This is a genomic window from Pseudomonas oleovorans subsp. oleovorans, assembly GCF_002197815.1.
In the GTDB taxonomy this organism is placed as follows: domain Bacteria; phylum Pseudomonadota; class Gammaproteobacteria; order Pseudomonadales; family Pseudomonadaceae; genus Aquipseudomonas; species Aquipseudomonas oleovorans.
In genome coordinates this window covers 1-104,657 of the sequence record NZ_NIUB01000015.1, presented here as the reverse complement: position 1 = coordinate 104,657, position 104,657 = coordinate 1, and the positions used below count along the sequence as shown (strand labels likewise).

Below are 104,657 nucleotides of genomic sequence, written 5' to 3'. Positions count from 1 at the left end.
GACTTGGACTGGTCTCGATACTGGATACGATCAATCGGCTTAACCGCATGGCCTGAACCGCCGTGTACGGAACCGTACGCACGGTGGTGTGGGAGGACGGCGGCCGTGAGGCCGCCTCCTACCCGATCGGCTGACTGCCTAGATACGGAAGCTGTCGACCAGGTGCTTGAGGCGTACGGCCTGTTGTTCCAGGTCGTCGCAGGCGCGCAATGTCGCCTGCAGGTTTTCCACGCCTTCTTGGTTGAGGGTATTGATCTCGATGATGTCCATGTTCAGTGATTCGATCACCGAGGTTTGTTCTTCGGTCGCAGTCGCTACCGACTGGTTCATGCCGTCGATCTCGCCGATGCGGGCCGTCACAGTCTCCAGGCGCTCACCGGCCTGATTGGCAATTTGCACGCTGTCTTCACTGTGGCGCTGGCTTTCGGTCATGGTGGTGACCGATTCGCGTGAACCGACCTGCAGTTCCTCGATCATCTTCTCGATTTCCTGTGCCGACTCCTGGGTGCGGTGCGCCAGGTTGCGCACCTCGTCGGCGACCACGGCGAAACCGCGTCCCGCCTCGCCGGCACGGGCTGCTTCAATGGCGGCGTTGAGTGCCAGCAGGTTGGTCTGCTGGGAGATGCTTTTGATCACTTCGAGAATCTGACCGATATCCACAGTCTTGCTGTTGAGCATCTCGATCTTGGCGCAGGCGTCGCTGATCTTGTCGGAGAGTTCGCTCATCGAGCGGATCGCCTGCTGCACCACCTTGCCGCCGTCCTCGGCCTGATGCCGTGCATCCGAGGCCCGGCTTGAGGCGTCAGCGGCGTTGCGGGCGATTTCCTGCGCGGCGGCGCCGAGTTGGTTGATTGCCGCAGCCACGCTGTTGGTGCGGCTGGACTGTTCGTCGGAGTTGGCCATCGATGAGTTGGAGGCATTGACCACCAGTTTCGCGACTTCGTTGACCTGGACGGTCGCCGAAGACACCTCGCGGATGGAGCTGTGGATACGTTCGACGAACTGGTTGAAAGAGCGCGCCAGCGCGCCAAATTCATCGTTGGACTGGATCGTCAGGCGCTTGGTCAGGTCTCCTTCACCCTGGGCAATGTCCTCCATGGCCTTGCCCATGGCGGTCAGCGGCTGCATCAGCACGCGGATCAGCAAGCCGAGCAGGGCAATGATCAGTACCACGGCAATCACCGTGGCGACGATGGCTGAGGCGCGGAACTCGCTGAGCATCGCGTAGGCCTTGGCCTTGTCGATGGACAGGCCTACGTGCCAGTTGACCGAGGGCAGCCCCTGAACCGGGGTGAAGGTAAGGATACGGGGGGCACCGTTCAGTGTGGATTCGCTGAATGCCTTGCTGATGCTCGGGGTGTCCTGTGGATAGATCTCCTTGAGGTTCTTCATGACCAGGTCTTTGTCCGGGTGCACCAGAACCTTGCCGTCGGCACTGACCAGGAAGGCATGGCCGATGCCGTCGAAATCCAGGGCATTGATGATATCGACCAAGGTTTGCAGGCTCAGATCGCCGCCGACCACGCCAGCGGGCCTGGCCGGGGTGGCAACGGTGATGATCAGCTCGCTGGTTGCTGCATCCATGTAAGGTTCGGTCAGGGTCGTGTTGCCGGCAGCCATGGCGTCCTTGTACCAGGGGCGGCTGCGCGGGTCGTAGTCGGCGGGCATCTGCTCATCCGGGCGCATGGTGAAGCCGCCGCTCTCGGTGCCCAGGTAGGTAAAGGCGAAGGAAGAGGTTAGCGCCTTCTGTTCCAGCAGTTTGATCACGCGCTCCTGCTCGCTGTCATTGCTGATCGACTGGGCGGCGCTTTCCACCAGCAGGATGCGCCCGGACAACCAGTTTTGAATATTGCTGGCCGTTACATTGCCCATTTCATGCAGGTAGTTCTCCAGGTCTTCGCGGATGGCATTGCGTTGCAGGTAATCGTTGTAGAGAGTGAACAGGGAAAAGGCGACGATGACCACAAGGGATGCGGCGAGCAAAATCTTGTGGCTGAACTGCAGGTTTTTGTTCATGTTGTGTTGTATCCGGATGGCTCTGGAACCAGTCTTGTGTTCCACCATGGCGTTCTTGGGGCGCTGTGGTGGGCTGTTGCAGCAGGCAGGGTGACGTTTCGTTCTATTTGTATGTCGGCATACCTGCAGTAAAGCTTTAACCCAGAGGATGGCAAGATGCCTTTGATTTCGCAGTTTGTATTGGGTGCTGGCAGTGATGGGCAGGCGGTGGCGCAACCGTTGCGCCTGGCCAATCGTCACGGGCTGATCGCGGGCGCAACCGGTACCGGTAAAACGGTGACCCTGCAGCGCCTGATCGAGACTTTCAGCGATGCCGGTGTGGCGGTATTCGCGGCTGATGTCAAAGGTGACCTGTGTGGCCTCGGCGCCGCCGGTGCGCCGCAGGGCAAGGTCGCCGAGCGTATCGCCAGCATGCCCTGGCTCAACCACCAACCGCAGGCTTATCCGGTGACCCTGTGGGACGTGCATGGCCGTAGCGGCCACCCTTTGCGCACCACGCTCAGCGAGATGGGGCCCCTGTTGCTTGGTGCGCTGCTGGAGTTGACCGACAGTCAGCAGGCAGCACTCTATGCTGCCTTCAAGGTGGCGGATCGCGAAGGATTGCTGCTGCTCGACCTGAAGGATCTGAAAGCGCTGCTTGGCCATCTCAAGGACAACCCGCAGGTGCTCGGGGAAGACGCTGCGTTGTTTACCAGCACCTCGGCGCAGGCATTGTTACGCCGTTTGGCCAGTCTGGAGCAGCAGGGTGCCGAAGCCCTGTTCGGTGAGCCGGCGTTGCAGCTCGAAGACCTGTTGCACCCGGATCGTGATGGCCGAGGCCGCGTGCATCTGCTCGATGCCTCGCGCCTGGTGCATGAGGCGCCCAAGGTCTACGCAACCTTTCTGTTATGGCTGCTGGCCGAGTTGTTTGAGCAGTTGCCGGAGCGTGGCGATGCCGACAAGCCGCTGCTGGCGCTGTTCTTCGATGAGGCGCATCTGCTCTTTCAGGGTACGCCCAAGGCGCTGCAGGAACGTCTGGAGCAAGTGGTGCGACTGATTCGCTCCAAAGGGGTCGGCGTGTATTTCGTCACCCAGTCGCCGGGTGATTTACCTGATGATGTGCTGGCCCAGCTCGGCCTGCGCATTCAGCATGGTCTGCGCGCCTTCACGGCCAAGGAGCAGAAGGCTCTGCGCGCCGTGGCTGATGGCTTTCGCCCGAACCCGGCGTTCAACACGCTCAGCGTACTCACCGAGTTGGGTATCGGCGAAGCGCTGGTTGGCACGCTGGAGGAAAAGGGCACGCCGGCCATGGTCCAGCGTGTGGCCATCGCGCCGCCGCAGTCGCGTATCGGCCCGCTGAGCGATGCCGAACGTGCCGCGCTGGTGCGCCAGTCATCGCTGGCGGGGCGCTATGACAAGCCTGTCGACCGCGAGTCGGCCTACGAGCTGCTCAACGCTCGTGCCGAACAGGCTCGTGATGCCGCGCCAGCCAAGGCAGCAGGAAAACAGCGGGTAGAGCCAGGGTTGGGCGATATGGCCAGCGATCTACTGGGCAGCGCCATGAAAAGTGCCTTGCGTCAGGCGGCCAACCAGCTAGGCCGGCAACTGGTGCGCGGACTGATGGGGTCGTTGATGGGGGGCAAGAAGCGCTAGAAACGGTCGTCACCCTGCGAAGGCGAGCATCCAGTGCTGTGTGGTCACGTTCGCGGGTGTGATGCGAAATGTCGTTATCAGCGCGCCCACTGTGGCCGGGCAGATGAACCCGGCACGGCAGGCTGTTACTGGCCGGCAGCTTCGCCAGCGGCTTCCTGCTTGTCCTGGCGCTCTTTCTCGATCTTCTCGATTTCCTTCTCAAAGGCCTGATCGAGCAGGCTGGGTTTCTTGCGCCAGGGTTTACGGTCAGGATCCGGTTGAGCGGCGTAGGTAATGACTTCTCCGCCGTAAACATTCTTGTAACGCTGCGCCTGGCGCTCGAGTTCGGCGCGCAGTTCGTCTTTCGTCACGTGTTTTACCTATCTGTTATGAGCGATCCACACGACACGTGAAGCACCAGGCTTCACTGCAGCGGTCAGGAATCGATCAGGGGCTTTGCTTTGAGTGGCAAGGAGATGATCGTGCAAAGCGTGCGCAATCTTCTCCGTGTTCTTCGCTACTTGACTATTTGTAACTTTATTACGAGAAAAGTTGCATGCAGTAACTGTCGCGTATTATCACTAACGCCTTGCCAATGTCCAGCAATCAGCCTCTTAGCGCCTGGTAATGCAAGCGCAAGTGCAGTTGGCAACTTTGTCTGTGAGCCAGTAACTGCAAGCCCGGGCGCGTTGGCAGGTGATGCGCATTGACCGGATGAGTGGCGGGCTCGAAGCAGAAGAAGTTCTGCGCCTGCGGACAGAACAACAGAAATACATCGCTGCCTTCGGCCTCGCAGACCAGTTGATAATCGGCATCCGCTTGAATGATGCGCGCCATGCCCGGCCATTGGGTAAAGGCATTGTCGACGAGTTGCTGCGGCAGCAGGGTCGGCTCTTCGAAGTTTCATGCCGGCGGCAACTCGACCCACTGACTGGACAGTTTGTCTTCAGCGCATAACCACACCCCGGCAGCTAGCGCCTGCTCGTCGCTGTGTCGCAGCAGCGCTCGGCCATCGCTCAGGCGAGTCCAGTTGACCAGGCTGGCGCCCAGTTCCGGGGCGAGGGTCAGTCGTGTCAGGCTATCGCGCAGGGTCAGCAGGGTCGTTGGCATGTGGCGCTCCTGGGGCTATAAATGTCGGGAATTCATAGCGTCATCGTACAACCGCTGGGCTATCATGGCGGCAAAGCCACGCGTCTAAATTCGAGAATTCGTCCACCATGGATACGCAAAACGCTCAACCTCGTGCTCGTCGCAAACACCGCAGCCTGGCTCAGGAATTGGTGGCCGAGCTGTCGCAGCGCATTCGTGATGGGCTGATCAAGCGCGGTGAGAAGCTGCCGACCGAATCGGCGATCATGGAGGAACAGGGTGTCAGCCGTACGGTGGTACGCGAGGCCTTGTCGCGTTTGCAGGCTGCTGGCCTGGTGGAAACGCGTCACGGCATTGGCACCTTCGTGCTGGACACGCCCAGTGCCAGTGGTTTTCGCATCGACCCGGCGACCATCGTCACCCTGCGCGACGTGCTGGCCATTCTCGAGCTGCGTATCAGCCTCGAGGTCGAGTCTGCGGGCATGGCGGCGGCGCGTCGTACCGATGCACAGCTGAAGGCCATCCGTGAGGCACTGGATGCCATCAACGAAAGTGCCGCGCATGCCAGTGATGCAGTGTCCTCGGACTTCCAGTTTCACCTGCGCATTGCCGAGGCCACCGGTAACCGTTATTTCACCGATATCCTCAGCCATCTGGGCACCAGCATCATCCCGCGGACCCGGGTCAATTCCGCCAGCCTGGCGCGTGATGACCAGAGCCATTACATGGCGCGCCTGGAGCGTGAGCACGAGCAGATCTTCGAGGCCATTGCGCGTCAGGATGCCGAAGCGGCGCGTGCGGCCATGCGTCTGCACCTGACCAACAGCCGCGAGCGCTTGCGTCAGGCGCACGAAGCGGCCGAGGCCGAAGCGCTGCACGGCTGAGCAGCCGCTAGCGGCGGTAAGCCAGCAAGACAATCCCGCCCACCACGATCAGCCCGCCGAGCACCTGCAGCGGGCCGAGCAACTGGCCGAGCACCAGCCAACCCAGCAGCATGCCGGCTACTGGTTCCATGTTCATCACCGGCGCGTTGCGGGCAATGTCCAGGCGCGGCATCAGGATGAACAGCATCGAGAACGCCGTGCCATAGAGCAGTACCAGGCAGGCCAGGGCGATCCAGCCGGCCGCCGCGTTGGGCAGACCCAGGCCGCCGGGCAGTGCACCGCTGGCACCGGCCAGGGCCGAGGCACTGAAGACCACCGCCATGGTCAGCATGCTGCGCACCCGTCCGGGCATGGCTGACAGTCGATGTTCGGTAATCCACAGCGCAACGGCGAAGACCCCCGCAGCAGTCAGGCTGAACAGTACCCCTTCGACCCAGCGCGCGTCGAGCTGAGCCTCGCCGGACAGGCGCGCCGGCACATCCAGCACCAGCACCAGACCGAACAGGATCAGGCCCATGATCATCGCGGCGCGGCCGGTTGGCGCCGCGCCACCGAGTGCCCAGGTGAGCAGAGCCAGCAGAATCGGCGAGAGGTTCACCACCAGCAATGCCAGGCCTACCGGGATGCGTACCACTGCCGAGTAGATGCAAAAGCTTTGCACCGCGATCAGCAGCCCCAGCAGCAACTGCCAGCCCCATGTGGTGCGGCTCAGGCGCAGCGAGTCACGTTGCCACAGCACCAGCGCCGCGAGTACCAGCAGGGTGCCCCCGGAGCGGAAGAGCATGGCCATCAGCAGACCGGTGTCGTGGTCGAAGGCGATGCGCGCGGCGATGTGGTTGCCAGCGAAGGAGCAGGCCAGGGTGGCGAGGATCAGCGCGGCGATATGCCGGGGGAACGGGGTTGCTGACATGGCAGGGCGATACGTCCTTATAAAGCGAGAGCCGTCAGGCGGCGGCTCGGGGTGAATGAAGCGGCCCCGCACGCGGGCGGTGAATCAGAAGGTGCGATCTCGCGAGCTAGAGCCCTACAAGGCAAAAACAGGCGAGGAAGCGGAGTGTACTTTTGTACATGAGCATTCCAAGCCTGTTTTTACGCAGCAGGGCCGACACGCAGCAGATCGTAAATCAGAGCACGACGCTCGGCAGCCACAGCGAGATGGCTGGAATGTAGGTCACGGCCATCAGCACCATGAACAGCGCGGCGTAGAAGGGCAGCAGTGCCTTCACGGTGTTCTCGATGGTGACCTTGCCGATTGCAGCGCCAACGAAGAGTACCGCACCTACCGGTGGCGTGATCAGTCCAATACCTAGGTTGACCAGCATGATCATGCCGAAGTGTACCGGGTCTACACCGAAGGAGGTCACCACCGGCAACAGGATCGGGGTGAGGATCAGGATCAGCGGCGCCATGTCCATCAGCGTGCCCAGGGCCAGCAGCATGAAGTTGACGCACATCAGGATCACGTAGCGGTTGTCCGAGAAGGTCAGGAACGCGGTGGTGATCTTCGATGGGATCTGCATCAGGGTCATGATGTAGCCGAACGCGGCAGCGAAGGCGATGAGGATCATCACGATCGACAGCGTGCGCACCGTGCGGTGCAGCATCTTCGGCAGTTCACTCCACTTGTAGTCGCGGTAGATGAACATGGTCACGAAGAAGGCCCAGATCACCGAGACGGCAGCCGACTCGGTGGCAGTGAACACGCCTGAGAGAATGCCGCCGAGGATGATGACCATGGTCATCAGGCCCCACAGTGCTTCCACTCAGATCTTCAGCGCCTGGCGCAGCGGAATCACTTCGCCCTTGGGGTAGTTGCGCTTCTTGGCGAACCACAGGCAGGCGCTGCAGGGCCATGTGAGAGCTCCCGTGGCAGCGCAGATCCTGCCTGCACCGGCGACCTTGGCGGTCGGCCGCGAAGGTCTTGCGCATCTGCTGTAGGAAGATGTGGCCGGCGAAGTGGTGGTCTGCAGTTTCGATACGGTGGCGCAAGGCGTGTTGGCCGAGGCGCTCAGCCGTGGTCTGCGCATTCCACAAGATCTTGCCGTGATGGGGTTCGGCGACCTGTCCAGCGCCGCCCATACCCATCCGCCGCTTTCCACCGTGCGAGTGGACGGGCCGCGTATCGGCTGTGCCATCGCCGATGCGCTGCTGGCGCGTATTGCCGAGCCGGCCGCTGCGCGTCAGCCGCTGCGCCTGGACGTGGGGTTCGAGCTGATCGAACGCGGCAGCGCCTGATCAGGCCAGGCGCAGGTGGTTGTCCCACAAGCCGGCCGGTAGCTGCAGGGCGTTGGTGACGATGCGCTCGCCGCGGCAATCGTACAGGCGACAACGGCCCTGACCCGAGGTCACGACGAAACCGTCGGCAACCGCGCCAACGCCTGCACAGTCCGGCAATGGCACATCCAGGCGCACCTGGGCGCTGTCCAGATCCCAGATGAAGAAGCGATTGCCGCGTGGTGCGGTCAACGCCAGCAGGCGCAGTTCGTCGTGAATGGCCACGCTGGCGGTGTACTGGTTCATGGCCACGCGTTGCGTCTCGCCCAGAGGAAAAGGCTGGAACGGCTGGCCGGGGCGCTTGATCGCCAGTAGCGGCACCTGATCATGCAGATCGCCCATGTATTGCTGGCCGCTGACCACCGTGCCGTCACGCGCGACAGCCAGGTGGCGGATGCTGTTCTGCTGGTCGGCCAGATACTCCTGGCTGACCAGGCTGCCGTCGCGCTGCATCAGCACCAGGCTGGCCTGCATGGCATCGAGATTCATGTCGACGCGACTTTCCGCTTCGGTGCGGATGCCGCCGTTGGCCACCACCAGGGTTTCGCCATCGGGCATCCACAGCAGTTGGTGCGGGCCTACGCCGTGGCTGCTGTGTTCAGCCGCGCGCAGCAACTGCTCACCCTGCAGGCGATAAACGCCAATGACGCCACGGCCTGGCTCGGTGGTGTCGTTCTCGGTGGCGTACAGCCACTCGCCGCCCTTGTGGAATACCGCGTGGCCGTTGAAATGACGCCCGGCCGGCGAGCTCAGCGTATGCAGCAGGCGGCCGTCGCGGGTGTCGATCAGGTAGCTCTCGGTGCTCGGCCGGCGACCGACGAACAGGGCCATCGGCAGGGCGGGGTGCGGCACCACATCGTGGCAGCGTTCGTTCACTGGTGTGGCGAAGGCGCGCTGACCATCGAGGCGATAGCCGACGGCGTAGTGGTTGCCGTCGCCGTCGTCACGGGCTGACAAGAGCAACGGCTGGCCGGATGGGCCGAACAGCGTCCAGCCACCGAAGGCGCCCGCCGCCGCCAGGCTGGCAGCGGCTGCACTGAGGCCGAGGAAGGCTCTGCGTTGCATGCTCAATCCCCGTCGTGGGCATTGAAGCCGATCTGCACGTCGAGCGCCTTGGCCAGTTCGCTTTCCTGCAGGCGGTGCAGGCGATTGAGGCTGTCGTACAGCTCGTTCAGGGCGGTGCGCCCAGCTTCATCGGCGAGCAGCTCACCCAGGGGACTGTCGAGTGCGGCCAGGCGCTGACGGGTGTCCTGGTAAGCGGCGTCGATGCGTTTTGCCAGGTCGGCCTGGTCGTCGCCCAGCAGCGACTGGATACCGTCACGGTTGCTGCCGTGCCACAGCCGTTCGGCACTGGCCAGTGCGGCGCCCTGGTTGGCCAGGCTGCCGGCACTGCGCCAGGCTTCGGCCTGATAGGGCTGGGCGATACCCTTGCTCTGCCGGCCCATCGGCGCGCCGAGTTTCTTCTTCAGGCCATCCAGGGCGCTGACCTGCACGCGCAACAGCTCGGCGATCGCTTCGTTGGCGTCGGCGTAGCGCTCGTTGGGGAATGTCTTCAGCTGTTCGGCCATGCCAGATTTGGCCTGCCATTCGCCGACGATCTGCGCCGCAAGTGCCTGCTGGTGTTTGCCGATGGCTTGCAGCAGTGGGCAATAGCGCGCTTTCTGTTCAGGCTGGGCGAGGTCCAGGTTGGGGTCGAAGAGAATGTATTCGTAGGCGGTCAGGCCCTGAACCACCACGCTGGCATTGGACAGGTCATCCGCACTCAGCTGCGGCTTGTTCTTCAGCAATGCTTCGACCTGGCGCTGCACCAGGTTCTTCTTGTCCGGCCAGAACTGGATTTGCCAGGCGCGGTTGCCTTCGGCCAGCGGCCCGACCAGCAACGGCTGCAAGCCGGCCCAGGCACTTTGGGCGCCGAGAAAGGCCTGGCGGGCGGTGCTCAGATCGGCGTTACCGGCGCAGAAGGCTTCGGCATTCACGGCCAACTGGCGGTCGGTCTCCTGCCAGCTGCTGTAGGCCGGCAACAGCACGCCATCGGTCAGCGCCGCGCTGACCTTGGCTTTCGGGTCCTGCTGGCCGCAGCCGACCAGGGCCAGGCCGAGCAGAGAGGCGATCAGGGTTTTGTGCAACATCGCAGGCTCCTTAAAGAGAATTCAGGAAGGCGAGCAGCGCTGCTCGCTCATCGCTATCGAAACGCAGCACCTGCTGCTTGGCCGCTTCGGCCTCGCCACCGTGCCAGAGAATGGCTTCCAGCAGGTTACGGGCACGGCCGTCATGCAGGAACTGAGTATGGCCATTGACCGTTTGCGTCAAACCAATGCCCCACAGCGGCGCCGTGCGCCATTCACGACCGTTGGCGAGGAACTCTTCGCGGCCATCGGCCAGCCCCTCGCCCATGTCGTGCAGCAGCAGGTCCGTATAAGGCCGGATCAGTTGGCTGGCCAGTTCCGGCTCGGCGGCATCGGCCGATGTGGTGAAACTGGGAGTGTGGCACTTCTGGCAACCGGCCTGGTGGAACAGGCTCTTGCCCTTGAGCACGTCAGGCGAGTCGACGTCACGCCGTGCCGGCACGCCCAGGTTACGGCTGTAGAACAGCACGCTGGCGAGAATGTTGTCGCTGACTTCCGGTTCGCCGCCATGGGGCGCGGCCAGGCAATCGGTTTGCGCCGTGGTGCAGTTGTCGTGAGGGATCAGCGAGCTGGTCAGGCCCATGTCATTGGCGAAGGCTTCGGCATTTTGCTGATTGAGGTTGGGTTGGCCAGCCTTCCAGCCGAAGCGGCCGAGCACGCTACGTTGCAGCTGTCGATCCCAGACGATGTTGGGGCGCCCGGAAATACCGTCACCATCGGCGTCATCCGGATCGGCACTGGCCAGAATGGCGTCCTCGGCAATGGCCTCGAGCAGGCCGAGGCCGATCATCGGCGGGGCGATACGCGTGGAGAACAGGGTATCCGGATGCATGGCGCCATAGCCCAGCTGGCTGATCTGCAGCTCGGGCTTGCGCAGCTCCACCAGGGTGCCATCGGCAAAACGCACCGGCACACTGCTGTAGATCACGCGTACCTTGCCTTCGGGGGCAACACCGGGGTTGGCCATGTCCTGCATCTGGGTGCCGTAGGTAGGCTCGGCGACCACGCCCTGGTGGATCAGCATCTCGGCATGCTCCGGGCCGGCCGGTATCGACAGACGCACCAGCATCGAGGTGGCGCTGACCGCATCTGGCCCCGGTGGATGGCCGCGACCATCCTTGATATGGCAGTTCTGGCAGGCATTGGTATTGAACAGCGGGCCCAGGCCATCGCGTGCTGTGGTGGTGGCTGGCGCCGTGACCCAGGGATTACGGAAGAAGCTGTTGCCCACGGCGAAATCCAGGCGACGGCTGGGTGCGAGGTTCGCCGAAGGCAGGGAGAAGGCGTTTTGATCGAACTTGCGTACCGTCGCCGCACCGGCCGAGAGATGTTCGCCAGGCTCTGCCAGGGTGAATTCAGGCTGCTGTTCGCAAGCGATCAAAGACAGGGTCAGAAAGGGCAGCAGGCAGCGCTGGAGCGGCGACATCGAGGAACAATCCGAACTGGCAGGGAAGCGGGGCGCCAAGATTAGCAGGCTAACGGAATTTAAATAAGATGGATTAGCGTTATCTAGACGCGGCCAGAGGTCGCGGGGTATGCCGGCATCATTACTTCCCTGCCATCAGCTTCTTCGATTATCTATGCAGTGGCTGCGGCTTCAGAGAGTGGTGCTGATTGAGAGCAAGAACGTTCAAGACCTCCCTGGGGCGTTTGGCTAAGATCGCCTGCCCAAGGAGGTTCCATGTCCCGTCATCACGAATTCACCCAAGGCGCCCGCGATATGCTGCCGATGCTGCTCGGCGCCATTCCCTTCGGCATCATCTTCGGCAGCCTGGCTGGTGCTGCAGGGCTCGATGTCTGGCAAACACTGGGTATGTCCGCGCTGGTGTTCGCCGGCTCTGCACAGTTCATCGCCATCAGCCTGTTGGCTGGTGGCGCCGGTATCGCCGTGGTTCTGCTGACCACTCTGGTGGTCAATCTGCGCCATGCCTTGTACAGCGCCAGCATGCAGCCCCACGTCCGCCATCTGCCCAAGCGCTGGCGCGTGCCGTTGGCCTTCGGCCTGACCGATGAGGCCTATGCGGTGGTGGTGCAGCGCTATGCGCGGGGTGACCAGGGCACCTACCGCCATTGGTACTTTCTCGGCGCGGCCCTGGCCATGTACTGCAACTGGCAGCTGTGCACGCTGGTCGGCGTGCTGTTCGGCCAGGCGGTGCCAAATATCGGTGAGTGGGGGCTGGATTTCGCCATGCTGGCGACCTTCATCGGCATCGTCGTGCCGATGTTACGTAACCAACCACAAGTGGCGGCCGCCCTGGTGGCGGGCGCCGTGGCGCTGGCGTGTCATGCCTTGCCCTACAAGCTTGGGCTGATGGCGGCTGCGGCCAGTGGCATCGTCGTCGGCGTGTGGTTGGAGCGGCGCAATCCGGCGCTGCAGGAGGAGTTGGTCTGATGGATATCTGGTTGCTGATTCTGGGCATGCTGGCGATCACCTTCATCACCCGCTACAGCCTGTTTGCGTTCCCTGACCTGCGCTTTCCGCCGCTGATCAGGCAGGGGCTGCATTACGTGCCGACTGCGGTACTGACGGCCATCGTTGTGCCCGGCATGCTCATACCGGACGGGCAGAGCTGGGCGCTGAGCTGGAACAATGCCTATCTGCTGGCGGGTGTGGTGGCCATCGCCATCGCTGCTTGCACGCGGCATCTGCTGGCGACCATCGGTGGTGGATTGCTGGTGTTCTTCCTGCTGCGCTGGGCGTTCGGGCAACTGCCTATCTGAGTGGCGCGGAACTGGCCTGGTGCGCATGGTGCACCCTAGCCGGGTAGACCGTTGCAAAGCCGCTATACCAGCGCGCTGACCTTCAGATCGCGCTGGCTCAAGCGCAGGTAGTGTTGGTCAGCCTTGAGCAGTAGCGCGTGGTCGTCGACGCTCAGTTCTTCATGAGCATGACCTTCGGCCTGGCTGCGGTAGAGGCTTTCACCGGGGCGGCGGCGCAGGCATTGGTAGCGCTGCTGGCGTGGTTCCACCTTGAAGCTGAGCATGTCGATATAGGCGACCTGCATCTCATCACTCTGCCCGGTCTCCAGCGCACTGCGTTGCAGGGCTGGGGTGTGGATGAAGGGCGAGGCCGAGAGCATGACATGTTGGCATTGCTGCAGATCGGGACGCGGTACGCCATCGAGCAGCCAGTTGCCGCACAGATCACGCTGCAGGCAGAGGTTGCGCTGGCCGTGGTTGTCGACCTTGAGACAGAGGCGACGGAAGCGCCAGCGCGCGTCGCAATCGATCAGGTAGTTGGCAACGATGCTGTTGCCCTTGATGACCTGCATGAGGTGGCTGGTGGCGTGAATGCCATTGGCATCCTGACTCAGACGCAGCGTTTCCACGCCGGGGGTGTGCCTGGGTTTCCAGACCAAGGTCTGCTGCATCGGTCGACTCCATGCCGAGCGCGAAACAGGAGGGAAGGGCGCTTGCGCGCAGAGCACATTCCCTCGTGCTCCATGTTTGTTGTGGCGCGCAGCATAAAGCGACAGCGATGTGATGTCTGTCAGCTTTTGCTGACAGTTGCGCAGGTTTTTGCGCTATAGATTCAGGCTTTCGGCTTCAGCGGTTGCTGTTCGAACTTCACGCCGTCCAGGCCATGCACCATCAGCGCGCGGATGTTGCCGTGGTCGCTGCCTTGCGGCGTGGCCAGCACGCTGCGGTAGTGCTCGCCGAAGGCACGCAGCGCTTCGTCCTTGCTCAAGCCTTCCAACAGGGCCAGACCCAGAGTCTTGCAGGAGCCTTCGTTCTGGCCCGCGGCGTTTTCCACGTCGCCATTGCGGAAGGCGCTGGGCTGATAGTCATAGTGCGCGGCGACGAAGGCCAGGGTTTCACTGAAGGCGTAGTCGTCCTGCTGCAGGCGGCTGCGCAGTTCTCTCAGGGCGGTCATTCATGCTTTCCTTTGGCAAATGCGGCTTGCTGTTCGGCGGAGGCTTCTTTCTGATATTTGGCTTTCCAGTCGGCATAGGGCATGCCGTATACGGTCTCGCGAGCCTGGTCGGCGCTGACCTCGATACCGAGGTCGTCGGCAGCGGCCTTGTACCATTTGGACAGGCAGTTGCGGCAGAAACCGGCCAGGTTCATCAGCTCGATGTTCTGCACGTCAGGACGGCTGCGCAGATGCTGCACCAGTGCGCGAAAGGCTGCAGCTTCCAGTTCGAGGCGTTCTTGCTCGGTCATGGTGGGCTCTCCGGTATTAGGTGGCGGCGATGATAAGAGCCTTGCTGGAGAGCGACAAGCCGCTGTCAGCGATGGCCGGCCAGGGTGATGGATACCGACTCGGCGAAACGCAGGGCATGCGGTTTGTCCACTTCCACTTCGGCATAACGCACGGCCTGATGGGTCATCACCAGGTCGAGGATTTCCTGGGTCAGGCGCTCGAGCAGGGCGAAGCGATTGCCTTCGACATGGGCGATGATCGCCTTGGTGATGGTGCGGTAGTTCAGCGCATGCTCGATGTCGTTGACCTCTACCGCATCGACGGCGGGGTAGAGGATGGTTAGGTTGATCAACACGTCCTGCTTGTTGTTGATCTCTTCTTCCTTGATGCCGATGTAGGTGCGCAGGCGCAGGTCCTTGACGCGGATGCGCGCCATTCCGGGTTCCAGTCGCGGCATTAGTTGTTCCGTCCGATCAGTTGCAGGAATTCGTGGCGAGTGTTGCAGGACTCGCGGAAGGCGCCAAGCATCACCGAGCTGCTCATCACCGAATTCTGCTTCTCCACGCCACGCATCATCATGCACATGTGCTTGGCCTCGATCACCACCGCGACGCCAGCGGCGTTGGTCACCTGCTGGATCGCATCGGCGATCTGCTTGGTGAGGTTTTCCTGGATCTGCAGGCGCCGCGCGTACATGTCGACGATGCGCGCCACCTTGGACAGCCCGAGCACCTTGCCGGTGGGGATGTAGGCGACATGCGCCTTGCCGATGAAGGGCAGCAGGTGGTGTTCGCACAGCGAGTACAGCTCGATGTCCTTGACGATCACCATCTCGTCATTGTCGGACTCGAACAGTGCGCCGTTGACGATCTCGTCCAGTGACTGCTGGTAGCCATGACACAGATACTGCATGGCCTTGGCCGCGCGTTTGGGCGTATCGAGCAGACCCTCGCGCTCCGGGTTTTCACCGAGGCCTACGAGAATCTCGCGGTATTGCTGGGAAAGAGGTTGGCTCATGGCAGTGTCCTGAGCAGCCGCTTCACTTGAGGTGGCGGCCGCCGTTGAGGGTAAGGGTCGTTCCGGTTACGTAGGAGTTGTCCAGCAAATAGCGCAGTGTCTGGTAGAAGGGCTGCGGGCCGGGTTCTATGCCCAGCGCCGATTTGGCCAAGGTCTTGGTGCGGTAGGCGTCGTCATCACCATCGTTGAACATCAGCAGTGCTGGCGCGATGGTGTTGACCTTGATGCGTGGAGCAAAACGCGCGGCGAACGACAGTGTCAGGCTTTCCAGGCCCGCCTTGCTGGCGCAGTAGGCGGGGCGATTGGCGCTGCCCTTGCGCACCACGTCGTCACTCACATGCACGATGTCGGCGTGATTCGACTGCAGCAACAGCTCGCTGCAATGCAGGTTGATCAGATACGGCGCGAGCATGTGCACGCTGAACAGCTGGCGAAAGGCATCGGCTTCTTCGCCGGGTGTTTCGGCCTGCCACTGCGAGGCGTTGTGCACGATCGCGCGCAGGCCATTGCACTGCAACTTGACCTGTTCGATGAACGCCATGATGCCGCTCTCATTGCTGAAATCCGCCTGCAGAGCGATGGCACCGCGCTCACGCAGCCGCGCAATGTCGTCGCGGTTCTGGCGGTAGCTGATGATCACCGGCTGGCCTTCGTCGAGCAGGCGTTCGGCGCAGTAGAGGCCGACCCTCTGGCCGGCGCCGGTGATCAGGATGGGGAAGCTGGCAGCGCTCATGTGCAACTCGTGAGAAAGAAATGAAGGCCTGGCTCGTACCGCCTCGGGATACCTGACCAGTGGCAGGCGCTACTCACCAGACCGTGGATAAAGCTATACCAGAGCTGCAGGTTGTACAACCCTGTGCGACATGTGGTTTTGCTATCAGGCTGAGTGGATTTGCCTATTTTGCTGAGTTTTAAGGGTTTTTACTGAGGAGGTGGGGAAGGGGTTTTTGTACTTTACCTGTACGAATTACTGTTTTTGTACAGATATTGGCTGCTTGTACAACGAAATCGGCCAGCACGAGGCTGGCCGATTGGTAGAAGTGGATGCTTTCAGGGCTTGCCGATGCTGGCGGCTCGCCTGCTCAGGCGCTGCGGATGGTTATCTTGTAGCCAGGGTTCCAGCAGGCGAGTGGAAAGCGGGATGAACCAGTAGGTCATCAGTGGCGTCAAGGCCAGCGTCGACAGCAGCACGCGGGTGACCAGCGAAAGGTCGGCGAGCCAGGGGCCGAACAGCAGGTTGAAGGCCAGGGACACCGGAAAGAACGCCAGCCAGATCGCCACGCTCTGCTTCCAGCGCGGAGCCTGTCGATGGGCGCTGCCGAACCAGGCGTCAAGGCCGACTGCACGCTTCTCCTGCGGTTGGGCAAACAGGCCCGCACCCCGCTGCAGCCAGGCCTGGCGTGAGGCTGAGTGCTCCCAGGAAGCCATGGTCTGTTCGTCGCTGAAGCGGAAAACGATCTGAAACTCATCGTCATCGGCGGGCGGTGCCAGCACGCCGGAGCCGAGATAGCCCGGAAAGTCGGTTGCCAGGTGTTCGCCTTCACGCAGCCAGGCGATGAAGTCGTGATAACGACCATTGGCGACGCGGCGCGCCACCATCAGGGTTACGGGGGACATTGTGTATCTCCTCGAGTATTGCCGTCAGCCGGGGTGTGGCGTAGGGCGCGATCAAGCACGGGGTGGTGTGCTCGACGAAAATTGCAGCAAGGATTATTCCCGTTTCGTGAAAATTAGCCAGCCCCGCCTGACAAGGGGCTCCAGACGGGTTAAAGGAGAAACCTTGGGCGGGATTTGCACCATTCAAGGGCATGGGCTGTGTGCTATGGTTCGGTGAAGGGCGCCAGGCATGGATAAACATCGCGCTTGAGGCTGCCGTTATCCTTGTTGTTGTGCTTGGTATGGTTTTGTACATATCTTGCACAATGCCAGTGAGCAGTTGCTGGGTTACAATTGCCCAATATTCGTTGCCGTGATGCCCGAAGCCATGCCCGAACTCGCCTCCGTCACATCGCTCGCGTCCAGCGCTTTGAAACAGGAAGAGCTGTTCCCCATTCGCGAGGTTTCCCGCCTTACCGGTGTCAATCCGGTCACCCTGCGTGCCTGGGAGCGGCGTTACGGCCTGATTCAGCCGACACGGACCGATAGCGGCCATCGCCTGTATTCGCAGGCCGACATCGACGCGGTGCGCAGCATCCTCGCCTGGATCGAGCGTGGCGTCGCGGTCAGCAAGGTCGGTTCGATCCTGGCCAAGAGCGCCAGCAGTCGCAGCGTCGCTACGCCCGCCTACAACGACGTCGTCAGTGACGACTGGAGTCAGTGGCAGGATCAACTGCGCAGCGCGCTGCAGAACTTCGATGAGTCTCGTCTTGAGCGTGTGTACGGGCAGATTTTCTCCTGCTATCCGCTGCCGGTGGTGTTCCAGGATATTTTCATGCCGGTTTGGCAGGAACTGCTGCTGCGTCAGGACGAAGTCGGTCAGCGCGGCGAGTGGCTGATGCTCGACGGCTTCCTGCGTGGGCGCTGCTGGCAGCGTCTGCAATTGGGGCGTGATGATTCGCGTGAGCGCGTGCTGCTGGTGGCGCTACCTGGCCACTGCCGGGAACTGGAGTTGCTGGTTGCAGCGTTGCTGCTGGGCAATCAGGACGTCGACGTGTCGGTGATGGGGCCAGGCGTACCCATGACCGATCTGGCCCTGGTCTGTGAACGCATGCAGCCCCAGGCGCTGGTGGTCTTCAGCAACCAGCCGCCAGGCGAGGAGTTCCCGCGGCAACTGGCGCGCCTGGCGCTGGGTCTGGAGTGTCCGCTGCTGTTGGCCGGTGACAGTGCCGATCTGGCGGAGGAAAGTCTGGCCGGTTCGCCCATTGCTTGCCTGGGTAATGAGGGACGCCTGATGCAGCGTCGTATGCAGCAGTTTCTGGCTGGCCATCTCGATACCTGAGGTGGTCCAGGCTACTGAGCTTCAGCTGACTGCTGCGGTCTGCGACTGTTGTTCGCTGTGCTGTTCGAACAGGTACTGACGCAGAGTTTGCTCATCTTCCGTATGTAGCGTCTGCAGGCTGTAAGCGTAACGCTTCTGGCTGACGCGTCTTGCGAGCCGCGCGCGCAATTGAACGCGGCGCTCCTGGGGCAAAAGCAGTTGCAGCAACTGATCCTTGGCCGGCGTGCCTGTTTTGCTGTATTCCACCAGGATTCCATTGTTCGATAGCTCCAGCGCCTTCAGGCCACTGGGCTGGTCGCTGTCGTCCAGCAGTGCTAATGCCGTGGGCAGGACAAGACGCCATGGGCGTTCGCTTACCCCTTGTTCGAAGATCAGCGGGGCGCCCAGCTCCAGGCGTGACTGACTGTGGTCGTCTTGGATCAGGTGCAGGGGGAAGCTCAGATGCTGATTGTCGGTATGCGTATCCAGGCTTAGCTGTTCTTCGTTGCCCAGGCGAGCCAGCAGCTCACTGAGTCGTTTGCCCAGAGCCAATGACGGCGCTGCGTCAGGGCGCCGCTTTTGCGGAGGTTTGAAGAGGATCTTCTGGATGAAATCCAGTTCGTCCTGAGTCAGCAGCGGATCGCTTTGCATGGGATGATACTGCACGGGTTCAAACCCATCTGACTGCGCTGACGAAGGATAGTTTTATCCGTTCGTCAGCTTTTCAGGCGCGCCAGCTCGGCCTTCAACTCGGCGACCTCTGCCTCCAGCTCACGCACCCGCTGCTTGGCTTCGACCTGTTCGGTAACATCCTTCTGGATACCGATGTAGTAGGTCAGCTGGTCGCTTTCGTTCAGCACCGGAGTGATCGATAGCTCGTTCCAGAACGCGCTGCCATCCTTGCGGTAGTTACGAATGATCTGTCGGCAGGGCTTGTTCGCCTTGACCGCTTCGCGAATGGCCTGCAGGCCGAGTTGTGCACGGTCAGTGCCCTGCAGGAAACGGCAATCCTGGTAGAGGATGTCATCGCAGGGGTAGCCGGTCAGGCGCTCGAATGCCGCGTTGGCGTAGATCAGAATATTGTCTTCGCCCTCCTGCTCGGCCACCACGATCCCATCGTTGGAGGCGTCGACTACCAGTTGCAGCAGTTTGGCATTGATCATGAGTCCGGTTCCGCGATGGTTATGGGCTGCATTCTAAAACATCGGGTCGGGCTGTCCACTTGCGGCATAATGCGCGGCGTTTTTCCTGTTTCCGGAGTTGTCATGAAAGTCGCCATTCTCTCGGGCTCGGTCTACGGTACGGCCGAGGAAGTCGCTCGCCACGCCGAGCGTCAGCTCAAGGCCGCCGGGCTGGATGCCTGGCACAAAGCGAACGTGAGCCTCGAGGAGCTGCTGGCCTTCGCGCCGGACGCCTTCCTTACCGTCACGTCCACCACTGGCATGGGTGAGCTGCCGGACAACCTGCTGCCGCTGTACAGCGAAATCAGAGACCGTTTGCCGGCCTGGAGCGGCAAACCGGCTGCGGTGCTGGCGCTGGGCGACTCCAGCTATGACACCTTCTGTGGTGGCGGTGAACTGATGCGTGAGTTGTATGCCGAGCTGGGCCTGCGCGAAGTGGTGGAAATGCTGCGCCTGGACTCCAGCGAAACCGTCACGCCTGAAACCGATGCCGAACCCTGGCTGCAAGCCTTCGTGGCGGCGCTGAAGGCCTGACGTGCCCCAATACCCCGAGCTGGTTTGACCGGCGATAAAAGCGGCGAATACCTGCCTATCGCACCGCGGCGCGTCAGCGCCGTGACCCGCAAAGCCATCAAGATGGCTGCCAGGGCAACTACCGCCAGCGACGCGCCTGGCTAGACTGCGGACACCACCGACCAACAAGAATATCGAGGTGACCGCCGTGAATGCTCCGCTGAAACTCCCTGCCGTGAAGAATCTGGTTTCCGAGGCCGAATGGCGTGCACGCGTCGACCTCGCCGCCTGCTACCGGCTGATCGCCCTCTATGGCTGGGATGATCTGATCTTCACCCATATCTCTGCCAAGGTACCGGGTACGGAAGATTTCCTGATCAACCCCTATGGCCTGATGTTCCACGAAATCACGGCGTCGAGCCTGGTCAAGGTCGACCTGGCGGGCAACAAGCTGATGGACAGCCCGTTCGACATCAACCCGGCCGGTTACACCATTCACAGCGCCGTGCACGAGGTGCGCCACGATGTCGGCTGCGTGCTGCACATTCACACCCCGGCGGGCATCGCCGTGTCGGCGCAGAAGCAGGGCTTGCTGCCCCTGTCGCAGCAATCGCTGTTCGTCCTCGCCAGCCTGGCCTACCACGGCTATGAAGGGGTGGCGCTGAATCATGACGAGAAGGCGCGGCTGCAGGCGGACCTGGGCGACAAGAATTTCATGATCCTGCCCAACCATGGGTTGCTCACTGCTTTCGGCGGCATCGCCGACGCCTTCCTCGGCATGTTCATCCTGCAGCGTGCCTGTGAGATCCAGGTCATGGCGCAGAGCGGCGGTGCCGAGCTGATCCATATTCCGCAGCAGATTCTCGACGGTGCGCGGGCGATGATCGCCGGTGTGATGAAAACGCCACAGGGCATGGGGGGCTCGCTGCCTTGGCCGGCGCTGCTGCGCAAGCTGGACCAGCAGATGCCGGGTTACGATCAGTGAACGGGCTGCCAGGCATCGCCCTGGATGATTGGCGCGCGCAAAGCCAGGCTTTTCACTTTCGTGGTCACACGATCCGTTACTGGGCCGCTGGAGACACGCAAGCCCAGCCTCTGCTGCTGATTCACGGCTTTCCCAGCGCCAGCTGGGACTGGCATCGCCTGTGGACGCCACTGGCCGAGCGTTACCGGGTTATCGCCTGCGACATGCTTGGCTTCGGTTACTCGGCCAAGCCGCGTGGGCATGCCTATAGCCTGCTGGAACAGGCCGATCTGCAGCAGGCACTGCTGGCCCATCTCGGCGAACAGCGCCCGGTGCATGTGCTGGCTCACGACTATGGTGACAGCGTTGCCCAGGAGCTGATCGCGCGGCATCAGGAGAGGCAACTGCAGCTGGCGGGTTGTGTGTTCCTCAGCGGCGGTCTGTTCCCCGAAACCCATCATCCGGTGCGGGTGCAGAAGTTGCTGCTCGGGCCGCTTGGTCCGCTGATCGGGCGGTTGTTCTCACGGCGCAAGCTGGCACAGAGTTTCGCCCGCATCTTCGGCCCGCACACCCAGGCCAGCGAAGCCGAACTGGATGCCCTGTGGCAACTGGTGGCGTACAACAACGGCCCGGCGGTGATGCATCGTCTGATTCGCTACATGCCCGAGCGGCGCCAGCAACGGCAGCGCTGGGTCACGGCGATGCAGGCCACGACGCTGCCGATGCGGGTGATCGATGGCGCCTTCGATCCCATCTCCGGTGCGCATATGGTGGCGCGCTACCGTGAGCTGATCAGTGACCCGGATACGGTGCTGCTCGACGGCATTGGTCACTATCCACAACTCGAAGCGCCGGCGGCGGTACTCGAACATTATCTGCAGTTTCGCAGCACAAGGAGCCCACATGCGTAGACGTACCCTGCTCAAAGGCGCAGCACTGACCAGCGCCGCCGCCCTCGGCGCCGGTTACTGGGCCTTGCCGACTGGCCCGCAGCCCGCGGCCGTCAGTCTGCAGGGTGCGCGCCAGGTGCTGGCTGACTTGCAGGGCAAGACACTACGCAGCGTGCGAGGCTGGAGCCCGAGCCAAGTGTTCAACCACTGTGCGCAGAGCATCGACTATTCCATCGACGGTTACCCCGAGCTGAGGCCAGTCTGGTTCCGCCACAGCCTGGGGCCGGCCGCATTCGCCGTATTCAGCGCGCGCGGTGCCATGCGTCATCCACTGGATGAGGTCATTCCCGGCGCGGCGCCTCTGCTTGAACCGGCCAGCCAGGCCGAGGCCTTGCAGCGCCTGCAGATAGCGTTCGAGCGGTTCGCCAGCCATGCCGGTGAATTGCAGCCACATTTCGCCTACGGTGCACTGAACCATGCCGAGTACGGCCAGGCGCACGTCATGCACCTGTACAACCACCTCAGCCTGATTCGCCTCGCCTGAGGCGCGTATAAGGTCGCATTATCGCTTGTCATTCAGCGCCTGCGCGCGCCTTGTGCCGTCTGCAGGGCTGCCTGACACTCGGGGTATTCGCAATCTGCCTAGGAGCCTGTCGATGAGCGATGCCATCCGTTTCGAAGATCAAGTAGTCATAGTTACCGGTGCTGGCGGTGGCCTGGGCCGCGCCCATGCACTGCTGTTCGCTCGTCATGGCGCCAAGGTGGTGGTCAACGATCTCGGCGGTAGCACCCATGGTGAAGGGGCCAACGCTTCAGCGGCCGACAAGGTGGTGGAAGAGATTCGCGCCTTCGGTGGTACTGCAGTGGCCAACCATGACTCGGTCACCGATGGCGACAAGATCGTGCAGACGGCGCTGGATCATTTCGGCCGTATCGATGTGCTGGTCAACAATGCCGGCATTCTGCGCGACAAGAGCTTCCACAAGATGGAGGACGCTGACTGGGATCTGGTCTACAGGGTCCATGTCGAAGGCGCCTACAAGACTACTCATGCAGCCTGGCCTCATTTGCGCGAGCAGAACTTCGGCCGGGTCATCTTCACTTCGTCCACGTCAGGGATCTACGGCAATTTCGGCCAGAGCAACTACGGCATGGCCAAGCTCGGCCTGTACGGTCTGACGCGCACCCTGGCCATCGAAGGGCGCAAGAACAACATCCTGGTCAACGCCATTGCCCCGACCGGTGCCACGCGCATGACCGAAGGATTGATCCCGCCGCAGGTGTTCGAACAGCTCAAGCCCGAACTGGTCAGCCCGCTGGTGGTGTACCTCGGCAGCGCCGCCTGTCAGGACACCGGCGGCCTGTACGAAGTCGGCGGTGGCTGGGTGGGCAAGGTGCGCTGGGAGCGCAGCCTGGGCGCGGGCTTCGATCCCAAGGCCGGTTTCAGTCCCGAGGATGTCGCGGCGCAGTGGCAACGTATCTGCGATTTCGAGGGTGCTGCGCACCCGGCCGACAACGTCGAGGCGCTCAAGGAAATGATGGCGAACCTGCAGAAGTACGCGCTCTAGACCACATGCGAGCGCTGAAAGGCCGGTAGCGATCAGGCAACGCGGTGTTTCGTGGTCCGGCTCCGGGGCGAGGCTTGGCCAGGCCATGCAGCTCTGGTTCGCGGCGGGGCGCCGCTCCTACACAGTCGGTATATCGACGCTTGGCTTTTTGTTGAGTAGTACTCGGCTGTTACCTGTCGGAAGAAATAGGGGCGAATAATGGCGTTCCTTCCACCTACCTTCAGGAGACGATCATGGCTGCCAAGAAGATTCTCATGCTGGTCGGCGACTACGCCGAGGACTACGAAACCATGGTGCCGTTCCAGGCGCTGCAGATGGTTGGCCATACCGTGCATGCGGTCTGCCCGGACAAGGTGACCGGGCAGACGGTACGCACCGCCATCCACGATTTCGAGGGCGACCAGACCTACAGCGAAAAGCCCGGCCACAACTTCGCCCTCAACTATGACTTCGCCAAGGTGCGTGCCGACGATTACGACGCGCTGCTGGTACCCGGTGGCCGTGCGCCCGAGTACCTGCGCCTGAACGCCGATGTCATTGCCTTGGTCAAGGCGTTCGCGGCGGCTGACAAGCCCATCGCTGCCGTCTGCCACGGTGCCCAGTTGCTGGCGGCAGCAGGGGTGCTGGAGGGACGTGAATGCAGCGCCTATCCTGCTTGTGCGCCGGAAGTGGCGCTGGCCGGTGGCAAGTATGTGGAAATCCCGGTGGACCAGGCGCACGTACAGGGCAAGCTGGTCAGCGCGCCGGCCTGGCCTGCGCATCCGGCCTGGCTGGCGGCGTTTCTCAAGGTGCTGGGGACTGAAATCCGCTTGTGAGCAGCCGGAGCCCGGATGCAATCCGGGCGCATCATCGCCGGCATTCACGCATTGACTGTACCGGGCTATGGCGCGAGCAAGACGTAGGGCGGGTGCAACCCGCCAGTCCATACGTGGCGGGTTGCACCCGCCCTACCTTTCAGGAGCACGACCGATGTGCGAACTCTATGTGAAGGCCGATCCGATTCTCTACGAGTCGCGCTCACGCTCGTTGCGCATCCGCGGTGTGGTCACCACGTTGCGTCTGGAAAATCAGTTCTGGGACATCCTGCGCGAAATCGCCGAAGTCGATGGCATGACCACCAACCAGCTAATCGCCAAGCTGCATGACGAAGTCATGGATTTTCGCGGCGAAGTGGTCAATTTCGCCTCGTTCCTGCGTGTCAGCTGCACCCGCTACCTGGCACAGAAGGCCGGGCGTCAGGTGCCGCTGAGAGTGGTTGGGGCCAGCGGCTGAATCACTGGTACATCCAGAAGTTCGGGTGTTCCTGCACGTTCGCGGTGGCCGGCTGCTGGCTCGGTTGGGATTGCTGGAAGAAACGTTTGATCAGGCTCATGCGAAGTTACTCCTGTAGCGGCTGTTGAACAGGCGTGCATGATTGGATAAACGCTTCGATTGATGAAACGGATTGTCTCTATCTTGATGATTGGGTATGGCTATAAATGATCATTGAGGCTCGCGATCACTCAAGCAAGGCTGCCGGGACGTCGGGGTAAGCGCACGCTGACCCGCAGGCCGCCGAGCGGCGACTCATCAAGGGCGATACTGCCCTGATGCAATTCAACGACGCGGCGCACGATGGACAATCCCAGCCCGGCGCCCTGGCCTTCACCAACACGGAAGAAGCGCTCGAACAAGCGCTCGCGCAACTCCGCTGGCACACCTGGGCCACTGTCGAGTACCTGCAGCAGCAGGTCCTGAGTGGTGGCCTGCAGCTGTACCTGAATGCAGCCGCCCACCGGTGTGTACTGCACGGCATTGCTCACCAGGTTCTGCAGCAGGATACCCAGGCTGGGGGCATCCGCCGGCAGGTGGTAGTCGCCTGGTTCCTCAGCGTCGAGAATCAGCTCCTGGCCGCGATTGAGCGCCAGTGGTGTCAGTTCGGCCAACTCGCCACGCAGGAAGGCCAGCAGGTCGAGGTGGTCCATGTTCAGGCGGATGCCGTTGGGATCGAGGCGTGCCAGCGTCAGCAGTTGCGCGACTACGCGGGTGGCGCGGTCGACACCGCTGCCCAATTGCCTCAGCGCCTCTTCACGGTCGCCGGCATCCGGTGCTTCCAGTGCGTTCTGCGCATGAATGCGCAGCACCGCCAGCGGCGTACGCAGCTCGTGGGCGGCATCGGCGATGAAGCGCTTTTCCTGTTCCAGCAACTGGTTGACCTGCATCAGCAGGCGATTGAGCGCGGCGGCCATCGGCTCCAGTTCGTTGGGCAGGGGCGGAAAGACCAGCGGCGCCAGGTTGTCCGGGGCGCGGCCGCGGATGGCATCGGCCATGCGCTTGAGCGGATACAGGCCCCAACCCACGGTCAGCCACAACAGCAGACCGACGATGGGCAGGCCGATCAGCAGCGGTTGCAGGCTGCGTCGGGCGATCTTGCCGATCAACTCGCCGCGTACGTCCTCGCGCTCGCCCGCCAGTACCCAGTGGTAGTCGCGGCTGTCATGCAGGACGAACACCCGCCAGTTGTGCTCGCCGATGGTCAGGTTGTGGTAACCGATCAGGTAGCGAGCCAGCTGCGCCAGGCGTTCGCGCATCGGTTGGTCATCATTGGGCAGAGCCAGGCCAAGCTGCTGGATCATGTCGTTGAGCAGGCCGGGTGGCGCGCTGGCAGACTGGAACAGTAGCTCGCCATCGTCGTCGAGCATCTGGAAGGCCAGCTTGCCTTCGTATTCGTGCCCGAACAGGTTCTCCGGATTGCGCGAGCTGTGCAGCAGCAGGGCTTCATCGAGCACTGCCTGCATCTCACGGCGCTCGGTCTCGCTGAGGTCGTGGCGTACCAGGCCCATGAGCAGGCGGGCGGTCTGCGCCAGCTGCGCATCGAACAGCTCGCGTACTTCATGCACCGAGTCGTTGTAGATCTTGTGGCTGATTAACCCGAAGCTGGCCGCTACCAGCAGTAGCAGCAAGGCGAGCAGACGAGTGCGGATGGAGCCGAAGGTTTTCAGCAACCTCATTTGTCCACCAGATAACCGACGCCGCGTACCGTGCGGATCAGTTCCGGGAAGAATTTCTTGCGCAGGTGGTGCACGTGCACTTCCAGGGCGTTGCTTTCCACTTCCTTATCCCAGCCGTACAGCGCCTGTTGCAGCTTGTCGCGAGTCAGTACGCGGCCGGGCTGGATCAGCAACTCGTGCAGCAAGAGGAATTCCTTGCGTGGCAGGTTGATGGTCTGGCCCTGGTATTCGACCACCTGGCTGGCCGGGTCGAGGCTGATACCGCGGTACTCCAGCGCCGGTTGCGGGCGTTGGAAGCTGCGCCGCAGCAAAGCGCGTAGACGCGCCTTGAGCTCGGCGACGTCGAAAGGTTTGATCAGGTAGTCGTCGGCACCGGCATCGAGCCCGGCGATGCGGTCGCTGGTGGCATCACGCGCGGTCAGTATCAGCACCGGCACCGGGTTGGCGTTGGCGCGCAGGTGCTTGAGCACCTGCAGGCCGTCCATGCGCGGCAGGCCGAGGTCGAGAATGGCCAGCTCGAAACTCTCGTGGCTCAGCGCATGCAGCGCGCTGGCGCCGTCCTGCAGCCAGTCCACGGTGTAGCCTTCGGGTTTCAGCGCGGTGCGAATGCCTTCGCCCAGGGCCTGATCGTCTTCGACGAGAAGAATGCGCATGGCAACTCCTGTAGGGATGCGTCCGAGTTACTGGAGTTTACTCTCGACTTGCTGCAAAAGCGCCGTGGCTTCTGCGCGGCGACCCTTGTCAGCCAGTTCGCGGCCAGGACGATCCTTGGCTGCCAGGGCTTTCTCCAGGGCGGCGCGGGCCTCCTCGTAGCGTTTCTGCCGCTGCAGGAAGTCGCCATAGAAGTAATTCGGGTCGAGGCCGTCCGGGTTGATGGCCAGGGCCTGGGTAAGCATCTTCTCGGCCTTCTCGTCATCGCCGAAGCCGATCGGCCAACCCGGAACCTGGTAGTACAGGCTACCGAGGCTGGTGTAGGCCGAGCCGGCCAGGGCTTGCGGATCGATGGCCAGGGCCTGTTCCAGGCTGGCCTTGGCTTCCTTGACCAGGCCCAGGGCGCCAAGACCGCCCTTGGCGCCGGCCTCGGTGCTGAGGATGATGCCGCGCCAGATCAGCAGCTCCGGTGCCTTGGGCTCGCTGGCTAGCGCGGCGTCGGCCTGCGTGACGAGCTTGGCGAAGGCCTCTTCACGCTGCTTCTCCGGCGTCTGGTAGTTGATCTCTGCCCAGCGTGTTTGCAACTGATGCAACTGAGCCTGACCGTTGTCACTGAGGGCGAAGGCGGGCAGGGCGGTGAAGCCGAGGGCGGCGATGATCAGGGTGCGAAATGCGTTCACGGGAAATCTCCTCAGTGCTTGTGACGGGCAAAGCGTTGAATGATCGGCAACTGCTTGCGCAGGGCCTGGTCGACCACGCGTGGCAGCAGACCGTTGAGGCGCACGAACAGGCGTTCCGGCCAGCCCAGGTGACGTTCCTCCTGCTCGCGGCGGATGGTGTCGAGCAGTTCCTCGGCCACCTGCGCGGGGTCGTCCATGGCCACGCCAAGCTCATCGTTCATCGCCACCACGCTAGGGGCGTTCATCGACGTGCGGGTGGCGCGCGGTGCGAAGTAGAGGACGCGTACGTGAGTGTCGGCCAGTTCGCGGCGCAGGGCCTCGGAGAAGCCGCGCACGGCGAACTTGCTGGCACAGTAGGCGGCAAAGCCGGGGTAGCCGATGGCGCCGAAGGTGGAGCCGACGTTGATCACCAGCGCACGCCGTTGCGCCCGCAGCAGCGGTAGCAGTCGTTGGGTCAGTTGAAGCGTGGCGGTGACGTTGAGGCCGATCAGCTCGGCGATCTGCTGCTCGTCCTGCTGGTCGAGCAGGCCGAAACGATTGACCCCTGCGGCGTTGATCAGGCAATTGAACCCGCCGAAGTTCTGCGCCGCGGCGAGCAGTGCATCACGGCCGCTGCGGGTGGCGATGTCGGCCTGCACCAGCTGCACGTTCTGCGGGAAGCGTTGCAGCAGCGGTTGCAGAGGTTCCAGGCGACGGCCCACCAGCAGCAGATGGGCACCCTCGCTGGCCAGACGATGCGCCAGGGCCAGGCCGATGCCACCACTGGCACCGGTGAGCAGGGCACGGCAATCCGTCGGTTGCATGACCTTACTCCTCGCTCGACAGCGGCAGGCTGCGGAACATGTCGCCGTAAAGGCGGTAGACGACCTTAGCGGTGTGCACCACGGCGGCCTTGTCATCGTTGTTGTCCAGTTGGTTCATCAGCTTCTTGAAGAATTCGATGTGCTCCAGGTCCAGACTGCCGTGGGAGTTGAGGTAGCTGAAGGCTTTGTTCGGCAACTGCAGTTTGTCCTGAATGATACCGGCGGCCTGGGTGGCCAGGGCGATGCTGGTGCCTTCGAGTACATTGACCATGCCGAAGAAACTCACCGGATTGTGCCGGGCGATACGGTCGTAGACGTAGGCCACCATCAACTCGGTCGGCAACTGCGGAGTGCCATGGCGCACCGCTTCTTTATCGGCACCACAGGCGGCGATGTCATTGAGGATCCACTCCTGGTGGCCGGTTTCCTCCTCGATGTACTCGGCGATGGCCTCGCGCAGCCATTCCAGGCGTTCCGGCAGGCGTGCGCCACAGGCCATCAGCAGCGGTACGGTGTGCTTGACGTGGTGGTAGGCCTCGGTAAGGAAGGCAATGTAGCTGCGCAGGGCGACCTGGCCGGTCATGGCCTGCTGGATGATCGGTGCGCCGAGCAGGTAGTCGCGCTCGGCCTGGGTCTGGGCCAGCAGGGATTCGTAGAAGCTCATGCGTGTACTCCTTCTGCCACCAGGTCATGGATGGCGCTTTGGTAATGGTTGAACAGGGCGGCGCGGCGCAGACGACCATTCGCTGTAGCCAGGTCATTGCTCGCGCTGAAAGGGGCATCGGCGCGCAACCAGTGGTGCACGCGGGCGTAGTCCGGGAGGCCGTGATTGACGGCGTCCACGGCTTCCTGCAACTGCGCATCAGGGGTATTGGCGAAGCGCGGCACCAGCACTGCGACGTTGGCTGGCAGCGCCTCGCCGTGCAGCCAGGCCTGGGCGATGGGCAACTGTTGCATCAGCTCGGACTCGACCCATTCCGGATTGACGTTGCGCCCGAAGGCGGTGATGAACTGATGTTTTTTGCGCCCGTGCAGCACCAGAAAACCGTGCTCGAAATGACCGAGATCGCCGGTGCCCAACCATTCGCCTTGCGGCGCCGGCTCACCGAGGTAGCCGAGCATGCGGGCGCCCTTGACCAACACTTCGCCGTCAGTTGCCAGGCTCACCTGCAGGTGGCCAAGCGGCTGGCCGGTGCTGCCGATGCGGCGCTGTTCGGGCGTGTTCAGGCAGACAACCGAGGCGCACTCGGACAGCCCGTAACCCTCGAAGATCGGCAGGCCCAGTGCATCGGCGCGTTGCAGCAACTGGGCGGAGACGCGCCCGCCACCGACGGCGACGAAGCGCAGCGAGTTCGGTACCGGCAGTTTGCGCTCGGCCGCGCTGACCAGCGCCAGCAGCAGTTGCGGCAGCAGGATCAGGCTGTGCGGCTGAGCAGCTTGCAGTGCCTGCAGAAAGCGCATCAGGTCGAAGCCGCTGGCGCCGCTCAGGCCAATCTGCGCCATGGGCATCAGCTCCACGAGCGCGCCGGCCAGCAGCGGCGCGTAAACCCCGGCGATGTTCTCCAGCAAGGTCGCTAGCGGCAGGATGCACAGGTGCCGCTGCACCTCGCGGCTGGCGCTGGCCTTGATCAGGCTGTCGGCCACCGCCAGTTGCGTGTCCAGATCCAGGCACACGCCCTTGGGTTGGCCGGTGGTGCCGGAGGTGTAGGTGATCTTGCAGGTGCCGGCATGCAGCTTGGGCGGCTGTGCCACCGTGCGGCGATGAATGTCGTTCTCGACGGGGATGAAACCAGGAGCGCCGTTGCCGATCAGGCAGTCGATGCCGGCACTGTCGAGCACATGGCGTTGCTGATCGGCGGAGAAGAACCCCGGCACTGGCACGCAGACCAGGCCGGCGTGCAGCACCGCCAGGTCCCACAACACCCAGTCGATACCGTTGTCCAGGGCCAGCGCCACGCGGTGGGCGCCGAGGGCGCGCAGGTGCCTGCCGCGCGCGGCGACCGCGCCGAGCAGCTCGGCATAGGTCAGGGTACGTTCGCCTTCGGCCAGGGCGATGTGCGTACCGAACTCGCCGAGGCGGGTGAAGAAGGATTCAGCTGCAGACCACATCGGGCATGTCCTCTAGGGCATACAGCGGTTGATGACCGAGACGCGGATAGGCGCCCAGCTGCAGTAGGCGCTGGTGGCCGCCATGGATGTCGCCGGCCATCACCAGCGGGCGGTTGTCGTAGTAGCTGCCCCAGTCGGCCAGCTCCTCGCCCATGCGCGCCGGATCGGCTTCGCCGAGGGCGATTGGAGTCAGGCCCAGGCGCTGGAAACTGTTGAGCAGGGTCGGGGTACCGGTGAAAGTGACCCAGCGAAAACCCAGAGCCACCAGCAGGTCGGTCAGTGCGACGATCAGCAGGCGCGCGGCGCCGGGGCTGTCGGCGGCCAGGTTACCGACTTCCACCAGCTCGTCACGGCCAGGCTCGGTGTGGCCGAGGCGTGCGCCGATGGCGTTCTGGATCGGCTCGTCCAGGTAACGTTCGAGAAACAGCGGCCCGCTGCCGGCACTGCGCACGCCCACTGCGCCGAGCAACTGCCCGGCCTGGTTTTCCAGGCCGAACAGGCAGGGCATGAAGTGACGGATGCGTGCGCCGTGCTGCAGTTCGAAGCGTTGGCGGATGAACTGCTCCAGGGCAACGCGACGTGCGCTGCCAGGGGAGGCCAGGTGGAGTTCGTAACTATCGCCGCGCCCGATACGGGCAACGGGACGATCATGCTGCGCCCAGGGTAGTTCCATGCTCGGAACCTCGGTGATGAACCTGGGGGCGATTGTGTGAGGGGCTGGCTTAACGCTGTATTAAGGCTTTGCAAAATGTTTCAGGCTTGTGGTTTCAGCGTTGACCATCGCGGATGAATCCGCTCCTACAACGGGCTAGAGCACTGGTTCATGGCCGAACGAGCGGTTAAGGTTCGCGAGCATCAGAACTTGGCTAGCAGGGTATGCAGTGCTAGGCGCTTCAGTCTTCAACGGAGGAAGTATGACATCGACTCAGACGCAAACGGCGCTGCGTCCCTTGCTCGCGGAGCTAGCCGAATTGATCCGTCAGGCTCGGCAACAGGCGGTTCGTGCGGTGGATGTGATTCAGGTGCAAACCTGCTGGGAAGTGGGCCGGCATATCGTCGAGTTCGAGCAGGCTGGGCAGGCGCGTGCCGCCTACGGCAAGAAGCTGCTGCCGACGCTGGCCAGTGAGCTGACGGCTGAGTTCGGTAAGGGCTTCGATGCCTCTAACCTGCGCTACATGCGTCTGTTCTACCAAGCTTTTCCGATTCGTGACGCACTGCGTCACGAATTGAGCTGGACGCACTATCGCATCCTGCTCAAGCTGGACAGCGACAGTGCACGGCAGTGGTACATGAACGAGGCCGCGACGCAGAATTGGAGCACTCGTGCGTTGGAGAGGCAGATCGGTACGCTGTATTACGAGCGCCTGCTGGCCAGCCAGGATCGCGCGGCGGTCGAGCAGGAGGCGGCGAGCAAGCTGCAGGCCCTGGGCAAGAGCCCGCGTGAGTTCGTGCGCGATCCTGTGCTGCTGGAGTTCCTCGGCCTGCCCAATGCCGGCACCATGCTGGAGGGCGAGCTGGAGCAGGCGCTGATCGACCAGTTGCAGAGCTTTTTGCTGGAACTGGGCAAGGGTTTCGCCTTCGTCGGCCGGCAGCAGCGCATCAGCACCGAGAGCAAGGATTTCTATATCGACCTGGTGTTCTACAACTACCTGCTCAAGTGCTTCGTCATTTTTGACCTCAAGCGCGGCGAGCTGACCCATCAGGACATCGGCCAGATGGACATGTACGTGCGCATGTTCGATGACCTCAGGCGCGGCCCGGAAGATGGCCCGACCGTGGGCATCATACTCTGTGCGCAGAGGGATGCGTCAGTGGTGCGTTATTCGGTGCTGCAGGGCAATGAGCAACTGTTCGCCAGCAAATACAAGCTGGTGTTGCCCAGCGAAGAAGAGCTACGGGCCGAGCTGGATCGGGAGCGAGCGCGGCTGGCCGAGCAACGTGGGCTGTACTGGGTTCACTGAGCTGGGAGGGGGTTGTGCATCAGGGCACCGAGCGGCTGCCAGGCTCGGCCCCGGGCCTGAGGATATTCAGCCGACCTGCGCAACCCAGTCATTGAGGTTGTAGTAGTTGCTGATGCGCGCGACCTTGCCGTTTTTGATCTCGAAGAAGGCGCCGGCCGGCAGCACATAGGTCTGGCCATTGGCCGGCGGCAGGCCCTCGTCGTTGGCCAGGTATTCGCCGTGTACCACGAACTCGGCAGCGGCGCGGTCGCCTGCAGCGTTCTGCATGACCACGATGTCATCCAGGCGCTCGCGGTAGCAACGGTTCATCTTGTTCATGAAAGCGGCGAAGGTGGCCTTGCCGACCTGACGTTCACCCTGGTTGATGTCGTGCACCACGTCTTCTGCCAGCAGGTCGAAGAAGGCGGGCATGTCGCCGGCGTTGAAGGCAGCGTAGTAGGCCTGAACCAGTTCGGTGGCGGTCATGGCTAAGTTCCTTTCGTGGCGTGGTTAGTGGTTCGTTGGCCCGCATGATAAGTTCACCGTTTACCGCTGGTATAGCTGCTGGCGTCACCCTGTTGCTGGCGAGCGACTGCAATGGATATCCGACTGCTCCGGGGCGCGGAGATCGAACCCCATATCGACGACCTGGCGCGCCTGCGCATCCAGGTGTTCCGCGAGTTTCCCTACCTCTACGACGGCAACCTCGACTACGAGGCCGAATACCTGGCCACCTACGTGCGCAGTGCCGATAGCCTGTGCGTGCTGGTACGTGACGAGGGGCGTGTGGTCGGCGCGTCCACGGCACTGCCGCTGGCTGATGAAACCGAGGAATTTCAGCAGCCATTCATCGCTGCGGGGTGGAATCCGGCGCGCATCTTCTACTGCGCCGAGTCGGTGGTGTTGCCGGCCTGGCGCGGGCGTGGACTCGGCGTGCGCTTCTTCGTCGAGCGCGAGGTCCATGCGCGCAAGCTGGGCGGCTTCGACTGGTGCGCCTTCTGCGCCGTGCAGCGCCCCGTCGATCATCCGAGGCGGCCAGCCGACTATCAACCGCTGGACGCCTTCTGGGCGCGCCGCGGCTATCGCCATCACCCCGAATTGCACACCTATTACCACTGGCGCGATCTGGATGAAGCCGAGGAGTCGGCCAAACCCATGTCGTTCTGGTTGAAGGAGCTCGCGTCATGATCAAGGTCGCCGCCTGCCAATATCACATCGACTTGTTCGCCACCTGGGACGCTTATGCCGAGCATCTCACCACGCTGTGTGAGGACGCAGCCGGGCAGGGCGCCGAGCTGCTGCTGCTGCCGGAATACGCCGGCCTGGTGCTGACCGGCCAGTTGCAGGAAGCCGAGCGCGGTGACCTGCACGGCTCCATCGCCGGTATCCAGCCGCTGCTGCCACGCTGGTTGGAACTGTGCGAGAGCTTGGCGCGGCGGTTGAATATCTACCTGCAGCCTGGTTCGGTGGCAGTGCTGGATAATGACGGTATTTACCGCAATCGCGCCTGGCTGTTCGGCCCGGACGGCTGTCTGGGCACTCAGGACAAACTGATCATGACCCGCTTCGAGCTTGAGCAGTGGCACATCGCAGCGGGTAACGGCCTCAAGGTGTTCGATACAGATTTGGGCAAGCTGGGCATCCTGATCTGCTACGACAACGAATTTCCGCTGCTGGCTCATACCCTGGCCGAAGCCGGGGTCGACCTGATCCTCGCGCCCAGTTGCACAGACACCGTGGCCGGTTTTCACCGCGTGCGTATCGGCGCCCAGGCCCGTGCGCTGGAGAACCAGATCGCCGTGCTGCATTCGCCCACCGTCGGCCTGGCGCCCTGGTCGCCGTCGCTGGACGAAGGCTATGGCCGCGCCTCGCTGTACGTACCATCGGACTACGGCATGCCGGCTAGCGGCATCGTCGCCGAGAGCGAGGAGCTATGCCCCACGCGCAGCCACTGGCTGATCTGCGAGCTGGATCTGGATGAAGTACGCCGCGTGCGTGAGCAGGGCCAGGTGTTCACCCGTCGTGACTGGCCACGGCAGTTCGATGACGGCCGGCTGGTGCTACGTTGACCGCGATGCAGGCGCCGCACGATTCGCCCCAGGCCGCCTATCAGTGTGCGCTTGCTGCCGGTTTCGTGGTCGATGCCGCGCAGCGCCGTGCGGTCGAGGCGCTGCAGCACTGTCATGAGGCTGTTGAGCGAGGTGGGCGGCCTCTTGGCGTCTACCTCTGGGGGCCGGTCGGGCGTGGCAAGACCTGGCTGATGGACAGTTTCTACAACGCCTTGCGGGTGCCGGCGCGGCGGCAGCATTTTCATCATTTCATGCAGTGGGTGCATCGCCGGCAGTTTCAGCTCACTGGCAATGCCGACCCGCTGCGCCTGCTGGCCGAGGAGTTGGGGCGCGAGGTGCGCGTGCTGTGTTTCGACGAGCTGTTCGTCAGCGATATCGGCGATGCCATGCTGCTCGGTCGCCTGCTCAGTCTGGTGGTGGAGCAGGGCGTGGTGCTGGTGGCGACCTCCAACCAGCCGCCGGATCAGCTCTACGCCGAGGGCTACAACCGCGAGCGCTTCCTTCCGGCTATCGCCGCGCTCACGGCGCACATGCAGGTGGTGGCGGTCGACGGCGAGCAGGATCACCGCTTGCATCCCGGCGCTGAGGTGCAGCGTTATTGGGTGAAGCAGCCGCAAGCCTTGGGTGAGCTGTTCGCTCGTTTGAGCGAGGGGCAGATCATCAGCCGTGAGCCAGTGCAGCTGGCCCATCGCAGCGTATCGACCCTCGGCCATAGTCCGGCCGCGCTATGGTGTCGCTTCCGTGATCTGTGCGAGCAGCCATTGGCAGCGGTGGATTTCATCGAATTGTGCGAGCGCTTTCCGGCCATCCTGCTTGGCGAAGTGCCGCGCCTGGGTGGCGAGCAACGCGAGGGGCGCATCGCCCGTGGCACCGAGGACGGTGCCGAACGGGTCGATGCCGGGGATCGGCAATTGCCGGCGCTGTCGCTTAATGACGATGCGGTGCGCCGCTTCATCGCCCTGGTCGACGAGTGCTACGACCGTCGCGTGCCACTCTACATCGAGGCCGCGGTGGCCTTGGATGAACTCTACACTCAGGGCTACCTCGATTTTGCCTTCCGCCGTACGCTCAGTCGCCTGCGCGAGATGCAACTGCAGCGCTTCGGCGCCAGCTGATTCAGCCGGCCAGATACTGCTCGGTCGAAACCACGTTCGCGTAGGCGAAGGCCAGTGCGGCCATATAGGCGGCATGCACCTGGGCGGCCGGAATCGATTGCCCCTCGAATTCCTGGTCGCGCGTCGCGCAGGCATCGTGAATGACCGTGGTGGCATAGCCGAAGTCGCTGCTGGCACGTGCTGCAGCGTCGATGCACATATGACTCATGGCGCCGACCAGCGTCACCTGCTCGATGCCGGCGGCGTCGAGTTGAGCCTTGAGATCGGTGCCGAGAAAGGCGTTGACCTGATGCTTGAGCACCACCACTTCGCTCGCCAGCGGCTGCACCTGCGGATGGATGTTCGCACCAGCGCTGCCGGGAACGAAGAAGGGCGCGTCGGCGCTTTCGAATTCATGGCGTACATGGATCACCTTATCGCCCGCCTGGCGTGCTGCCGCCAGCACGCGGGCGGCGTTGGCGGTTGCTCCGTCCATGCCTTCGAGCGACCACTTGCCGCCGGCAAAATAGTCGTTCTGGATGTCGATCAGGATCAGGGCGCGCTTGCTCATGGTTGTCTCCGTGGGATGATGTGCGGCAAACCTTATCGCCCTGGCGCGCCTGCGAGGATGGGCGCGGCCGACAATCTGCGGGGAAAAACTGACAATGAGCGAGCGCTGTCTGGAGATTGGCCTGTTGCGCTACCCCGGTGCCCAGCTGGCAGCGGTGTATGGTCTGGGCGATCTGTTCGCGGTGGCCAATCGCATGGCCGCCGGGCAGGGGCGTGAGGGGCTGCCTCGGCTGCGGGTCAGTCACTGGCAGGCCGATGAAGCAGGACAGCTTCAGCGCATGTTCGACAGCTTGCCGCAGGCCGAGGGTACGCCGCAGGTAGTGATCTTGCCGCCCTGTCTGGACGATGCTGCTGAGCAGCCGCTCGCTGCCGTCTACCGTGACTGGCTGCGTGCACAGCACGGCGCCGGCGTGCTGCTGGCTTCGGTCTGTGCCGGTGCCTTTGCACTGGCCGAGTCCGGTTTGCTCGATGGGCGCACGGTGACTACCCACTGGGCGCTGGCAGCGCAGATGGCGGCGCGTTTTCCGCAGGTGCAGGTACTGCCCGAACGCATGGTGATCGATGACGGTGACCTGATCACCGCCGGTGGTCTGATGGCCTGGACCGATCTCGGTCTGGCCATTGTTACTCGCCTGCTGGGGCCGACCATCGCCGCCGAGACCGCGCGCTTTCTGGTGGTGGACCTGAACCGCGAATCGCAGCGCCATTTCAGCAGCTTCGCGCCCAGCCTCGATCACGGCGATGCCGCAGTGCTTGCTGTGCAGCGCTGGTTGCAGGGGGAGGAGGGCGCCGAGGCGAGCCTGGCCGATATGGCCGCGCGTGCCGGGCTGGGGGAGCGCACCTTTCTGCGTCGCTTTCGCGCCGCCACCGGGCTGAAGCCCACCGAGTACTGCCAGCAGCTACGTGTGAGCAAGGCGCGCGAAATGCTCGAGTTCACTCGCCAGAGCATCGACCAGGTGGCTTGGCAGGTGGGGTATCGCGACAGTGGCGCGTTTCGCAAGGTCTTCACTCGTCTGGTGGGCCTGTCGCCTGGCGATTACCGGCGGCGTTTCGGCACCACTGCGCGTTAGACCGAGTCTTCCGCCGCCTTACCTGCCGGATTGTCGCGGGTCGGCATGGCGAGAATCTCCGGCAGCACTTCACGGGCGAATACGTCATGCAGGCGACGCAGCTCGGCCACTGGGTCGAGATGGTGGTCGACGCGGATGTCCCACAGCGGATACGCCTCCTGATCGACCACGTAGATCACCGCGGAGGATTCGCCATGACGGTCGCCGCCGCAGCGGTCGCCAGCGGCCAGGGCTTCGATCAGGCGTTCGATCAGTGGGCGTTTCTCCGCGTGGCGGAAGGCTTCGGCCACGGCGTCCAGTACCTGTGGGCCGACCAGGCGATTGCCCTGCACGGAGAACTGTTCGCCGCTCAGCGAGCCGGCCCAGGGCAGGCACTTGTCGCCGGTCCAGCACAGGCTGTCACCCTGAGCGTCGATCAGCGCGCATTGGCGCAGTTCCATGCACGGATCGGTGGCTTTGAGGCGCTCCAGGACTTCCTTAGCCGACAATCCCTGACGCAGTAGCGCCAGTCCATCCAGACCCAGATAGGGGTTGACCTGCGCGCCTGGGTCGCCAACGCCCCCGCACCAGCGGCGGCATGGCTGAGCAGTTTGCCGACGGCGGGCATGGCAGTGGCCGCTGCGACGCCGAACTGTCCGGTACGTGGGCAGCGGGCAACGATGGAAAAGGTCATGGCGCCTCCTTGGCGGTTTCCCGGTTAGGCCACTCCTGGGCAGGTATCGTTCCGCTTGGCTGCTTGTCGCGGCCTTTGCCAGATGGCCACGGGCATCATCTAATGGGCGCCGTTAACTGCCTGCAATGAGGAACGCCGCATGATTCTTGGCCAGTCGCTCGCCCAGTGGCGCGCGCAATATCCGCTGCTCGACGAACTGATCGCCCTGCGCGAAACCAGCTGGTTCAACCCTGCCGTGGCGCCTGTCAGCGAGGCGTTGGACGATGTGGGTTTGAACGCCGCAGACGTGGCTGATGCCAGCGCCCGTCTCGCGCGGTTCGCGCCCTACCTGGCTCGAGTGTTCCCGCAGACGGCTGCCAGTGGCGGGATCATCGAATCGGACATCCTGCCCGTGCCGCAGATGCGCGCGTTGCTCAGTGAGGAGGCCCAGGCAGAAGGCGAGATCGGCGCGCTGTGGCTCAAGCGCGACAGCCATCTGCCCATCTCCGGTTCGATCAAGGCCCGCGGCGGCATCTACGAGGTGCTCAAGCATGCCGAGGACCTGGCACTGGCTGCCGGGTTGCTCAGCCTCGATGACGATTACGCCTGCCTCGACAGCGAAGAGATGCGCGCCTTCTTCGGTGGCTATCAGGTAGCCGTCGGCTCTACCGGCAACCTGGGTTTGTCCATCGGCATCATCAGCGCGCGGCTGGGTTTCCAGGCCACGGTGCACATGTCCGCCGATGCGCGCCAATGGAAGAAGGACAAGCTGCGCGCCCATGGCGTGACGGTGGTCGAGTACGCCAGCGATTACAGCGTTGCGGTGGAGCAGGGGCGGCGTCAGGCCGAAGGCGATCCGCGTTGCCACTTCGTCGATGACGAAAATTCCAGGCACCTGTTCCTCGGCTATGCGGTGGCGGGTGAGCGTCTCAAGCAGCAACTGGCAGCGGCTGGTGTCGTGGTCGATGCCGAGCATCCGCTGTTCGTCTACCTGCCTTGCGGCGTCGGTGGCGGGCCGGGTGGTGTGGCGTTCGGCCTGAAGCTGGCGTTCGGCGACGCGGTGCACTGCCTGTTCGCCGAACCGACCCATTCACCGTGCATGCTGCTCGGCGTGCATACCGGTCGGCATGAAGAATTGGCGGTTCAGGATTTCGGTATCGACAACCGCACGGCTGCCGACGGGCTTGCCGTGGGGCGGCCATCCGGTTTCGTCGGCCGCGCCATGCAGCGCCTGATCGATGGTTATTACACGGTCAGCGATGAGCAGCTGTTCCGCTACCTGGCGTTGCTGGAGCAGACCGAGGGCCAGCGCCTGGAACCTTCGGCTCTGGCCGGCATGCCGGGTGTGCTGCGCGTGCTTGGCGAGCAGCAGGGCTATCGCCAGCGCATGGGCCTCACTCCTCAGCACATGGCGCAGGCGACCCATCTGGTATGGGCGACCGGCGGCAGCATGGTGCCGCAGGCGGAGATGGACAGCTACCTGGCGCGTGGCCGGCAACTGTTGCAGGGTTTGGGCGAGGATTGACGCAAGTCTGTAGGAGCACCGTCCCGGGGCGAAGCTTCTCTGCCGTTTGCACGGGCCAATTCGCCGCGGGGCGCGGCTCCTACCCAGGAGCGATACGCGTCGCGCCTGAAAACGCAGAAGCCCGGCACTTGGCCGGGCTTCTGCTTTGCAACGTTGACGCTTACTTCACTTCTACCGCCAGGCTTTCGGCGATCTTCTTGTTCCAGATCGCAGGTCCCGTGATGTGCACGGACTCACCCTTGGTGTCGACCGCCACGGTCACCGGCATGTCTTTGACTTCGAACTCGTAGATGGCTTCCATTCCGAGTTCTTCGAAGGCCAGCACCTTGGACTTCTTGATCGCCTGGGCCACCAGGTAGGCGGCGCCGCCGACGGCCATCAGGTACACGGCCTTGTTGTCCTTGATTGCGTCGATGGCGATCGGGCCGCGCTCGGACTTGCCGATCATGCCCAGCAGGCCTGTCTGCTCGAGGATCTGCCGGGTGAACTTGTCCATCCGCGTAGCGGTGGTCGGGCCAGCCGGGCCAACCACTTCGTCACCGACCGGATCGACCGGGCCGACGTAATAGATGAAGCGACCCTTGAGGTCCACCGGCAGTTGCTCGCCCTTGTTCAGCATGTCGACCATGCGCTTGTGTGCAGCGTCGCGGCCGGTGAGCATCTTGCCGTTGAGCAGGACGGTCTCGCCCGGCTTCCAGCTCTGCACGTCTTCCGGGGTCAGCGTATCGAGGTTGACGCGGCGCGCGCTCGGGCCGGCTTCCCAGACGATTTCCGGGTAGGCGTCCAGATCCGGCGCCTCCAGTTCGGCAGGGCCCGAGCCGTCGAGCACGAAGTGGGCGTGACGGGTGGCGGCGCAGTTGGGGATCATGCACACCGGCAGGCTCGCGGCGTGGGTCGGGTAATCCATGATCTTCACATCGAGCACGGTGGTCAGGCCGCCCAGACCCTGGGCGCCGATGCCCAACTGGTTGACCTTCTCGAACAGCTCCAGGCGCAGCTCTTCGATACGGTTTTGCGGGCCGCGAGCCTGCAGCTCGTGGATGTCGATGTGCTCCATGAGCACTTCCTTGGCCATCACTGCCGCTTTTTCGGCAGTACCGCCGATGCCGATGCCGAGCATGCCCGGCGGGCACCAGCCGGCGCCCATTTCCGGTACGGTTTTCAGTACCCAGTCGACGATCGAGTCGGACGGGTTGAGCATGGCCATCTTCGACTTGTTCTCGGAGCCGCCGCCCTTGGCCGCGACGTCCACTTCCACCTTGTCACCAGGGACGATGGAGTAGTGGATCACCGCCGGGGTGTTGTCCTTGGTGTTCTTGCGGGCACCGGCCGGGTCGGCCAGGATCGAGGCGCGCAGGACGTTCTCGGGCAGGTTGTAGGCGCGACGCACGCCCTCGTTGATCATGTCGTCGACGCTCATGGTGGCGCCGTCCCAGCGCACATCCATGCCGACCTTGATGAACACGGTAACGATGCCGGTGTCCTGGCAGATCGGGCGGTGGCCGGTGGCACACATGCGCGAGTTGATCAGGATCTGCGCCATGGAGTCCTTGGCGGCCGGCGACTCTTCCTTCAGGTAGGCCTCGTGCATCGCCTGGATGAAGTCGACGGGGTGGTAATAGGAGATGAACTGCAGTGCGTCGGCGACGCTCTGAATCAGGTCGTCCTGCTTGATCACGGTCATTGGGGCGCTCCTCTATCAGGGAACATCAACAAGGAAGCGCCGGACAACGACCCGGCGCAACGGCGGAAGGGCAGCTCTGGAAACCACCTTGACGATATTTTCAGAGCCGCTCAAAAAGGCGCGGCAGTATACCGCACCCGCTCGCGTCGGGCACAGCAGCCGAAGGTCGATGGCAAGTGCAGTGGGCGGTTATCGGGCGCCGGCAAAGCGACCTCGGCTTTGGCTTGCTGCGTCGCTCTACCTCCTGCATCCATGCCGTCGTGCATTGCCATCGCTACGTTACAACAGGCGGAACGTCAGCCAGGTCGAATGCTCATTTGCCGCTAGTAACGTCGGGCGCGATTGCGTGCGTTTTCGCCTGTTCTTTCCCGCGCTGACTGGCTCGCCGCGATTTTAGGCGGCCCCTACTGCGGCCTAGGTTTTTTGTGATCACAGGGGTAGAGTACGGCCAGATGCCAGTATGGGATGGAGCCCATGAGCTCAACGACTCGCCGGGGAACGCAACGCAGCCTGCAGAGCCTCCTGCTCAAACGCTTCGCCATGGCCTTCGCTACTTACGCGATGATGGCGCTCGTCTGCTGGTTTGCTGTGTTCAATGGCCTTTTCCTCGGTTCCATCAGCACCGCTGCCTGGCTGACCCTGGGTGTTTTCGGCAGCCAATTGGTATTTCTCTGGCTGTTTCTGTCCGGCCGCAACCTGCGATGTGAAGATCCCAGCCTGACCGAAGCCCAGGTACTGGTGGCGCTGGCGTGGCAGCCGCCGTTGCTGGCGCTGTTCGACAGCGCGCGCGGCGTGATGATGGTGTTCTATGTACTGATCCTGCTGTTCGGCGTGTTCCAGCTGCCGCCGCGGGTGTTCGTGCGCTGCGCCGCCTTCGCCTTCTTCGGCTTCACTGCCATGGTGCTGATCGAAGCCTACCGCATGCAGTTGGTGGATCCGAGCCTGGCCTGGCTGCAGGTGTGGGTGCTGTTCATCCTGCTGGTCTGGCTATGCCTGTTCTCCAGTTATGTGCAGGCCATGCGCAAGCGCATGCACCAACGTCGCTTCGCCCTGCAGGCGCACCAGGACACCCTGCGTGGGATGATGCGCCAGCTCGAGAACCTGGTCGCTACCGATGAACTCACCGGGCTGTTCAACCGTCGGCATTTCCTGCGCCTGGCCACCCGTGAACTGGAACATCTGGAGCACGGGCGACATCACGGCCTGGCGCTGATCGACCTGGACCATTTCAAACGAATCAACGATGCTCATGGCCATGCTGCTGGCGACCGGGTGCTACAAACCTTCGCCGCGGTGGCCCGTGCCTGTCTGCGTGACGGTGACATCATTGCCCGCTATGGCGGTGAGGAATTCGTGCTGCTATTGCCCAATACCGATGCTGATCAGTTCACCGCCTGCTGCGAGCGCTTGCGCGAAGCCTTCGCCAGGGCCGAGCCGGTGGGCGTGAAGGTCGATAATTTGAGCCTATCCGCCGGCATGACACTGTTGGTTGCCGGTGACGATCTCGATGAAGCCCTGCAGCGTGCCGATCAGGCGCTCTATAAGGCCAAGCGCGGCGGACGCAATCGTTGCGATGCCAGCTGGGAGAACGCGGGTGCCTGAGCTGCGCGTCGGTGACCAGCTGCTGCAAGTCGCCCAGCAAACCAACCTGCTCGATGCGTTGCTCAGCGGCGGTGTGGCGGTGCCCTACAGCTGTCGCGCCGGCAGTTGTCACGCCTGTCTGGTGCGCTGCGTCGCCGGCGAGCCGCTGGATGGTCAGCCTGAGGCACTGGCGGCCGACAAGCGTGCCGAGGGCTGGCGCCTGGCCTGTCAGTGCCAGGTGATTGGGGACCTGCAGGTCGAACCTTTCGACCCTCAGCGTGATGGCCTGGCAGCCAAGGTGGCCGCGCTGGACTGGCCCAGCCCGCAGGTTCTACGCCTGCGCTTGCTGCCGGCCAGGCCGTTGCGCTATCGCCCCGGCCAACACCTGCTGCTGTGGAACGACCAAGGTGTGGCACGTCCCTATTCCCTGGCCAGCGTGCCGAGCGAGGACGACTGCCTGGAGTTTCATATCGATTGTCGTATGCCCGGCGCGTTCTGCGATGCCGCGCGGCGCCTGCAGGTTGGCGACACGCTGCGCCTCGGCGAGCTGCGCGGTGGCGCCCTGCATTACGACGCCGATTGGCAGGCGCGACCGCTCTGGTTGCTGGCCGCCGGCACGGGGCTGGCACCGCTCTACGGGGTGTTGCGTGAAGCGTTGCGTCAGGAGCACCAAGGCGCCATTCGCCTGCTGCACGTGGCGCATGAGCCGGCCGAACACTACCTGGCGAGCGAACTGCAGGCACTGGCGGCGCAGCACGCCAACCTGCAGGTGGAGCTGGTAACGGCGGCGCAGTTGCCGGCTGCTTTGGCCGAACTGCGCCTTGTTTCACGGCAAACCCTCGCCTTACTCTGCGGCCATCCCTTGACGGTCGACAGCTTCGCGCGGCGCCTCTACATGGCCGGTTTGCCACGCAGTCAGATGCTCGCCGACGTCTTTCTCACTCGCGCATAGGCTATGCCGGGCCGGCCAGGCCCGATACCGGTGCGTACGACGTACCCATTGGAGCCTTGCATGAGCGAACACCTGCATATCGAGCGCGACGGCGGTCTGTTGACCCTGCGCATGCACCGCCCGGACAAGAAAAATGCACTGACCCGCGCCATGTACGCCGGTATGGCCGAAGTACTGGACGAAGCCGAGCGCGACCCCAGCGTGCGCGTGGTGCTACTCACTGGTGGCGAGGCGTGCTTTACCAGCGGCAATGACGTCGCCGACTTCATCCAGGCACCGCCCGCCGGCCTGAACAGCGAAGTGTTCCTGTTCATGCGCGCGCTGTTCGAGTTCAGCAAACCGGTGGTCGCCGCAGTGGCTGGCCCGGCGGTGGGGATAGGTACCACCTTGTTGCTGCACTGCGACCTGGTCTACGTCAGCCGTGATGCGCAGTTGAAAATGCCCTTCGTCAATCTTGGTCTGTGCCCCGAATATGGCTCCAGCCTGATTCTGCCGCGTCTGTTGGGCCACGCACGCGCCGCTGAGCTGCTGTTGCTCGGCCAGTCCTTCACGGGTGAGCAGGCCGCGACCTGGGGTATCGCCAATCAGGCACTGGAGGATGGCGCCGCGACGTTGAACAAGGCGCGCGAGATGGCACAGCGTTTTCTCGAGCTGGCGCCATCAGCGGTCGCCGACAGCAAACGGCTGATGCGCGCACCGGATCGCGAGCAATTGCGCCAGGTGATCGAGGAGGAGGGTGCGTTGTTCGGCCAGCGTCTGCGTTCGCCGGAGGCCATCGAGGCGTTGACGGCCTTCATGCAGCGCAGAAAGCCGGATTTCTCTCGGTTTTCCTGATCTCCGGCTCTGCTCCCAGTCGGTGGGGGCGCTGTGTGTTCAGCCGGGGATATTCATTGTCGTACCTCGGTGCGGTAGCCCGCTCCCCAAAAACAAAAGGCCGCTCGATGAGCGGCCTTTTGCATTCAAGGGTGAATCACACCATCTGATCGCCGACGTGCAGGATCTTCATGGTGTTGGTGCCGCCGGTGCCATGGTAGCTGTCGCCCTTGGTCAGGATGACCCAATCGCCCGGCTCGACCACGCCGCGCTTGAGCAACTCGTCCACCGCCGCCTGGCTGACCTTGTTCGCCGGCAGCGAGGCTGGGTCGAACGGCACGGTGTAGACGCCGCGGAACAGCGCCACGCGGGCCTGGGCTTCGCGGTGCGGGGTGAAGGCGAAGATCGGGATCGACGAGCGGATGCGCGACATGATCAGCGGGCTGTAGCCACTTTCGGTCAGGCTGATGATGGCCTTGACGCCCGGGAAGTGGTTGGCGGTGTACATGGTGGCCAGGGCGATGCTTTCGTCGCAGCGCTCGAAGGTGCGGCCCAGACGGTGGCTGGATTGCTTGCTGGTCGGATGCTTCTCGGCGCCCAGGCATACGCGGGCCATGGCCTGCACAGCTTCGACCGGGTACTCGCCGGCGGCGCTCTCGGCCGAGAGCATCACCGCATCGGTGTAGTCCAGCGCGGCGTTGGCCACGTCGGAGACTTCGGCGCGGGTCGGCATCGGGCTGTGGATCATCGACTCCATCATTTGCGTGGCGGTGATCACTGCTTTGTTCAGGCGACGGGCGTGGGCGATGATCTTCTTCTGGATACCGACCAGTTCGGCGTCGCCGATTTCCACGGCCAGGTCGCCACGGGCGACCATCACTGCGTCACTGGCGCGGATCAGACCGTCCAGCGCTTCGTCATCGGCCACGGCTTCGGCGCGTTCGATCTTGGCCACCAGCCAGGCGGTACCGCCGGCTTCGGTGAGCAGGCGACGGGCGTAGTCCATGTCGGCAGCATCGCGCGGGAAGGACACGGCCAGGTAATCCAGATCCATCTCGGCGGCGACCTTGATGTCGGCCTTGTCCTTCTCGGTCAGCGCTGGCGCAGTCAGGCCGCCACCACGGCGGTTGATGCCTTTGTTGTCCGACAGCGGGCCGCCAATGATCACACGGCAGTGCAGTTCGTCGGCGCCCTTGAGTTCGACGCGCATGACCACGCGGCCATCGTCGAGCAGCAGTTCGTCACCGACATCGCAGTCCTGGATCAGTGCCGGGTAGTCGATACCGACCACTTCCTGGGTGCCGGCAGTGCGCGAGTGGCTGGAGGAGAGGCGGAACAGATCGCCGTCCTTGAGTTCGATGCGCTTGTTCTCGAATTTGGCGATACGGATCTTCGGACCTTGCAGGTCGCCGAGCAGGGCGACGTGGCGGCCGTGCTTGGCGGCTAGCTCGCGAACCAGGGCGGCGCGCGCCTTGTGGTCGTCCGGCGTGCCGTGGGAGAAGTTCAGACGGGCCACGTCGAGACCGGCGAGGATCAATTGCTCCAGCACTTCCGGCGAGCTGCTGGCCGGGCCCAGGGTGGCGACGATTTTGGTGCGGCGAAAGGTCATGCACGAACTCCCTAGTGAACTATGACCGGGAGGCTACTACGGCGCCGGGCTGTAGTCATTGTTCCTGTGCACTACCCTTTGCCGTGCGATTTGATCACCAGCAGATCGCACTCGACACGTTCCAGCACCCGTTCTGCGGTGTGGCCGATCAGCAGGCTGTCCAGATGGCCGCGGGCGATGGCGCCCATCACCAGCAGGCCTATATTGTGCTCACGCACGAAACGCGGGATGACTTCCTCGGCAAAACCGTCCAACAGGTGGGCCTGTGCTCTATCGATGGCGTGCTGGGCGATCAGCTTGTCGAAGGCTTCGCGGTGCTCGCGGCTGCACTGGGTCACGTAGTCTTCATATTCCTGCGCTACCTCGGCGTCGAACAGCAGCGACCGCGGCAGAGGCGCCTGTGCATGCAGGTATTGGGCCTGTAAGCCGAGCTCGGCCTGCAGGGTCTGGCTGGCATCAATCAACTGATGATCGAGGGCGGCAGGTTTGTCCGCGCTGTGCAGCGGGTCGAGCGCAGCGCACAGGCTCTGACCATGGGGCTCGGCGTCGTGTACCAGCCACAGCGGCACCGGGCTGCGGCGAATCAGCTGCCAACTGGTATCACTGAACAACAGGCGGCGCAGCGCACTGCTGGGATGAGTCGACTTGAACAGGATGTCCGGTTGCAACACCGCGACGCGGGCGAGGATTTCTTCATGACGACGTTTGCCCCAGCGCACGTCCACTGCGATCTTGAATCCTTCATCGCTCAGGTGAGCGACGCTGGCACGCAGGGCCTCGTGGCTCTGTCGCAGGATGGTTTCACGGGCGCGGTTGAGCAGATGGCTGTCCAGCAGGCCGCTTTCCAGGCTTGGGTGGTATTCGATCTGCAACAGGTGCAATTCGGCGCCGGTCTTGCGTGCCACATCGGCTGCGCGTTGCAGGGCGGGTTGTTGCTGGTGTTCGGCGTCGATGACGACCAACAGTCGTTGCAGTTTCATGGCAGCGTCCTCGCCTGGAGTCTGTACCTACATTACACACCCTGTTGCGCTGAACGGCATTGATATGGGTCAGCGCAGAAGGGGATTTAGCGCTGGTTCGAGAGGACGAGCGGTCGTGGCGCTGGCGTTGATAAAATGAGAGGCAGTGGCGTCATGCCAAGGCGCCGCCAGAAAAACCGTCGTCGGCTTGCCGCTGTTCAGTTTTTGCCTGGGCTGTCGATACACTGCTCATTGGAGGAATTGCCCATGCGTACCCTGATCATTCTGGCCGTGGCCCTGGTGGCAGCGGGTTGCACCCGTGTCTCGCTCGACCATCATCTGAACAACGCCTATCGCGCCTACAACGAAGGCGATTGCGCCCGTGTCGCGCTGGAGCTGTCGCAGGCCGAGCGCAAGAGCCGCTCACGCAATTACCTGCAGCCGGAGATTTCCCTGCTGCGCGGTCAATGCCTGGAGCGCGAGAGCCTGTTCGTCGATGCGGCGCAGACCTACCAGTTCATCATCACGCGCTATCCGGCCAGCGAGTACGCCTACCGCGCCCGCGCGCGCCTGCAGACGCTGGAGCAGTTGGGGCATCACAGCCCGGCGCCGGCGGCCAAGGTCAGTCCAGCCACACTCTGAGCCTTCGGTCGTCCGACGTTCCTCGGCGACGCGGTGCGGTATAAGCTGGCGTATGTCTCTCATGGAGGATGAACATGCGCCACTTGCTGTTGATCGCTGCACTGTTGCCCACTCTGGCCACGGCGGAAATCTATCGCTGGACGGACGAGCAGGGGCGGGTGCATTTTGGCCAAAGGCCCGTTGCCGGGGCTGAAACCGTGCAGGTCAGGCCGCAGGTGATCGAGCGCGACGAACATACGCGTGAGCGTGAAGAGCGTCGTCAGCGTTTTTACGATGCGCGGCGTGAAGAGCAACAGCAGGCTGCAGCGACAGCAGCTGCGCAGCGCGAAGAGCGGGCCAGTGAATGTCGTGATCTGCGCCGACACCTGGCGCAGATGCCGGAGGGCTTTCGCTACTATCGCGAAGGCGCCGGCGGCGAGCGCATCTACTACAGTGATGAAGAAACCGACACCGCTCGTCGCCAGCTACGCGAGCGGATAGCCCAGCGCTGTTCTTGAGGGTGGTTAAGTGGCCGTAGTGGGGCCATACTCAAGTCCCTTTGTAGCGATTTGCCACTATGCGTAGCCAGCGCCGAATCGAACGCCATCAGTTGCCCTACTACCTGAAGGTGTTCAATCGCATCACCGACAAACCAATGGGTTCCATCGGCAATGTCTCTCTCGACGGTCTTATGCTGATCAGTCAGTTGCCGATGCTGGTGGGCGCACGCTTCGACATGCGCCTGAAGATTCCAGGCCAGCATGGCATGCATTTCATCGACTTCTCCGCCAACTGCCAGTGGTGCCGTGAAGATGTCACGCCAGGCATCTACGACTCCGGGTTCGCTCTGGTCGCGCCGCCTGCCGACTACGTCGAGATGATCGACGCGCTGCGTTACTACTTCAGCTTTCACAGCCTGGCGGCGTCTGCCTGATAGTTCGCTCGTCCGAGGTGCCGGAGGCCGCGGTGCTCTGCGGCGTCAATGCACCGCCGGCGCACGTGCCAGGTTGCGCAAGCGCTGGCTCAACTGCAGGCGCAGACCTTCTTCCTCACAGAACAGCAGTGCGTGCTCAAGGTCATAGCGTTCACCCTGTGGGCAATCCAGTTGCCGATAGACGTCCGCACGAGCCAGATGATCGGCCAGGTTGGGCGGGCCGAGTTGCAGCACGCGCTCGGCGTCCTTGAGTGCCGCATCCGGGGCATCGTGCTGCATGTGCAGCATGCGCAGATTACGTGACAGGCGCCGCAGCATGGCCTGGGCGTCGGCCGTTTGCAGATGTTCGGCACTGAGTTCGGCGCCCGGGCCCAGCTGGCGATAGAGCTGATCACGGCAATCGCGCGTATACAGACGGCGCCCGCCGCAGGGGTCGAGCAGGTGGTCGGCGCCGGGGACGCGCAGCATGAAATGGCCGGGGAAGTTCACCCCCTGCAAAGGAATCTCCAGGCGTCGCGCCAACTCCAGGGCGATCAGCGCCAGCGCCAGCGGCTGGCCACGTCGGCGGCGCAGCACTTCATGCAGCAGGGCATGGCGTGGGCGGGAGAGGCCTGCGTCGTCCTCCTGAAAATCCAGTTCGGCCAGCCGGCGTAGCAGCGGCTGGGCCAGTTCGCGAGCCGGCAGGACGGGTAATCCGGCGCTGACCTGCAACTGCAAACCGTGCAGATCGTTCAGCACCTGCGCGGGCTGAAGCTCGGGATCATGTTCGGCGGCGACCCACAGCGCCGCCTCGAACAGGGCGGGAGGATCGCGTTGTAGGCACTGCAGGCAGGCTTGGCGAGGGCTCATCGCATTCTCCACAGACTTGTGCTGTTTTTAGCCGTTGGCAGGATCGTCGTCCAGTGGGCCTCTCCTATACTGAGGCGTGACATCCGACCCGGAGCGCAGCCATGTTCAGCATGATGCAAGCCGCCCAGCTCGAAGCTCTGCACCTGGCCGAGGATCCGGCCAGCGGCCTCAGAGCCGTTATCGCCATTCACAATACCCGCTTCGGGCCGGCGCTCGGCGGTTGTCGCTACCTGGCCTATGCCGATGAACAGAGCGCCATTGGCGATGCCATTCGTCTGGCTCAGGGCATGAGCTACAAGGCGGCGTTGGCTGGGATCGATCACGGTGGCGGCAAGGCGGTGATCATCCGCCCGGCTCATCTGCAGAGCCGCGCCGCGCTGTTCGAAGCCTTCGGCCGTTTTATCGAAACCCTCAATGGCCGTTACATCACCGCCATCGACAGTGGCACCTCCAGCGCCGACATGGATTGCATCGCCCAGTACACCCATCACGCTACCAGTACGACCAGTGAAGGTGATCCGTCACCGCACACCGCCTTGGGTGTGTTCGCGGGCATTCGCGCCACCGCCCAGGCGCGCCTTGGCAGCGATGATCTGGAAGGGCTGCGAGTCGCCATTCAGGGCCTGGGCAATGTCGGCTTCGCCCTGGCCGAAGCGCTGCATGCCGCGGGCGCGGAACTGTTGGTGAGCGACCTCGATGCCGGGCGTGTGCAACTGGCTGTCGAGCAACTGGGGGCGCACCCGATAACCAGCGATGCGCTGCTTGCCACGCCTTGCGACATTCTCGCGCCCTGCGGCCTGGGTGGTGTGCTGAATGCGCAGACGGTTGCCCATCTGCGTTGCGCTGCGGTGGCTGGAGCGGCCAATAATCAGCTGGCCAGCCCTGAGGTGGCCGATCAGCTGGAAGCTCGCGGGATTCTCTACGCGCCGGATTACGTGCTCAATGCCGGAGGGCTGATCTACGTGGCACTGCGCCATCGCGGCGAGGAACTAGCGGCGATCACCGCGCACCTGGCGCAGATCAGCCGGCGCCTGACTGAAATCTACGCCCATGCGCAGGCTGAAAAGCGATCCCCGGCGCGAGTCGCTGACTACCTGGCAGAGGGGCTGCTCTATCGCACCTAGCGGTTGCCGAGCCCGTTCAAACTGTGGGGGCGCGAAGATAATCGGTAGGCGGCGCCCGGTCGAACTGATGGGTGCACGGTGCAGCGACCTGCGGCAACGCCGCACTTGGCGATGCTCACAAGCTAAATTAGCGTGGCGCAAGGAGGATTCACCATGGACTACTTCATTATCGTCGTCACCACCGCTGCCGGCCTTTACTTTCACTGGTGGTTGTTCCGTCGCATTCGCCAGTGGAGTGATCGCGACCTGGCGCTTTCCTTTGCCGAGGGCGATGAGCGCAAACGTCAGTACATGCTCGAACAGCTGGCCCGTGCGCGAGGTGAGGGCGTCAAACGACGTGATTTGCCGGCATGGCTGGAGCAGGTCGCGGGGCAATACCCAGGCAGCAGAGCATGATGCTGGACGGTTTTACCGAGCAGACCCCTCGTGCGAAAGAGGGGCCGCGCTACACGGTCACTCGCTGGCGGTCTCGATCTCGAGTTCCTCGAGTGCGTCCGGCTGGCTCTTGAACGCCTTGGCAAAGACGTCGCGATTCTTGGCCATGAAGATACCCAGCTCCTCGCCCTGTTCCTCGCTCAGGGATGGAACCGCCTTGTGCAGCACCTCGCTCAGGCGCTCGGCCAGTTCCAGCATCTTGTCGTAACGGTCGGCTTCGGCCTTATCCATGAACAAGCACTCCGGATCGCGACTGCTGCGATACACCACTTCGACGGCCATTCATCACCTCATCTGCCTTCATGCGTGTCTGTTGGTAACTGTTTATTTATACAGTGATCCAAGCATAAAGAACTCGCTACCGTTTTGCCAGCAGCGAGTGTCGAGAATTCAGCGGTCGCTACGGATCGGGCTGAACTCGACGGGTACCCAGGCGTAGCCTTGGGCTTCCTTGCGTACGTGGCCCAGGCCGGGGAAGGGCAGGTGCGCACCAGCGACCCACAGCTTGTCTGTGGCCGCTTCGGCCAGGATGCGTTGGCGGGATTGCCTGGCCTTGGCGCTGTCGACATCGAACTCGATGACCACTTCAGGCTTGGCGAACTGCACGGCGTGGTTATGCAGAATGTCGCCCCATACCAGCAGGCTCTGTCCACCCGATTTGAACAGGTAAGAGGTATGTCCGGGCGTGTGTCCCGGGCTCGCTACCAGGCTGACGCCAGGCAACAATTCGCCTTCTGTCTTGTAGGGCTTGAGCTTGTTCATCTTGGCATAGGGTGCGACTGCCTGTTGCGCCATCTTGAACATGCCTTGCATGCCTTCGGGGGCCTTGGCCATGGTCGCCTCGTCGAGCCAGAATTCAGCCTCCGCCTGCGGCACCTCCACGGTCGCGTTGGGGTAGGCCGGGCTGCCGTCGGCGTTGACCAGGCCGCAGGCATGGTCTGGGTGCAGGTGGGTGAGCAGCACGGTATCAACCTGCTCCGGCTGGTAGCCGGATGCCTTGAGGTTGGTCTGCACCACGCCGAGAGTCGGGCCGAAGCACTGGGCGGCGCCGGTATCGATCAGCACCAGGTTGTCGCCAGTGTTGATCAGGTAGGCGTTGACCGCAGTCTGCACGCCTTTCTCCGACGCCACGAACATGCGTGCCAGCAGCGATTGCAGGTCCTTGTCATCGATGCCCTTGAGCAGGCTGGCAGGCAGGTCGACGTAGCCGTCATACAGAGCGGTGACTTCGAAGTCACCGAGTGCCATGCGGTAGTAGCCCGGTACCTGGGTCTTCTGTTGTGCCGGTGCGGCCGCCTGCAGCGGCAGGCTGACCAGGGCGATCATGGCGGACGACAATGCGGTGCTCAGCGAGAAAAGACGCATGGGTGATCCTTCATTGAGAGTGGCGATGCCGTAGTGTGCGACGCGTCGGGGTATCTTGGCGAGCCTGTGATGTCAGTTTCAGCCTCGTCGCGGTTGGCTGGAGCGTGCCAAATCGTCACATCGCAGCGGCATCCTCGGGCTGGTCTTTTTCCTGCATGATTGTTTCTTGCGAATACCCGAGGTGGGGATTCGGGGTGGTTTGCCAGGTCTCGTGGGGAGTTGAAGGATGAATTGGGCTGAGCGCTTGCGCGAAAACATGCACGGTCTGGCGGAGTCGCTGGGCAATCTGTTGATGGAGGCCTTCCATTACCTGGCGCTGTTCGCCATCGGGGCGATCACGGCCTGGGCGGGGGTGATGGCTTTCATTGGCATGCTGGAGAAGGGCCACATCACGGTCGATGACATTCTGCTGCTGTTCATCTACCTGGAATTGGCGGCGATGGTGGGGATCTATTTCAAGACCAACCACATGCCGATCCGCTTCATGATCTACGTGGCGATCACCGCGCTGACTCGCTTGCTGATTTCCGACATCTCCCACACCCACAAGCCGACCTGGGGCGTGGTGATGGTGTCGGGGGCGATCCTGCTGCTGGCCCTGGCGATTCTGGTGGTGCGCTACGCCTCGTCGCGCTTTCCGGCCGTGGCCGGCCCGCACCCCCGCAGCAAGGCGCGCAACCGTGAGGATGCCGAGGCCGAGCGCGACGATACGTCTGACTGAAACGTCGGGTGGAGCGATGATGGGCGCTCCAGCCTGTGAGGCCAGGTGTCAGTCCAGCGGCGCGAACAGCGCCGCCAGGTCGGCTTCATCCAGTTGCCACTGGCCCTGGCTGCCGCCGTCGAGCACGCCCTTGGCCAGGTTGGCCTTGGTCTGCTGCAGTTGCTGGATCTTCTCTTCGACGCTGCCACGGGTGATCAGTTTGTAGACGAATACCGGCTTGTCCTGGCCGATGCGGTAGGCGCGGTCGCTGGCCTGGGCTTCGGCGGCCGGGTTCCACCAGGGATCGAAGTGGATCACGGTATCGGCGGCGGTCAGGTTGAGGCCGCTGCCGCCGGCCTTGAGGCTGATCAGGAACACCGGAAATTCGCCGGCCTGGAAGCGTGCGACCGGCGTGCGGCGGTCCTGGGTGCTGCCGGTGAGCTTGGCGTAGGCGATCTTGCGCGCCTGTAGTTCTGCCTCGATCAGCGCCAGCATCGAGGTGAACTGGGAGAACAGCAGCACGCGACGGCCTTCGTCGACCAGCTCCTGAAGCATGTCCAGCAAGGCGCTGAGCTTGCCCGAATCACTGGCGCTCAGCTCGCCGTTGTCGTCACCCAGCAGGCGCAGGTCGCAGCAGCTCTGACGCAGGCGCAGCAGGGCTTCAAGGATGACGATATGGCTGCGCGCCAGTCCCTGACGGGTGATTTCCTCGCGCACCTTCTGGTCCATGGCCAGGCGCAGGGTTTCGTAGCGGTCGCGCTGCAGCTGGGTCAGCTCGACCCAGTGGGTGATCTCGGTCTTCGGCGGCAGCTCGCTGGCCACCTGCTCCTTGGTGCGACGCAACAGGAAGGGGCGGATGCGCCCATTCAGGTGATTGAGGCGCTGGGCGTCGCCACGTTTCTCGATGGGCGTGCGGTAGTCGCGGGTGAAGGTCTTGGCATCCCCCAGCCAGCCGGGCATGAGGAAATGGAACAGCGACCACAGCTCGCCCAGGTGGTTTTCCAGCGGGGTGCCGGTCAGGCACAGGCGCAGGTCGGCCTGCACCTGAGCCGCTGCAGTGGCCGCCTTGCTGCGCGGGTTCTTGATGTTCTGCGCTTCGTCGAGAATCAGCAGGCGATAGCGCTGCTGGTTCAGCGCCTTGAGGTCACGCGGCAGCAGGGCGTAGGTGGTGAGGATCAGATCGTGCTCGGCGATCTCCTCGAACAGCGCCTTGCGCTTGTTGCCATGCAGCGCCAGTACGCGCAATTGCGGGGTGAAGCGCGCCGCCTCGTCCTGCCAGTTGGGTATCAGGCTGGTGGGCATGACGATCAGTGCTGGATTTTTCAGGCGCCCGGCCTGTTTCTCGCAGAGGATGTGCGCCAGGGTCTGCAGGGTCTTGCCCAGGCCCATGTCGTCGGCCAGTACGCCACCGACGCGCAGTTCGGCCAGGGTCTGCATCCAGTTCAGGCCCTGCACCTGATAGCTGCGCAGTTCGGCCTGCAAACCCTCGGGTGGCGCAATTTCACGTACCGCCAGGTTCTGCAGGCGCTGGGCGAAGCCGCGCAATTCATCGCCGCCTTGCCAACTGAGTTCGGGCCCCTGGGCCAGTTCGGCCAGGCGTGCGGCGTCGGCGCGGCCGAGGCGCAGCGGCAGATGATCGTCGCCAGGGTCGCGGAAATACAGCTCGCCGAGCGTGGCCAGCAGCGGCTTCAATCGGGCGAAGGGTAGGGCGATGCGTTTGCCGCCCTGCGGCAGGCTGACCAGCAGGCGATCTTCGTCGGCGCGCTGGGCCAGCGCTTCGGGCGCCAGCAGCCAGGGCGTGCGGCGAATGGCCTGGAGCAGGATCGGCAGCAGACTCAGGCGCTGGCCTTCGACTTCGATGCCCAGCTCCAGGTCGAACCAGTTCTGTTGCGGATCTTCCTTGACCTCCGCGTACCAGTCGTCGACCTCGGCGAGGTTGTACTGGAAGTCCGGGCGCATGTGGATTTGCCAGCCTTCGGCGCGCAGCTGCGGTAGCTGCTGCTGGACGAAATCCAGCCAGTCGCGCTCGCGCTCCAGTTCGAACGGCTCGCCGGCTTCGGCCGGCAGCGCCTCGCTCTGGCGCAGGGCTACCTGCAGGCCGAGACTTTCCAAGCGCTTGCGCAAGCTGGCTTCGGCGCCGCCGTCGCGGATCAGGCGCAGGTTGGTCTCTGCATCCAGGCGCTTGACCAGGTCCTTGGCCGGCTTGCCGAAGACCTTGTGTCCGGCATAGTCGAAGGCCAGCGCCGCGCGGTGTTGGGTCTGCTCCTGCATGCGTCCCTTGCGTGCGTCGAAATGCACGCGCACCTGGCTGCCCAGGCTGAGGATGGCGGTAGGCGCGATGCCTTCCAGGCGCGTTTCCGCCAGCTCCTTGTCCGCCACGATGATGTCGGAGAGGTCACTGCCGGCGCGTTGCTGGGCCTCAAGGGTGAGCAGCGCGGCGGCTACATGCTTGCAGTTGAAACCCACCGGGCAGGTGCAGTGCCCGGTCACGCTCCATTTGCGCCCATAGGGGTGCAGCGTGATGCGCTGCTGGTAGGTCTGCCCGCCGGAACCACGGCAATTGGCGAGCAGGCTGTTGTCCTTGATGCTGAGCAGCTTGCTGCGTTTCTCCTCGGCGTAGCCGATGCCGCGACGCAGGTCACCGGCGCCGAATTCCGAGCGCCAGTCTTCCTGGCGGAGTTGGTGGATATCCAGGGGCATCAACGAAGCCCCGAGGCAAAAATGAATGGGCGCATGACTGGGTCGTGGCAATGCAAAGCCGCAGATTTTCGCATAGCCGCGTGACGATTAGCAGGCGTGGTGCCGAGATTGCCGACGTGCTGTCGTGGCCATCGCTTCAGGCGTTCGGCGAGTAGGGCGAGTGTAACCCGCCGCAGCGGAGTTGGCGGGTTGCACCCGCCCTACAGAAAGGCCGCGCGGTATTGCCTGGGCGTTGCTCCGAGCGCCTGGCGAAAACGATTGCTGAAGTGGCAGGCACGTGCCAGGCGCCGGGCCAACACATAGCGATGAGGCGGTAGGCTGAAGCTGCTCTGGAACATGCGCGCGAAGTGGTATTACGACAGGGCACAAAGCGCGGCCAGTTGGCTCAGCGGCATCGGCCGGCAGGATGCACAGTTTATCCGGAGCGCCCTTGTTGCCGGGTTGCTCACGGCGAAAGGTGCCAGTGCCGCCACTGAGGTAGCACGACAGCGTGTGGTGTGGCTGGAGGCAAGGTAGTCACGCGCATCATGGGCGTTACTCCAGCGTGTCACGGCCATGCCGTTGCCCAGTTCGGCCATGGCGTGCAGCCGCGCGTTGGGCGAGCGGCTCATGCTCTGGAATACCTGCAGATGTTCGAATTGCGCCATCACCATCTCCCGAATGCGGTCATGCTACGCCTGCCGATAGGCAAAGCCAGAGACGAAGAAAAAATGCGCAAGTTTGTGAAAGTCTGGGGTCGTAATTGCTGGAACGCCTTTGAATGGTGCTTAAGTTTTTTTGCACCAACCCGCGGCGCGGCGCGAGGACTCGGAGTATCGTGGCGGCCATTCAAACAATGATTCGCATCCCGGATGCCGCTCTCGATGAAATACCTGCACCACTTCGCTCTTGCCTCTGTCCTGATCCTCCCCAACCTGCTGGCTGCCGCGCCTTCGGTCGATGACAAATCGGCCTTCATCGCCGATCTGGTAGGCCGCATGACCCTGGAGGAAAAGGTCGGCCAACTGCGTCTGATCAGCATTGGCGGCGACATGCCACGTGAGCGCATCCGCGAAGAGATGGCCGCAGGGCGTATCGGCGCCACCTTCAACTCGGTGATACGCCCGGAAAACCGTCCGATGCAGGAGGCGGCGCTGCGCAGTCGCCTGGGTATCCCGGTGTTCTTCGCCTACGACATCATCCATGGCCATCGCACTACGTTTCCGATTGGGCTGGGGCTGGCCTCGAGCTGGGACATTCCTGCCATCGAGAACAGCGCGCGGGTCGCGGCCTTCGAGGCCAGCGCGGATGGCCTGGACATGACCTTCGCGCCGACCGTCGACATTTCCCGCGATCCGCGTTGGGGCCGCACGTCCGAAGGTTTCGGCGAGGATCCGTACCTGGTTTCGCGCATCGCCGCCGCGATGGTTCACGGTTACCAGGGTAAGGATCCCAGCGACCCGCAGCGCATCATGGCCAGCGTCAAGCACTTCGCCCTGTACGGCGCGGTGGAGGGTGGGCGCGACTACAACGTGGTCGACATGAGCCCGATGCGCATGTACCAGGATTACCTGCCGCCTTATCGCGCCGCCATCGATGCCGGCGCCGGCGGGGTGATGGTGGCGCTGAACGCGATCAATGGCGTGCCAGCTTCGGCCAACTCCTGGCTGCTGCGTGATCTGCTGCGTCGCGACTGGGGCTTCAAGGGCGTGGCGCTCAGTGACCACGGTGCGATCACCGAACTGCTGCGCCATGGTGTGGCCGCCGATGGCCGTGAGGCGGCGAAACTGGCCGTCACGGCAGGTGTCGGCATGAGCATGGCCGACACGCTCTACGATCAGCAGCTGCCTGCTTTGGTGCGCAGCGGCGCGGTGCCGCAGAGCGTGCTGGATGAAGCCGTCAACCATGTACTGAACACCAAGTACGACCTTGGCCTGTTCCACGATCCGTTCCGCCGCATCGGCCGCGCCGAAGACGACCCGGCCGACGTCAATGCCGAAAGCCGCCTGCACCGCGCCGATGCGCGGGCCATGGCACGCGACTCCCTGGTGCTGCTGGAAAACCATGACGACACCCTGCCGCTGAGCAAGAAGGCCACTGTCGCCTTGATCGGCCCGCTCGCCGATTCGCCCGTGGACATGCTCGGCAGTTGGTCGGCGGTCGGTGTGGCCCAGCAGGCAGTGACCCTGCGCAAGGGCATGGAGGCGGCGCTGCAAGGTCAGGGCAAGCTGCTCTACGCCGTCGGTGCCAACGTCACCGACGATGCCCATGTGATCAATTACCTCAACCAGCTCAATTGGGACCGCCCTGAAGTCGTGCTGGACAAGCGCACGCCGCAGGCGATGCTGGAGGAGGCTGTGCGTGTGGCATCCCAGGCTGACGTCATCGTTGCAGCAGTGGGCGAAGCTCGTGGCATGTCGCATGAGTCGTCCAGTCGCACGCGTCTGGATCTGCCGGACAGCCAGCAGGCCCTGCTGCGTGCGCTCAAGGCCACCGGCAAGCCGCTGGTGCTGGTGCTGATGAACGGCCGGCCGCTGGCGCTCGGCTGGGAGAAGGAAAACGCCGATGCGATACTGGAGACCTGGTACAGCGGTATCGAGGGCGGCAACGCCATCGCCGACGTGCTGTTCGGTGAGCACAACCCCTCCGGCAAGCTGCCGATCACCTTCCCGCGTTCGGTCGGGCAGATTCCCACCTACTACAATCATCTGCGCCTGGGCCGTCCGTACACGCCCGGCACGCCTGGCAACTACACCTCGCAGTATTTCGAGGAGCCCAACGGCCCGTTGTATCCGTTTGGCTACGGTCTGAGCTACAGCGACTTCCAACTGTCGGCGCCGAAGCTGTCCGCCGAGCGCATGACGCCTGATGAGAAGATTCGCGTCAGCGTCACGCTGAAGAACACCGGGTCACGGGCTGGCGCGACCGTGGTGCAGCTGTACCTGCACGATGAGGCCGCGTCGGTGATCCGTCCGGTGAAGGAACTCAAGGATTTTCGCAGGGTCAAGCTTGAAGCAGGTGAGGCGCGCGAGCTGAGTTTCGAGATCGACGAAACCATGCTGCGTTTCTACAACGCCAGCCTGCAGCATGTCAGCGAGCCAGGTGCCTTCCGTGCCCAGTTGGGGCTGGATTCGGAGACCGTGCAGGAGGCGCGTTTCGAACTGTTGCCACGCCAATGAGGGCGTGGCCCAAGGAGGCGAAAAATATACTCGCGCGAGCACCTGTGCCGGACTTCACGATCTGGTAATAATGCGCAGAAAGAATCCGCGCATGCGGAGACGTCACCGTTCGGTTGGCAGTCTGCATCGTGCTCGCGTTGTGTTTGTACCATTCGCCCGTTTTCAACTCCCTGCAGCGGCTGCCCCTGGGCTTGCCGCTGCTTGTCAGTACGTGTTGCCCTGGAGGCTGTGTGTCGATGAGTCGTTGTTCTGGAGCTCGTATGGGCAAGGCCGGCAAGCTGGCCCTCTGCGTGCTCCCGCTGTTGTTCGCTGCCCAGAGCTGGGCCTTCGATCTGGATGATGTGGCGGTCAAGGCCAAGGCTCTGGCTGCAGAAGGCTACAGTGCCCCGCAAAGCCAGTTGCCCGCTTCGCTGCGTGAGCTGCCGTTCGCCGGCTATCAAAAGGTGCGCTTCCTCGAAGAGAAGGCACACTGGGCGGATGGCAAGACGCCGTTTCGGCTGTACTTCTTTCACCAGGGCATGCACTTCGATGTGCCGGTGAAGATCAATGAGGTGACCGCCGAAGGCACCCAGGAGATCAAGTACGACCCGTCGATGTTCGACTTCGGCGACCTCAATCTGAACCCGGACGACCTCAAGGATCTCGGTTTTGCCGGTTTCAAGGTCATCAACGAGATCAATGCCAAAGGTACGCACGACGAAGTAATGAGCGTGCTCGGCGCCAGCTACTTCCGCATCGTCGGCAAGGGGCAGGTGTTCGGTCTTTCCGCGCGCGGTCTGGCCATCGACACGGCGCTGCCATCGGGTGAGGAATTTCCGCGTTTCACCGAGTTCTGGATCGAAAAGCCACAGCCCGACCGCCGCAGCCTGGTGATCTACGCATTGCTTGACTCGCCACGGGCCACCGGCGCCTACCGCATGGAAATCAAACCGGGCCGCGACAGCGTGCTCGACGTGCAATCGAAGGTCTACCTGCGCGAGAACGTCGAGAAACTCGGCATCGCGCCGCTGACCAGCATGTACCTGTTCGGTGCCAACCAACCCTGGCCACGCCCCAACTACCGTCCGCAACTGCATGATTCCGAAGGCCTGGGAATTCATGCCGGCAACGGCGAGTGGATCTGGCGTCCGCTGAACAACCCGCAGCGCCTGAATGTCAGCAGCTACCGTATCGACAACCCGCGTGGTTTCGGTCTGATGCAGCGTGGTCGCGACTTCAATCAGTATCAGGATCTCGACGACCGCTACGAGCTGCGCCCGAGCGGCTGGGTGGAAACCGTCGGCGATTGGGGCGCTGGTCATGTCGAACTGGTGGAGATCCCCACGCCGGACGAAACCAACGACAACATCGTCGCCCTGTGGCGCCCGGAAAAGCTGCCTGCGCCGGGTGAGGCGCTGGACGTGGCCTATCGTCTGCATTTCAGTCGTGACGAGGCCAAACTGCACGACCCGCAACTGGCCATGGTCAGTCAGACCCGTCTGTCGGAGGGTGATATCAAGCAGGCCAACCTGATTCGTCAGGCTGATGGCAGTACTGCGCTGGTGGTCGATTTCGTCGGTGAGGCGCTGGCCAAGCGTTCGCCCGACGCGGCGCCGACCGTTCAGGTCAGCGTCGATGACAACGCCGAGTTGCTGGAAGAGAACCTGCGTTACAACCCGGTGAGCAAAGGCTGGCGTCTGTTGCTGCGGGTCAATATCAAGGACCCGGCGCAGCCGGTGGAGATGCGTGCCGCGCTGGTCGAGGACGGCAAGCCCCTGTCGGAAACCTGGAGCTATCAGCTGCCCTCCCATGAATAACTCCCACGACGCTACACCGATTCAGGATTATCTCGATGTGTTGCCGCTCGATCAGGAGCGGAAACAGGCTTTGGCTCATCGTCTGGAAGAGGAGGGCGGGGATCTCGCCACGTTGCACAGGGCTTTGCAGGAACAGGAGCGCAAAGCAGCCGAACCCCTTGAAGAAACCCGTGTGCTGCTCGATTCGGTGCCGGCTCGCTTGGCGCTGGGTTGGCCGGATGCCGTCGAGCGCGGCTGCCGCATCGTCCGGGATCATCAGGGACGGCCCACCATCGAGTCGACCCCTCCGATCAGACGTACGCGTATGGTGCCGGAGCCCTGGCAGACCAATATCCTGGATCGCGGCTGGCGCCGTCTGAAGGGCGAGAAACCCGCCCCGCGACCTCGTACACGTGAGAGCGAAGACTTCGCCGAAGAGCGTTGGCGGCATGTCGCGGCGGTGCGTCGTGCCGCGCTGCTGGTATTGATGATCACGCAGACCGTGGTCGCTACCTGGTACATGAAGTCAGTGCTGCCCTATCAGGGCTGGTCGCTAGTCGATCTGGGCCTGGTGTTCGAGCAGCCGTGGCAGGAATCGGCACGGCAGATTCTGCCTTATGTAGTGCAGACCAGCATCCTGGCGCTGTTCGCCCTGCTGTTCTGCTGGGTGTCGATGGGCTTCTGGACGGCGCTGATGGGTTTCTTTCAGTTGCTCAAGGGACACGACCGCTACAGCATTTCCGCCAGCAGCTGTGGCGACGAGCCGATCTCGCCGCGGGCGCGTACCGCGCTGGTCATGCCGATCGCCAACGAGCACGTACCGCGTGTGTTCGCCGGCCTGCGGGCGACCTTCGAGTCGCTCAAGGCCACCGGGCAGCTCGAACACTTCGATTTCTTCATCCTCAGCGACAGCAACGACCCGGACATCTGCGTGGCCGAGCAGCAAGCCTGGATGGAGCTGTGCCGCGAAGTGGAGGGCTTCGGTCACATCTTCTATCGCCGCCGTCGCCGTCGGGTGAAGCGCAAGAGCGGCAACATCGACGACTTCTGCCGGCGCTGGGGCAGCAACTACCGCTACATGGTGGTGCTCGATGCCGACAGTGTGATGAGCGGCGAATGCCTGACTCGTCTGGTGCGTCTGATGGAGGCCAACCCGGGCGCCGGTATCATCCAGACCGCGCCCAAGGCCTCGGGCATGGACACCCTTTATGCGCGTCTGCAGCAGTTCGCTACCAGCGTCTACGGGCCACTGTTCACCGCCGGTCTCAACTTCTGGCAACTGGGCGAGTCGCACTACTGGGGGCACAACGCGATCATCCGCGTCAAACCCTTCATCGAGCACTGCGCCCTGGCGCCTTTGCCCGGAACGGGTTCTTTCGCCGGCGCGATCCTCTCCCACGACTTCGTCGAAGCCGCGCTGATGCGCCGCGCCGGTTGGGGCGTATGGATCGCCTACGACCTGCCGGGCAGTTATGAAGAGCTGCCGCCGAACCTGCTCGACGAGCTCAAGCGTGACCGCCGCTGGTGCCACGGCAACCTGATGAACTTCCGTCTGTTCCTGGTGCGTGGCATGCACGCGGTGCATCGCGTGGTGTTTCTCACCGGGGTCATGTCCTACCTGTCCGCGCCGTTGTGGCTGCTATTTCTGGTGCTGTCGACCTGCCTGCTGGCGATCCATACGCTGATGGTGCCGGAGTATTTCCTGCAGCCCAACCAGCTCTATCCGCTGTGGCCACGCTGGCAACCGGAAGAGGCAGTGGCGCTGTTCTCGGCGACCATGATCCTGCTGTTCCTGCCCAAGCTGCTCAGCGTGCTGCTGATCTGGATCAAGGGGGCGCAGGCCTACGGTGGTCGCACGCGGGTGCTGTTGTCGATGCTGCTGGAGGCCTCCTGCTCGGTGCTGCTGGCGCCGGTGCGCATGCTGTTCCATAGCCTGTTCGTCACCGCTGCCTTTCTCGGTTGGTCGGTGCAGTGGAACTCGCCGCAGCGCGTGGATGATTCCACGCCCTGGAGCGAAGCCTTCCGCCGTCACGGCACCCAGGTGCTGATCGGTATTAGCTGGACGGCGCTGGTGGCCTGGCTCAACCCGGACTTCCTCTGGTGGCTGGCACCTATCGTCGTGTCACTGGTGCTGTCGCCGGTGGTCTCGGTGCTGACCAGTCGCACGGCACCGGGCCTGGCAGCGCGGCGCAGCAAGCTGTTCCTGATTCCGGAAGAACACAAGGTGCCGGTGGAGCTGAGCAACACCGCCGAGTACGAGCAATTGAACAGCTCACGAGCTCTGCGCAAGGGCTTCCTGCGTGCAGTGGTCGACCCGCTGTACAACGCCCTGGTCTGCGCCATGGCCCGCGCCCGCCACGCCAAGGTGGTGCCGGCTGCCGAAGCGCTGCGCAACGAGCGTATCGATGAGATCCTCAGCGCCGGACCTGAGGGTAAGGTAGAGGCGACCCGCTGGCGTCTGCTCAACGATCCTGACGGCATGGCGCGCCTGCACGCGCGCATCTGGCAGGAGCCGCAATATCACGTCTGGCGCAAAGCCCTGCGCGATGCCTGATCATCCGCCACGCCCCCGCCTGCCAGGGGCGTGGCGTGATGCCCTTCTGACACACCCGCTAACATCTATAGGCGCATCAACGCTCTGCTGCGCGGCACCATTGCGTCTGGGGCGGGTCTTTGCCTCGGATGGGGCATTCCGCCGTCTGGCCCGAACACCGTTTTCGTACATGACATTGGAGAGGAACCACGATGTCGAATCTGCATGATTCCGCGCAGCGCTATGGTGCGGTTACACGTTGGCTGCACTGGGGTATGGCCGTTTTGCTGGGGTGGCAATTCTTGACCGTACTGGCGCATGCCCTGATGGAAGACAGCGCGCTGGATAAATTCCTCTGGGGTACGCACAAGGCGACCGGGCTGTTGCTCATGGTGCTGGTGGTGATTCGCCTGCTCTGGGCGCTGTACAACAGCAGCCGCCGGCCGGCGCCAGTCAGCACACTGGCACGCGTCGGCCATCTGGCGTTGTATGGCCTGCTGTTCGTGATTCCCTTTGTCGCGCTGCTACGCCAGTACGGCTCGGGCCGCGAGTTCGTCGCCTTCGGCATGACCATCATGCCCGGTTTTGACGGCAAGATCGAGTGGATGATTGCTCCAGCTGGCCTGTTGCATGGCAACCTGGGCTGGCTGTTGCTGTTCATGGTGATTGGCCATGCCGCCATGGCCTTTGTCCATCGCCGTCAGGGCGGTGAGGATGTATTGGCGCGCATGATCGGTCGCTGACTCAGGGTGGTATGGCAAAAGGCTTACACGGCGTGGCGGCAACCACCACTGTTGCCATTGCGAGCCGATCTCTAATCTACACACATCCCCTGCAGCGACGGATCGCTGAGTATCAAGGACGATGACCAAGCCAGGAATGGCTACCGACAGGATATCGGATGGTTGGGAAGAAACCCGCTTCGGCGGGTTTTTTGTTGCCTGTAGAAAGTACCGGGTCATAACCAGAGCCCGATCAATCGCCTAGCCCCAGCGTTTTAAGCGTGGCGCTGACCTGAAAAGCTTCGCCTCGAGGCGGGGCTCCTACGCCTGGCTGCTTTGTTAGCTTTAAGGGAGCGGAGTATTCGCCGGGCGTTCTAGCTGGCCAGGCACTGCGTCGCACCCTGCGCCTTGCGCGTGTACCACAGCACCCGGCTTACGCCACGGGTGATGGCGACGTAGGCCAGGCGCCGGGCTTCGTCCTGCATGGCCTGGTCGTAGCTGCCGGCGAAGAAACCGCACTGGGCGTAGAGCGCGTTGCGCAGCGGGTGTTTGTCCGCCGGCAGGCAGTCGTCGAGGATGATCGCCACTTCGGCCTGCAGGCCCTTGGCGCGGTGGATGGTCATGGCTCTGACCGGCAGCGTCTTGTCCAACTGCGCGCGCACCTGCTGCAGAGGCTCGTTGCGCCGGCTGAGCAGCAGCACGGCGGTGCGATCTGCATTGGGGCGCTGGCTGACGTGTTGGCACTGCGCGGTAATTTCCTGGAGCAGCGCCGGCAGGCCGCTGGCCAGGTCGAAGCGCTGGATCAGCTTGACGCCATGGTCGCCCGGTTGCATTGCCTTGGCCGCTATGCAGGTCTTGGCCTGCTTGCTGTGTACCTCGGCCAGCACCTTCTCGCCATCGCGGATCACCGGCTCGATGCTGCGGTAGTTGGTGCCCAGCAGCAGGGTGCTGCTCTTGCTGCGGCCACGGCTGGGGAAGTGGCGGTCGAAATCGATGAACAGCTCCGGCGAGCTGCCGCGCCAACCGTAGATCGACTGCCAGTCGTCGCCGATGGCCATCAGGCTGATGCGTTCGCCCGCCGCATGCAGGCGGCGATGCACGGCCTGCAGCCACAGCACGATCTGCGGTGAGATGTCCTGGAATTCGTCGATCAGCAGGTGGCTCAGGGCGAGCAGGGCCGGGCCGGATTTGCCGCCGTCGCTGCTCAGCCGCTCGCTCAGCTGCGCAAAAGCGCCGTTGAAACTGATCAACCCCTGGCCTTGCAACAGGGCGTTGAAGTGCTGGTGGAAACGCTGCATGGCCTCGATGAAGTCGCGTTCGCGGGGCGCGCAATCGAGGGCTTTCACCTCCAGACGGTCGAGGCGAATCCCCAGGCTCTCGGCGAAGTCGATCTGCCCGTGCAGCAGTTCGAACAGCGGCAGGGCGGCGAATTCGCCAGGCAACTTGCAGGCATCCAGGGGCGCCTTGGCTTTGCCCTTGGGCGGCTCTTCTGGGGCCGGTAACTTGAGCAGGCGGTGAGTCAGGGCGCGAAAGCGCGCATCGTCGGCGTAGGCGCTCTGGTAGGCCTGCTTGAGCAGGCGCTGCTGTGCGGGGCGCAAGCGCCCGCCAGTGAGCGGGTTGTCCGGCTCGTCGCTGGGGTCGTCCAGTTGCTCGAACCAGCGCGGGTTGCCCAGCTGTTCCTTGGCCAGCGTGGCCATGGCCGCATGGAAGGTGCGCACGCACTGGCGTGCATCGTGCGGGTAGTGCCAGAAGTCGAGCAGGCGTTGCAGGCGCTCGCGCAGTTCGTGGCAGGAGGCGTTGGTGAAGGAGATCACCGTCAGGCGCTTGGGGTCGACCTCCAGGTGACAGAGCAGGAACACCACACGCAGTACCAGCGTGCTCGACTTGCCCGAGCCGGCGCCGGCGAAGATGCGTGCCAGCGGCGCACGGCAGAGGATCATCGCCCATTGTTCGTCCGACGGTGCGCCGATCAGCCTGGCGTTCACCGCCTGCGCCACGCGTTCGCGCATCGCCTGTACCTGAGCGTCTTCGACCTTCAACCGGGTGGCAGGGTAGATGCCGGCAGGGCCAGGTTTACCGCTGTCAGTCTTGCGGCCGCTGGCTTTCTTGTCGCCAGTGGACTTCTTCTTACTTTGCTTGCGTGCAGGTTTACGTGGCTGCGCGGCTTCGCGCTCGGCACGCAGGTAGGCGGTGGTGTGAGGGAAGTAGCGGGCGAGGGCGCTGGACAGCAATTGTTTGTAGCGCGCGACAGCAGAAAGCATGCGTTGAGAATGACCTGATGGATAAAGCCCGCATGATAAAGCCTGCAGCGCGATGGCAGGCAGTGATGGCGCAGCGATAAATGCGCAACTTTGTGCAAGCGCCCGACGAGTATCGCTTCCAGACTGTGATCAGTCCTGGGAGAGAGTCGATGAACCTGTCGCTTTACCTGCTGACCGTACTGATCTGGGGTACGACCTGGATCGCCATCAAATTTCAGATGGGCGAGGTGGCCGTTGCCGCTTCCATCGCCTATCGCTTCGCGCTGGCCTCGGCGGTGCTGTTCGCCATGCTCTGGTTCAGCGGCCGCCTGCAACCGCTGGATCGCCGTGGCCAGGGCATCTGCCTGGTGCAGGGGTTGTGCCTGTTCTGCCTCAACTTCCTGTGTTTCTACACCGCCAGCCAGTGGATACCCAGTGGCCTGATCGCCGTGATCTTCTCCACCGCCACCCTGTGGAACGCGATCAATGCAAGGCTGTTCTTCAAGCAGCGCATTGGCGCCAACGTGCTGCTCGGTGGCGCGTTGGGGCTGGTCGGTCTGGGCTTACTGTTCAGGCCGGAGCTGGCCGGGCATGAGGCCAGCCGCGAAAGCCTGCTGGGCATCGGCCTGGCGCTGCTCGGCACGCTGTTCTTCTCTGCCGGCAACATGCTCTCCAGACTGCAGCAGAGGGCCGGGCTCAAGCCGCTGACCACCAACGCCTGGGGCATGCTCTATGGCGCGCTGATGCTGGTGGGTATCTGCCTGGTCAGCGGCACGCCGTTCGCCTTCGAGTGGAGCGCGCGCTACGTCGGCTCGTTGCTGTATCTGGCGATTCCGGGCTCGGTGATCGGCTTTACCGCCTACCTGACCCTGGTCGGGCGCATGGGCCCGGAGCGCGCGGCCTACTGCACGGTACTGTTCCCGGTGGTGGCGCTGAACATCTCGGTATTCCTTGAGGGCTACCAATGGACGGCCCCGGCGCTGCTCGGCCTGGGCCTGGTGATGCTGGGCAACGTGTTGGTGTTTCGTAAGCCGAAGCCGGTGCTTGCCGAGGCCAGGGCATAGGGGCGATCGAAATGCTGGGTGCTCGTCGTAGGGCGGGAATGCCGGCCGCGCGTAGCGAAGCGAACAGTCCGCCGATCCATGCCAAGCCTGAAAACGGCGTACTGCTAGGAGGTAGAGCGACGCAGAAAGCCAAAGCCGAGTACGCCCTACATCACTGCCTGGGTGATCCACTCCCGCGAATCAACGTGCGCAGCATGAAGCGATTGGGATGACAGGCCTCGGCCACCTCGCGTGGCACGGGCAGCGGCTCGTCCTCCAGCCAGGCGGCGATCAGCTCGCCCGACAGTGGCGCGGTGATCAAACCGCGTGAGCCGTGGCCGCTGTTGATGTACAGGCCCGGCAGCCAGGGGCAGGGTGCGTCCGGTACCTGGCGGGCATCCTTGGCCAGTACCGCATAGGTCTCGGCAAAAGCCTCGGCATCGGCCAGCGGCCCGACTATCGGCAGGTAGTCCGGGCTGGTGCAGCGGAACGCGGCGCGGCCTTCCAGCGTCGCCGGGTCGAGTGTCTGTGCGTCCAGGCGTTCGGCGAGATCCGTGGAAATTTCCCGCAGCAGCTCCAGGTTGCCGGCATGCTCGGCCACACTGGGTGTGAGCTCGTCGCTGTGGAAGTCGAAACTGGCGCCCAGGGTGTGTTCACCGTCGCGCGGCGGCGCGACATAGCCTTCGGCGCAGACCACGGTGCGCAGTTGACGGCTGAGTGAGTTGGCCGGCAGGCGGCTGATCTGCCCACGGATACGCTTGAGCGGCAGGTTCGCATCCGGCAACAGGCGGCCGATTTCGGTGGCGCAGGCCAGTACCAGCACCGGCGCCTCGACCAGTGTGCCGCTCGGCCCGTCGACGCGCCAGTGGGCATCCTGCCGGCTCAGACTCAGCGCCTCCTGGTAGGGGCGCAGTTCGATCAATGGGTGTTGCACCAGTTGCCGGCACAGCGCCGGTGGGTGTACCCAGCCGGCGTCGGGGTAGAACAGACCGCCAGCCGGTAGGCCGATACCGGCCAGCGCTTCGGCCTGCTCGCGCCCAACGGAATGCAGCAGATCGGCAGAGAAGGCGGCGGCCAGCTTGCCCTGGCGCGCGGCTTCCTTGTCATCGAAGGCCAGTTGCAGCACGCCGCAGGCGTCCCAGTCGGCACCGCGCTGCAGGCGCTCGAGCAGCCGGCGGGTATGACCGAAGCCGGCGACGATCAACTGTGACAGCGCGGTGCCATGGGCCGAGAGCTTGAGGTAGAGCACGCCCTGCGGGTTGCCCGAGGCCTCGCAGGCAACCGCCGCGTGACGCTCCAGCAGGCTCACTCGCCAGCCGCGCGCGGCCAGGCTGGCGGCAGTGGCGCAGCCGGCCAGACCAGCGCCGATCACCACCGCGTGTTTTTCCTGAGCAAGGCGAGCGGGGCGGGCGAACCAGGGCTTGCCGACGGTTTGCGGCTCACCGATGAACTGCCCTTTAGCCACTTCCCATTTTTTGCCCAGGCCTGGCACGCGTGTCATCTTGAAGCCGGCTTCATTCAGTGCGCGCCGTACCCGGCCGGCGCTGGAAAATGTACCGATGGTTGTGCCGGGGGCCGACAGTCGCGCCAGTTCGGCGAACAGCTCGGGCGTCCACATTTCAGGGTTCTTCGCCGGGTTGAAGCCGTCGAGAAACCAGGCGTCGATGCGCGCATCCAACTGCGGCAATTGCGCCATCACGTCGCCGATCAACAATGTCAGCACCACCCGACCACCCGCCAACAACAGGCGCTGGAACCCGGGGTGAATGGCGCGGTACTGCGCCAGCAGTTCTGTGCTGAACGGTGCCAGCTCCGGCCACAGGGCCAGGGCGCGCTGCAGGTCGTCGTGATGCAGCGGATATTTTTCGACACTGACGAAGTGCAGACGCGCGCCAGCGGGTGCCTGCTGCTCGAACAACTGCCAGGCGCAGAGGAAATTCAGCCCGGTGCCGAAACCCGTTTCGCCGATGTTCAGGCATTCACCGTCGGCGAGAGCGGCGAAGCGCGCCGCCAGATCGTTGTTGGCGAGGAAGACGTAGCGCGTCTCTTCCAGGCCGTTTTCCTGGGAGAAATAGATGTCGCCGTAGCTGCGCGACAGAGGCTGGCCGCGCTCGTCCCAGTCGAGCTGGGCGTGATGGGTGTCTGACATGGCTGGGTTCCGCTGGGTCGTGCGGCGATTCTACCGTGCACAGGTGTCGTGGCGCTGGAACAAGGCAGCGTGTCGGCGGGCAAAATGTTGGATGTTCCGTTAGGCTGTGAAGATGACTCCAGGGAGGTTGCTTTATGTTCGAGACCGCCGAAATCGGCCGCAGTATCGACAAGGCCACGTTCGAGGCCGAAGAACCGGCGTTGCGTGAGGCGCTGCTGGAAGCGCAGTACGAGCTCAAGCAGCAGGCGCGTTTTCCGGTGATCGTATTGATCAACGGCATCGAGGGCGCCGGCAAGGGCGAGACGGTGAAACTGCTCAACGAGTGGATGGACCCACGGCTGATCCAGGTCAGCACCTTCGATATACAGACCGACGAAGAGCTGGCACGACCGCCGGCCTGGCGCTACTGGCGCCAGCTGCCGCCCAAGGGACGCATGGGCGTGTTCTTCGGCAACTGGTACAGCCAGATGTTGCAGGGGCGGGTGCACGGCAAGTTCAAGGACGCGGTGCTGGATCAGGCCATCGACGGTGCCGAGCGTCTGGAACGCATGCTCTGCGACGAGGGCGCACTGATCTTCAAGTTCTGGTTCCACCTGTCCAAGAAACACATGAAGGCGCGCCTCGAAGCGCTCAAGGACGACCCGTTGCACAGTTGGCGCATCAGCCCGCTGGACTGGCAGCAATCGAAGACCTACGACAAGTTCGTGCGCTACGGCGAGCGCGTGCTGCGCCGCACCAGCCGCGATTACGCGCCATGGTATGTAGTCGAGGGCGTCGATCACTATTACCGCAGTCTCACCGTCGGGCGCATCCTGCTCGAAGGCTTGCAGGCGGCATTGGCCAACCCACAGCGCACCCGGCTGCAACCGCATGCCGCGCCGCTGGTTTCCAGTCTGGACAATCGCGGTTTGCTGGCCAGCCTGGACATGACCCAGGCACTGAGCAAGGACGAGTACAAGGAACAGCTGACCACCGAGCAGGCGCGCCTATCGGGTCTGATGCGCGACAAGCGCATGCGCAAGCACGCCCTGATCGCGGCATTCGAGGGTAACGATGCCGCTGGCAAGGGAGGTGCCATCCGCCGCGTCACCGGCGCCCTCGATCCGCGTCAGTACCGCATCGTGCCGGTGGCGGCGCCGACCGAGGAAGAACGTGCCCAGCCCTATCTGTGGCGCTTCTGGCGACACATTCCGGCACGCGGCAAGTTCACCATCTTCGACCGCAGCTGGTATGGCCGTGTGCTGGTGGAGCGGGTCGAGGGCTTCTGCAGCCAGGCCGACTGGCTGCGCGCCTACGGCGAGATCAACGATTTCGAGGAGGAGCTGACCAACGCCGGGGTGATCCTGGTGAAGTTCTGGCTGGCCATCGATAAGCAGACGCAGCTGAAGCGTTTCAAGGAGCGCGAGCAGATCCCCTTCAAGCGCTTCAAGATCACCGAAGAGGATTGGCGCAACCGTGAAAAGTGGGACGACTACGTCGATGCGGTAGGCGACATGGTCGACCGTACCAGCACCGAGATCGCGCCCTGGACGCTGATCGAGGCCAATGACAAGCGCTTCGCCCGGGTCAAGGTACTGCGCACCATCAACGAGGCCATCGAGGCGGCGTTCGCCAAGGATTGAAGCGTTAATCGCGGCTGAAGCGGAATGCCGCCCAGCCGCTCCTACGGTGCGGTGAATACCGTAGGAGCGGTTTCAGCCGCGATTCGCACCGGGTGGTTTACCGGTAGTTGGCGGTGCGCGTGGCGCACCCTACGGTTTGAACGGTGCGCTGTTTATACTTGCGCTCTGTCCTTCGACTGGAGTGCCTGACGATGCCCTTTGCCGAAAACCTGATCGCCTTCACCTTGGCGGCCACGCTGCTGACCTTGACGCCGGGGATCGACACGGCGCTGGTGCTGCGTACCGCGGCGGTCGAGGGCCGGCAGCAGGCGTTTCGCGCGGCGCTGGGCATCAATGCCGGCTGCCTGCTCTGGGGCGCGGCGGTGGCCTTCGGCCTCGGCGCGCTGCTGGCGGTTTCCGAATTCGGCTACAACCTGCTCAAGTATTGCGGTGCGGCCTATCTGGCCTGGCTCGGGCTGAATATGCTGCTGCGCCCGCGTACCTCGCTGGCGCCCGCGCAGGCGAGCGGCACACCCGATGCCAACTGGTTCCTGCGCGGTCTGCTGGGCAACGTGCTCAACCCCAAGGTGGGGATTTTCTATGTGTCCTTCCTGCCGCAGTTCATCCCGCAGGGCCAGTCACTGATTGCCTGGACGTTCGGCCTGGTCGGCATTCACGTGGCGCTCAGCCTGGTCTGGGCGCTGTTGCTGATCGGCGCCACTCAGCCGCTCGGTCACTGGTTGCGGCGCGAGGTGGTGATCAAGTGGATGGATCGCAGCACGGGGCTGATCTTCGTTCTGTTCGCCGCGCGTCTGGCATTGAGCCGGCGCTGAGTCCTGGCGCCGCTTCTGCTTGGGTTACTCTGTGTCGATGCAATAGAAAGGGCTATGTCTGCGTTAGCTGTTGCCAAGCGGTTCTAGGAAGGCTCTGAGCCTTGTAGGGTGGGCTTTAGCCCACGCTGACCGCAGTTGGTGGGCTGAAGCGGAGCGCCGCCCGGCCCACCCTACGGGCTTTTGTACCAACGCCCAACACTTAACGCAGACATAGCCATAGAAAACCAGGCGGTGACGATGGCTCGGTTTCAGGAAATGAGGGTGCTACTGGCAGTGACCGAGGCCGAGAGCTTCGCCGGCGGCGCCAAGCTGCTGGGCATTTCGCCGCCCAGCGTCACTCGCGCCATCGCCGCGCTGGAGGCACGTCTGGGCACGCTGCTGCTGGCCCGCAGCCTGCGCCTGACCGAGGCTGGTCAGCGCTACGTCGAAGACTGCCGGCGCATCCTGCTGGAGCTGGAGGAGGCCGAGGAACTGGCCGCCGGTGGCAGCGTGCGCCCGCGTGTACGACTCACCGTGACCGCGCCGGTGATGTTCGGCGAGCTGTACCTGATTCCGCGCATCGCCCAGTATCTCGACACCCACCCGGACGTGGAGGTCAATGCGCTGCTGGTCGACCGCGTGGTGAACATGATGGAGGAGGGCATCGACGTGGCCGTGCGCATCGGCTCGCTGCCCGAGGGCGATCACCCGGCGTTGCAGGTCGGGCAGATTCGTCCGGTGGTGTGCGCCTCGCCAGATTTTCTCGACCGCGTCGGGCGCCCGCGCCACCCGGATGAGTTGCGCGATAAGCAAAATATCCATATCGCGCTGCCGGCTCAGCTCACCCAGCGCTGCCGCGCCCAGCCACTCAAGCCATCCACCGCCAGCACCAGCACCAGCATGGCCAGGATCACCGTGGCCGCCTGCGCTTCCTGGAACAGGCTGAGTGACACGTAGAGCATCTGCCCCAGGCCGCCGGCACCGACGAAGCCGAGCACGCTGGCCATGCGGATGTTGTTCTCCCAGCGGTACAGGCTGTACGCCACCAGTTGCGGCCAGACGCCGGGCAGGGTGCCGTAGCAGAAGGCGAGCATGCGTCCGCCGCCGCTTTCGCGGATGGCGTCGGCCGGCTCGCGTGGGGTGTTTTCCAGCGCTTCGGCGAACAGGCGGCCGAGTACGCCGGCGGTGTGCAGGGCCAGGGCGAGGGTGCCGGCGTTGGGGCCGAGGCCGGCGGCCAGCACCATCAGCGCGGCCCAGACCAGTTCGGGAATGGCACGCAGGGCATTGAGCAGCAGGCGTGTGGCGTGCAGGGCGACACCGCCGAAGCGCCCGGCGGCCGGCAGTGCCAGGGCCAGGCCGAGCAGGGCGGCGAGCAGAGTGCCGATGGCGGACATGGCCAGGGTTTCCAGCGCGCCACGGCCGATGGCCTGCAGGTGTGTGGCCGAGAAGTCCGGTTGCAGGAAACCGCTGGCGTACTGGCCCATCTGCGCCAGGCTGTCGCCGGCGACCAGGGCGCCGAGGTCGATGCCCAGATAGACGAACGAGGCGATCACCGCACCGAGAATGGCGGCAAGCAGGATCAGGTTGCCGGCTCTCATGTCAGCCTCGCGCGCAGCAGGCGGCTGAACTGGTCGGCCAGCAGTACCAGCAAGAGGAAGGTGAGCAGCATGCTGGCCACTTCACCACCGGCGAACATGCGCAGCGACAGGTCGATCTGCTGGCCCAGCCCACCGGCGCCGACGAAGCCCATCACCACCGAGGCGCGGATGGCACATTCCCAGCGGTACACGGTGTAGGAGAGCATTTCCCCGGCGGCATTGGGCAGCACGCCGTAGGCGAAGGCGGCCAGGCGGCTGCTGCCGGCGCCGAGCAGAGCGCGTGTGGGGCGGGCGTCGACCGACTCGAAGATTTCCGCATACACCTTGCCGAGCATGCCGGCGTAGGTGATGGCGATGGCCAGTACCCCGGCAGTGGGGCCGAGGCCGACGGCACGGACGAACAGCAGCGCCCAGACGATCTCCGGCACGCTGCGCAGGAAGATCAGCAGGCCGCGCACCGGCCAGCGCGCCAGGTTCGCCCACCAGGTCGGGCGACCACCACGATGCACGGCTGACAGCGACAGCGCGCGGCTGGCCAGCAGCGCGGCGGGGATGGCGATCAGCAGCGCCAGGCTCATGCCGGCGGTGGCGATGGCCAGGGTTTCCAGGGCGGCGCGGCCGAGCAGGGCGAGGAACTCGCCGTCATGCGCAGGCGGCCAGAATCCGGCGAGGAAGTTGCCCATGGCGCGGGTGTTATCGCCATCGACCAGCACGGCCAGGTCCAGCTCGCTCAGGCTCAGGCCCGGCCACAACAACAGCAGCGCCAGGATGCTGATCAGCAGGCGTGGCAGGGCGGCGGGGTCGCGTGGGGCGGTGGTCAGCATCGCGGGATATGCGTCGGTTGCGGCGGCGCGGGGGAGCTAGGCGTGGCCTGCAGTTGTTCGTTGGCATACAGCGCCTGCAACTGGGCAGGTTGCACCTGCATGGTGGGCAGGTCGAAGGCGATGTGCCCGTCGCGGATGCCGATCACCCGAGGGAAGTGCGCCAGCGCCAGGTCGACGGCGTGCAGGCTGGCCAGCAGGGTCATGCCGCGCTCGGTGGCCTCGCGGTTGAGCACGGCCAGGGTGTGGCCGGCCAGCACCGGGTCCATGGCCGAGACCGGTTCGTCGGCGAGGATCAGTTCCGGCGCCTGGTACAGCACGCGGGCGATGCCGACGCGCTGCAACTGGCCACCGGAAAGCTGATCGCAGCGCTGGTAGAGCTTGTCGGCAATGTCCAGACGCGCCAGGGCGGCCTGAGCGCCGGCGGCATCCAGTGGATGCAACAGGTTGAGCAGACCCTTGGCCACTGACCACTGGCCCAGCTTGCCGGCGAGCACGGCGGTGACCACGCGCTGACGCGGTGGCAAAGGCGGTGCTTGGTGGATCAGGCCGATACGTGCACGCAGGCGCTGGCGCTGGCGGGCAGCCAGACGCCAGGGGTTGTGCTGCAGCAGGTCGATCTCACCCTGGGTGGGTTGCAGGCTGGTGGCCAGCAGGCGCAGCAGGGTGGTCTTGCCGGCGCCCGAGGGGCCGATGATGGCCACCCGTTCGCCGGGGCTGACCTGCAGATCGATATTTTCCAGCGCGACCTTGCCGTTGGCGTGGGCCAGGCCCACGCCACGCAGGGCGATGCTCACTTCAACAGGCCGGCAGCGCGAGCGGCTTCTTCGATGCCTTCGTAGTTCTCGGGCTTGGTTTCGATGAAGCGGCTGGCGGCCTGCAGATCGAGAATAGCCTTTTGCTCGGGCTTGGCCGGGTCGAGGGCGAGGAAGGCGGCCTTGATCTTCGCCTGCAGGTCTGCGTCGAGGTTGCCGCGCACGGTCCAGTTGTAGTCGTAGTAGGTCGGGGTGGTGGCGAAGACCTTGACCTTGTCGGTGTCGACCTTGCCGGCGTCCACCAGCTTCTGCCACACCGAGGCGTTGAGCACGCCGGCGTCGGCCTTGCCGGCCTGCACCCAGGCGGCGGTGGCGTCGTGGGCGCCGGAATAGGCCACGCGGCTGAAGAAGTCTTCCGGCTTGATGCCGTCCTGCAGCATGAAGTAGCGCGGCATCAGGCTGCCGGAGGTGGAGGACACCGAGCCGAAGGCGAAGGTCTTGCCTTTCAGATCCTGCAGGGACTTCACCGCCGGGTCGGAGGTGATGAATTTGCTGGTGAACTCGGCGTCCTGCTCGCGCTGCACCAGCGGCACGGCGTTGCCGGTTTTCAGGCGTGCCTGGACGAAGGTGAAACCGCCCAGCCAGGCCATGTCGATACGGTCGGCGGCCAGCGCCTCGACCACCGCGGCGTAGTCGGCCACCGGCACGAACTCCACCTTCATACCCAGTTCCTGCTCCAGGTAGGCGCCCAGCGGCTTGAACTTGCGCAGCAGTTCGGTGGGAGCTTCGTCAGGGATGGCCGAGACCTTGAGGACGTCGGCGGCGTGCGCGAATACTGCAGATACGGACAGGGCGATGCCGGCGGCGAGCGCCAGGGTTTGCTTGAACATGACGGATTCTCCGGTTCAATAGCGGGGAAGGCGCGCGCAGTATAGTGGCCGAACGACGCGCTTGCAGCACGCGCGCGCTGACTCCGGGGTTAAGATGCGCGCTGGATACGAACTGCCTGGAGTTGATCGATGACCGCAACGCTTCCCGCCCTGGCCTTCGCCGGGATTGGTTTGATGGGCCTGCCGATGACCCGCCGCCTGCTCGCTGCAGGCTACCCGTTGACCCTGTGGAACCGCACGCCGGACAAATGTGCGCCGCTGTTGGCGCAGGGCGCGCATCGCGTGGAGAACCCTGCCGAACTGTGTCGCGATGCCAATGTGGTGATGCTCTGCCTGGCCAATACCGAGGTGGTGCGTGAGGTGGTGTTCGGCCCGGGCGGGATCGTCGAGGGTGCGCGGCCGGGGCAGTTGCTGGTGGACTTTTCCAGCCTGGAGCCGGCGGCCACCCGTGAGATGGCCGCCGAGCTGGAGGCACGTACTGGCATGCGCTGGGTGGATGCGCCGGTTTCCGGTGGTACGCCGGGTGCCGAGGCCGGCACGCTGGCGATCATGGCTGGCGGCCGGGAGGAGGATGTGGAGCGTGTGCGCCCGGTGCTGGCGCATCTGGGCCAGCGCCTGACGCGCATGGGCGAGGTGGGCGCCGGGCAGGTGACCAAGGTGTGCAACCAGATGATCGTGGCCTGCAACGCGCTGGTGATCGCCGAAGTGGTGGCGCTGGCCGAGCGCTCCGGCGTCGACGCCAGCCTGATCGCCCCGGCGCTGGCCGGTGGTTTCGCCGACTCCAAGCCGCTGCAGATCCTTGCGCCGCAGATGGCCGCCAGCCAGTTCGAACCGATCAAGTGGCATGTACGCACGCTGCTCAAGGACCTAGATACGGCGGTCAAACTATCCCGTGAGCAGGGCAGCGCCACGCCCATGAGCGGCTTGGCCGCGCAGTTGATGCGCCTGCACGGCAGCCAGGGCTTTCTTGAGCGCGACCCTGCCACCCTTGTGGAAATGCTGCGGGAGCAATGCCCATGAAGATCGCTGCCAACCTGTCCATGCTGTTCACCGAGTTGCCGCTGCGCGAGCGCGTGCTGGCGGCGATGACGGCGGGTTTCGATGGCGTGGAAATTCAGTTCCCCTATGAGTTGCCGGCCGTCGCTCTGAAAGAAGTGCTGGAGTTGACCGCGCTGCCGCTGGTGCTGATCAACCTGCCGGCAGGCGATCTGATGAGCGGCGGCCCCGGCCTGGCCAGCGTGCCGGCGCGCCAGGACGCGTTCGACGCGGCGCTGCAGGAGGCGCTGACCTACGCCGCCATGGCGCGCCCGGCCTGCATCAATGTGCTGCCCGGCCGCCTGGCCGAAGGCGTGAGCCGCGAGCAGGCGCTGGATTGCCTGGCCGCCAACCTGCGCAAGAGCGCCGAGACCTTCGCGACGTTGGGCATCCGCGTGTTGGTGGAGGCGATTAACCCGATCGATATGCCGGGTTTCCTGATCAATACGCCGGAGCATCTCGATACGCTGCTGCGCGCAGTGGATCACCCGAATCTGGCCGCACAGTACGACCTCTACCATATGGTGCGTCAGGAGCTGGACGTGGCCGCAGGAATGCGCTTGCTGGCCGGGCGCATCGGTCATGTGCAGTTCGCCGACGTGCCGGGGCGCGGCGCGCCAGGTACCGGCGAGCTGGCGTTCCCCGCGCTGCTCGGTGCTTTACGTGGCAGCGGTTACAGCGGCTGGCTGGGCGCCGAATACAAGCCGGGCGAGGAGGGCACGCAGGCCAGCCTGGGCTGGTTGGTGCAGTGGCAGCAGTGCACCTGATGCATTCGTGCAGGGGCGGGCATGCTTATGCCCGCCCTGCCTGCCGGCGTTGCGCCGGGTTCTCGTCCACGCGGGCGGGCGGCTACTTGCCGTAATCGTTGAGCGAGATCACCCGGGTCTTGCCGATGTGGTGGCGATAGATTTCGCGCAGGTACTTGATCGCCTGTTTGACGCTTTCGCGTGTCAGTCGGATGTCATTGATCGAAACGAATTTCTCCGTGTCGTGGATCAGCTCGCGCTACTTCTTCTCGTACATCGGTTTGATCGCATACCAGTTGGTGTCGAGGATCTTCGCCGGGTCTTGGTGCTCGTTGAGCATGGCGTCGAGCCTGGCCTCGTCGAAGCGCTCGGCGACGATGAAGTCGAGTATGGCGTCGTCCAGGCTGTCGTCGAAGCGGTACTGGTCGCGGGCGAAGCAGCGCTTGATGTAGGCGACGATCAGGGTCAGGAAGTCGTCCGATAGGCACGGGCTCTTGACGATCAGGGTGGTCAGCGAGAGGTTGGCCGAAGCGCCAATCACCAGCGCGTAGCGCTTGAGCGTGGTGTTGGGGAACAGGTTGTTGAGGTGGGTCTTGAGGCGGTTCAGATCCATGTAGGACAGCTTGTAGTCCTTGGACAGCGAGACGATGGACAGCACCGAGGAGCAGTTCTTGAAGAAATGCAGTTCGCTCAGCTCCGTAGCGTCGTAGCCACTGGATTTGTACTGCTCCAGCGCCTGGCGATAGCGCTTGGACTCGATCGGCAGCAGGCTGATGCCTTCGATGGCCTGGGTGACCTTGTTGAAGTGCGGCAGGTCGATGGAGCGGAAGAACAGGTCGTTGATGTTCAGCCGTGGCGGGCTTTGTTCCTTGTCCAGTACACGGAATTTTTCCGATAGTTGTGTGTGCTGTTCGGGCACCACGGATTCGGCGTAAGCCACGGCCACCGGGCCGGCCAGGCTCATGAACAGGTCGTTGGCGTCGAGGCGGATGGTTTCGCCGATGTCGATGCCGGCGCGGCGCAAGTAGTTCTGGTCGTAGTCGCTGGTCACCGCCTGGGCGGTGAGGATGTTGAAGATCTGCTGCGAGATGTACTGGTTGGCGTGGCGCTCCATGGCGGTCACGTCGATGTTGTGGATGCTGCCGTCACCGCTTTCCTTGGCTTAACGCATGATGTCGTTGGAGATCAGCATCATCGCGTTCCACGGGCGGATGCGGCGCATCACGTTTTCAGCGCTGTTCTGCTCGTTGTCGAAGTTGTAGGAGAAGTCCCATGCCTCGGCCAGGTACTTGCACAGCAGGCGGCCGGCATTGATATGCAGGGCTTCGGACATCTCGCTGCGCTGGTCGGAAATGTTCGGCAGGATGCAGATGCCGCTGGTGAAGATCGGTTCGAAGACGAAACCACGTTCGCGTTCGGCCTCGCCATCGTCCGGCGTCTTGCTGTCGAAGGTCTTGCTCATGTAGGCGAACTGCTGCGCCAGGCCGAACTCCGAGGCCATGCCCGAGCCGGTGCCGCCGCCGGCGCTGAAGATATAGAAGTACAGGCGCGACTGGTTGGCCTTGATCCCGCAGGAGTCGATCAGGTAGCTGTGGATGAACTTCCAGTCTTCGTTGGAGAAGCGCCGGGTGTCCTTGTTGAGGATGATCTTGGCCACGAGGATCGGCGTGTTGCCGGCACCGCCGGCATGCACCTCGGACAGGTCCATGATCTTCATCTTGCTGTAATCGTCGAGAAAACCGCTCATCTCGCCTTTGCGCGAGAAGCGGATGCGCCCGGCGATGTCCTTGTCCAGGTCGCCGAGCATCACCAGCGGCTCGATCAGGAATACCGGGCGGCGTGCGCAACAGATTGCTGCGAATCCAGCGACTGGGGCGTGAGGCCTGCTCGATGGTGGCAGTGGCTTCGCTGTGAAACTCTTCCAGATAGAACTGGCGCGCGTTGTAGACCAGGGAGGCGACGTCCAGTGCGATGTTCGAGCCGCAGCGGCCGAGGCCGATCAGGTACACAGAGGGAAACTGCTGAATGCGGCTTCACTCGCCTTCGTCCAGCGGCTCGCCCAGCGGGAACACCATGTTGCGCAGGCCATCGAGGTTATCGAGGATGCGCTCGATATCGCGTTCGGTGAAATACAGATACTGCTCGCCGCTAACGCTGTGCCCCGGCAGCGCGGGCGGCGCCAGCAGGTTGTCGGCGATATCGGCCAGGGTGGCTACCTTTGCGGGGGCTGCGGCGTTTCCATCAGTGACAGTCCGGCGAGTCAGCGGGGTATTGGCCATTGGCCATAAAATGACCAAGCCCATAGATTCTAGCGTGGGAAAAGTACTTTGCCTTATTCCCTACAGATATGAGCTGCTTTGGCTGAGCAGTTTCACGCTGCGGATAAAGCAGGCGAATGGCAGTGGCCTGCCCTGCACAGGGCGTACTCGCCGCAGGCAGTGCGCTGCGGGGGGCGGTAGGAGAGAGGGCGCCCCATGGGAACGGGGGCGCCGGGTGCACTTTGGAGGCAGGGTGCACTGTCAGTCTCAGGGCACCAGCAGAATCTTGCCGTCGCGCTCGCCGCTGGCCGCCGCCGCGACAGCGTCCTTGATGTGTGCCAGGTCATAGGTCGCCGCGACGCGGGTCTTCAGTTTGCCGCTGGCGATCAGTTGCACCAGTTCGCCGAACACCTTCATCTGCTGCGCCGGGCTGGCCTGCTGGAACCACTTGGCCAGCCAGAAACCGCGCAGGGTCACGTCACGGAACACGAACGAGGCCGGCGATACCTGGCAGGCCTGGCCGCTCATCATGCCGTAGTTCACCAATACGCCGCCGTTGGCCAGCACTGCGGCCAGGTTGTCGGTGCTGACGCCGCCGACCGCATCGATACCCAGGTGAACTTCGGCGCCGCCAGTCGCTGCGCGCACACGCTTGGCCAGATCCGGGCCGTCCACCAGCACCAGGTCACCGCCCTCGGCCTCGACAGCGGCAATGGCCGAATCACGGCGTACCACGTTGATGGTCTTGAAACCGCGCAGCTTGGCCAACTGAATCAGGTAGCTGCCGACACCCGAGTTGGCGGCGTTCTGGATCACCCAGTCGCCCGGCTTGAGGTCGACGAACTCGCTGAGCAGCAGCGAGGCGGTTGGCGGGTTGACGGTAAGCATGGCCAGTTGCAGCGGGTCGGCATCCGGCAGCGGGATGAGTTTCTCTGCCGGGGCGTTCAGGGCCGTGACCCAGGTACCGCAGCCGACCGGCAGCAACACGGTCTGGCCGACCTTGAAGTTGCTGACGCCTTCACCAAGTGCCTCGACCTTGCCGACGCCTTCGTTACCGCCCACGGCCGGCAGTGGCGGCAGCATGCCGTAGGCGCCGGTCAGGGTCAGTATGTCGGACGGGTTGATCGGTGCAGCCAATACCTTGACCCGCACCTGCCCGGCAGCGGGCTCCGGCAGTTGCAGTGGCACTGCGCTGATCACGTCTTGCGGTACCGGGCCGCGCTGTTGGTATTCGGCTTTGAGCATGGTCTTGGTCTCCTGAAGGCAGGCGCAAAATGCGTGCAGCCAGTCTAGCCTCGATAGGGCAAAGCGGAATGAATCAGCCGGCATCCACTCTGCTTATGACGGTGGTCAGGCGTCTATGCTCTGGCGGGTCCGATAACGAGGTAGACGATGGTCAGATGGTGGCTGGGATTGATGCTGGCGTGCCTGAGCGCAACGGTTGCGGCCGAGGTGCTGCATGTCGGCTTTGGTACGCACAAGCCGCCTTATGTCTACGAAGGTGAGCCGCGCGGCCTGGAATATGAATTGGTGGAGCGCGCGGCGCACAACGCCGGTTTTGAATTGACCGCCTATTACGCGCCGATAGAGCGCTTGCACCTGATGCTGCGCCGCGGCGAGATCGACGCCATTACCACCACTCACGAGCGCAGTGGCGTGCAGGCCTTCTATTCGGACGTCTACATCCATTACCAGAACGTGGCGGTGGCGCTGGCCAAGCGCGGTTATCAGATCGAGCAGATCGCCGACCTCGGCCAGTACGCGGTCAGCGCCTTTCAGCGTGCGCGACTGCTGATGGGGCCGGAGTTCGAGCGCATGGCCATGAACAATCCGCGCTACCGCGAGGAGGCGCTGCAGATCAATCGCAATCGCCTGCTCTACAGCGGTCGCACCGATGTGGTGGTGGGCGACAGGCGCATCATCCGCTACCTGGATCGCGAGGTGGATGATCAGGTCGACGTCACCCAGCCACTGGCCTGGTTCGATATTTTCCCACCGACGCCATACCGTGTCGGTTTTCGCCGCGACGAACAACGTCGACGTTTCGACGAGGGCCTTCGTATGCTCAGAGAGAGCGGCGACTACCAGCGTATCGAGCGGCGCTACCTGACGGACTGAAACCTGAGGAAACTTTTGCGGGGCTGCCACGGCTCGGGGGCTGTTGCACTATGGCCGCTTGTCTGACGCATGGAGACGCCACGATGCCGCGCCTGAAACCCCTGGCAGCCCTCGGTCTGCTCGCACTGTTCGGTTATCAGTACAGCTTCGCCGAAGACCGGCAACTGGCCACCGAGCTGGGCCCTTTGAACGTTCACACCGTCGCCGAAGGCCTGGCCAATCCCTGGGCCGTGGCCTTTCTGCCGGATGGCCAGGGCTATCTGGTCAGCGAGCGGCCAGGTGCCTTGCGTCGGGTAAGCACCGATGGGGAAGTGTCCGAGCCGCTGCGCGGCGTGCCCAAGGTCTTCGCCGTCGGCCAGGGCGGCTTGCTCGACGTGGTGCTGTCGCCTGACTTCGCCGAGGATCGCCTGGTCTATCTGGCCTACGCCGAGGAGGGCGACGGCGCCGCAGGTACGGCCGTAGGGCGCGGCAAGCTGTCGGCCGATGCCATGGCGTTGGAAGGCTTCGAGGTGATCTTCCGCCAGCAACCCAAGCTGTCCAGCGGCACGCACTTCGGCTCGCGGCTGGTGTTCGACCGCGATGGCCATCTGTTTATCGCCCTGGGCGACAACAACAATCGCCCTACCGCGCAGGACCTCGACAAGCTGCAAGGCAAGCTGGTGCGGATCTTCCCGGACGGGCGCATTCCTGAGGACAACCCCTTCACCAGCCGCGACGGCGCGCGCAAGGAAATCTGGTCCTACGGCCATCGCAATCAGCAGGGCGCGGCACTCAATCCCTGGAGTGGCCGCTTGTGGACCCATGAACACGGCCCGCGTGGCGGCGACGAAATCAACGTTCCCGAAGCGGGCAAGAACTACGGCTGGCCGCTGGCGACGCACGGGGTCAACTATTCGATGCTGGCAATTCCCGAGGCCAAGGGCAAAACCGTGGAGGGCACCGAGCCGCCGCATCATGTCTGGGAAAAATCACCGGCCATCAGCGGCATGGCGTTCTACGATGCCGAGCGTTTCCCGGCCTGGCAGCACAACCTGTTCATCGGTGCGCTCTCCGGTCAGGCGCTGATTCGCCTGCAGCTCGACGGCGACAAGATCACCCATGAGGAGCGGTTGCTGGAATCGCTGAACGCACGGGTACGCGACGTACGGCAGGGGCCGGACGGCTATATCTATGTGCTGACGGATGCGCCGAAAGGGCAGTTGCTGCGCCTGGGGCTGGCGAGCGAGTAAAGCAGGAGGGGGAGAGGCTGGGTGCGCGATGCGCACCCGAAGCGATCACTTCTTGCTGATGGTGATCTGGCGAGTGCCGCCGTAAGTCTGGCCGCTGACGCCCTTGGCGATCTGCTGGATCTCGCCGCCGCCCTGCAGGAAGGCTGCAATCTGCGCCTCGATGGACTCGCGGGTTTCCACGGCTGGGGCGGGTTTGCTGACTTTGCTGGAGGAGGACTTCACGCGCAGGGTGGCCATGACCTTGATCTCTTTCAGAAGGGCGGCCGGCCATTATGCCTCAACCAGCTCCTTTCTGCTTGGTTAATCGCTCTGGTGAATAGCATAAGGCTGCGCCTGGCCAGCTTTTCGCGGCAACTTATGGCTTGTTTCCCAGTCACTTACACCACCATTCGACCGGCCGTCGATTCGCTACGACGCCGGCCCGGTCGTGGATTAACTCGGGTAGAATGGCCGGCTGTTTTGGTGAGGTGAAACGCGATGGCCTTGATTGGGCGGATGAATTCTTTGCAGGTGGTCAAGCACACCGACTTCGGTCTGTACCTGGACGGCGGTGCGGATGGCGAAATCCTCCTTCCCAAGCGCTACATCCCCAAGGACACGCCGAGCGAAGTCGATGACTGGCTCAACGTGTTTCTCTACCTCGACAGCGAAGACAAGCTGATCGCCACCACGTTGAAACCGAAGATCCAGCTCGGTGAGTTCGCCAGCCTCAAGGTGGTGGACATCAACCGCGTCGGCCTGTTCTTCGACTGGGGCCTGCCCAAGGACCTGCTGCTGCCGCATTCCGAAGAGAAGCGCCCGCTGCAGATCGGCGACTACTGCGTGATCTACCTCTATCTGGACAAACGCACCCGCCGCCTCACCGCCACCGCGCGCCTGGATCGCCACCTGGACAAGGTGCCGGCCAACTACCAGGTCGGCCAGGAAGTCGACCTACTGGTGGTCGAACGTACCGACCTCGGTTTCAAGGCCATCATCGACGGCAAGCACTGGGGCCTGATCCACAAGAACGAGCTGTTCAAGTTCATCCGCAGCGGCATGCGCGAGAAGGGCTACATCAAGGAGCTGCGTGCCGATGGCAAGATCAGTCTGAGCCTGCAGCCCATCGGTCACGAAGCCGCCAGCGGCCTGGCCGAGCAGATCATCGAACGCCTGCGTGCGCAGGGCGGCGTGTTGGCGCTGGGTGACAAGAGCCCGCCGGAACTGATCTCCGAGCATTTCCGGGTCAGCAAGGGCAACTTCAAGAAGGCCATCGGTGGCCTCTACAAGCAGGGCCTGATCCGCATCCACGACGACCGCATCGAACTGCTCGACAACTGACGTCGCAGCGACTTGAGCGCGAGCGTGGCAACTCGCATAATGCCGAGGTTTTCCCGCCGGTGTAGCTCAGTCGGTAGAGCAGCGCACTCGTAACGCGAAGGTCGTAGGTTCGATTCCTATCTCCGGCACCATTTCCAGCAAAGGGTCAGCTTCGGCTGACCCTTTGTCGTATCAGCGCTGAAAATTCCCTCGCGTTTCTGTCAAAGCCGGTGTGATGATGATTTTCGGCTCAGGCGCGTGACGTCTGGCCCTGACTCAGATGGGAGTTGCTCATGTTCATTCGTTCCCTCGTATTGATCCTGGCGACGGCGTTCGTCAGCGCTGCGTTCGCTGATCAGCCGCAGACCATTCGGGTCATTCCCAAGAGCTACGTCAGCCCCGGTGCCAGTGGCAGCGTCTCGGGCTCGTCCAGTTATCAGCAGCACAATCTCTACGGCGGTCAGCGTTTGCCGCAGGGTACCGTGCGTCAGGAGAGCCGCTATGGCAGCCAGTCTGTCGAGACGCGCGGTGGGATTCGGCAGAGCATCGAATATCCGGGTGGATTGATCATCGAGCGTCAGCCAGGCAGTGGCAGTTATCAGCAGCAGCGTAGCCGCTGACGCCTCAGTGGCTGGTGGCAGCCTTGCTCTGACCGTTTGGCGCGTCGGCGATCACCGCGCGATTGCGTCCCTCGCTCTTGGCGCGGTACAGGCATTCATCGGCGCGCTGCAGCCAGTTTTCCCAATGCTCGCCGCTATGCAGAATGGCGCCGCCGATGGAGACGGTGACCGCGCCGCCCGGGCTTTCCAGTTCACTGGCGACCTTGTCCAGCAGATGCCGCGCGGCAGTGCGCAGACCCTCTGTGTCGGTGTTGGGCAGCAAGAGCAGAAATTCTTCACCACCGAAGCGAAACAGGCGGTCTTCCTTGCGCGAGCAGCGCATGATCAGTTCGACGAAGGCCACCAGTACCTGGTCGCCGACATGATGGCCAAAGCGGTCGTTGATCTGTTTGAAGTGATCCAGGTCCATCACCAGCAGTCCGTAGCTGTCGCTGTGGCGGCGGTGGCTGGCCATGGCGATCTTCAGTTCTTCGTTCATCGCCCGGCGGTTGCGGGCGCCGGTCAGCGGGTCATGCAGAACCATCTCCTGCAGTTGGTCGCGCTGGTTGCGGGTACGGAAGGCGAAAATGAAGCTGAGCACGCTGGCCATCAAGCAGGTGACCAGGAACGACACCATCTGATAATGGCTTTCGAACACGCTGCCGGGTATCAGCAGAGCATGGCTGGTGAGGCTGCCCAGAACCAGCGAACTGGCGAGCAAGGCCTTGCCAGGGGTGACCATGAAGAAGTTGAACAGGATCAGCGGATAGATCCAGAACAGGCCATTGACCCCCAGATTGATGACGATCAGCGTGGCGGCGATAGAGAACACGGCTGCCAGGAAAATGCCAGGTTTGACCGTATCCCGGGTGAGCCAGGCATAGCGCACGGCAAAGAGCGTGGACAGGACGATGATGGTGTCGGCGATACCGACCAGGTAGTTGCCTTCCAGCAGGCGGTAGACGGCATAGGGCGAGATGCCGATCACGCCGAAAAGTCCCATCAGGGTGATGATCGACAGCTGAAAGTCATTGCGCAGGCGTTTGAGCAGGCGAGCGGTCTGGGTCGGCATGGCATTACTTTTCGTTGTTATGACGCAAGCATGCAGAGCATGGACCGCTAATGGCAAGGGGCATTCCTGGGCAAAGTGCCAGTATTTTCGCCCAGACCGACAGGCTGCTCAGTGGATGCGCAGCGAGGCAAGCGATTTGTTGCGCTGATAGCGGGTCAGCCGCACGGCCAGCTCGGTCGGCAGGCCTTGACAGTCCTCGAAGCCCAGGCGCTGATAGAAGCTGCGCAGCTCGGGATGACAGAACAGCCAGACTGGCTCGGGATGTAGCGCCAGGCTGTGACTGAGCAATGCCGCTGCCACGCCTTGGCGCCGCAGCGCGGGGGCGACGAACAGGCCAGTCAGCCACTCTCCTCCCGCTACAGGGCGAAGGCTCAGGGTTGCGACGATCTCGCTGGCGTTTTCCGCCACCCACAGTTCATCCCCCGCCTGGCTGCGCATCGGCGAGCGGTGGTCGCGGTAGAACTTGTCGACCAGAGGTCGCAACTGCAGGGGCAAGCGGCGAAAACGCGGTGAGGTCATGGGTTCAGGTGGCGGATCTGGCGGCTTATTTAACCATCGTATTTTGGTTAACGGTTGCGCATTTACGGCCTTGCGGGCGGTGACAGCCCGTTCGTGGCGCCGCATCATGGGCAATCGCATTTTGCTCAAGGATTCGCCGCGTGTCTCAGCCTTCCCCTGTATCCGTGGTGTTCGCTGCGCAGAGCGTTGCCGGCCAGGTACGCACGCATAACGAGGATGCCCTGGCCTGCCGTCCCGATCTGGGGCTGTGGGCGCTGGCCGATGGCATGGGCGGGCACGCGCGTGGCGAGGTGGCCAGTGCCCTGGCGCTGGAGGAACTGGTGGGCGCCCTGCAACAGGGCGAGGAGCTATTTGCAGCGGTGCATGCAGCCCACCTGGCTATCGCCGCGGCGGCGCAACCTGTTGCGGGCGAGGCGGGTATGGGCAGTACGCTGGTTGCCGTGCGCCTGAACGGGGATGAGTTCGAGCTGGCCTGGGTTGGTGACAGCCGCGCCTATCGCATCGGCAGTGAACATATCGAGCAGCTCAGTCACGACCACAGCTGGGTCCAGGCCATGGTCGACGTTGGCCGGATGAGCGCCGAGGAGGCGCGTGAGCACCCGCGCCGCAACGTGATTCTGCAGTGCCTGGGGCAGGTCGGGCAGGCGCCTGAAGTCGGTCTGCTGCGCGTCCGACTGGCGCCGGACGAATTGCTGCTGCTGTGCAGCGACGGGCTGACCAGCGAGCTGGATGACGCTGCCATCCAGCGCTGTTGCGCTGAGGCGGCCACGCTCGAAATGATGGTCGAGCAACTGGTGGGGCTGGCCAATAGCCATGGCGGCAGAGACAATATCAGCTGTATCGTCCTGGGCCTTGGCCCGGCTGCCGAGCCCCGTGAAGCGTCGCCCCCCGGTCTGCTGCGCAAGCTGTTCAAGTCCCTTCAACCCTGAGCGCCAGTCGAGCCGCATGAGCCAGCCTTCCATCAGCGTACCCGGTTACAGCATTCATCATCGCCTCGGCAAAGGCGGCATGGCTGAGGTCTATCTGGCGACCGAGCAGGCATTGCAGCGCCAGGTGGCGCTGAAGGTGCTGCTGCACCGTGAGGACGCAGCCTTCACTCAGCGCTTCATCAAGGAAGGCCATACTGTCGCCTCCCTGCAGCATCCTTCGATCATCACCATCTACCGCATCGACCAACTGGACGATGGCCGCCACTTTCTCGCCATGGAATACCTGGCGGGCGGCGATCTGGCCCAGTTCAAGGGACAGCGCCTGGAGCCGGCACGTGCGCTGCGTATCGTCCGGCAGATCGCCAGCGCCCTGGCGCTGGTACACGACAAGGGCCTGGTGCACCGCGATATCAAGCCCGGCAACATCCTGTTCCGCGACGATGGCACCGCCGTACTCACCGATTTCGGCGTGGCCAAGGCGCTGGAGCTCGACAGTGAACTGACTCAGTCCGGCATTGCCGTTGGCAGCCCGGCTTACAGCAGCCCCGAGCAGGCGCAGTGTCAGGCGCTGGATGCACGCAGCGACATCTACAGCCTCGGCGTAATCCTGCTGGAAATGCTCAGCGGGCATAACCCCTTTCGCGGCGGGAACTACACCCAGACCCTGATGAACCAGCTGCAGCTGGAGGCGCCACCGCTGCCGGAGCCTCTGGGCGAGTTGCAGTGGCTGCTCGACCGTATGCTGGCCAAGGACCCGCAAGATCGCTTCGCCGACTGCCACGTGCTGCTGGCCAGTCTCGATGAGCTACAGGACGCCGAGCTGGACCAGACCCGCCTGAGTCCGGCCGTCAGCCTGCCGCCTCGGCCTCCCCGACGGCGCTGGCTGCCCTGGGCCGTGCTCGGTCTGTTGTTGCTTGGCATGGGCAGCGCGGGCGGCTACTACTGGCAGCTGCAGCAGCGCATCGCCGGGCTGCTCGCGTTGGCTGAAACGCGCCTGAGCGAGGGTCACCTGCTGACCCCTTCGCAGGACAACGCCGATTATTACTTTCGCCAGGCGCTGGCCCTGGACGAGGACAACGCCCAGGCCAGCGATGGCCTGCAGCGCGTGCTGCAGGCACGTATCCAGCAGTATCTCGACCTGGCCGAGCAACGCCTCGGCGAGGGCTTGCTGATCCTGCCCGAGGACGACAGTGCGGTGTATTACTTTCGCCAGGTGCTTGGCTGGGAGCCCGACAACCTGCTGGCCCGGGCTGGCATCAATCGCGTGGCGCAGCGTTTTATCGAGCAGAGTGAGGCGGCGTATGCCCGGCGCGAGTACAACCTGGCGCTTGAGCAGATCAAGCAGGGTCTCGAGGCAGAACCCGACAACGAACGGCTGCTGGCCCTTTATGACAGCCACGAGCAGCGCGTGCGGCAGGCGGCGAGCCGCCCACGCAGCGCTCAGCCAGCCCAGCAAAACCCGATCAAGCGCTTGCTGAACAATCTATTCGACTGACCCGAGGCGACCACGATGCTCAGACTGCAGTTCCTGGATAACCGCCAAGCGCCGGTCTGGCTGACCGACGAACGCCTGACCATCGGTCAGGACAGCCGTAACCAACTGGTGCTTGGCGATGCCGGAATCGCCAGCTTCCACGCCGAGATCCGCCAGGATCACGGCTACTACTACCTGAGCGATGCCGGTCAGGGCGCCACCTGGGTCAACGACCAGCGCGTCGGTACACGCTTTCAGTTGCGCGACGGTGATCGCCTGCGCCTGGGCGCCGTCGAGCTGCAGCTGGTCAATCCGGCGAAAAGCGCGGCCAGACCCGAGGCTGCCGCGCCACGCTGGTTTCTGCAGGTGATCCAGGGCGAGCACCAGGGACGCAAGTTTCATGTCCACGGCTCGATGACCTTCGGCCGTTCGAGCAAGTGCGAGCTGTGCTTCAGCGATCTGGAGCTGTCGCGCCGGCATTGCGAGTTCTTTCTCAAGGACGACGTGCTGGAGGTCAAGGACCTCGCCTCGGCCAACGGCGTGCTGGTAAACCAGCAGAAGGTCAGGACCGCTGTGCTGCAACCGGGCGATCAGTTGAAGATGGGCACGGTGACGCTATTGGTGATCGGGCCGAAGGTCAGCGTGAGTGATGCTCCCGACGAGGATGCCACCCAGTTCATGCGTGTGGCGGACCTGCCGCCGGCTTTGGCTGCCAAGGCAGCTGGCGGCGGCGCTACGCAGATCGCCCCGGTACCGCAGGCAGCACGCGTCAGCGCCAAGGCAGCGCCGGCGGCGGCCAATCCGCTGCGTGCGGCTCAGGCCAAGCCGGCCCCCCTTGCCGCGCCACCTGCGGCCAGTGCGGGCAAGCTGTGGCTGGGTGGGATCGTACTGCTGCTGATCGGCGTAGGCTTCGGTGCTGTCGCCATGCGGCTATTGGGCTGAGGCGGGGCGCGTCACCCGATAGAGCCGGCATGGCGGGTTGCACCCGCCCTACGGGGTAGCGCTCGTGGCGTAGGGCGGGGGTACCCCGCCGTTGTGGTCCCGGTGGGTTGGTGCGCACCGAATGCCTCGAAACACGCTGAATCTCAGGCCGGTGTCAAGCGCAGCCGCTCGGCGCGTATTTCCGGCAAATCGCTGCGGCGCAGGTAGACGCGCAGCGGCTCACCAAGATTCACTCGATCATCGATGCGTTGCTCCTGTAGCCAGGCCAGGCGCTGGCGATCCAGGCGCATCAGTTCGCCCTCGTCAGCGTGCCAGACGTATTCGCAGGTAGGCGTGATGGTTTCGGCCGGTACGTCGAGACCGAAGCTGTCTTCGGAGAATCGCAGCAGGTACTGCTCGGTCTTGGCGTTGAAGCCGACGAAACCCTGCAGCTGGTCGGCAGCCTCGCAGATTTGGGCGGACGTGATACTCATGGCAAACCTCGTTTCCTGTGGGGTTTGCAGGCAAGGCGAATGGTTTTGTTTATCGGCGCAGCCTAATCGCTGGTGTTGTCACCCGCGTTGTCGTGGATCAAGAAACTGCCGTCAGCGGTTTTGATGCCGTGAGCGACGCTCTTACACAGACGGCAGCCGTTTCAGGGCCGGCAGCACCTGATCGCGCAGCAGTAGCGCCAGGTCATCGGGCAGGGGCTGGGCGGTGTCGAGCCAGCGCAGTTCTTCCAGCTCTTCGAGCAGCTCACGTTCGAGCGCCGACAGTGCGTCTTCGTCCGCTTCACGTTTACCGCCAGGCAGCATGAAGAATCGGGTGTTGCGCTTGCGCACGAGCAGCAGGCGGCCTTGTTCGTCGAACAGGCAGGCTGCGGCGATATGCAGGGTAGTTTTCATGGGGGCAGGCACTGAGCGGATGGCGTCTCCGGCGAAACTGCGCAACGCACGTTGCACAGTTTCGCCCCGGGGCGGGGCTCCTACAGAGGGCGGAAGCCTTGCCTGATATGGGCGCCCATTCAGGGCGCCCGGCGAGCATCAGCCGGCGAGGCCGACATAGACGTTCTGCACGTCGTCGTGGCCATCGATGGCCTCGAGGAAGGCTTCGACTTCTTCCATCTGCTCCGGCGTCAGGCTGCTTACCGGGTTTTTCGGGCGGTAGCCGAGCTTGGCCGAGTTGACGGTGAAACCCTGTTCCGGCAGTGCCTTGCACACGGCGTCGAGGTCGGTCGGGTCGGTGATGAACAGGGTCGAGCCCTCGTCATCGGGCACGAAGTCCTGGGCGCCGGCTTCGATGGCCGCCAGCTCCGGGTCAGCGCCTTCTTCGGTAGTGGCTTCGATCAGGCCAACGTGGTCGAAGTCCCAGCTGACCGAGCCGGAAGCCCCGAGCTGGCCCTTGCGGAACAGCACGCGAATCTCGGCGACGGTGCGGTTGACGTTGTCGGTCAGGCACTCGACGATCACCGGCACCTGATGCGGGGCGAAGCCCTCGTACTGGGTGCGCTCGTAGTTGATTACTTCACCGGACAGGCCCGCACCTTTCTTGATGGCACGCTCCAGGGTGTCCTTGGGCATAGAGGCTTTCTTGGCCTGGTGCACGGCCAGGCGCAGCTTGGGGTTCATGTCCGGGTCGGCGCCGTTACGCGCTGCGAGCATGATTTCCTTCACCAGCTTGCCGAAGATCTTTCCTCGGGCATTGGCGGCTGCTTCTTTGGGTTTGGCTTTCCACTGGGCGCCCATCTGGGGTCTCCTGGCCGAGAAGTGAGTCGGCGTCAGGCCCTGGTACGCCTGACGATCGGATAGGCTGCGGATTCTAGTGCCTTGCGCGGCTATCGGCACCTGCAATTTCAGTCGGTGGGGTCAGAGGTAGCGCCAGATCAATTGCACGCCCGCCAGCAGAATGCCCAGCCGGGCGATGCGGTAGAACCACAGGTGGTTGACGCGTGATTGCAGCCACAAGCCGCTCCAGACGCCCAGCGGGACGATGGGCGCGAGCATCAGGCTCAGTAGCAGATTCTCCTCGGTGAACTGGCCCAGCGCTGTGTAGGGCAGCAGCTTGGCGGCATTGGTGAGCAGGAAGAACAGGTTGATGGTGGCGACGAAGCGCACCTTGTCCAGTTGCTGCGGCAGCAGGTGCATCATCACCGGTGGGCCACCGGCGTGGGCGACGAAGCTGGTGAAGCCGGCCAGGCTCGACAGCAACGTGCCACGGCCTTTGTGCAGTGGACGTGGTGCCTGGTTGCCAGCCAGAAACCCAAGACCGACGAAAACGATGGCGATGGCGCCGATCAGCAGGCCAATGGCACGCTCGTCGAAGAAGCCGAAGGTCAGCGAACCGATGCCGATACCGATCACGGCGCCCGGCAACATGACCTTGAGGTTGGCCGTGTCCCATTTCCTCCAGTAGGCCTTGAGCCCGACCACGTCGGCCAGGCAGAGAATCGGCAGCATCACCGCCACGGCCTGTTTCGGCGACGTGGCCAGTGCCAGTAACGGCACGGCAATGCCGCCCAGGGCGCCGCCGAAGCCGCCCTTGGACAGCCCAGTGAGAAACACTGCCGGCAAGGCGAACAGAAGGAGATCGTGCAGAGTCATGGGCTTGGCGTAACGCTACGAAGGCGCGCAGGTTAGCAGCCGCCAGTGGCTGTGTGGTTTTTTTCCTCGGCCTCTGTGTCTGTCGGCTGTCAGGGGAAGGCTGCTCTAATGCCGGCTCACTCAACCTGAGGTTTGCGCCCATGACACCCAAGGATCTACTGCTGGCGCTATTGGTGATCATCGTCTGGGGGCTGAACTTCGTGGTGATCAAGGTCGGTCTGCACGGCATGCCGCCGATGCTGATGGGCGCTCTGCGTTTCATGCTCGCGGCGTTTCCGGCGATCCTCTTCGTGCGCCGGCCGCAGGTGCCGCTGCGCTGGATGCTGGCCTATGGCATGACCATTTCAGTGGGGCAGTTCGCCTTTCTCTTCTACGCTATGTATGTCGGCATGCCGGCTGGCCTGGCGTCGCTGGTGCTGCAGTCGCAGGCGTTCTTCACTCTGTTTTTCGCTGCGCTGTTTCTCGGCGAGCGGCTGCGCGGCAGCAACCTGTTCGGCCTGCTGGTGGCCGCCAGCGGTCTGCTGTTGATCGGCCTGCAGGGCGGGCAGGCGATGACCCTGGCCGGTTTTGCCCTGACCATCGCGGCGGCGTCGATGTGGGCGCTGGGCAACGTGGTCACACGCAAGCTGGGCAAGGTCAATCTGGTCGGCCTGGTGGTCTGGGGCAGCCTGATCCCGCCGCTGCCATTTCTGGCGTTATCGCTGTGGCTGGAAGGCCCGGAACTGATCAGCCAGTCGCTGCGTAGTCTCAGCCTGGACTCGCTGCTGGTACTGGCTTACCTGGCATTCGGTGCCACCATTCTCGGTTACGGGCTCTGGAGTCGTCTGCTGTCGCTTTACCCGGCCAGCCAGGTGGCGCCGTTTTCGCTGTTGGTGCCGGTGGTGGGTATCAGCTCCTCGGCGCTGCTGCTGGGCGAACGTCTCGGCGGATTGCAGATGGTCGGTGCGGCGCTGGTCATGGCCGGGCTGCTGATCAACGTCTGGGGCGGGCGCTTGCTCGATAGCTGGCGGCAACGGGCTCCAGGGGCTGTTTGACACGCTTGTGGCGGGTACGATACGACAGATTCTGTCGCATGCCAGTGAGTTAAGCGAAGAAGATGAGTGTGTAGGCGATCCGGTGTATGCAGCCTACTTACACAAGGCATCGCCGGCAAGCCGGCTCCTACGGACTTATAGCGCTGAGGGCGGATCAACATTAGGCTTGCGGAGGCTGCTCCGGCAGGCGTTCGAGGATCTGATCCAGGCGTTGCTGGATGCGTTGGTCGATCTTCTCGTGCAGGCGCATGATTTCCAACTCGGCGCGCAGGTTCACTTCGAAGTCCAGGCTCGCGGCCAGGCGATCCTTCGCCGCCTGGCGGTTCTGGCTCATCATGATGATCGGCGCCTGGATCGCCGCCAGGGTCGACAGCATCAGGTTGAGGAAAATGTAAGGGTAGGGGTCGAAGGCCATGCCGAAGTGCGACAGCACGTCGGTGTTGAGCAGCATCCAGCCGAGCATGGTCAGTGAAAAACAGATGATGAAGGTCCATGAGCCGCCGACCGATGCGACCCTGTCGGAAAGCCTCTCGCCGAAAGATGATTGTTCATCCGACGCGTCGGCAGCATCGCGGCTGATGGGGCGACGCTGGCGAATCTGTTCGAGCACATGGCTTTCTTCCGGCTCCAGTTCGTGGGGGCTTTGCCGAGCAGGGTCTGGGCGAGTTTTTGCAGCGGGTGCGAGGTGTCGTTGCTCATCGTGACTGCTCATTTATGGCTGACAGTAGCAGGGATGCTGAATCGCTCCGGCCGACTTGTCACCTGTCCGCTGCATCCTGGCGTGCTGCACTTTCCAGGCGGTTGCGACCATTGGCCTTGGCCCGATACAGCGCCTGATCCGCTGCGTCGATCAGGTTCAGGGCGCTTGTGGCGCTGTCCTGGGTGCCGGGGCTCAGGCTGGCCAGGCCGATGCTCACTGTAATTCTCTGGAATGGACTGTTCTCATGCGGCAGTGCGCTGTGCTCCAGGTTTGTCATGAACGCGAGAGCGATGGCTTCGGCGCCCTCGCTACTGGTGTTCGGCAGAATCACGGCCAGTTCTTCGCCGCCGTAGCGTGCCGCCAGGTCGCCGGGGCGACGCATGCAGCGCTGGAGCAGGTCGGCGACGCTGCGCAGGCATTCATCACCCGCCAGGTGGCCGTAGTGATCGTTGTAGCGCTTGAACATGTCGATATCGAGCAGCATCAGGGTAAGGTCTGAACCCTGGCGCTGTGCACGGCGAATTTCCACTTCCAGCGCCTGGTCGAAGCTGCGACGGTTGGCCAGACCGGTCAGGGCGTCCTGCGAAGCCAGTATTTCCAGGCGGGCATTGGCGTCGAGCAATTCTTCCCGGGCGCTGAGCAGTTGGCGCTCGGCGCGCGAGCGACGGTGCATGTCGACAAGTAGCCGCTGGCCGATGATGGCGACGGCGAGCAGCAGGATCAGAACCACCGTGGCGAACAGTCGTGCATCACGGCGCCAGGCCGTTAGCGCCTCATCGCGGCCCAGCGCGACCACGGTGATCAGGGGGAGGTTGCTGTTATGGCGGAACGCGTACAGGCGCTCGATGCCATCGATGCTGGAGACCTGTGTGGTCGTGGCCTGTTGCTGTGCGCGTAATGTCTGAAAGATCGGCGAGTTCGACCAATCCAGCCCCACATCCTGTTCACGGAAGGGCTGGCGAAACAGCAGGGTGCCATCGCTGGTTGAGAGGCTCATCGTGCCTTGCTGGCCCAGATCGAGGCTGCCGAACAGCTGGAGGAAATGCTCCACGCTCAACGTGATGGCCACCACGCCGGAGAAATTGCCGTCGGTATCGTTCAGGCGCCGGCTGACGGTGAATATCCACCCGTGCGCTAGGCGGCTCTTGATGGTCGGGCCGATGAACGTCTCGGGCGAGGGATTGTCGCGATGATGGATGAAGAACGCACGATCGGCGGCGTTCGGGCGCGCATTGATATCGCCCCGCGATACCAGCAGGCGGTCACCCTTGGCGTTGTAGATGATGATGGTGCTGGCCAGCTTGAACACCCGGCTCTGTTCCTGCACGACCTGCTGCAGGCGATCAAGATGTGCCCGACCCTTGCCTTCCTGCTCCAGGCGTTCTGCCAGCTCCACCAATACCAGCTCGGATTGGCGAATCACCCCTTCGCTGTAATTGTCCAGGGCACGCGCCAGGTTGAGATTGGCCACGTTCAGCTCATGCAGGGCACGCTCGCGGGAAAACCAGATCTGCCAGGCCGTCAGCAATGCCAGCGACAGGCATATGAACACCAGCAGGATGAAGGTGAGGCGGGTACCGCGTTTCATAAAGGCAGAGCCCTGCCGTGTGACTGAACAGCGTGGGCAACGGAAAAACCACCGGCGGGTTAATGCCAGTCAGTTAAGGCTGTACGCGTTTGGCTCCCCTCCCCCGTTTACGGGAGAGGGGCTGGGGGAGAGGGCCGAAATACCGCGAAACGGCCATCTACCCCTCTCCGAACGTGCCTCGCCAGAGGGGCGAGGGGACTGATCGTAGGCAGTCGGCGCTTAACTGATCAGCATTAACCGGCGGGTGGCTTTTCCATTGCGAGAGAATCAGTCCTGACGGCTGGTGACTTCCAGCAGGTGATAACCGAACTGAGTCTTGACCGGGCCTTGCACCACGCCGACCGGTGCGCTGAACACCACGGTATCGAACTCCTTGACCATCTGGCCCGGGCCGAAGGAGCCCAGATCACCGCCGCTACGGCCGGACGGGCAAGAGGAGTTGTCTTTGGCCAGTTGGGCGAAGTCGGCACCGCCTTCGATGGCGGCTTTCAGTTCGTTGCACTTGTCTTCGCTGGCAACCAGGATGTGGCGGGCAGTGGCGCGGGCCATGGGAGTACCTCCTATCAATGAAGGTGCAGAGCCTAGCGCAATCGCCTCGACAAGCAAACGGTCGGCCGTTCGTCCACCTGTCAGGAGCCGTTTCGGCGTCTGGCTTGTCCCATCTTCTGTAAGTGGGCATCTGCCCTGAACTCAGGCTTCACTGAGGAGACTTGCGGATGAACACCCTGAGCATCGACGGTTGGCGCAAGGCCGACAATGACAGCAAATCCATCCCTATCGGCACTCTGCAGTTCTATGTCAGCGAGTCGGAGCACTTGCGCCTGGAGCAGGCTGAGGAGCAACTGCAGCGCAGCGGCGTCCGGGACGCGATGATCGACGCAGACATGCGACGTTGGAGCTGGTCATGCCGGAGGGCTTCGGCCCACTGAGTGAATGCAAATGGCGCGTGTACCTTGGCGGCGAGGAGGGGCGTGGCCAGTTTCATCTGGTCGGTTACAGCGCCGAGGATGGCTGCCTGATCTACAGCAATGCGGTGATGGTCGATCTGCTGGGGTGACCGGCACAGGCAAAACCTTGCCCCGCGGTGGCAAGTCGCTGCCACGAATGTGTGTGCAACCCGCGTAGTGACTGGCCTGCAGCGGCTGGCCCGGAATCTGCTTTGCATCAGGCGAACGGATTTCGCGGAGGCCTCATGACCAGTATCAACAACAGCACGCCTGCCATGCTCAGCTACTACGGTAGCCAGCTCAACAATCGCTCGACTGCGTCCAGTGGCGAAGCCGACGGTCAGGCCAGTCAGGATCCAGTTGCCGACTTGCGGCGTTTTGCCAAACAGGTGGTGGCGCGCAGTGAGGGTGGACTACTACGCGCGATGAATGGTGGCGCGGCGCAGCCCAGCAATACCGTGCAGCGCAGTGGTGACAGTCAGCCGACTACGCCTTCGGTGATTCAATTGCCGGACGTAACGCAGCTCGATCGCGACGATGCCGCCAAGCTGCTGGCGCAGGTGCAGAAGATGGTGGATGCCGGCATGGATGGCAGCGTGCGCATCGCCGGTTACAACGGCGACCAGCAGACCGACTCGCTGGAAACCTACCGCCAGTGGCTGCAGGAAAAGGGCGGAGTCAGCATCTACGTCTGATCCGCAGCCGTTCAGCCCAGAATGGGTTCTACGTCCTCTCGGGTGATCACCCGGTTACGCCCGGCGCGCTTGGCCGCGTAGGTGCGCCTGTCTGCCGCCAGCATCAGCTCGTCCAGTGATTGCCCATCTACCCCGAAACAGGCCACGCCAGCGCTCAACGTCATGTGCAGCGTGGTTTCATCCACCGTCAGCGATTGCGCAACCAGGCGTTCGCGCAGGCTTTCGGCGATTTCCCGAGCTTGCGCTGCCTTGCTGCCTGGCAGCAGCACCGCAAATTCCTCACCGCCCAGGCGGCAGAACAGATCATTGACCCGTAAACGCTGCGCCAGCACCTTGGCGAAGTGAACCAGGGCACGGTCACCGACTTCGTGGCCAAAGCGGTCGTTGATCTGCTTGAAGTGGTCGATATCGACGAATACCAGCGAAAGCGGCGTGCCATTGCGCAACGCATGGGCACGCTCACGCTCGAATACCTCGGCCAGCTTCAGGCGGTTTGGCTGGCTGGTCAGAGAGCCGGTGGTCGCCTGCTCGGTCAGGCGCTGCTCATTGAGCAGGCGGCTGCGCTCGTAGATGTGCGCGAAAATCATCACCGCCAAGCTGGCGAGGCCGAGATTGGCGATGATCTCGACGTTTTGCAGCAATTCATCGGACGAAAACCGCTGACTGAAGACGAACAGGCCGACACCGACGAACACGATCGAGCCGTACATCCCCAGGCGCAACCCCAGTAATAGATAGCAGATGATCGGAATTGTCTGGATCCAGGCGAACACCGCGAAGGTAGTGGTGGTCTGAGACAGCGCCACAATCATGATGCTGAAGAACGGCAGCAGGTAAATTGCGGTCAATAGCTGCAGGTTGCGTGTTTTATCGATGATGGTCAGCAGATACAGCGACACCGCGGCATAGCCGATCTCCAGGCCGGCCAGCAGCCAGTTGTCGTGCAACAGATTGACGACCGAGAAGAACAAACCGCCGCTCAAGGTGATCCATAGCAAGGCTTTGAGGACCAGGCGGCGATGTTGTTCGTTCTTGGCGAAGTAACCGGGTAGCAGTGTTCTCGAGCGGGAGAGACAAATGCGTAAATTGTTCGATGACGGCAGAGGGCGTCATGCAGGAACCCTGCCGTTGGGCCGCGATCCCAGTGTACGCGGGCGTTCGATGGGATTAGGAAACCGGCCATGATCCTGCGCCGGAAATTGCGTCAGAATCACGACGTTAGTTGGGAGAGGGCGGTATGACAACAATGGACAAATGGGGGTGGCAACGCTGCCTGCTGGCGCTGCTGCTGATGGGCATTTGCGGCGCGGCCCAGGCCGCTGAGGACCTTGCGCTGATCGAGATGATCAACAGCTATCGTAGCGAGGTGCAGCGCTGTGGCGTTCAGGCCTCCGAGCCACTGCCGCCGTTGACCAACGATCCACGCCTGATCCTGCCTGCCAACGGCACCGCGGATTTGCAGGATTCGCTGAGCGCGGCTGGTTACCCGTTGGTTAACGTACAGGCCATCACCCTCTCCGGCCCGCGCAATGCGCAGGCAGCCATGCAGGCATTGAGCGAGAGTTTCTGCCGCGTGCTGCTCGATCCGCAATTCATCGACATCGGCGTCAGCCAGCAGGATCGCGACTGGCGCATCGTGCTGGCACGGCCGCTGCTCAGTGGGCGCCTGCAAACCTGGCAGACCGAGGGGGAAAGTCTGCTCTTGCTGATCAACTCTGCCCGCGCCGAGGCACGCCAATGCGGTGACCAGCACTTCGCTGCCACCGCGCCGCTGGTATGGAATGCCGAACTGGGGAGCGCCGCCGAGAGCCACAGCCGAGCCATGGCCAACGGCAACTTCTTCTCCCATCAAGGGCGTGACGGCCTGACGCCGGGTGACCGCGCGGAACTGGCGGGGTACAGCGGTACCAAGGTCGGCGAGAACATCGCCGCGGCGCTGGATACCACCGCCAAGGTGGTCGAGGGCTGGCTCGCCAGCTCCGGGCATTGCGCCAACATCATGAACCCGGAGTTCAGCGAGCTAGGCGCTGCCTATGCCAACGACCCGCAGAGCGATGCCGGCATCTACTGGACGGCGTTGTTCGGCGGGCAATGAGTGAGCGCCGGCTTCAGTTGACGCCGAACACCTGGGCCAGGTGCTGCTCGTAGCGTGCCACGTCGTGCTCGATGTTCGGCTCCTTCATCACGTCGTTGCAGATGAAGGTGGGCAGACCAGTCATGCCCAGGAACTCGTTGGCCTTGTGGAAGGGGAAGTACACCGCGTCCACGCCTTTGCCTTCGAAGAAATCGGTCGGGTCCTCGAAGGCCTGCACCGGGGCGTTCCAGGTCAGTGACAGCATGTACTGCTTGCCCTGAATCAGCCCGCCGCTGCCGTACTTCTGCGATGCATCGGAGCGGGTACGGCCGTCGTTGGCATACAGGCTGCCGTGGCCGGCGGTGAACACCTCGTCCAGATACTTCTTCACCGTCCAGGGTGCGCCCATCCACCAGCCGGGCATCTGGTAGATCACCACATCGGCCCAGAGGAATTTCTGTACTTCTTCTTCCACGTCGTAGCCGCCGTCGATGAAGGTGGTCTTGACGTCGAAGCCGGCGCGGTCGAGGAAGGCCACCGCCGCGTCGTGCAGGGTGCTGTTGTACTGGCCGTGGGAGTGGGCGAACGCTTTGCCGCCGTTGAGCAGGAGGATCTTTTTCATGGGGGTTCTCCAAAAATGTGGCGGCAGGTTATCGGGCCCTGCGCGTGCGAAACACCCCGAAGTGATCAAATAATTGTTGACTGAAAATCATGAAAGGCTCGCCGAATGCTGCGTTAAGGTGAGGCATCTTCCCGCATCGAGGCGCTTGCATCCATGTACGGCTTCATCCTTCACGCGCACACCAGATCCGAGCAGGCCGAGGCCTTCGAGCAACTGTTCCGTGCTTACGTCGAACCCAGCCGCGCCGAACCCGGTTGCGTCGAATATCACATGCTGCGTGACGCCCAGGACCCGACCCTGTTCATCTTCTACGAGGTCTGGGCGTCGCCGGAGGCGCTGGCCGAACACACGGCACTGCCGCACATGCGCAAGTTCCATGACCAGCGCATGGACTATCTGCGTCGTGATTTCGAGATTCGCGAGATCGAGATGCTTAGCCCGGCGAGTGCCGCGCGGGCCTAGTTCGCGATCCGTAGGAGCCAGCTTGCTGGCGATAGTTGTGGTGGCCAGGATTGCATCCGGGCCGCCACAACAGGTGAGGCTGGGCTCAGTGGCTGTAACCCGGCTTCTGGCGAATGGTCTTGAGCAGGTCGTCGGGTGAAATGTGCCCGACCACCTGGGTCGCGGCGCTGCCCGGCTGCGGCAGATCGAGGATATGGCCCTTCATCTTGCCGATCACGTGCATCTCGCACGGCTTGCAGTCGAACTTCAGGGTCAGCACTTCATCGCCGTGTACCAGCTGCATTGGCGCCACCTTGGTGCGCACGCCGGTGACGCCCTTGGCCTGCTTCGGGCACAGGTTGAAGGAGAAGCGCAGGCAGTGCTTGGTGATCATCACCGGCACTTCGCCGGTTTCCTCGTGGGCCTCGTAGGCGGCGTCGATCAGCTGCACGCCATGGCGATGGTAGAAGTCGCGCGCCTTCTGGTTGTAGACGTTGTAGAGGAACGACAGGTGCGACTCCGGGTACACCGGCGCCGGCTCGGTCTCGGCCTTGCGGCTACCACGCGGATGGGCGGCCACGCGCGCTGCGGTCAGCGCCTCGATGGCCTCGCGGCGCAGCGCCTTGAGTTGCGAGTTGGGCACGAAGAACGCTTGCGGCGCATCCAGCGTCACGCTCTGGGCATGGTAGATGGTGGTGCCAAGCTGGGTGAGCAGGTCACGCAGGCCATCGAGTGCCTGTCCCGGCTTGTTGGCCACACCGAACGGGCCGGGCAGGGCGACCTCGACGCTGATGCCTTCCTCACTGGTGGCAGTGAGCTTGAGGGCGTCTTCACGCAGCACGGCCTTCCAGCTCACGCCGATACGACGCTCGGCGCTGGTGCGTTGCAGCGCCTGCTGCCAGTTGTGGTCGAGGTTGCGCGAAAGCGGATGATTCGGGCGCAAGCGGAACATGCCCACGGGCATCTCGTTGGGCTCGACGCGGTAGCGGTAGCGCTTCTCGCCGTCTTCCTCGAACTCACCTTTCAACTCGGCGATGTTGGCGCGGAAGCCGACCACCTCGCGTTTGACCAGCACGTTGAGGCCGTCGCCGTTGGACAGCGGCTCATGGGTGACCGCGATCAGGTCGCGCTTGTTGACCTTCTCCACGCTGCCTACCAGCAGGCCAGTAAAGGTCGGCGAATCGAAGGCGCCGATATCCACCTTGCGCTCGGTGACGAAGTAGTCGGTGCTGCCACGGTGGAAGGTCTTGTCCGGATCGGGCACGAAGAAGTGCGCGGTACGGCCGCTGGAGGCGCGGGCTAGGTCCGGGCGGTCCTCGAGGATGGCATCGAGCTCGCGGCGGTAGTGGGCGGTGATGTTCTTCACATAGGCCACATCCTTGTAGCGGCCCTCGATCTTGAACGAGCGCACGCCGGCCTCGACCAGGGCGCGCAGGTTGGCGCTCTGGTTGTTGTCCTTCATCGACAGCAGGTGTTTTTCATAGGCGATTACGCCGCCTTTTTCATCCTTGAGGGTGTAGGGCAGGCGGCAGGCCTGCGAGCAGTCGCCACGGTTGGCGCTGCGCCCGGTCTGCGCGTGGGAGATGTTGCACTGGCCGGAGAAGGCCACGCATAGCGCGCCGTGGATGAAGAACTCGATGGCGGCATCGGTGGCATCGGCGATCTGACGGATTTCCTGCAGGTTCAGCTCTCGTGCCAGTACCAGTTGGGAGAAACCGGCCTGGTCGAGAAACTTGGCCCGTGCCAGGGTGCGAATGTCGGTCTGGGTGCTGGCGTGCAGCTCGATGGGCGGAATATCCAGCTCCATCACCCCCATGTCCTGCACAATCAGCGCATCCACGCCTGCGTCGTAGAGCTGGTGGATCAGCGTACGTACCTGCTCCAGCTCGTCGTCGTGGAAGATGGTGTTGAGCGTGGTGAACACCCGTGCATGGTAGCGCCGGGCGAACTCCACCAGCTTGGCGATCTCGCTCACCTCGTTGCAGGCGTTGTGCCGCGCGCCGAAGCTCGGGCCGCCGATATAGATGGCGTCGGCGCCATGCAGAATGGCCTCGCGGGCGATTTCGACGTCACGCGCAGGGCTGAGCAGTTCCAGGTGGTTCTTGGGCAAGGACATGGTGTTTTCTTTTATCAGGCTGACACACGGGCAAGGCGCGCATTGTACCGGGCTGTGGCCCGCTGGGCACTCGCCAGATGCCGGACGGCTGGCAATACGCGCCGATGCAGGTACAGTAGCGGCCTTTTTCAGGCGGAGGCGTGGCGATGGACAACAGAGGGTTGGAGAAGCTCGATCAGTGGCTGCTCAAGTACGGCAACGATGACTCGATCCTCTCTGCCAGCGAACTGGACGGCTTCTTCGCCGCCATCGTCTCCGCCCCGCGCCAGGTCGCGCCTGCCGTCTGGTATTCGGCGATCTGGGCCGACCAGCCGCCGCAATGGCCGAGCGACAAGGATGGTGAGCGCTTCATGAAGCTGGCCGTCGAGCTGATGAGCGAAGCCGCCTACATGCTCAGCAAGGAACCCGATGACTATGAGGCGATCTTCCTGGCCGACAACAACGGCAAGGGCGAGAAGCTGATCGTCTCCGAGTGGTGCGCGGGCTACCTGCGCGGTGCGGCGGTTGCCGGTTGGCTGGAGCAGGCGCTGCCCGAGTCGGCGCAGGCGGCCCTGGCGCTGATCACTCTGCACGGCGACGAAAGCGGCAGCGAGACGCTCAAGGCCATGACCGATGCCGAATACGAAGCCAGCACAGCGATGCTGGAGCCGGCCGCCGTCGAGCTTTACGAGTACTGGCAGCAGAATCTGGACCCGCTGCTGCCGGTACGCCGTGATGACGCCAAGGTCGGGCGCAACGACCCGTGCAGCTGCGGCAGTGGCAAGAAGTACAAGCAGTGCTGCATGCGCTGACCGGTCGCTGTCAGCATGCCTGGCGAGCGAGCCTCGGCGTCGTGCTCAACTGCAGCACGGGTCCTCGCTCATCGCCAGCAGCTCCGGCCGGGTGCCGAAAACCTGCATCACGTCATTCATCGACATCCACCAGTCGTCGTGCCACTTGAGTACGCGCAGGCGTTTGTTTGGCGTGCTCAGCTGTCGATAGCTGGGCAGGCTGGAGCTGCTGAACAGGTGCGGCAGCAGGACTTGGCAGAGCCAGCTGCGCAGACGTTCCGCGCGTGGGCTGGTGCTGCTCAGGCTCAGGCGTAGCAGGTTCTCCAGGTCGATCATGGCTTGAGGCGTTTCCTCGTTGCCGAAGAGGATGCGCACCGGTCGACAGTGAAGCAGCAGGGCGGCTTGTTCGTCGGCCAGTTCCAGGGCCTGGTAAACGGTCTTCGCGACGAACCAGAAACGGCCGTCTGCGGCGCGCTGCACAGTGAGACGAGAAAACCGAATTCGCCCAGCGCCTGCGTAGCGCCATGATTGCGGCTGGATATCCAGATCGCCCCGCCGTGCTCGAACGCGAGTTCAATTCGCGTTACTGGGGCCGTTCCGTGACCTTCCAGGCGGTTCCCCGCTGGTTGCGTGGCGAGGCGATACCGTCGCAGGACAAATTGCAGGTGCTTGCCGAGTGGCTGCGTATCGAACCGCAGGTACTGCGCTTTAGCGCACAGGCCGGTGCCGCCGTACGCGAGCAGCGTGGCCGTTGGGAAGATCCCAAGTTCTATCAGGAACGTGAGGTGATCGAGGCCTTTCTGGCTCTGCCTGCTGCGCAGCGCAAGGTGGCACGCGAAGTGGTGATGGCCTTGGCTGTTGTAGCCAAGGCCGAGAAGAAGCCCAGCGAGCACTGAACATGCACCCACTTGGCTCAGAGTGTTGGCGCTGATGGAAAATTGACCCACCCTGCCGATTGAAATTTGACCCAGGGTGGATTGCTGATTTTGTTACCAGCAACTGTGGATAAGTCTACCAGCGCAGCTGCTTTTGAACCCACTCCTTCGCTAGCCCAGTTCAGCTGTTGAAGACCTGCCACATGCAGCCATGCAGCAGGCCGTC

The 104,657-nt window shown here is 63.4% G+C and carries 102 protein-coding genes, 1 tRNA gene and 8 pseudogenes; 53 read left to right on the top strand and 58 right to left on the bottom strand.

Features of this window, described 5'->3' with window-relative positions; translation table 11 throughout:
• Positions 1 to 138: 138 nt before the first annotated feature.
• Positions 139 to 2,016, bottom strand: coding sequence for a methyl-accepting chemotaxis protein (locus PSOLE_RS11340; protein ID WP_074856213.1), 1,878 nt, complete (start codon positions 2,014 to 2,016; stop codon positions 139 to 141).
• Between the two features lie 156 nt (positions 2,017 to 2,172).
• Between PSOLE_RS11340 and PSOLE_RS11335 the strand changes: the two genes are divergently transcribed.
• A complete protein-coding gene (locus tag PSOLE_RS11335) occupies positions 2,173 to 3,648 on the top strand; it encodes a helicase HerA-like domain-containing protein (protein WP_074856215.1) in 1,476 nt (491 codons plus the stop codon).
• A 125-nt stretch (positions 3,649 to 3,773) separates the two neighbouring features.
• Here the strand turns inward: PSOLE_RS11335 and PSOLE_RS11330 are convergent, their stop codons facing one another.
• Together PSOLE_RS11330 and PSOLE_RS11325 are read right to left on the bottom strand one after the other, a co-directional pair.
• Positions 3,774 to 3,998: a hypothetical protein gene (locus tag PSOLE_RS11330; RefSeq protein ID WP_074856217.1), complete on the bottom strand. Its 225-nt coding sequence runs from the start codon at positions 3,996 to 3,998 to the stop codon at positions 3,774 to 3,776.
• A 235-nt stretch (positions 3,999 to 4,233) separates the two neighbouring features.
• Positions 4,234 to 4,737 (bottom strand): annotated as a pseudogene (locus tag PSOLE_RS11325) (hypothetical protein).
• Positions 4,738 to 4,844: 107 nt separating this feature from the next.
• Between PSOLE_RS11325 and PSOLE_RS11320 the strand changes: the two are divergent.
• Complete coding sequence (locus PSOLE_RS11320) at positions 4,845 to 5,600, top strand: FadR/GntR family transcriptional regulator (protein WP_074856219.1); 756 nt, start codon at positions 4,845 to 4,847, stop codon at positions 5,598 to 5,600.
• A gap of 7 nt (positions 5,601 to 5,607) precedes the next feature.
• Here PSOLE_RS11320 and PSOLE_RS11315 read toward each other — a convergent pair whose 3' ends face one another.
• Both PSOLE_RS11315 and PSOLE_RS11310 read right to left on the bottom strand, forming a co-directional pair.
• Positions 5,608 to 6,510 (bottom strand): EamA family transporter, encoded by a 903-nt coding sequence (locus PSOLE_RS11315; protein WP_003462488.1) that lies wholly within the window; start codon positions 6,508 to 6,510, stop codon positions 5,608 to 5,610.
• 214 nt (positions 6,511 to 6,724) lie between these two features.
• Positions 6,725 to 7,438, bottom strand: a pseudogene (locus PSOLE_RS11310) (TRAP transporter large permease); the annotation flags it as partial.
• A gap of 4 nt (positions 7,439 to 7,442) precedes the next feature.
• On the opposite strand from PSOLE_RS11310, the pseudogene PSOLE_RS11305 reads away from it, so the two are divergent.
• Positions 7,443 to 7,835, top strand: a pseudogene (locus PSOLE_RS11305) (substrate-binding domain-containing protein); the annotation flags it as partial.
• Here the strand turns inward: PSOLE_RS11305 and PSOLE_RS11300 are convergent.
• The 3 genes from PSOLE_RS11300 to PSOLE_RS11290 are packed head-to-tail and all read right to left on the bottom strand — an operon-like array spanning position 7,836 to position 11,426.
• Complete coding sequence (locus tag PSOLE_RS11300; RefSeq protein WP_074856221.1) at positions 7,836 to 8,939, bottom strand: DUF1513 domain-containing protein; 1,104 nt, start codon at positions 8,937 to 8,939, stop codon at positions 7,836 to 7,838. It abuts the pseudogene before it with no gap.
• A 2-nt stretch (positions 8,940 to 8,941) separates the two neighbouring features.
• On the bottom strand, positions 8,942 to 10,003 hold the full coding sequence (locus PSOLE_RS11295) for an imelysin family protein (RefSeq protein ID WP_074856222.1): 1,062 nt from the start codon (positions 10,001 to 10,003) through the stop codon (positions 8,942 to 8,944).
• A 10-nt stretch (positions 10,004 to 10,013) separates the two neighbouring features.
• The gene (locus PSOLE_RS11290; protein ID WP_074856224.1) at positions 10,014 to 11,426 is read right to left on the bottom strand and encodes a di-heme oxidoreductase family protein; all 1,413 of its coding nucleotides are present in this window, start codon (positions 11,424 to 11,426) and stop codon (positions 10,014 to 10,016) included.
• A gap of 255 nt (positions 11,427 to 11,681) precedes the next feature.
• On the opposite strand from PSOLE_RS11290, the gene PSOLE_RS11285 reads away from it, so the two are divergent.
• Both PSOLE_RS11285 and PSOLE_RS11280 read left to right on the top strand, forming a co-directional pair.
• Complete coding sequence (locus PSOLE_RS11285) at positions 11,682 to 12,392, top strand: AzlC family ABC transporter permease (protein ID WP_074856226.1); 711 nt, start codon at positions 11,682 to 11,684, stop codon at positions 12,390 to 12,392.
• Complete coding sequence (locus tag PSOLE_RS11280; RefSeq protein ID WP_074856228.1) at positions 12,392 to 12,721, top strand: AzlD domain-containing protein; 330 nt, start codon at positions 12,392 to 12,394, stop codon at positions 12,719 to 12,721. The genes PSOLE_RS11285 and PSOLE_RS11280 overlap by 1 nt, the downstream gene beginning before the upstream one ends.
• Positions 12,722 to 12,783: 62 nt before the next feature.
• On the opposite strand, the gene PSOLE_RS11275 is transcribed toward PSOLE_RS11280, so the two are convergent.
• The 7 genes from PSOLE_RS11275 to PSOLE_RS11245 all read right to left on the bottom strand — a co-directional run bounded on the left by PSOLE_RS11275 (position 12,784) and on the right by PSOLE_RS11245 (position 16,778).
• Positions 12,784 to 13,371 carry a putative glycolipid-binding domain-containing protein gene (locus PSOLE_RS11275; RefSeq protein WP_074856230.1) on the bottom strand — a complete coding sequence of 196 codons (588 nt, stop codon included), beginning with the start codon at positions 13,369 to 13,371 and terminating at the stop codon, positions 12,784 to 12,786.
• Positions 13,372 to 13,532: 161 nt separating this feature from the next.
• Positions 13,533 to 13,874: a HopJ type III effector protein gene (locus tag PSOLE_RS11270; protein ID WP_074856232.1), complete on the bottom strand. Its 342-nt coding sequence runs from the start codon at positions 13,872 to 13,874 to the stop codon at positions 13,533 to 13,535.
• On the bottom strand, positions 13,871 to 14,164 hold the full coding sequence (locus PSOLE_RS11265) for a DUF1244 domain-containing protein (protein ID WP_074856234.1): 294 nt from the start codon (positions 14,162 to 14,164) through the stop codon (positions 13,871 to 13,873). Before PSOLE_RS11265 ends, PSOLE_RS11270 begins: the two co-directional genes overlap by 4 nt.
• A 65-nt stretch (positions 14,165 to 14,229) precedes the next feature.
• On the bottom strand, positions 14,230 to 14,601 hold the full coding sequence (gene folX, locus PSOLE_RS11260; RefSeq protein ID WP_003462464.1) for a dihydroneopterin triphosphate 2'-epimerase: 372 nt from the start codon (positions 14,599 to 14,601) through the stop codon (positions 14,230 to 14,232).
• Positions 14,601 to 15,161 (bottom strand): GTP cyclohydrolase I FolE, encoded by a 561-nt coding sequence (folE, locus tag PSOLE_RS11255; RefSeq protein WP_003462453.1) that lies wholly within the window; start codon positions 15,159 to 15,161, stop codon positions 14,601 to 14,603. The genes folX and folE overlap by 1 nt, the downstream gene beginning before the upstream one ends.
• A 22-nt stretch (positions 15,162 to 15,183) precedes the next feature.
• On the bottom strand, positions 15,184 to 15,894 hold the full coding sequence (gene folM, locus PSOLE_RS11250; protein ID WP_074856236.1) for a dihydromonapterin reductase: 711 nt from the start codon (positions 15,892 to 15,894) through the stop codon (positions 15,184 to 15,186).
• 317 nt (positions 15,895 to 16,211) lie between these two features.
• Positions 16,212 to 16,778: an antibiotic biosynthesis monooxygenase gene (locus tag PSOLE_RS11245; protein WP_074856238.1), complete on the bottom strand. Its 567-nt coding sequence runs from the start codon at positions 16,776 to 16,778 to the stop codon at positions 16,212 to 16,214.
• A 367-nt stretch (positions 16,779 to 17,145) separates the two neighbouring features.
• On the opposite strand from PSOLE_RS11245, the gene PSOLE_RS11240 reads away from it, so the two are divergent.
• On the top strand, positions 17,146 to 18,099 hold the full coding sequence (locus tag PSOLE_RS11240; RefSeq protein ID WP_074856342.1) for a MerR family transcriptional regulator: 954 nt from the start codon (positions 17,146 to 17,148) through the stop codon (positions 18,097 to 18,099).
• Between the two features lie 21 nt (positions 18,100 to 18,120).
• Here PSOLE_RS11240 and PSOLE_RS11235 read toward each other — a convergent pair whose 3' ends face one another.
• Both PSOLE_RS11235 and PSOLE_RS11230 read right to left on the bottom strand, forming a co-directional pair.
• Positions 18,121 to 18,729, bottom strand: a complete 609-nt coding sequence (locus PSOLE_RS11235) for a hypothetical protein (protein ID WP_039964856.1) — start codon at positions 18,727 to 18,729, stop codon at positions 18,121 to 18,123.
• 65 nt (positions 18,730 to 18,794) lie between these two features.
• Positions 18,795 to 19,241 carry a PAS sensor domain-containing protein gene (locus tag PSOLE_RS11230; RefSeq protein ID WP_003462439.1) on the bottom strand — a complete coding sequence of 149 codons (447 nt, stop codon included), beginning with the start codon at positions 19,239 to 19,241 and terminating at the stop codon, positions 18,795 to 18,797.
• Positions 19,242 to 19,343: 102 nt separating this feature from the next.
• Between PSOLE_RS11230 and PSOLE_RS11225 the strand changes: the two genes are divergently transcribed.
• The 7 genes from PSOLE_RS11225 to PSOLE_RS11195 all read left to right on the top strand — a co-directional run bounded on the left by PSOLE_RS11225 (position 19,344) and on the right by PSOLE_RS11195 (position 24,466).
• A complete protein-coding gene (locus tag PSOLE_RS11225) occupies positions 19,344 to 19,793 on the top strand; it encodes a flavodoxin (protein WP_003462436.1) in 450 nt (149 codons plus the stop codon).
• Between the two features lie 187 nt (positions 19,794 to 19,980).
• A complete protein-coding gene (locus tag PSOLE_RS11220) occupies positions 19,981 to 20,757 on the top strand; it encodes a class II aldolase/adducin family protein (protein ID WP_003462432.1) in 777 nt (258 codons plus the stop codon).
• Complete coding sequence (locus PSOLE_RS11215) at positions 20,754 to 21,647, top strand: alpha/beta fold hydrolase (protein WP_074856240.1); 894 nt, start codon at positions 20,754 to 20,756, stop codon at positions 21,645 to 21,647. The genes PSOLE_RS11220 and PSOLE_RS11215 overlap by 4 nt, the downstream gene beginning before the upstream one ends.
• Entirely contained in the window at positions 21,640 to 22,170 is a 531-nt protein-coding gene (locus PSOLE_RS11210) for a DUF1569 domain-containing protein (RefSeq protein ID WP_074856242.1), read from the top strand. Before PSOLE_RS11215 ends, PSOLE_RS11210 begins: the two co-directional genes overlap by 8 nt.
• Positions 22,171 to 22,282: 112 nt before the next feature.
• Complete coding sequence (locus tag PSOLE_RS11205) at positions 22,283 to 23,194, top strand: SDR family oxidoreductase (RefSeq protein ID WP_021490249.1); 912 nt, start codon at positions 22,283 to 22,285, stop codon at positions 23,192 to 23,194.
• 233 nt (positions 23,195 to 23,427) lie between these two features.
• Positions 23,428 to 24,009, top strand: a complete 582-nt coding sequence (locus tag PSOLE_RS11200; protein WP_074856244.1) for a DJ-1/PfpI family protein — start codon at positions 23,428 to 23,430, stop codon at positions 24,007 to 24,009.
• A 154-nt stretch (positions 24,010 to 24,163) separates the two neighbouring features.
• Entirely contained in the window at positions 24,164 to 24,466 is a 303-nt protein-coding gene (locus tag PSOLE_RS11195) for a ribbon-helix-helix domain-containing protein (protein WP_017675012.1), read from the top strand.
• A gap of 230 nt (positions 24,467 to 24,696) precedes the next feature.
• Here the strand turns inward: PSOLE_RS11195 and PSOLE_RS11190 are convergent, their stop codons facing one another.
• Genes PSOLE_RS11190 through PSOLE_RS11160 form a run of 7 tightly spaced genes read right to left on the bottom strand, consistent with a single transcriptional unit; the run spans position 24,697 to position 31,100 of the window.
• Positions 24,697 to 26,184, bottom strand: a complete 1,488-nt coding sequence (locus tag PSOLE_RS11190; protein ID WP_003462414.1) for an ATP-binding protein — start codon at positions 26,182 to 26,184, stop codon at positions 24,697 to 24,699.
• Entirely contained in the window at positions 26,181 to 26,837 is a 657-nt protein-coding gene (locus tag PSOLE_RS11185; RefSeq protein WP_074856246.1) for a response regulator transcription factor, read from the bottom strand. Before PSOLE_RS11185 ends, PSOLE_RS11190 begins: the two co-directional genes overlap by 4 nt.
• 27 nt (positions 26,838 to 26,864) lie before the next feature.
• Positions 26,865 to 27,515, bottom strand: a complete 651-nt coding sequence (locus PSOLE_RS11180; RefSeq protein WP_074856248.1) for a tetratricopeptide repeat protein — start codon at positions 27,513 to 27,515, stop codon at positions 26,865 to 26,867.
• A gap of 11 nt (positions 27,516 to 27,526) precedes the next feature.
• Positions 27,527 to 28,318 (bottom strand): SDR family oxidoreductase, encoded by a 792-nt coding sequence (locus tag PSOLE_RS11175; protein ID WP_074856250.1) that lies wholly within the window; start codon positions 28,316 to 28,318, stop codon positions 27,527 to 27,529.
• A gap of 4 nt (positions 28,319 to 28,322) precedes the next feature.
• Positions 28,323 to 28,982, bottom strand: a complete 660-nt coding sequence (locus tag PSOLE_RS11170) for a TenA family transcriptional regulator (protein ID WP_074856252.1) — start codon at positions 28,980 to 28,982, stop codon at positions 28,323 to 28,325.
• Positions 28,979 to 30,427 (bottom strand): AMP-binding protein, encoded by a 1,449-nt coding sequence (locus PSOLE_RS11165; RefSeq protein WP_074856254.1) that lies wholly within the window; start codon positions 30,425 to 30,427, stop codon positions 28,979 to 28,981. Before PSOLE_RS11165 ends, PSOLE_RS11170 begins: the two co-directional genes overlap by 4 nt.
• Positions 30,411 to 31,100: a thermostable hemolysin gene (locus PSOLE_RS11160; protein ID WP_074856256.1), complete on the bottom strand. Its 690-nt coding sequence runs from the start codon at positions 31,098 to 31,100 to the stop codon at positions 30,411 to 30,413. Before PSOLE_RS11160 ends, PSOLE_RS11165 begins: the two co-directional genes overlap by 17 nt.
• 241 nt (positions 31,101 to 31,341) lie before the next feature.
• Here PSOLE_RS11160 and PSOLE_RS11155 point away from each other — a divergent pair, with 241 nt between their 5' ends.
• Positions 31,342 to 32,388 carry a PDDEXK nuclease domain-containing protein gene (locus PSOLE_RS11155; RefSeq protein WP_074856258.1) on the top strand — a complete coding sequence of 349 codons (1,047 nt, stop codon included), beginning with the start codon at positions 31,342 to 31,344 and terminating at the stop codon, positions 32,386 to 32,388.
• 66 nt (positions 32,389 to 32,454) lie between these two features.
• Here PSOLE_RS11155 and PSOLE_RS11150 read toward each other — a convergent pair whose 3' ends face one another.
• Positions 32,455 to 32,853: a nuclear transport factor 2 family protein gene (locus tag PSOLE_RS11150; protein ID WP_074856260.1), complete on the bottom strand. Its 399-nt coding sequence runs from the start codon at positions 32,851 to 32,853 to the stop codon at positions 32,455 to 32,457.
• Positions 32,854 to 32,964: 111 nt separating this feature from the next.
• On the opposite strand from PSOLE_RS11150, the gene PSOLE_RS11145 reads away from it, so the two are divergent.
• The 3 genes from PSOLE_RS11145 to zapE are packed head-to-tail and all read left to right on the top strand — an operon-like array spanning position 32,965 to position 35,551.
• Complete coding sequence (locus tag PSOLE_RS11145) at positions 32,965 to 33,555, top strand: GNAT family N-acetyltransferase (RefSeq protein ID WP_074856262.1); 591 nt, start codon at positions 32,965 to 32,967, stop codon at positions 33,553 to 33,555.
• Positions 33,552 to 34,436 (top strand): carbon-nitrogen hydrolase family protein, encoded by an 885-nt coding sequence (locus PSOLE_RS11140; protein ID WP_074856264.1) that lies wholly within the window; start codon positions 33,552 to 33,554, stop codon positions 34,434 to 34,436. The genes PSOLE_RS11145 and PSOLE_RS11140 overlap by 4 nt, the downstream gene beginning before the upstream one ends.
• 5 nt (positions 34,437 to 34,441) lie before the next feature.
• Positions 34,442 to 35,551: a cell division protein ZapE gene (gene zapE, locus PSOLE_RS11135; protein WP_074856344.1), complete on the top strand. Its 1,110-nt coding sequence runs from the start codon at positions 34,442 to 34,444 to the stop codon at positions 35,549 to 35,551.
• A gap of 1 nt (position 35,552) precedes the next feature.
• Here zapE and PSOLE_RS11130 read toward each other — a convergent pair whose 3' ends face one another.
• A complete protein-coding gene (locus tag PSOLE_RS11130) occupies positions 35,553 to 36,101 on the bottom strand; it encodes a cysteine hydrolase family protein (RefSeq protein ID WP_074856266.1) in 549 nt (182 codons plus the stop codon).
• 94 nt (positions 36,102 to 36,195) lie between these two features.
• Between PSOLE_RS11130 and PSOLE_RS11125 the strand changes: the two genes are divergently transcribed.
• The gene (locus tag PSOLE_RS11125) at positions 36,196 to 37,170 is read left to right on the top strand and encodes a GlxA family transcriptional regulator (RefSeq protein ID WP_003462386.1); all 975 of its coding nucleotides are present in this window, start codon (positions 36,196 to 36,198) and stop codon (positions 37,168 to 37,170) included.
• Here PSOLE_RS11125 and PSOLE_RS11120 read toward each other — a convergent pair.
• Positions 37,167 to 37,843, bottom strand: a pseudogene (locus PSOLE_RS11120) (DUF1028 domain-containing protein). The gene PSOLE_RS11125 and the pseudogene PSOLE_RS11120 overlap by 4 nt on opposite strands.
• Positions 37,844 to 37,982: 139 nt before the next feature.
• On the opposite strand from PSOLE_RS11120, the gene dsdA reads away from it, so the two are divergent.
• Positions 37,983 to 39,347, top strand: coding sequence for a D-serine ammonia-lyase (gene dsdA, locus PSOLE_RS11115; RefSeq protein WP_074856268.1), 1,365 nt, complete (start codon positions 37,983 to 37,985; stop codon positions 39,345 to 39,347).
• A gap of 160 nt (positions 39,348 to 39,507) precedes the next feature.
• Here dsdA and PSOLE_RS11110 read toward each other — a convergent pair whose 3' ends face one another.
• Positions 39,508 to 41,031, bottom strand: a complete 1,524-nt coding sequence (locus PSOLE_RS11110; protein WP_074856270.1) for a fumarate hydratase — start codon at positions 41,029 to 41,031, stop codon at positions 39,508 to 39,510.
• A gap of 474 nt (positions 41,032 to 41,505) precedes the next feature.
• Here PSOLE_RS11110 and PSOLE_RS11105 point away from each other — a divergent pair, with 474 nt between their 5' ends.
• The 3 genes from PSOLE_RS11105 to PSOLE_RS11095 are packed head-to-tail and all read left to right on the top strand — an operon-like array spanning position 41,506 to position 44,398.
• Entirely contained in the window at positions 41,506 to 42,633 is a 1,128-nt protein-coding gene (locus tag PSOLE_RS11105) for a GGDEF domain-containing protein (protein WP_074856272.1), read from the top strand.
• Positions 42,626 to 43,564 carry an iron-sulfur-binding ferredoxin reductase gene (locus tag PSOLE_RS11100; RefSeq protein ID WP_039964853.1) on the top strand — a complete coding sequence of 313 codons (939 nt, stop codon included), beginning with the start codon at positions 42,626 to 42,628 and terminating at the stop codon, positions 43,562 to 43,564. Before PSOLE_RS11105 ends, PSOLE_RS11100 begins: the two co-directional genes overlap by 8 nt.
• Positions 43,565 to 43,624: 60 nt before the next feature.
• A complete protein-coding gene (locus tag PSOLE_RS11095; RefSeq protein WP_074856274.1) occupies positions 43,625 to 44,398 on the top strand; it encodes an enoyl-CoA hydratase in 774 nt (257 codons plus the stop codon).
• 136 nt (positions 44,399 to 44,534) lie between these two features.
• Here PSOLE_RS11095 and pyk read toward each other — a convergent pair whose 3' ends face one another.
• Together pyk and PSOLE_RS11085 are read right to left on the bottom strand one after the other, a co-directional pair.
• Positions 44,535 to 45,986: a pyruvate kinase gene (gene pyk, locus PSOLE_RS11090; RefSeq protein WP_003462375.1), complete on the bottom strand. Its 1,452-nt coding sequence runs from the start codon at positions 45,984 to 45,986 to the stop codon at positions 44,535 to 44,537.
• Positions 45,987 to 46,057: 71 nt separating this feature from the next.
• A complete protein-coding gene (locus PSOLE_RS11085) occupies positions 46,058 to 46,966 on the bottom strand; it encodes a universal stress protein (RefSeq protein WP_074856276.1) in 909 nt (302 codons plus the stop codon).
• A 246-nt stretch (positions 46,967 to 47,212) separates the two neighbouring features.
• Between PSOLE_RS11085 and PSOLE_RS11080 the strand changes: the two genes are divergently transcribed.
• The 3 genes from PSOLE_RS11080 (at position 47,213) to PSOLE_RS11070 (ending at position 48,500) form a co-directional block, all read left to right on the top strand.
• Positions 47,213 to 47,587 (top strand): tetratricopeptide repeat protein, encoded by a 375-nt coding sequence (locus PSOLE_RS11080; protein ID WP_017674986.1) that lies wholly within the window; start codon positions 47,213 to 47,215, stop codon positions 47,585 to 47,587.
• Positions 47,588 to 47,661: 74 nt separating this feature from the next.
• Positions 47,662 to 48,084 carry a DUF4124 domain-containing protein gene (locus tag PSOLE_RS11075; RefSeq protein ID WP_074856278.1) on the top strand — a complete coding sequence of 141 codons (423 nt, stop codon included), beginning with the start codon at positions 47,662 to 47,664 and terminating at the stop codon, positions 48,082 to 48,084.
• A gap of 59 nt (positions 48,085 to 48,143) precedes the next feature.
• Complete coding sequence (locus tag PSOLE_RS11070) at positions 48,144 to 48,500, top strand: PilZ domain-containing protein (RefSeq protein ID WP_017674984.1); 357 nt, start codon at positions 48,144 to 48,146, stop codon at positions 48,498 to 48,500.
• Positions 48,501 to 48,545: 45 nt separating this feature from the next.
• Here the strand turns inward: PSOLE_RS11070 and PSOLE_RS11065 are convergent, their stop codons facing one another.
• Positions 48,546 to 49,349: a SirB1 family protein gene (locus tag PSOLE_RS11065; RefSeq protein WP_074856280.1), complete on the bottom strand. Its 804-nt coding sequence runs from the start codon at positions 49,347 to 49,349 to the stop codon at positions 48,546 to 48,548.
• Positions 49,350 to 49,450: 101 nt separating this feature from the next.
• Between PSOLE_RS11065 and PSOLE_RS11060 the strand changes: the two genes are divergently transcribed.
• Both PSOLE_RS11060 and PSOLE_RS11055 read left to right on the top strand, forming a co-directional pair.
• Positions 49,451 to 50,473: a Leu/Phe/Val dehydrogenase gene (locus tag PSOLE_RS11060; RefSeq protein WP_074856282.1), complete on the top strand. Its 1,023-nt coding sequence runs from the start codon at positions 49,451 to 49,453 to the stop codon at positions 50,471 to 50,473.
• A gap of 153 nt (positions 50,474 to 50,626) precedes the next feature.
• Positions 50,627 to 50,869, top strand: a complete 243-nt coding sequence (locus tag PSOLE_RS11055; RefSeq protein WP_003462367.1) for a hypothetical protein — start codon at positions 50,627 to 50,629, stop codon at positions 50,867 to 50,869.
• 57 nt (positions 50,870 to 50,926) lie between these two features.
• Here the strand turns inward: PSOLE_RS11055 and PSOLE_RS11050 are convergent, their stop codons facing one another.
• Both PSOLE_RS11050 and PSOLE_RS11045 read right to left on the bottom strand, forming a co-directional pair.
• Positions 50,927 to 51,190 carry a YebG family protein gene (locus PSOLE_RS11050; RefSeq protein ID WP_074856284.1) on the bottom strand — a complete coding sequence of 88 codons (264 nt, stop codon included), beginning with the start codon at positions 51,188 to 51,190 and terminating at the stop codon, positions 50,927 to 50,929.
• A gap of 108 nt (positions 51,191 to 51,298) precedes the next feature.
• Positions 51,299 to 52,273 (bottom strand): MBL fold metallo-hydrolase, encoded by a 975-nt coding sequence (locus PSOLE_RS11045; RefSeq protein WP_003462363.1) that lies wholly within the window; start codon positions 52,271 to 52,273, stop codon positions 51,299 to 51,301.
• A 226-nt stretch (positions 52,274 to 52,499) separates the two neighbouring features.
• Between PSOLE_RS11045 and PSOLE_RS11040 the strand changes: the two genes are divergently transcribed.
• Positions 52,500 to 52,994 (top strand): phosphate-starvation-inducible protein PsiE, encoded by a 495-nt coding sequence (locus tag PSOLE_RS11040; protein ID WP_003462362.1) that lies wholly within the window; start codon positions 52,500 to 52,502, stop codon positions 52,992 to 52,994.
• 48 nt (positions 52,995 to 53,042) lie between these two features.
• Here the strand turns inward: PSOLE_RS11040 and PSOLE_RS11035 are convergent, their stop codons facing one another.
• Together PSOLE_RS11035 and PSOLE_RS11030 are read right to left on the bottom strand one after the other, a co-directional pair.
• Positions 53,043 to 55,673 (bottom strand): DEAD/DEAH box helicase, encoded by a 2,631-nt coding sequence (locus PSOLE_RS11035; protein WP_074856286.1) that lies wholly within the window; start codon positions 55,671 to 55,673, stop codon positions 53,043 to 53,045.
• A gap of 200 nt (positions 55,674 to 55,873) precedes the next feature.
• Positions 55,874 to 56,320, bottom strand: a pseudogene (locus PSOLE_RS11030) (hypothetical protein).
• 216 nt (positions 56,321 to 56,536) lie between these two features.
• On the opposite strand from PSOLE_RS11030, the gene bglX reads away from it, so the two are divergent.
• The 4 genes from bglX to PSOLE_RS11010 all read left to right on the top strand — a co-directional run bounded on the left by bglX (position 56,537) and on the right by PSOLE_RS11010 (position 63,882).
• Positions 56,537 to 58,831: a beta-glucosidase BglX gene (gene bglX, locus PSOLE_RS11025; protein ID WP_074856345.1), complete on the top strand. Its 2,295-nt coding sequence runs from the start codon at positions 56,537 to 56,539 to the stop codon at positions 58,829 to 58,831.
• 260 nt (positions 58,832 to 59,091) lie between these two features.
• The gene (locus PSOLE_RS11020; RefSeq protein WP_074856288.1) at positions 59,092 to 60,627 is read left to right on the top strand and encodes a glucan biosynthesis protein G; all 1,536 of its coding nucleotides are present in this window, start codon (positions 59,092 to 59,094) and stop codon (positions 60,625 to 60,627) included.
• Positions 60,620 to 63,160, top strand: coding sequence for a glucans biosynthesis glucosyltransferase MdoH (mdoH, locus tag PSOLE_RS11015; protein ID WP_074856290.1), 2,541 nt, complete (start codon positions 60,620 to 60,622; stop codon positions 63,158 to 63,160). Before PSOLE_RS11020 ends, mdoH begins: the two co-directional genes overlap by 8 nt.
• Positions 63,161 to 63,351: 191 nt before the next feature.
• Positions 63,352 to 63,882, top strand: a complete 531-nt coding sequence (locus PSOLE_RS11010; protein WP_074856292.1) for a cytochrome b — start codon at positions 63,352 to 63,354, stop codon at positions 63,880 to 63,882.
• Positions 63,883 to 64,235: 353 nt separating this feature from the next.
• Here the strand turns inward: PSOLE_RS11010 and PSOLE_RS11005 are convergent, their stop codons facing one another.
• Positions 64,236 to 66,122, bottom strand: coding sequence for a DEAD/DEAH box helicase (locus tag PSOLE_RS11005; protein ID WP_003462350.1), 1,887 nt, complete (start codon positions 66,120 to 66,122; stop codon positions 64,236 to 64,238).
• Positions 66,123 to 66,271: 149 nt separating this feature from the next.
• On the opposite strand from PSOLE_RS11005, the gene PSOLE_RS11000 reads away from it, so the two are divergent.
• Positions 66,272 to 67,165: a DMT family transporter gene (locus PSOLE_RS11000; protein WP_074856294.1), complete on the top strand. Its 894-nt coding sequence runs from the start codon at positions 66,272 to 66,274 to the stop codon at positions 67,163 to 67,165.
• Between the two features lie 151 nt (positions 67,166 to 67,316).
• Here the strand turns inward: PSOLE_RS11000 and mnmC are convergent, their stop codons facing one another.
• Entirely contained in the window at positions 67,317 to 69,293 is a 1,977-nt protein-coding gene (mnmC, locus tag PSOLE_RS10995; protein ID WP_074856296.1) for a bifunctional tRNA (5-methylaminomethyl-2-thiouridine)(34)-methyltransferase MnmD/FAD-dependent 5-carboxymethylaminomethyl-2-thiouridine(34) oxidoreductase MnmC, read from the bottom strand.
• A gap of 134 nt (positions 69,294 to 69,427) precedes the next feature.
• Between mnmC and pap the strand changes: the two genes are divergently transcribed.
• From pap to PSOLE_RS10980, 3 genes and pseudogenes are all read left to right on the top strand, one after another.
• On the top strand, positions 69,428 to 70,915 hold the full coding sequence (gene pap / locus PSOLE_RS10990) for a polyphosphate:AMP phosphotransferase (RefSeq protein ID WP_074856298.1): 1,488 nt from the start codon (positions 69,428 to 69,430) through the stop codon (positions 70,913 to 70,915).
• A 191-nt stretch (positions 70,916 to 71,106) separates the two neighbouring features.
• Positions 71,107 to 71,727 carry a LysE family translocator gene (locus tag PSOLE_RS10985; RefSeq protein WP_003462333.1) on the top strand — a complete coding sequence of 207 codons (621 nt, stop codon included), beginning with the start codon at positions 71,107 to 71,109 and terminating at the stop codon, positions 71,725 to 71,727.
• Between the two features lie 237 nt (positions 71,728 to 71,964).
• Positions 71,965 to 72,552, top strand: a pseudogene (locus PSOLE_RS10980) (LysR family transcriptional regulator); the annotation flags it as partial.
• Here PSOLE_RS10980 and phnE read toward each other — a convergent pair.
• From phnE to PSOLE_RS10960, 4 genes are read right to left on the bottom strand one after another with little or no spacing between them, the layout of a single operon-like run.
• Positions 72,543 to 73,304, bottom strand: a complete 762-nt coding sequence (gene phnE, locus PSOLE_RS10975; protein ID WP_074856300.1) for a phosphonate ABC transporter, permease protein PhnE — start codon at positions 73,302 to 73,304, stop codon at positions 72,543 to 72,545. The pseudogene PSOLE_RS10980 and the gene phnE sit on opposite strands and share 10 nt — an antisense overlap.
• Positions 73,301 to 74,128 carry a PhnE/PtxC family ABC transporter permease gene (locus PSOLE_RS10970; RefSeq protein ID WP_074856302.1) on the bottom strand — a complete coding sequence of 276 codons (828 nt, stop codon included), beginning with the start codon at positions 74,126 to 74,128 and terminating at the stop codon, positions 73,301 to 73,303. Before PSOLE_RS10970 ends, phnE begins: the two co-directional genes overlap by 4 nt.
• On the bottom strand, positions 74,122 to 74,922 hold the full coding sequence (locus tag PSOLE_RS10965; RefSeq protein WP_003462327.1) for a phosphonate ABC transporter ATP-binding protein: 801 nt from the start codon (positions 74,920 to 74,922) through the stop codon (positions 74,122 to 74,124). Before PSOLE_RS10965 ends, PSOLE_RS10970 begins: the two co-directional genes overlap by 7 nt.
• Positions 74,919 to 75,770 (bottom strand): putative selenate ABC transporter substrate-binding protein, encoded by an 852-nt coding sequence (locus PSOLE_RS10960; protein WP_074856304.1) that lies wholly within the window; start codon positions 75,768 to 75,770, stop codon positions 74,919 to 74,921. Before PSOLE_RS10960 ends, PSOLE_RS10965 begins: the two co-directional genes overlap by 4 nt.
• Before the next feature lie 129 nt (positions 75,771 to 75,899).
• Here PSOLE_RS10960 and PSOLE_RS10955 point away from each other — a divergent pair, with 129 nt between their 5' ends.
• Positions 75,900 to 76,790 carry an NAD(P)-dependent oxidoreductase gene (locus PSOLE_RS10955; protein WP_074856305.1) on the top strand — a complete coding sequence of 297 codons (891 nt, stop codon included), beginning with the start codon at positions 75,900 to 75,902 and terminating at the stop codon, positions 76,788 to 76,790.
• Entirely contained in the window at positions 76,787 to 77,572 is a 786-nt protein-coding gene (locus PSOLE_RS10950) for a hydroxypyruvate isomerase family protein (protein WP_074856306.1), read from the top strand. Before PSOLE_RS10955 ends, PSOLE_RS10950 begins: the two co-directional genes overlap by 4 nt.
• A gap of 82 nt (positions 77,573 to 77,654) precedes the next feature.
• Here the strand turns inward: PSOLE_RS10950 and PSOLE_RS10945 are convergent.
• Together PSOLE_RS10945 and PSOLE_RS10940 are read right to left on the bottom strand one after the other, a co-directional pair.
• A pseudogene (locus tag PSOLE_RS10945) lies at positions 77,655 to 79,695 on the bottom strand (hypothetical protein); the annotation flags it as partial.
• A 381-nt stretch (positions 79,696 to 80,076) separates the two neighbouring features.
• Entirely contained in the window at positions 80,077 to 81,054 is a 978-nt protein-coding gene (locus PSOLE_RS10940; RefSeq protein WP_074856308.1) for a zinc-dependent alcohol dehydrogenase family protein, read from the bottom strand.
• Between the two features lie 171 nt (positions 81,055 to 81,225).
• Between PSOLE_RS10940 and PSOLE_RS10935 the strand changes: the two genes are divergently transcribed.
• Together PSOLE_RS10935 and PSOLE_RS10930 are read left to right on the top strand one after the other, a co-directional pair.
• Positions 81,226 to 81,927 carry a substrate-binding periplasmic protein gene (locus PSOLE_RS10935; RefSeq protein ID WP_074856310.1) on the top strand — a complete coding sequence of 234 codons (702 nt, stop codon included), beginning with the start codon at positions 81,226 to 81,228 and terminating at the stop codon, positions 81,925 to 81,927.
• Between the two features lie 83 nt (positions 81,928 to 82,010).
• Complete coding sequence (locus tag PSOLE_RS10930; protein ID WP_074856312.1) at positions 82,011 to 83,156, top strand: PQQ-dependent sugar dehydrogenase; 1,146 nt, start codon at positions 82,011 to 82,013, stop codon at positions 83,154 to 83,156.
• 45 nt (positions 83,157 to 83,201) lie between these two features.
• Here PSOLE_RS10930 and PSOLE_RS10925 read toward each other — a convergent pair whose 3' ends face one another.
• Complete coding sequence (locus PSOLE_RS10925) at positions 83,202 to 83,393, bottom strand: hypothetical protein (protein WP_003462311.1); 192 nt, start codon at positions 83,391 to 83,393, stop codon at positions 83,202 to 83,204.
• Positions 83,394 to 83,633: 240 nt separating this feature from the next.
• Here PSOLE_RS10925 and PSOLE_RS10920 point away from each other — a divergent pair, with 240 nt between their 5' ends.
• The 3 genes from PSOLE_RS10920 (at position 83,634) to PSOLE_RS10910 (ending at position 85,075) form a co-directional block, all read left to right on the top strand.
• Positions 83,634 to 84,476 carry a CvfB family protein gene (locus PSOLE_RS10920; protein WP_059391247.1) on the top strand — a complete coding sequence of 281 codons (843 nt, stop codon included), beginning with the start codon at positions 83,634 to 83,636 and terminating at the stop codon, positions 84,474 to 84,476.
• Between the two features lie 55 nt (positions 84,477 to 84,531).
• Positions 84,532 to 84,607, top strand: a tRNA-Thr gene (locus PSOLE_RS10915).
• Positions 84,608 to 84,748: 141 nt separating this feature from the next.
• A complete protein-coding gene (locus PSOLE_RS10910; RefSeq protein ID WP_074856314.1) occupies positions 84,749 to 85,075 on the top strand; it encodes a hypothetical protein in 327 nt (108 codons plus the stop codon).
• Between the two features lie 4 nt (positions 85,076 to 85,079).
• Here the strand turns inward: PSOLE_RS10910 and PSOLE_RS10905 are convergent, their stop codons facing one another.
• Entirely contained in the window at positions 85,080 to 86,126 is a 1,047-nt protein-coding gene (locus PSOLE_RS10905; protein ID WP_074856316.1) for a GGDEF domain-containing protein, read from the bottom strand.
• 108 nt (positions 86,127 to 86,234) lie between these two features.
• Complete coding sequence (locus tag PSOLE_RS10900; RefSeq protein WP_074856318.1) at positions 86,235 to 86,645, bottom strand: GNAT family N-acetyltransferase; 411 nt, start codon at positions 86,643 to 86,645, stop codon at positions 86,235 to 86,237.
• Positions 86,646 to 86,785: 140 nt separating this feature from the next.
• Here PSOLE_RS10900 and PSOLE_RS10895 point away from each other — a divergent pair, with 140 nt between their 5' ends.
• The 3 genes from PSOLE_RS10895 to PSOLE_RS10885 are packed head-to-tail and all read left to right on the top strand — an operon-like array spanning position 86,786 to position 89,990.
• Positions 86,786 to 87,574, top strand: coding sequence for a PP2C family protein-serine/threonine phosphatase (locus PSOLE_RS10895; RefSeq protein ID WP_074856319.1), 789 nt, complete (start codon positions 86,786 to 86,788; stop codon positions 87,572 to 87,574).
• 16 nt (positions 87,575 to 87,590) lie between these two features.
• A complete protein-coding gene (locus PSOLE_RS10890) occupies positions 87,591 to 89,069 on the top strand; it encodes a serine/threonine-protein kinase (protein ID WP_074856321.1) in 1,479 nt (492 codons plus the stop codon).
• Between the two features lie 15 nt (positions 89,070 to 89,084).
• A complete protein-coding gene (locus PSOLE_RS10885) occupies positions 89,085 to 89,990 on the top strand; it encodes an FHA domain-containing protein (protein ID WP_074856323.1) in 906 nt (301 codons plus the stop codon).
• Between the two features lie 143 nt (positions 89,991 to 90,133).
• On the opposite strand, the gene PSOLE_RS10880 is transcribed toward PSOLE_RS10885, so the two are convergent.
• From PSOLE_RS10880 to PSOLE_RS10865, 4 genes are all read right to left on the bottom strand, one after another.
• The gene (locus PSOLE_RS10880) at positions 90,134 to 90,463 is read right to left on the bottom strand and encodes a DUF2025 family protein (RefSeq protein ID WP_055986645.1); all 330 of its coding nucleotides are present in this window, start codon (positions 90,461 to 90,463) and stop codon (positions 90,134 to 90,136) included.
• Between the two features lie 141 nt (positions 90,464 to 90,604).
• On the bottom strand, positions 90,605 to 90,874 hold the full coding sequence (locus tag PSOLE_RS10875) for an NUDIX domain-containing protein (protein ID WP_055986642.1): 270 nt from the start codon (positions 90,872 to 90,874) through the stop codon (positions 90,605 to 90,607).
• Between the two features lie 138 nt (positions 90,875 to 91,012).
• Entirely contained in the window at positions 91,013 to 91,714 is a 702-nt protein-coding gene (locus tag PSOLE_RS10870; protein WP_074856324.1) for a YebC/PmpR family DNA-binding transcriptional regulator, read from the bottom strand.
• A 120-nt stretch (positions 91,715 to 91,834) separates the two neighbouring features.
• Positions 91,835 to 92,569, bottom strand: coding sequence for a sulfite exporter TauE/SafE family protein (locus tag PSOLE_RS10865; protein WP_074856326.1), 735 nt, complete (start codon positions 92,567 to 92,569; stop codon positions 91,835 to 91,837).
• A 140-nt stretch (positions 92,570 to 92,709) separates the two neighbouring features.
• Here PSOLE_RS10865 and PSOLE_RS10860 point away from each other — a divergent pair, with 140 nt between their 5' ends.
• A complete protein-coding gene (locus PSOLE_RS10860; RefSeq protein ID WP_074856328.1) occupies positions 92,710 to 93,603 on the top strand; it encodes an EamA family transporter in 894 nt (297 codons plus the stop codon).
• A 160-nt stretch (positions 93,604 to 93,763) separates the two neighbouring features.
• On the opposite strand, the gene PSOLE_RS10855 is transcribed toward PSOLE_RS10860, so the two are convergent.
• The 3 genes from PSOLE_RS10855 to PSOLE_RS10845 form a co-directional block, all read right to left on the bottom strand.
• Positions 93,764 to 94,213 (bottom strand): DUF1003 domain-containing protein, encoded by a 450-nt coding sequence (locus PSOLE_RS10855; RefSeq protein ID WP_244597205.1) that lies wholly within the window; start codon positions 94,211 to 94,213, stop codon positions 93,764 to 93,766.
• A gap of 148 nt (positions 94,214 to 94,361) precedes the next feature.
• Complete coding sequence (locus PSOLE_RS10850; RefSeq protein WP_074856330.1) at positions 94,362 to 95,891, bottom strand: GGDEF domain-containing protein; 1,530 nt, start codon at positions 95,889 to 95,891, stop codon at positions 94,362 to 94,364.
• Positions 95,892 to 96,158: 267 nt separating this feature from the next.
• Positions 96,159 to 96,440, bottom strand: a complete 282-nt coding sequence (locus PSOLE_RS10845) for a peptidylprolyl isomerase (protein ID WP_003462270.1) — start codon at positions 96,438 to 96,440, stop codon at positions 96,159 to 96,161.
• 167 nt (positions 96,441 to 96,607) lie between these two features.
• Between PSOLE_RS10845 and PSOLE_RS10840 the strand changes: the two are divergent.
• Positions 96,608 to 96,948, top strand: a pseudogene (locus tag PSOLE_RS10840) (hypothetical protein).
• A gap of 135 nt (positions 96,949 to 97,083) precedes the next feature.
• Positions 97,084 to 97,533 (top strand): hypothetical protein, encoded by a 450-nt coding sequence (locus PSOLE_RS10835; RefSeq protein ID WP_003462266.1) that lies wholly within the window; start codon positions 97,084 to 97,086, stop codon positions 97,531 to 97,533.
• Positions 97,534 to 97,544: 11 nt separating this feature from the next.
• Here PSOLE_RS10835 and PSOLE_RS10830 read toward each other — a convergent pair whose 3' ends face one another.
• Positions 97,545 to 98,588 (bottom strand): diguanylate cyclase, encoded by a 1,044-nt coding sequence (locus PSOLE_RS10830; RefSeq protein WP_074856332.1) that lies wholly within the window; start codon positions 98,586 to 98,588, stop codon positions 97,545 to 97,547.
• Positions 98,589 to 98,770: 182 nt separating this feature from the next.
• Here PSOLE_RS10830 and PSOLE_RS10825 point away from each other — a divergent pair, with 182 nt between their 5' ends.
• A complete protein-coding gene (locus tag PSOLE_RS10825; RefSeq protein WP_003462261.1) occupies positions 98,771 to 99,628 on the top strand; it encodes a CAP domain-containing protein in 858 nt (285 codons plus the stop codon).
• A 13-nt stretch (positions 99,629 to 99,641) separates the two neighbouring features.
• Here the strand turns inward: PSOLE_RS10825 and PSOLE_RS10820 are convergent, their stop codons facing one another.
• Entirely contained in the window at positions 99,642 to 100,229 is a 588-nt protein-coding gene (locus tag PSOLE_RS10820; RefSeq protein WP_003462259.1) for an NAD(P)H-dependent oxidoreductase, read from the bottom strand.
• Between the two features lie 153 nt (positions 100,230 to 100,382).
• Here PSOLE_RS10820 and PSOLE_RS10815 point away from each other — a divergent pair, with 153 nt between their 5' ends.
• Positions 100,383 to 100,691 (top strand): putative quinol monooxygenase, encoded by a 309-nt coding sequence (locus tag PSOLE_RS10815; protein ID WP_003462257.1) that lies wholly within the window; start codon positions 100,383 to 100,385, stop codon positions 100,689 to 100,691.
• An 85-nt stretch (positions 100,692 to 100,776) separates the two neighbouring features.
• On the opposite strand, the gene PSOLE_RS10810 is transcribed toward PSOLE_RS10815, so the two are convergent.
• On the bottom strand, positions 100,777 to 102,786 hold the full coding sequence (locus tag PSOLE_RS10810) for a peptidase U32 family protein (protein WP_074856333.1): 2,010 nt from the start codon (positions 102,784 to 102,786) through the stop codon (positions 100,777 to 100,779).
• A gap of 146 nt (positions 102,787 to 102,932) precedes the next feature.
• Here PSOLE_RS10810 and PSOLE_RS10805 point away from each other — a divergent pair, with 146 nt between their 5' ends.
• Positions 102,933 to 103,577 (top strand): YecA/YgfB family protein, encoded by a 645-nt coding sequence (locus PSOLE_RS10805; RefSeq protein WP_055986624.1) that lies wholly within the window; start codon positions 102,933 to 102,935, stop codon positions 103,575 to 103,577.
• Between the two features lie 45 nt (positions 103,578 to 103,622).
• On the opposite strand, the gene PSOLE_RS10800 is transcribed toward PSOLE_RS10805, so the two are convergent.
• Entirely contained in the window at positions 103,623 to 104,036 is a 414-nt protein-coding gene (locus PSOLE_RS10800; protein ID WP_169713317.1) for a BRO family protein, read from the bottom strand.
• 44 nt (positions 104,037 to 104,080) lie between these two features.
• Between PSOLE_RS10800 and PSOLE_RS10795 the strand changes: the two genes are divergently transcribed.
• Positions 104,081 to 104,452: a transcriptional regulator gene (locus PSOLE_RS10795; protein WP_074856336.1), complete on the top strand. Its 372-nt coding sequence runs from the start codon at positions 104,081 to 104,083 to the stop codon at positions 104,450 to 104,452.
• 17 nt (positions 104,453 to 104,469) lie between these two features.
• On the opposite strand, the gene PSOLE_RS24380 is transcribed toward PSOLE_RS10795, so the two are convergent.
• On the bottom strand, positions 104,470 to 104,657 hold a 188-nt coding region (locus PSOLE_RS24380; RefSeq protein WP_211281479.1), incomplete at its 5' end, for a hypothetical protein.

What these genes read in the sequence shown, in the direction of transcription:
- PSOLE_RS11340 (WP_074856213.1), bottom strand. Translation starts at nt 2,016, where the DNA reads ATGAACAAAAACCTGCAGTTCAGCCACAAGATTTTGCTCGCCGCATCC.
- PSOLE_RS11335 (WP_074856215.1), top strand. Translation starts at nt 2,173, where the DNA reads ATGCCTTTGATTTCGCAGTTTGTATTGGGTGCTGGCAGTGATGGGCAG.
- PSOLE_RS11320 (WP_074856219.1), top strand. Translation starts at nt 4,845, where the DNA reads ATGGATACGCAAAACGCTCAACCTCGTGCTCGTCGCAAACACCGCAGC.
- PSOLE_RS11315 (WP_003462488.1), bottom strand. Translation starts at nt 6,510, where the DNA reads ATGTCAGCAACCCCGTTCCCCCGGCATATCGCCGCGCTGATCCTCGCC.
- PSOLE_RS11300 (WP_074856221.1), bottom strand. Translation starts at nt 8,939, where the DNA reads ATGCAACGCAGAGCCTTCCTCGGCCTCAGTGCAGCCGCTGCCAGCCTG.
- PSOLE_RS11295 (WP_074856222.1), bottom strand. Translation starts at nt 10,003, where the DNA reads ATGTTGCACAAAACCCTGATCGCCTCTCTGCTCGGCCTGGCCCTGGTC.
- PSOLE_RS11290 (WP_074856224.1), bottom strand. Translation starts at nt 11,426, where the DNA reads ATGTCGCCGCTCCAGCGCTGCCTGCTGCCCTTTCTGACCCTGTCTTTG.
- PSOLE_RS11285 (WP_074856226.1), top strand. Translation starts at nt 11,682, where the DNA reads ATGTCCCGTCATCACGAATTCACCCAAGGCGCCCGCGATATGCTGCCG.
- PSOLE_RS11280 (WP_074856228.1), top strand. Translation starts at nt 12,392, where the DNA reads ATGGATATCTGGTTGCTGATTCTGGGCATGCTGGCGATCACCTTCATC.
- PSOLE_RS11275 (WP_074856230.1), bottom strand. Translation starts at nt 13,371, where the DNA reads ATGCAGCAGACCTTGGTCTGGAAACCCAGGCACACCCCCGGCGTGGAA.
- PSOLE_RS11270 (WP_074856232.1), bottom strand. Translation starts at nt 13,874, where the DNA reads ATGACCGCCCTGAGAGAACTGCGCAGCCGCCTGCAGCAGGACGACTAC.
- PSOLE_RS11265 (WP_074856234.1), bottom strand. Translation starts at nt 14,164, where the DNA reads ATGACCGAGCAAGAACGCCTCGAACTGGAAGCTGCAGCCTTTCGCGCA.
- folX (WP_003462464.1), bottom strand. Translation starts at nt 14,601, where the DNA reads ATGCCGCGACTGGAACCCGGAATGGCGCGCATCCGCGTCAAGGACCTG.
- folE (WP_003462453.1), bottom strand. Translation starts at nt 15,161, where the DNA reads ATGAGCCAACCTCTTTCCCAGCAATACCGCGAGATTCTCGTAGGCCTC.
- folM (WP_074856236.1), bottom strand. Translation starts at nt 15,894, where the DNA reads ATGAGCGCTGCCAGCTTCCCCATCCTGATCACCGGCGCCGGCCAGAGG.
- PSOLE_RS11245 (WP_074856238.1), bottom strand. Translation starts at nt 16,778, where the DNA reads ATGTCCCCCGTAACCCTGATGGTGGCGCGCCGCGTCGCCAATGGTCGT.
- PSOLE_RS11240 (WP_074856342.1), top strand. Translation starts at nt 17,146, where the DNA reads ATGCCCGAACTCGCCTCCGTCACATCGCTCGCGTCCAGCGCTTTGAAA.
- PSOLE_RS11235 (WP_039964856.1), bottom strand. Translation starts at nt 18,729, where the DNA reads ATGCAAAGCGATCCGCTGCTGACTCAGGACGAACTGGATTTCATCCAG.
- PSOLE_RS11230 (WP_003462439.1), bottom strand. Translation starts at nt 19,241, where the DNA reads ATGATCAATGCCAAACTGCTGCAACTGGTAGTCGACGCCTCCAACGAT.
- PSOLE_RS11225 (WP_003462436.1), top strand. Translation starts at nt 19,344, where the DNA reads ATGAAAGTCGCCATTCTCTCGGGCTCGGTCTACGGTACGGCCGAGGAA.
- PSOLE_RS11210 (WP_074856242.1), top strand. Translation starts at nt 21,640, where the DNA reads ATGCGTAGACGTACCCTGCTCAAAGGCGCAGCACTGACCAGCGCCGCC.
- PSOLE_RS11205 (WP_021490249.1), top strand. Translation starts at nt 22,283, where the DNA reads ATGAGCGATGCCATCCGTTTCGAAGATCAAGTAGTCATAGTTACCGGT.
- PSOLE_RS11200 (WP_074856244.1), top strand. Translation starts at nt 23,428, where the DNA reads ATGGCTGCCAAGAAGATTCTCATGCTGGTCGGCGACTACGCCGAGGAC.
- PSOLE_RS11195 (WP_017675012.1), top strand. Translation starts at nt 24,164, where the DNA reads ATGTGCGAACTCTATGTGAAGGCCGATCCGATTCTCTACGAGTCGCGC.
- PSOLE_RS11190 (WP_003462414.1), bottom strand. Translation starts at nt 26,184, where the DNA reads ATGAGGTTGCTGAAAACCTTCGGCTCCATCCGCACTCGTCTGCTCGCC.
- PSOLE_RS11185 (WP_074856246.1), bottom strand. Translation starts at nt 26,837, where the DNA reads ATGCGCATTCTTCTCGTCGAAGACGATCAGGCCCTGGGCGAAGGCATT.
- PSOLE_RS11175 (WP_074856250.1), bottom strand. Translation starts at nt 28,318, where the DNA reads ATGCAACCGACGGATTGCCGTGCCCTGCTCACCGGTGCCAGTGGTGGC.
- PSOLE_RS11170 (WP_074856252.1), bottom strand. Translation starts at nt 28,982, where the DNA reads ATGAGCTTCTACGAATCCCTGCTGGCCCAGACCCAGGCCGAGCGCGAC.
- PSOLE_RS11165 (WP_074856254.1), bottom strand. Translation starts at nt 30,427, where the DNA reads ATGTGGTCTGCAGCTGAATCCTTCTTCACCCGCCTCGGCGAGTTCGGT.
- PSOLE_RS11160 (WP_074856256.1), bottom strand. Translation starts at nt 31,100, where the DNA reads ATGGAACTACCCTGGGCGCAGCATGATCGTCCCGTTGCCCGTATCGGG.
- PSOLE_RS11155 (WP_074856258.1), top strand. Translation starts at nt 31,342, where the DNA reads ATGACATCGACTCAGACGCAAACGGCGCTGCGTCCCTTGCTCGCGGAG.
- PSOLE_RS11150 (WP_074856260.1), bottom strand. Translation starts at nt 32,853, where the DNA reads ATGACCGCCACCGAACTGGTTCAGGCCTACTACGCTGCCTTCAACGCC.
- PSOLE_RS11145 (WP_074856262.1), top strand. Translation starts at nt 32,965, where the DNA reads ATGGATATCCGACTGCTCCGGGGCGCGGAGATCGAACCCCATATCGAC.
- PSOLE_RS11140 (WP_074856264.1), top strand. Translation starts at nt 33,552, where the DNA reads ATGATCAAGGTCGCCGCCTGCCAATATCACATCGACTTGTTCGCCACC.
- zapE (WP_074856344.1), top strand. Translation starts at nt 34,442, where the DNA reads ATGCAGGCGCCGCACGATTCGCCCCAGGCCGCCTATCAGTGTGCGCTT.
- PSOLE_RS11130 (WP_074856266.1), bottom strand. Translation starts at nt 36,101, where the DNA reads ATGAGCAAGCGCGCCCTGATCCTGATCGACATCCAGAACGACTATTTT.
- PSOLE_RS11125 (WP_003462386.1), top strand. Translation starts at nt 36,196, where the DNA reads ATGAGCGAGCGCTGTCTGGAGATTGGCCTGTTGCGCTACCCCGGTGCC.
- dsdA (WP_074856268.1), top strand. Translation starts at nt 37,983, where the DNA reads ATGATTCTTGGCCAGTCGCTCGCCCAGTGGCGCGCGCAATATCCGCTG.
- PSOLE_RS11110 (WP_074856270.1), bottom strand. Translation starts at nt 41,031, where the DNA reads ATGACCGTGATCAAGCAGGACGACCTGATTCAGAGCGTCGCCGACGCA.
- PSOLE_RS11105 (WP_074856272.1), top strand. Translation starts at nt 41,506, where the DNA reads ATGAGCTCAACGACTCGCCGGGGAACGCAACGCAGCCTGCAGAGCCTC.
- PSOLE_RS11095 (WP_074856274.1), top strand. Translation starts at nt 43,625, where the DNA reads ATGAGCGAACACCTGCATATCGAGCGCGACGGCGGTCTGTTGACCCTG.
- pyk (WP_003462375.1), bottom strand. Translation starts at nt 45,986, where the DNA reads ATGACCTTTCGCCGCACCAAAATCGTCGCCACCCTGGGCCCGGCCAGC.
- PSOLE_RS11085 (WP_074856276.1), bottom strand. Translation starts at nt 46,966, where the DNA reads ATGAAACTGCAACGACTGTTGGTCGTCATCGACGCCGAACACCAGCAA.
- PSOLE_RS11080 (WP_017674986.1), top strand. Translation starts at nt 47,213, where the DNA reads ATGCGTACCCTGATCATTCTGGCCGTGGCCCTGGTGGCAGCGGGTTGC.
- PSOLE_RS11075 (WP_074856278.1), top strand. Translation starts at nt 47,662, where the DNA reads ATGCGCCACTTGCTGTTGATCGCTGCACTGTTGCCCACTCTGGCCACG.
- PSOLE_RS11070 (WP_017674984.1), top strand. Translation starts at nt 48,144, where the DNA reads ATGCGTAGCCAGCGCCGAATCGAACGCCATCAGTTGCCCTACTACCTG.
- PSOLE_RS11065 (WP_074856280.1), bottom strand. Translation starts at nt 49,349, where the DNA reads ATGAGCCCTCGCCAAGCCTGCCTGCAGTGCCTACAACGCGATCCTCCC.
- PSOLE_RS11060 (WP_074856282.1), top strand. Translation starts at nt 49,451, where the DNA reads ATGTTCAGCATGATGCAAGCCGCCCAGCTCGAAGCTCTGCACCTGGCC.
- PSOLE_RS11055 (WP_003462367.1), top strand. Translation starts at nt 50,627, where the DNA reads ATGGACTACTTCATTATCGTCGTCACCACCGCTGCCGGCCTTTACTTT.
- PSOLE_RS11050 (WP_074856284.1), bottom strand. Translation starts at nt 51,190, where the DNA reads ATGGCCGTCGAAGTGGTGTATCGCAGCAGTCGCGATCCGGAGTGCTTG.
- PSOLE_RS11045 (WP_003462363.1), bottom strand. Translation starts at nt 52,273, where the DNA reads ATGCGTCTTTTCTCGCTGAGCACCGCATTGTCGTCCGCCATGATCGCC.
- PSOLE_RS11040 (WP_003462362.1), top strand. Translation starts at nt 52,500, where the DNA reads ATGAATTGGGCTGAGCGCTTGCGCGAAAACATGCACGGTCTGGCGGAG.
- PSOLE_RS11035 (WP_074856286.1), bottom strand. Translation starts at nt 55,673, where the DNA reads ATGCCCCTGGATATCCACCAACTCCGCCAGGAAGACTGGCGCTCGGAA.
- bglX (WP_074856345.1), top strand. Translation starts at nt 56,537, where the DNA reads ATGAAATACCTGCACCACTTCGCTCTTGCCTCTGTCCTGATCCTCCCC.
- PSOLE_RS11020 (WP_074856288.1), top strand. Translation starts at nt 59,092, where the DNA reads ATGGGCAAGGCCGGCAAGCTGGCCCTCTGCGTGCTCCCGCTGTTGTTC.
- mdoH (WP_074856290.1), top strand. Translation starts at nt 60,620, where the DNA reads ATGAATAACTCCCACGACGCTACACCGATTCAGGATTATCTCGATGTG.
- PSOLE_RS11010 (WP_074856292.1), top strand. Translation starts at nt 63,352, where the DNA reads ATGTCGAATCTGCATGATTCCGCGCAGCGCTATGGTGCGGTTACACGT.
- PSOLE_RS11005 (WP_003462350.1), bottom strand. Translation starts at nt 66,122, where the DNA reads ATGCTTTCTGCTGTCGCGCGCTACAAACAATTGCTGTCCAGCGCCCTC.
- PSOLE_RS11000 (WP_074856294.1), top strand. Translation starts at nt 66,272, where the DNA reads ATGAACCTGTCGCTTTACCTGCTGACCGTACTGATCTGGGGTACGACC.
- mnmC (WP_074856296.1), bottom strand. Translation starts at nt 69,293, where the DNA reads ATGTCAGACACCCATCACGCCCAGCTCGACTGGGACGAGCGCGGCCAG.
- pap (WP_074856298.1), top strand. Translation starts at nt 69,428, where the DNA reads ATGTTCGAGACCGCCGAAATCGGCCGCAGTATCGACAAGGCCACGTTC.
- PSOLE_RS10985 (WP_003462333.1), top strand. Translation starts at nt 71,107, where the DNA reads ATGCCCTTTGCCGAAAACCTGATCGCCTTCACCTTGGCGGCCACGCTG.
- phnE (WP_074856300.1), bottom strand. Translation starts at nt 73,304, where the DNA reads ATGAGAGCCGGCAACCTGATCCTGCTTGCCGCCATTCTCGGTGCGGTG.
- PSOLE_RS10970 (WP_074856302.1), bottom strand. Translation starts at nt 74,128, where the DNA reads ATGCTGACCACCGCCCCACGCGACCCCGCCGCCCTGCCACGCCTGCTG.
- PSOLE_RS10960 (WP_074856304.1), bottom strand. Translation starts at nt 75,770, where the DNA reads ATGTTCAAGCAAACCCTGGCGCTCGCCGCCGGCATCGCCCTGTCCGTA.
- PSOLE_RS10955 (WP_074856305.1), top strand. Translation starts at nt 75,900, where the DNA reads ATGACCGCAACGCTTCCCGCCCTGGCCTTCGCCGGGATTGGTTTGATG.
- PSOLE_RS10950 (WP_074856306.1), top strand. Translation starts at nt 76,787, where the DNA reads ATGAAGATCGCTGCCAACCTGTCCATGCTGTTCACCGAGTTGCCGCTG.
- PSOLE_RS10940 (WP_074856308.1), bottom strand. Translation starts at nt 81,054, where the DNA reads ATGCTCAAAGCCGAATACCAACAGCGCGGCCCGGTACCGCAAGACGTG.
- PSOLE_RS10935 (WP_074856310.1), top strand. Translation starts at nt 81,226, where the DNA reads ATGCTGGCGTGCCTGAGCGCAACGGTTGCGGCCGAGGTGCTGCATGTC.
- PSOLE_RS10930 (WP_074856312.1), top strand. Translation starts at nt 82,011, where the DNA reads ATGCCGCGCCTGAAACCCCTGGCAGCCCTCGGTCTGCTCGCACTGTTC.
- PSOLE_RS10925 (WP_003462311.1), bottom strand. Translation starts at nt 83,393, where the DNA reads ATGGCCACCCTGCGCGTGAAGTCCTCCTCCAGCAAAGTCAGCAAACCC.
- PSOLE_RS10920 (WP_059391247.1), top strand. Translation starts at nt 83,634, where the DNA reads ATGGCCTTGATTGGGCGGATGAATTCTTTGCAGGTGGTCAAGCACACC.
- PSOLE_RS10910 (WP_074856314.1), top strand. Translation starts at nt 84,749, where the DNA reads ATGTTCATTCGTTCCCTCGTATTGATCCTGGCGACGGCGTTCGTCAGC.
- PSOLE_RS10905 (WP_074856316.1), bottom strand. Translation starts at nt 86,126, where the DNA reads ATGCCGACCCAGACCGCTCGCCTGCTCAAACGCCTGCGCAATGACTTT.
- PSOLE_RS10900 (WP_074856318.1), bottom strand. Translation starts at nt 86,645, where the DNA reads ATGACCTCACCGCGTTTTCGCCGCTTGCCCCTGCAGTTGCGACCTCTG.
- PSOLE_RS10890 (WP_074856321.1), top strand. Translation starts at nt 87,591, where the DNA reads ATGAGCCAGCCTTCCATCAGCGTACCCGGTTACAGCATTCATCATCGC.
- PSOLE_RS10885 (WP_074856323.1), top strand. Translation starts at nt 89,085, where the DNA reads ATGCTCAGACTGCAGTTCCTGGATAACCGCCAAGCGCCGGTCTGGCTG.
- PSOLE_RS10880 (WP_055986645.1), bottom strand. Translation starts at nt 90,463, where the DNA reads ATGAGTATCACGTCCGCCCAAATCTGCGAGGCTGCCGACCAGCTGCAG.
- PSOLE_RS10875 (WP_055986642.1), bottom strand. Translation starts at nt 90,874, where the DNA reads ATGAAAACTACCCTGCATATCGCCGCAGCCTGCCTGTTCGACGAACAA.
- PSOLE_RS10870 (WP_074856324.1), bottom strand. Translation starts at nt 91,714, where the DNA reads ATGGGCGCCCAGTGGAAAGCCAAACCCAAAGAAGCAGCCGCCAATGCC.
- PSOLE_RS10865 (WP_074856326.1), bottom strand. Translation starts at nt 92,569, where the DNA reads ATGACTCTGCACGATCTCCTTCTGTTCGCCTTGCCGGCAGTGTTTCTC.
- PSOLE_RS10860 (WP_074856328.1), top strand. Translation starts at nt 92,710, where the DNA reads ATGACACCCAAGGATCTACTGCTGGCGCTATTGGTGATCATCGTCTGG.
- PSOLE_RS10850 (WP_074856330.1), bottom strand. Translation starts at nt 95,891, where the DNA reads ATGAAACGCGGTACCCGCCTCACCTTCATCCTGCTGGTGTTCATATGC.
- PSOLE_RS10845 (WP_003462270.1), bottom strand. Translation starts at nt 96,440, where the DNA reads ATGGCCCGCGCCACTGCCCGCCACATCCTGGTTGCCAGCGAAGACAAG.
- PSOLE_RS10835 (WP_003462266.1), top strand. Translation starts at nt 97,084, where the DNA reads ATGACCAGTATCAACAACAGCACGCCTGCCATGCTCAGCTACTACGGT.
- PSOLE_RS10825 (WP_003462261.1), top strand. Translation starts at nt 98,771, where the DNA reads ATGACAACAATGGACAAATGGGGGTGGCAACGCTGCCTGCTGGCGCTG.
- PSOLE_RS10820 (WP_003462259.1), bottom strand. Translation starts at nt 100,229, where the DNA reads ATGAAAAAGATCCTCCTGCTCAACGGCGGCAAAGCGTTCGCCCACTCC.
- PSOLE_RS10815 (WP_003462257.1), top strand. Translation starts at nt 100,383, where the DNA reads ATGTACGGCTTCATCCTTCACGCGCACACCAGATCCGAGCAGGCCGAG.
- PSOLE_RS10810 (WP_074856333.1), bottom strand. Translation starts at nt 102,786, where the DNA reads ATGTCCTTGCCCAAGAACCACCTGGAACTGCTCAGCCCTGCGCGTGAC.
- PSOLE_RS10805 (WP_055986624.1), top strand. Translation starts at nt 102,933, where the DNA reads ATGGACAACAGAGGGTTGGAGAAGCTCGATCAGTGGCTGCTCAAGTAC.
- PSOLE_RS10795 (WP_074856336.1), top strand. Translation starts at nt 104,081, where the DNA reads ATGATTGCGGCTGGATATCCAGATCGCCCCGCCGTGCTCGAACGCGAG.